Here is a 113,030-nt window from a genome sequence, read left to right as displayed (position 1 = left end):
GCCGGCGTCAAGATCAGCTTTGCCACCGCGCCCGACGTGCCCACCTTCGAGCGCCGCCTGGCGGCCGGCGAATATGATTTCGCCTACATGAACCCCTACCATTTCGTGGTCTACAACGCCAAGCCCGGCTACCAGGCGCTGGCGCGCGCCAAGGGCGAGCGTCTGCGGGCCGTGGTGGTGGTGCGCAAGGACAGCCCGCTGCGCGAGCTCAAGGACCTGGCCGGCGCCACGCTGGCCTTCCCGACGCCGGCCGCGTTCGGCGCGACGCTGCTGGTGCAGGCCGAGTTGCGGCGCCAGGGCGTGGCGCACAAGGCCGCCTTCGTCAAGTCGCACAATTCGGTCTACCTCGATGTGGTCAAGGGCTTGTATCCGGCCGGCGGCGGCGTGCCGCGCACGCTGGACCTGCTCGACACCCGCGTCTCGCGCGAGCTGCGGGTGCTGTGGACCAGTCCGCCGTTCACCACGCACGCCATCGCCACCCGGCCCAAGCTGGACCCGGCGGTGCGCCAGCGCGTGCTGGCGGCGATGCTGAAGATGAACCTGGAGCCGCTGTCGCTGAAGCTGCTGGCCGAGATCGGCTTCGACGGTTTCGAGCCGGCCCAGGACCAGGACTGGGATGATGTACGCCGGCTGGGGATTTCGCCGGCGGACGCCCGGATACAGGAATAGCCCATGCGCCTGGCCCTGAGCTTCCGCGCCAAGACCATCCTCGGCATCGCGCTGATTGAAGCGCTGCTGCTCGGCGTGCTGGTGTTCAGCGTGCTGCACTTCCTGCGCGAGTCCAACGAGCAGCAGGTATTGCGCCACGCGCGGGTGACGGCCGAGACCTTTGCCGCCATGTCGCGCGACGCGGTGATCAGCCACGACCTGGAAAGCCTGCAGTCCTTCGCGCGCCAGCTCAGCAGCACCGAGGGCACGCTGTACGCGCAGGTGCTCGACGCCGACCAGCGTGTGTTGGTGGAGGCGGGCCAACCGGCGGCGCTGGCGCTGCCCTTCGTGCCGCACGCCTCGCTGGCCGAGGCCAGCGACGGCATGTTCGCCATCGGCAGTCCGGTGGCGGTGGCCGGCGTCAATTACGGCAGCGTGCGGGTGGGCCTGGATGTCGCCAGCCTGGAGCAGACGCTGGCGGCGGCGCAGCGCTGGAGCCTGGGCCTGGCCGCGCTGGAAATGGCGCTGGTGGCGCTGTTCTCGCTGCTGCTGGGGCGCTATCTGATCCGGCAGATCGCGCAGTTCACGCGCGGCGCGCAGTTGATCGCCGCCGGCCAACTGGGCGGCCAGCTGGAAGTGGTGGGCGACGATGAAATCGCCCAGGCCACGCGCGCCTTCAACCACATGTCGCAAGTGATCTTGCGGGGGCGCGAGACGCTGGAGGCGCGCGTGCGCGAACGCACCGAGGAGCTGTTGCGCGAGCGCGACGCGGTGCTGGTCGAGCGCAACCGGGCCGAGACCGCCACGCGCGTCAAGAGCCAGTTCCTGGCCACCATGAGCCATGAGATCCGCACGCCGATGAACGGCATCCTCGGCATGCAGCACTTGCTGCGGTTGACGGACCTGAGCGCGCAGCAGCGCGACTACGTCGACAAGACCTACGCGGCGGCCCATTCGCTGCTGGGCATCCTCAACGACATCCTGGATTTTTCCAAGGTCGAAACCGGCAACCTGGTGCTGGAGCGGGTGCCGTTCAACCTGGAGCAGATGCTGCGCAACCTGGCGCTGATCCTGGGCGCCAGCGTGCAGGACAAGCCGGTCGAAGTGTTGTTCGATCTCGATCCGGCGCTGCCGTCCGATGTGCTGGGCGACCAGCTGCGGCTCAACCAGGTGCTGGTGAACCTGGCCGGCAACGCCATCAAGTTTACCGAGCGCGGCTCGGTGGTGGTGGGCGTGCAGCTGCAATCTTGCGACGCCAGCCAGGTGCGGCTGCACTTTTCCGTGCGCGACACCGGCATCGGCATCGCGCCGGAGCAGCAGGGCAGCATCTTCGATTCCTTCACCCAGGCGGAAAGCTCGACCACGCGGCGCTTCGGCGGCACCGGCCTGGGCCTGGCCATCAGCCGGCGGCTGGTGCGCCTGATGGGAGGCGAACTGCGGGTTGACAGCACGCCCGGTGTCGGCAGCACCTTCTCATTCGCGGTGGCGTATGGGCGGACGGCGCCGGGCGCGCCACGTGAGCCATTGCCGCTGAAGGCGCTGGTGATCGGCGCCAGTGAGCCGTCGCGCCAGCTGCTGCAGGCGATGATCGCAGGCTTTGGCGGCCAGGCGGACGGGGTCGGCGACATGGCGGCGGCGCAAGCGTTGATGGACGCGCGGCCCGCGTATGAGCTGGTCCTGCTCGATGGCCTGGACAGCTGGGACGATGCGGCGCGCCTGCGCCGGCAGGCTGCGGTGCCCTTGGTCGCGCTGGCCAACGCCGAGGCCACGCATGATCTGCATCAGCGCATGCGCCAGGAAGCCGGCGTACTGGACCAGGTTCTGATGAAACCGCTGACGCCGGCCATGCTGTACGAAGCGCTGCGCCGCATTGCGCCTGTGGAGGGCGGCGGCGACGCGCCGGCGACGGCCGGACCGGCGGCGACCGAGGTGGCGGCGCCGACGCATCGCCTGGCCGGGCTGCGGCTGTTGCTGGTGGAGGACAATCCGCTCAACCAGCAGGTGGCCAGCGCGCTGCTGCAACTGGAGGGCGCCGAGGTGGACGTCGCCAACAACGGCCGCGAAGGAGTGGACCAGGTGATGAGCGGCCCGTCCTACGACGCGGTGTTGATGGATATGCAAATGCCCGTCATGGACGGCAACGAGGCCACCCGTCTGTTGCGGGCGCAGGGCTACACCGGCCTGCCCATCCTGGCGCTGACCGCCAACGTGCTGGAAGCGGAACGCGACGAATGCCGCGCCGCCGGCGTCGACGACTTCATCGCCAAGCCTATCGAGTTCGAAAACATGGTCGCCATGGTGGCCAGGTACTGTGCTCCGGCGGTCCAGCGCGCCTGAAAATTTTGCGGGCGATGCTCCACTGGGATCGTTTCCACTCTACACTTGGCATTCTGTTCACTTTGCCAAGGTTGATGGAATTCCATGAACGCCAACTCTTCCCGCCTGGACGTGATCGATGCATTGCGTGGCTTTGCCATCGTCTCGATCATGCTTCTTCACAATATCGAACACTTCGATTTCTACTTTTCCCCGTCCGGATTACCGCCCTGGCTGATGGCGGTGGACAAAATAATCTGGGATAGCCTGTTTTTCCTGTTTGGAGGCAAGTCCTACGCAATCTTCGCGCTTTTGTTTGGAATGACGTTCTACATCCAGGATCACAACCGTTCCTTGCGCGGCCAGGACTTTCGCGGCCGTTTTGCCTGGCGCATGGTGTTATTGCTCGGTTTCGGCGTGTTCAATTCCATGTTTTACCACGGCGATATACTCAGTATTTACGCCGTGTTGGGATTGGCTCTGATACCGGTGGCGCGCTTGCGCAATGGCGTGGTATTGGGCATCGCGGTGTGCTTATTGCTGTTGCCGCACGCATGGGTGGAATTTTTGCTGGCCTTGCCCAATCCCGATGGAAAACTCGCCGATCCCGCTTCCTGGGCCTATTTCGGCCGTGCCGAAAAATATATGGCGCACGGTTCGGCATTCGACGTATGGCGAGGGAATTTAAGCAACGGGAAAATCGGCGTCATCCGCTGGAGTTGGGAAAACGGCCGTATATTCCAGATACCGGCATTATTCATGCTGGGAATGCTGGCCGGGCGTTTATCGCTGTTTATTCAATCGGAATCAAACCGTATATTCTGGCGTAAAACATTGCTCGCCGCCGCGCTGGCGTTTATTCCATTGTATCTGTTGAAAAGCTCTCCCGATGCCTGGCATATCGGCGCGGCGGTGTACCGTCCATTATTGGTGATGGTCACCTCATGGTCGAACGTGGCGTTCACGCTGGTGCTGGTATCCGGATTTACGCTGCTGTCTTATTCCGCTAATTGGCTGAAGATATTCTCGCCACTGGGCCGCATGAGTTTGACCAGTTATGTGGTGCAATCCATCATCGGCACGTCGATTTATTATGGCTACGGCCTGGGGCTGTATCAATACACCGGCGCCAGTTTCGCGCTGGCGATAGGATTGACGCTGGCGCTGCTGCAAAGACAATTCAGCGTGTGGTGGCTGGGCCGTCACAAGCAGGGACCACTTGAAACGCTGTGGCATAAAGCCACGTGGATCGGTGCTCATAGCGAAGCCGTGCCAAATATTGGCGCGAATATACCAAAAAACAGCTTGTGAAGGGCGGCCGGCGGAGACGGCCATTCAAGCTCTTATTCGTCGTCGGGAGCGATCCATTGAATGCGGCCATGTCCGGCCTCATTCAATCGGTGGATCAGTTGCGCGGCTGCGTTATCGGCAAGGCTGAATTCGAACTGCACGTGGTCGGAATGGACGACATGGTCGAGGGTGGCGCCGGCCAATTCTATTTCGCGCCGTACCATGCCCTCCATCGCATACGGCGAGGTGCAGGTCAGGTATTGCAGTTTAATAATCGCGATTTTCTCGGATTTTAATAGTGCCTGTGCGACGCTGTCGGTATAAGCGCGCACCAGTCCGCCTGCGCCCAATTTAACCCCGCCGAAATAGCGGACCACGGTGGCCAATACCCCTTCGAGGTCCTGGTGGCGCAAAACATCGAGCATGGGGCGGCCGGCGGTGCCGCTGGGTTCGCCGTCATCGACTGCCGCCGATTGGCCGCCGGCTAATAATGCCCAGCAAACATGGGTGGCGCCCGGATGTTGCGCCCATAACTCGGCCACCACTTTTTGCGCGGCGCTCCGATCCGTCATCGGCTGAACGCAGGCTATAAAGCGGCTTTTTTTAATCAGCAATTCGTGGTGAACTGCGGCGGCGAGGGAGAAGGGCATGGCGGGATTTCTGGCACGGCGGCGGTATAAACCGGCCTATGGTGCCAGAAATCCAGGGGAAATACAAAAACGGGCTTAGCGGTTGCTGATTTTCAGGCCGTCGCTATCGGTGAAATTGCCGAGGATGACCATAATAAAATCGATCAGCGCCCAGATACCGAAGCCGCCGAAGGTGAACAGCATTAAAATGCCGGTACCGATCTTGCCGACGTAGAAGCGGTGTACGCCCAACACGCCGAGGAAGAAGCACAGCAGCACGGTGACGACGTAGTCTTTTTCCGAACGCGGGCCGGAGGCGGCTGCGGAATGTTGCGGCGCGCCGCAATGAGGACAGGTTGGTGCCGTTTCGTGAATTTCTTTGCCGCAACCGCGGCAGAATACCATGCCCATGTTTTCCCTTTTGTTTTGTGTAATTGTTGTTGTAGGCTGATTGCCTAGGCGGAATATTATAGGTGGGGACTCAGCTTAGCTTTCTCACCAACTGTAACGATCTGCTAAAATTTCCAGCCCACCTACCCGAGTATCCCACATGAGCAATTCCTCCTCCGCGCCGCACAACAACGCCACCGATAGCGACCAGGGGGAAGACGACGACCTGATGCGCAAGCTCGGGCTGAGCGCCAAGGGCGTGCTGCTGGCGCGCCAGGAAGGCCGCGTGTTCCTGCGTCTGACGGGCGTGGTCGATTATGCAGGATTGCGGGTCGCCTACGATCTGGTGCCGGCGCAGGGCGTGCTGGCCAAAGCGTCCAAGTGGCGCAAGATGGACGCCGATACGCGCGCCCAGCTGCTGCTGGAACGCGCCAGCGACGCCGTCGGCGCCGAGTTGCGCGGCTACGTCAGCGCCTTCGTGCAGGAAATGGCCGACGCCTGCGACGACTGCGGGCTGGACGCCCAACCCTTCCTCGGCGCGCTGGCGGAGATGCAAATCTCCGAGCCGGCCGGCGTCGTGTTCGACCGCATCCGGCAGCGCCTGGAGCACGCGGTCGAGCGCGACATGGAAGAGCAGCATGCCGAACGCACGCGCCAGAGCATCAACCTGGCCGAATATCCGGCCTCGTTCGACGTGGCGCGGCGCCTGAAGCGCCGCTTCATCGCGCTGCTGGGGCCGACCAACTCCGGCAAGACCCACCAGGCGATCGAAGCGCTGGCCAAGGCGCCCAGCGGTGTCTACCTGGCGCCGCTGCGCCTGCTGGCGCTGGAAAACTACGAGCGCCTGCAAGCGATGGAAGCGCACGGCAAGCCGCTGGCGGTCAGCCTGGTGACCGGCGAGGAGCGCCGCCTGGTGGCCGGCGCCACCCACGTGGCCAGCACGGTCGAGATGCTCGACACGCGCACGCCGGTCGACGTGGCCGTGATCGATGAAATCCAGATGCTGGCCGACCGCGACCGCGGCTCGGCCTGGACCGCCGCCGTCTGCGGCGCGCCGGCGCAGGTGGTCTACCTGGTGGGCGCGCCGGAAGCGCGGCGCGCCATCGAGGTGCTGGCGGAGCGCCTGGAGTGCGAGCTGGAAGTGCATGTGCTCAAGCGCAAAGGCCCATTGTCGGTGGAGCCGAGCGCCGTGCGCAAGCTGAGCAATCTGCGGCGCGGCGACGCCGTGATCTGCTTCTCGCGCCGCGAGGTGCTGATGTGGCGCGACATGGTGACCGAGCTGGGCCTGTCGGTGGCCACCGTCTACGGCAATCTGTCGCCGGAGGTGCGGCGCGCGCAGGCGCAGCGCTTCCGCGACGGCCTGGCCGACGTGGTGGTGGGCACGGACGCGATCGCCATGGGCTTGAACATGCCGATCGCACGCATCGTGCTGACCACCTCGGTCAAGTACAACGGCTATGAAGAGGAAGAGATCCCGGCCGCGCTGGCGCGCCAGATCGCCGGCCGGGCAGGGCGTTTCGGCGTGCACGAGGAAGGCCTGGTGGCCGGCTACGACAACGAGACCCACAATGTGATCCGCTCGCTGCTGAGGGAAAAGCCGATGCCGCTGAAGACCACCGGCTTCGCCGTGGCGCCGACGCTCGAGCATCTGCACCGGATTTCGTCGGTGACCAACGAGCACGCGCTGGCCAAGCTGTTGAAGCGCTTCGTGCACAACATCGATGTGCCGGACGGTTTCTTCTACCCGCGCATCACCGAGGACCAGTTCGAGCGCGCGGCCTGGCTCGATACGCTGGAGCTGACGGTGGCGGAGAAGTTCGCGCTGTCGCTAGTGCCGATCTCGTCCAAGGTGCCGTCGCTGCAGCGCGCGTGGGAGCATTGGGCGACGGCGCTGGCCGCCAAGAAGATCACGCCGATCAAGGCGGAGCAGGCGCCGCTGCACTACCTGTCCTTGCAGGAGGTGGAGGATGCCTGCCGCCTGTATTCGGCCTACGCGTGGCTGGCCTACCGGCAGCCGGAATATTTCCCCGATACGGAGCGGGCACAGCTGCTGTCGCGCCAGGCCTCCGAGCGTGTGGACGCGCTGCTGCAAGACCAGAACTCCGCGCTGCGCAAACGCCAGCCGAAGAAGTTCCGTCGCTAATGCTGGGCAAGAACACGAGCGGCGAACGCATAGACGCCATCGATATCCTGCGCGGCGTCGCGCTGTTCGGCGTGTTGTCGGTGAACCTGGTGTCGGAATTCCGGGTGTCGATTTTCCAGCAGTTTTTGCCGCCCGATCCGGGCCTGGGCATGCTGGACGCCTGGGTCGAAGGGCTGGTCCGCGCCGGCTTCGAGATGAAGGCCTTCGCCGTGTTTTCCTTCCTGTTCGGCCTTGGGCTGGCGGTGCAGTTCGAGCGCCTGTCCCGGACCGGGCGGCCGTTCTACTGGCTGGCGCGGCGGCTGGGGGTGCTGCTGATGTTCGGACTGGTGCACCTGCTGCTGGTCTGGAACGGCGACATCCTGACCGAATATGCGCTCGGCGGCCTGCTGGTGCTGCCCTTGCTGGCTGCGCCGGTCTGGGCGCTGGCGGTGGCGGCGGCCGGCATGTTCGCGCTCTACCTGTTCATCGGCGTGGTGCCGGTCGGCATACCGTGGCCGGAACCGGCGTGGTTTCAGCAGCACGTCGCGCTGGCCAACCAGGTTTACGCCTCCGGCACTCACGCCGAGATCTGCCGCTTCAGCCTGAGTGAACTGCCTTATCTGCTGCCCTTGCACCTCTACGTCATCCCGAGGACGCTGGCCTTGTTCCTGCTGGGCGCCCTCGCGTGGCGGAGCGGCGTCATGCAACGGCCGGGCGAACACCTGCGCCTGTGGACCGGCGTCGCGGTGATCGGCGTGGCAGGGGGCGCGGCATTGTGCATCCTGGACGTGGCCACCGGCGTCGGCCAGTCGCTGCTGGCCGCCGGCTATGCCGCGACGGTGATTCTGCTGGCGCAGCGCGGCTTGCTGCGCAGCTTCGCGCCGCTGGGCCGGATGGCCTTCACCAACTACATCGCCCAGTCCCTGATTTTTGGAGGCATCTTCTTCGGCTACGGGCTGGGGCAGTTCGGCAAGCTTGGCGCCGCGCCGGTGTTCCTGCTCGGCATAGTCGTGTATGTGGCGCAGATGGCCTTGAGCGCCTGGTGGCTGCGCCACTACCGCTTTGGCCCGCTGGAGTGGCTGTGGCGCACGCTGATGTATGGGACCGCGCAAGCCATGCGGAAGCGATGATGCCCTAAGGAAATACGCACATTCCCATCAAGCTAGCGCCATCAAGCCGCCAACCTCGGCTATGATGGCGGCCGGTCGGCATACGCTGAATGTTTAGGGATGGGGATGAATGCAGCAAGGGGAGGGGCTGGCGCGGAAGTAGCGGTCCAGCCGCAGTTTGGTTTGATTAATCTGTTGAAAGCTGGTGCAGCGCAGTTGATTGTTTTGCATCATTTGGCATTTTATGGACCGATGTCCGATCAAGTGCGGCCGTTGTTGCCGGCATTGATAGATTGGCTGAGCGGCAGTGCGCGCATCGCCGTGCAAGTATTCCTCGTCATTAGCGGCTTCCTGGTGGCGAAATCGCTGTCGCCCGCCGGCCGGTCCGGCCTGTCCGATCCCCTGGGGGCGATCTGGCACCGCTACACCAAACTGGCGCCGCCGTTCCTGGCGGCCACGCTGCTGGCCGCCGTCGCTTCCGCCTGGGCCGGCAACTGGATGATGCACAGTTCGGTCTCCGCGCCGGCCACGCTGAGCCAGCTGAGCGCGCACGCGCTGCTGCTGCATGGCGTGCTGGGCTATCCGTCTTTGTCGGCCGGCGCCTGGTATGTCGCCATCGATTTCCAATTATATGCAGTCACGGCGCTGGCGCTGTGGCTGGCCGGCCGCGCCACCGGCCGTCGCCGGATGCTGTGGCTGATGCCGGCCCTGACGGCCTTGGGCGTGACGCTGTCGCTGCTGTATTTCAACCTCGATGCCGACTGGGATAACTGGGCGCCGTATTTCTTCGGCAGCTATGGCCTGGGCATGCTGGCGTGGTGGGCCAGCGATCGCTGCCGCACGCCGGGCGCCGTGGCGCTGCTGCTGGCCATGGCCTTGTTGCCGGCGTCGGCCGCCTTGTTCCTGGACTTCCGCAGCCGCATCGCGCTGGCGCTGGTGGTCGCTTGCCTGCTGTATTTGTTTGGCCGCGCTGAAACAGTGGCGACCGGCCGCGCCTGGTCCGTCGTCAACGGCCTGGGGCGGATATCGTATTCGGTGTTCCTGATCCACTTCCCGGTCTGCCTGATGGTCAACGCGGCGTTCAGCCGTTTCGTCCCGGCCGGCCCCGCGTGGCAGGGGCTGGGCATGTTGCTGGCCTGGGCCGGCAGCCTGGCTGCCGGCGCCGCGTTCTTCCGCTGGGTGGAGGCGCCGCTGGGCCGCGCGGTCCAGTTCGCTACCGGCAAGATCGGCCTGCGTCCGCTGGCCGCCTAGTTCAGCGTCGTCTTCAGTGCTTTGGTGACGGCGTCGGCGATGTCGTCCTGGACCATCAACAGGTCGTCGACCGGCTTGTCATAGGTCTCCGACCAGATGATGAAGCCGTTGTCGGCCTTCATCAGGCGCGCCGCGACCCGCAAGGTGTTGCCGGATTTGCGCACGCTGCCATCCAGGATGTAGACCACGCCCAGCTTGCTGGCGACGTCGGCCACCGCCATCTGCTTGTCCTTGTAATAAAACGTGGCGCTGGGCGCCGGCACTTTCATGCCCGGTATCTTGCTGAACCTGCCGATCAGTTCTTCGGTCATGCCGTCGGCAAAGGTCTCGTTGCGCATGCCTTCGGTCAGGTCGGCAAACGGCAGCACCGCGATGGATTTCTGCGCCGCCGCTGGTGCCGCGGGGTGCGGCTCGTTCGCCAGCGTGTTGTGCAGCCAGAAGACTATGCCGACCACGACGGGGATGCAGGCCGTCAGCAGGAACACCAGGCGGCTGCGTGTGGCGTTGGAGGGCGACGCAGGGCGGGGCTGCGCCGGAATGGTCACCGGTACACTCCACGGGCCCACCGCGGCCACCAGGCGGTAACCCTGGCGCGGCACGGTGACGATGTAGCCGGGTTGCTTGGGATCGTCGCCCAGCACGCGGCGCAGCGAGGCAATCGCCTGGTACACCGAATCCGGCGTGACGATGACGCCGGGCCAGACCTGGTTCAGCAGCTCGTCGGCACTGACGATCTCGCCGGGACGTGCGGCCAGGCAAAGCAGCAGGCGCATGGTGCGTTGATCGAGCCGCACGGTTTCGCCGTCCCGGCCGATCTCGCCCAGGGCGGGATCGACGCACCAGGCGCCGACGCGTAGCTTGGCAGCCGCTGAAGTTTCCATTGTGCTCCGATATTTTTGTATTTTTGACAGGCTTGGATTATAGCGCGGCCGCCAGCGGGGCTTTTCAGGGAATTTCAGAACTATTTCAGGCCAATTTCAGGCCGATTTCAGGACTTTCGGCCCGGCCGCCTGCATTGTGGTGGCTCCCCACACATGAAGGAGTACCCGATGAAATACCTGTTGCCGATGCTGTTCTCGCTGTTCACCCTGCCGGCCTTCAGCGCCGAGACGCTGACGATCGACCCCAACCACAGCGCGGTGGTCTTTAGCTGGGATCACCATGGCTATACCAATCCGGTGGCCCGCTTCGAGAAAATCGAAGGCAAGCTGGTGCTGGACGAGGACCTGGGCAAGTCCTCGGTCACGGTGAAACTGGCGGTGGACGGCGTCCACACCGCCGTCGCCGCCCTCGACCGGCAACTGGTGAGCGCGGAATTTCTCGACGCCGCCGCCTTCCCCGACATCACGTTCCAGAGCACCAAGATCGTCAAGGGACCGATGGACCGCCTCAAAATCAGCGGCAACCTGTCGGTGCATGGCGTGACCAGGGCCGTGGTCCTCGACGGCAAGATCAACAAGATCAAGCGCGACCCGATGGGCAAGGAGACCGAAGCGGGCTTCGAAGCCATGGTCAAGCTGAACCGCGCCGATTTCGGCGTCGACAAGTATTTCCCGAACACGGCGCGGGAACTGACCGTCCACATCACCCTGGGCGCGAACTCGGAAGGCTAGCCGACACGGCTAGCGGCCGGCGCTGGTACAGATTGTTCAATACCAGCGCCGCGCCGGTGCATGCTGCGCCCAGCAGCTGGCCGGCCGCGATCGGCGTACCGGCCAGTGCTTCCACCGCAAAGGCGGTCAGCGGCACCACGTCAAGGAACAGCACACCGTTGGTTGGCGTGATGATCTTGTTGCCCAGGTTCCAGCAGAGCACGGCCAGCACGCCGGCGACCAGCACCATGTACGCCAGATAGGGCAGCAAGGCCGGCAACTCCGCCAGCGCAGGACGAGGAATATAACCCAGCGCTTGCAGGGAAAAATCGGCAAGCAGGATGGTGGTCAAGCCCAAGCCGGTGGTGATCGCCGAATAGCGATAGCCGCTCCAGCCGGGAAAAAACGATGCGCCCAGCGTGTAGAGCGCCCACGACGCCGCGCCCAGCAGCAGAAAAGCCGCCGAGTCGCTGGCAACGCCCTGATGCAGCAAGCTGCCCGGCGCGCCGCCGGACACCACCAGCAACACACCGTAGAACGACAGCCCGATACAGCCGAACGCCACCGCGGAAGGACGCTTGCCGCGGATCGCCCAGTTCAGCACCAGCGTCAGCATCGGCGTGGTCGCGATCATCGCCGACGCGGACAGGGCGCCGGACTGTCCGGCCAGCTGCTGGCCGTGGAAGATAAAGAAGCCGTAGCCGCAAAAGCCGCAGGAGCCCAGCGCCCAGGCCAGCACATAGCGCTCGCCGCGCAGCTTGAGCGCCGCGCCGCCTTCCTTGTAGAACAAAATCGCCAGCATGATGGCGGCCGCCGCGCCGTAGCGTAACGCCGTGAAGTTAAACGGGTCCATGCGCAGCAGGGCCTGTCCCATCACCGGAAACGATACGCCCCACGCCAGCGCGGCGGTCAGGCACAGCGCCATGCCCTTCAGATATTCCTTACGCACAGCCTACTCCAGGAGTTCAGATGCTGCCGATTCTAGGGTGGGGCCTGTCGCTTGCGTAAGGTACAGATTGGGTACAATACTCGATACTGTACTGGTACAAGGAGCGTGACAGATGCATCGTTTCCACCGATCCGGCGTTTCCGGCCTCAGCGTGGTCGCCCAGGTGGTCGACCATTTTGCCGCGGCGATCGCGGCGCGCGAGCTCACGCCGGGGGCCAGGTTGCCGTCGATCAGAAGCTTCGCGCTGGACAGCCAGGTCGCCAAGTCGACCGTGGTGGAGGCCTATGACCGGCTGGTGGCGCAGGGGTTGGCGGTGTCGCGGGCCAAGTCCGGCTTCTTCGTCTCCACGCCGAGGCAGGTGCTGGAGATCGGCCGCGCGCCCAGCGCTCCACGGCGCGAGGTCGATGAATTCTGGATGCTGCGCAACGCCTTGCAGCTGCCGAGCCACGCCCTGCGTCCCGGCTGCGGCTGGCTGCCGCCCGACTACCTGAACGATGAAGGCATACGGCGTGTGCTGGGCACGCTGCGGCGGGAACCGGGCGACGCGCTGACCTCCTACGGCGAACCGGCCGGCTACCGCCCGCTGCGCCAGCAGTTGCAGCGCCATCTGGGCGGGCGCGGCATCGAGGCGCCGGTGGAGGGGATCGTGTTGACCGACAGCGGCAGCCAGGCGCTCGACCTCGCCATCCGCCTGCTGGTGCAGGCGGGCGACACGGTCTTTGTCGACGACCCGTGCTATTTCAATTTCCAGGCCAGCCTGCGCGCGCACCGGGTCAACGTGGTCGGCATTCCGCTCACGCCCAGCGGGCCGGACATGCAGCAGTTTGAACTGGAACTGGCCTGGCATCGTCCCCGGCTCTACATCACCAACGCGGTGCTGCAAAATCCGACCGGCATTTCCTTTTCCGCCGCGGTGGTGCACCAGATACTGCTGCTCAGCCGGCAGCATGGCTTCGACATCATCGAGGACGACACCTTCGCCGACCTGGAAGAGCGCCCGGCGGTGCGGCTGGCCGCGCTGGATCAGCTGCAACGGGTGATCTACATCGGCAGCTTTTCCAAGACGCTGTCGGGCGCGACGCGCTGCGGTTTTCTGGTCGCCAAGGCGGAGTGGATAGAGGCGGTGCTGGACCTGAAGCTGGCCACCACGTTTGGCAACAATGAACTGTCGGCCCAGCTCATTTGCAAGCTGCTGCTCGACGGCAGCTACCGCAAGCACACCGAAGCGATCCGGCAGCGCTTGCGCAAGGCGGCGGTGTCGGTGCGCAAGCGGCTGCGCGACTGCGGCCTGGAACCGTGGGCCGAACCGGCGGGCGGGCCGTTCCTATGGGTGCGGGGAGGGCCGGACATGGATGCGTCGGCGATCGCCAGCGCGGGACTGGCGTCCGGCATACTGTACGCGCCGGGCAATGTGTTCAGCGTCAGCAACAGCGCCGGCCATTGCTTGCGCTTTAACGTGGCCTATTCGCATGATCCGCGCATCTATGCGTTTTTGAAGAAACAGTTAAAGCTTGACGCTTAGCTGCACCGCCAGCGCGCGCGGCGATACCGGGATATCGAAGGGCAGCGCCAGCCCAGGCGCCAGGCTGGGCTCGCGCGCGTCGGCGTCGAACAGATTGCGCACGGTGGCGGAGACGGTCCAGCCATGCGGCAGCGGATGGGTGAGGGCGGCGTCGACGGTGCGGTAGTCGGCAATGGCGGTGCGCGCATCGCCGGCCGCGCGGCGCCGGCCGGCGACCCAGTTCAGCTGCGGGCTGAATTGCCAGCCTGGGCTGACGGTCCAGTCCAGGCGTGTATATGCGTGGTGGCGCGGCGCATAGCCCGGATCGTTGCGCGTGGCAGTGTCGTGCGCGTTCTGGCGCGCGTAGTTCGCTAGCCAGCGCAGGTTCTGGTTCAGCTCCCAGGTCAGCTCGACCTCGCCGCCGTTGCCTTCCGTTCCGCCGCTGTTCTGGTACATCGCGCCCGGCGCCGGCGCCGGGTTGGGCACGGAACGGATCAGGTCCTTCAAGGTATAGCGGAACAGGCTGACGTTGAGGGACAGGTCGGCGCGCGCCTGCCACGCCAGCGCGGCCTCGGTGGTGGTGATCGCTTCCGGCCGCACTTGCGGGTTGCCCATGTTGACCGGATTGATGCCGGTCTGTTCGTTGAAGCTGGGCGAGCGGAAGGCGCGCCCGTGCAGCAGCTTGACCGTGACGTCCAGGTCGGCGTCCCACACCAGCGCCAGGCGCGGATTGGTGGTGCCGCCGAAGTCGGAATAATCGTCATGTCGGACGCCGGCCGTCAGCGCCCAGTCGCGCGCGAACTGCCACTCGTCCTGCACGTAGACATAGTTGATCTTGCGGCGCTGCGGCCGGATGTGCGGCTGGATGGCGCCGTAGTCGATCACCGGGCCGGTCGGGATCGGTATCCCCGCCGGGCTGATCAGGAAGTTCTTCAGGGTCTCGACCTGGTACAAATACAGGTCGTCGTGGCCCGCGCCGAAGCGCAGCGCATGACGGCTCACGCCGCTGTAGGTGGCAAAGGCCGAGCTGCGCAGATTGCGCTCCCAGCGGCCGGGTCCGCCGATCATGCCATTCGGGAACAGGTTGGCGCCGATGCGCGCGCCCGCCGGAAACAGCGCCAGGCCGTCGGGGGTCTGCTCGGTGAAGAACATATAGCTCAGCGAGGCGCCCACGCTCCAATCGTTGGCAAAGTCGGGCGCGGTCCACGACAGCTCGCTGGCCGCGTAGCCGCTGCGCGGTTTGTGCTCGGGATCGAGCGCGGAATTGACGCCCAGGCCGGTGCCGACGTTGCTGCGCCACTTCAGGTTGGTGCGCCAGCGCCAGCGCTGCCAGGACAGGTCGAGACTGCCGTCATAGGCGTCATAGCCGGTATTCATCGGGCCGGGTGCTTTGCTCACGTGGGTGCCGAAGCGGCGGTCGTTCAGGGTTTGCGCATCGGCTTCGATCAGCGTGCCGGCGCCGTCGGTGCGGCCCACTTGCAGAAAAGCCGCGATGGACAGCTGGTCCAGCTTGTGGCCGTATTCCAGCCAGGCGTCGCGCGCGTTGAACGAGCCCACCCGCGCGCCCACGCGCATGCCCGGCATCTGTTCCGCCGTCTTGGTGATGATGTTGATGACGCCGGCAAACGCATCGGCGCCATACAAGGCCGAACCGGGGCCGCGGATGATTTCGATGCGCGCCACATTGGTCAGCGGCATGCTGGCCCACATATTGCCCTTGTCGCCGTTGAAGTCGGTGTTCATGCGCAGGCCGTTCAGCAGGAACAGCACCTGGGGATTGGTGACACCGCCCGCGCCGATGCCGCGGATGAAGTAGTTGGGCGCATACATGGTCGGCACGCGCGTGACGTGGATGCCGGCCACCGCTTCCAGCACATGGTCGAGATCGGTCGCACCCATGGCGGCGATATCCTCGGCCGTGACGACCGAGGCCACGGCCGGCGCGCGGCGCAGCGGCTGGGCCGAGCCGGTGGCCAGGCTGATGGCGGAACGGTCCATGCCGTACAGGGCCAAGTCTTCATCCTCGGGCAGGGCTGCGCACAGCGACGCAGGATGCCAGGCCGTCAGGGCCAGGGCGACCAGCCAGCCGGGGCGGCGGTCTGTCGTGCGGGGACGCTGGGTAGGGAACAGTTTCATCTCGGAAGTCGAACGGCGGCAGAAACTCCACAATACACGGCGCGTTACACTTTAACAATTAAGTGTTGTCAAAGTGCATCAGGAAGTTATGGTGGTTGCTGCGCGCGCAGTCCGTTGGATTAGTTGCAATTAAGAACTTGTAAATGGCGACTGCGGTATCGACCGTTGCTGGAACTGGCCAGGGATGCCGTTGGCGTGTATGAAAGACGGAAAGAATTTTTATCGCAGCTGCACCAACGCGATAGACGACAACGTGGTTTGGATGGACAACCATTTCGTGGGTGTCAGCCACCGTCAGGTTGAGGATTGCCGCTTATCTTGAAACGCCGATGAAATTTGAGCGGACGGTGTACGCCGCGAGGTTCGGAAAATGGGAGCGCAAAGGTCTGCTCGTTCAACAGTTCCAAGGTCCAATCCGTGCCGCCGAAAAAGAGAAAACGAATCTTGTTAGGCGGTTGCAGCTCAAGGAGCGAAAAAACCCCGGTTGCATACATTGATCCCAGCCATGCGGAATCCACCACCTCGAAGTTGGTGTCGAGCAGATAAACACGAAGCGTTTCCTCGTGCATGATGTTGTCGGTAACTAAGACTAGTAGAAGATCTTGCCACCTTATTGCCGCCTCCAGCACCGCGCCGTCGATCACCTTGCCAGTCGGCTTGCCATCCACGATCAGTTCGCTCCGTGGCATCTCCTCACCGAAAGGCGAACCGATCAAGCGGACCGAAAATTCGGAAGTGGAAAGTAGTTTCACGAAAATCCTACCAAACAAAGCTGATGCCGAAAGCCGCAAGCGTGCCACCGACAAATGCCCCCACTGTGACGCAAATGGGAGCGCCGGGCCCGCATGCGAGGCCGGCTAGCGCTCCTCCCGCAATGCCACCCCCAACGCCCGCGCTGGCAGAAACGAGCTCCTTGCCTGCGGCGGAGAGCTTGTCCGTCGATGTCGCGATATTGTATGCCGAGATGGCGACCGAAATAACTATGAGGCCGCGCCCTGCGTGCGAAAGCCGGGACAGGACCGCGCTAACTTTTGTGTTGGACTGCCCAGCTGATCGAACTATCGACGCATAAACGATATCTTTTTTTGACGAGGGCAGATTTTTAAATATCGATCTCTCTCCAAAATTCAGCATGGTGTGGCGAGCCACCAATTCATTCAAGGAATAGCCTTTGATTTTGAGCATTTCTGCCATAGCTCTGCCTACCGGCGTGCTTCGCCTGCGGAAGATTTCCATGATCAAGTTTCTGGTTTCTTGCGCCTGTTTTGCCGCTTCTGTCCAGCTGATTTTCCCTGCCAGTGCATCATTTTCCAGCTTTTTTGCCATCGCCTTTATTTCGCGGGCATAGGCGAGGCGCGTTGTGGCATCGATGGTTACATGCAAGCCGACATTGGCTATCTGACTCTCGAGGGCTTTCATCGATTGTTCAAAAACGGCCCTATCTTCGGTAACTTTCACGGAGGGAGCGGAAGTCATTTGCGGCACCTTTTCGAAGTGAGAGTACTTAGGATAGGTAGTGCAACGCAGTTCAGATTGTGCTGGCTCAACGGGATGGTGTTTTGATTTCTGGCACCCATTTGGCTGACTCGATTATGCGGCGCCACATGGCTGGGGACTAACGTACCTGCATCTGCCGGAGCGACCAGAGAGCGACAGTTCACACAGCGATTGTGGCCCGCTGTCGATTGCCGGTGGCCGGGGTGGGGGAATTTCAGCTGGCGAGCCGGTGGCCGGGGTGGAGGAATTTGCCGCCACCGGCCCGGTGGCCAAGGCGGGGGAATTGGGTTCCTGCCCGGTCGTGCCCAGCGCCAGGCGGCGGATGGTTTTGCGGTCCACCCCGGTCAGCCGCGCGATCTCGCGTTGGCTGGTACCGGTTGCCAGCAGCGTGGCGACTGTGGTTCGTTTGTTTGGTTTCAAGACGTTCACCCTCCATGCTCCCCTTCGATGGTCGAAGAGGCAAGGTTACGTCCTGCCAGCGGGATTGCTCTCCGGCGACCGGCTGTAGCAGCGCTAAGCGGTCAGGAGGTGGGGGATTTTGACCCGGCCAGAGGGGGGGATTTTGCCCGGCCAACGGGGGACTAGCTCTCTATCATTGGACCGGTACCCACTAGGCCATGATTAACGACGAGGCTGGCGCGTGCATGGCAATGCGATGGATTACTGACGGCCACCGCGCGGGATCGCTGCTTCAGCGATCAGGATCTTCGGTGCTATAGGAATTGTATGGATGCGTAATTGGCGCTGGGCCGACGCTGATTGAGGGGCGCGTGCCCATCCCCTTCTCCTTGAATTTCCGTTATTTTTTTGCGCCGTCGGTGCTGTCCTTGTCGGGACGGCGCAGCAGCAGCGAGGGATTGGCCTTGACCTTGTCGGTCAACGCGCCGACCTCCGTGACAACCTTCTTGGCCTGGTTTTCGATCGACATGAATTTTTCGACGACCTTGGGCAGTTCATCTAGCATGGCCTTGAGCCCGGATTTCTGGAACGGAATCTCGGGAACTTTGTCCGGAGGCGTCACTGCAAGCAGAGGTTTGGCCGCTTTGTCTCCGCCGCTCAGTTCGACATAGATGACGCCAGTGATGCCCTTGATCGCAAGGCTGGCCCGGGTGTCAGTCTTGACCGGTGTATTTTTGCGCAAGCGCACGTCGACTTGCACGAGGCGCGGATCGTCCGGATCATTGATGATTGACTTGACCGTGCCAGCATCGACGCCGCGGAACTTCACCGGGTCGCCCACGGTCAGACCGCTGACCGATTCGGGGAAATGTATGCGGTACAGCACATCGTCGCGCTGGCCCGGCCTGCCTAGCCAGACCGCAAACAAGGCGGCGGCAAGGGCGAAGGCGATGATGAACAGCCCTTCCATAAAATAGTGCTTGTCAGTTTCCATGGCTTACCTTCCTGGCTGTCATTGCTCCCTCTGCGCGTGGCCCGTGAAAGAAGTCGTGTATCCACGGATGTTTGGATTTCCGCAACTGGTTGGCGGTGTCGATGGTAAGGCTCTGGTCGACCAGCACGGCGATGCGGTCGCAGATGGTCAATAGGGTAGTGAGATCATGGGTGACGATGACGGCCGTAATGCCCAGGCTGCGGTTGAGCTGCTGGATCAGCGCGTCAATACCGGCGGCGGCAATCGGGTCGAGATCGGAGCTCGGTTCATCCAGGAAAAGAATCTGCGGATCGAGTGCAAGGGCACGGGCAAACGCGGCGCGCTTGACCATGCCGCCCGACAGTGCGGACGGAAACTTGATACCATTGTCCGCGCCCAAGCCGGTCAGCGCCAGTTTCATCGCGGCGATTTGCTCCCGGTCGTCGGCCTGCAAGGTCGTATGTTCGCGCATGGGCAACATGATGTTGTCGGCCACCGACAGGGAGGAAAACAGGGCGCCTTGCTGGAACAGTACGCCAAATGCAAAGGCGCGATCATGGGCCGAAATGGCGCGGATCGCCATGCCGTCGAGCAGGACATCACCACCATCGGGCTGATGCAGGCCGATCAGGGTCTTAAGCAGCACCGATTTGCCGGAACCGGAGCCGCCGGCGATACCGATGATTTCGCCGCGCTTGATGTCAAGGTTGAGTTTGTTATGTATGAGCTGTTTGCCGAAGCGGTTGACGATGCCCCTGGCAGACAAGGTGGTCGTGGCGGCGGGTTTCATACGCCAAGCTTTTCAAACAGGATGGAGAAGAATGCATCGAGCACTAGCACCAGGAAAATCGACTTCACGACGGAACGGGTGGTTTCGCGCCCAACGCTCTCGGCCGAACCGCTCACCCTGAGCCCGTGCATGCACGCGATGGTTGCAATGAAGAAGGCGAAGATCGGCGCCTTGAACAGGCCGACCAACAGGTCGCTGAGGCTGACCACCTGCGGCAAGCGCGTCAGGTATTGTGCAGGCGACACATGCAGCAGCGCTTGCGCGATGGCCGCGCCGCCGATCAAGCCCATGATGTCAGCGAAGAAGGCAAGCACGGACAAGGTCAGGACCAGCGCGATCACGCGCGGCACCACCAGCATTTGCATCGGCTCCAGCCCCATCACGGTGAGCGCGTCGACTTCTTCGCGCGTTTTCATCACGCCAATTTCAGCCGTGAAGGCGGAGCCCGAGCGGCCAGCCACCATGATGGAGGTGATCAATACCCCCATTTCGCGCAACACCGAGACCGCGACCAGGTTGATGGTGAGGTCCTCTCCGCCATATTGGCGCAATTGCGCGACACCCTGGTAGCCGATGACGATCGCAATCATGACCGCCATCAAACCGATGATGGGCAAGGCCTGGATGCCGGTCTCCCTGACATGGCGCGAAATCGATGCCGGACGCAGGGAAGTCGGGTGTAACACGGCATGGAAAATCCAGCTTGCGACACGGCCGACGAAGGTGATGAGGGAAAGTGCTTCGTGCCTGGTGTCATGGGCGCTTTTCCCCAGCGCCGTCACTAGTTGGCGCCAGCGCGGAACGGGCGCCACGGCAGGTAGCGGTTTGAGATCGAGTGAGTCGATCAGATCGAACAAGGTTTGGTGTTCGGGGCGCACGCCGGTCAGGACCACGCCCAAGTCACGCAGGGCAGACAGGAACAGGGCGCCCGGCGTATCGAGGCGCGTGATCCCGGCCACGTCAAGCGTGCACGAGGCCCCGCGCTGCGACCAGCTCTTCAGCGAGTTCCTGGCCGTGGTGAGGGTGCCGATGACAAGCGAGCCCGACAGCGTGTGGCGCTCACCTTCGCCGCTGACAACGATAGTCGGTGGCGAACGGGGCGAGGCGGCTTGCACCGGATTGGCAGGAACCCTGATCATGGTGTCAGCTTAGTTTGGGTGGAGTCAGCTGGTCGCGCCACGTGCGCGAATAGCTTGGCGTTGCTATGTGTCAGTTTAGGCGCGACGCCTTGGCCTGATCTGTGCGGCACAACACATAGGAGCTTAAACGCATGCGCGGCATACCCCGCTTTTGCCAGGAGGGGTACCTTCCCGCATCATCAAACCTTGCGCCGCCAGATGCCCGTTGATCGTCTCGAAGATCTTGCGTGTGAGCTCGTGTTTTTCCAGCAGACGGCGAAATTTCAACAGCGTCGTCGCGTCCGGTGCCGCTCGCGATTAAGGTCGACACCTACGAAACCGCGTATCGCCTGGCTGTCGTAGATCGCGTCCTCGATGCCTTCGTCGGACAGACAACGCCCATCCACTCAACTTGAAAGGAGATTCGATGCGAAAAAAGCGGGCTAATTTGACAAGTTCGCCCCGTCCGGCACATCAGCGACCGCTGCATGGTCATTATGGTTGCTCTGACGGCCTCCCATCTTAGGTTGGAGGAGTGGGCGTTTTTGCACGCGACCAGAGAGCGACCAGAAACAAAAAAGCCCACGAACCGAAATTCGTGGGCTTCCTTGATTATTCTTGGTAGGCCGTGCGGGATTCGAACCTGCGACCAACGGATTAAAAGTCCGCTGCTCTACCAGCTGAGCTAACGACCCAAAGGTATGAAACCTTGGTTTTCTTCGAGTGGTAGGCCGTGCGGGATTCGAACCTGCGACCAACGGATTAAAAGTCCGCTGCTCTACCAGCTGAGCTAACGACCCCCGAAGAAGCGAGATTATAGGGGGTAATGAGTCTTGCTGTCAAATACCCCCGGGTAATTATTTGCCGTGGAGGCGTTCTTTTGCCGTGACCGCTGCCGCCGAGTCAGGATAGGCCTTGATCAGGTCCTGCAAGGTCTTCTTGGCGGCCTTGTCTTTCAGCTCGGCCTGGCAGCTGGCGATGTTGAGCATGGCTTCCGGCGCCTTCGGGCTGTCGGCGTAGTTCTTCAGCACCAGCAGCTGGGCCGTGATCGCGCCCTTGCAGTCGCGCTGGGCGTAGTAGGAGCTGCCCAGGTAGTACTGCGCGTTGGCCGCGTAGCTCGAACCCGGATAGCGCGCCACGAACTCGCTGAACGCCGTGCCGGCCGCCTTGTAGTCGCCGGAGGTGAAGGTCTTCCACGCCGCTTCGTAGGTGCGCTGCTCGTTCGGGTCGACCTGGGCGGTCTTGCCGTCGATGGTCACTTCGCGCGGCTCCAGCTTGCGCAGGCGGGTGTCGAGGTCGACGTAGAAGTCTTTCTGGCGCTTTTGGGCGTTGGACAGCTCGTTGCCCAGCACTTCGATCTGGCCGCGCAGCTTGGCCACTTCCTGCAGCGTCATCTCGTTTTGCGAGACCAGGTCCAGCGTGCTTGATTTGTCGGATTTGGTGTCGATACGAGCGTTCAGCTCGGCGCGCAGGGCTTCGACCTTGGAACGCAGGTCCAGCAGGGCCTTGCGGGCTTCGTCGTCGTCGAACAGCCCGGCATGGGCTTGCAGCGGCAGCCAGGTCAGCGCGGCCAGCAGGGCGGCGCTCAGGCCGGATTTGGAGAGTTTTATCATGTCGGGCGCTTTCACACAAATCTAAAAGGAAACGGGGCGGGACGCGGTGTTACCCGCGCGCCGCCCCGTATTATGCCTGTGACCCGGCAAAAGGGTAGTGCTTTGTATTACTTGTAGACGATGTCTGCACGACGGTTTTGCGCCCATGCTTCTTCGTTCGAGCCGGAGGCTTTAGGCTTTTCCTTGCCCAGCGATACGGCTTCGATTTGCGACTCCGGCACGCCCAGCGTGGTCATCGCCTTGCGCACGGCTTCGGCGCGCTTCTGGCCCAGGGCCAGGTTGTATTCGGCGCCGCCGCGTTCGTCGGTGTTGCCTTGGATCAGGATCGAGCGGGCCTTGTTCTTGGCCAGGTAGGCGGAGTGGTTTTCCACCACTGGCTTGCCGTCGTCGCGCACGACGTAGCTGTCGAAGTCGAAGTACACGCTGCGGTTGGCCAGCACGCCTTTAGGATCGTCCAGCGGATCGAGCGATTTGGTTTCGACCGGGGCGACGGTACGGGTGTCCGGCTGCGGCTGTGGTTTCTGTTCGACTTGACGCTCTTCCACTTTCGCTGGTTCAGCGATCTTGACCGGAGTCGAGCAAGCGGACAGGATGGCGGCGGTGGTGACGATAAAAGCTAAGCTGCTGAGTTTACGCATTTGATTCTCCTAGTGATGAAGGCTAAAGATTACTGCATGAATGGACCCCAGGTGGGCTCCTTGATGTTGCCCGCCTGAGTGGTCAGGCGTTGTTTTACACGTCCATCCACCGACACCACGGCCAGCGATTTGCGGCCTCCGGCCTGGGTGGCGTACATGATGTATTTGCCGTTCGGGGCAAAGCTTGGGTACTGGTCGTCGGTGCTGTCGGACAGCCGCTGTTCCTGGCCGCTGGCCAGGTCCATCACGTACAGCTGGTAGTTGCCGTCGCGGCGGGAGATGTAGGCCAGCGTCTTGCCGTCGGCCGACACGCGCGGGCTGATGTTGTAGTTGCCGGTGAAGGTGACGCGCTTGGCGTCGCCGCCGTCGCCGTTCATGCGGTAGATCTGCGGGCCGCCGCTGCGGTCGCTCATGAAGTAGATGCTGCCGTCCGGCGCGAAGTTGGCTTCGGAGTCGATGCCGGCGCTGTTGGAGACGCGCTTGAGGTTGCCACCGTCGGCGTTGACGGTGTAGATCTGCGTATGGCCATCCTTGGACAGCGACACCGCCAGCTTGTTGCCGGTCTGCGCCCACACCGGCGAGGAGTTGCTGCCTTTCTCGTTGGCGATGACGGTGCGTGCGCGGGTGATCAGGTTCTGCACGTAGACCACCGGCTTCTTCTGCTCAAACGATACATAGGCCACCTTGGTGCCGTCCGGCGACCACGATGGCGAGATGATGGGCTCGTTCGAGCGCAGCGCCATCTGCTCGCCGTCGCCGTCGGCGTCGGCCACCAGCAGCTCGTAGTGGCGCTTGTCGTATTCTTTCACGTAGGCGATGCGGGTTGAGAAGGCGCCGCGGATGCCGGTCAGCTTGAGGAACACGTCGTCGGCGATGTTGTGCGCGGTCAGGCGGGTGAACTGCGGCGCGCGCGACACGTTCAGCTGCGACAGCTCGCTCTGCTTGACGGTGTCGAACAGCTTGTAGCGCACTTCGTAGTCGCCGCTGGCCGCCTTGGCCACAGTGCCGACCACCAGTGCGTCGGCGCCCTTGGATTTCCAGTTGCCGTAGTCGATGTTGCTCATGCTGGTGATCACGCCGGCGTCGATCAGCTTGAAGGCGCCGCTGCGCTCCAGGTCGGCCTTGATGATGGCGGATATCTGTTGCGGGGCGATGTTCTCGTCGGCGAAGCCGGCCACGGCGACCGGGATCTGGTTGCTGCCGACGCCGGAGATCTCGATCCGCATCTGCGCCGAGGCGCCGCCGGCGGCCAGCGCCAGCGTGGCGGACAGGATCACTTGGTTCAGTTTATTCATGTTGCTCATCAGTGCATATCCTTCATGTTGAAATCGGCGACAAACTCGCGCTCTACCGTACCATCTTTTTTCTTGGGTAGTGGTGACGATTTGGCAATCGCGTTTTCAATCGCGCTATCGTAAGCGGCAGAACCGCTGCTCTTCATCTTGCGCACGCCGATGATTTCACCGGTCGGCAGTTGGGTGATCTGGTAGGTGGCGCTGAGCGTATCGTCGACCGTGCCATAGACCAGGTTGCTCTTGATCTTGGCCCGGATCGCCGCCTGGTAGCCGCCGTCGACCTTGCCGCCGGTCGAGGTGGCGGCGCTGCCGGTGCTGCCCTTGGCGGCGTTGCCGGTGATGCGGCTCATCTCGGCGGCAAAGGCCTTGTCGCGGACCGCCTTGTCGGCCTTCTCGGCTTTTTCCTTGGCGGCCTTGTCGGCCAGCGCGGCTTTCTTCTTGTCCTTTTCGGCCAGTTCCTTCTCGTCCTTCAGCTTCTGCTCGGCTTCCTTCTTGTCGGCCAGTTTCTTGGCGTCGAGCTTGGCCTGCTTCTCTTCGGCTTCCTTCTTCAGCTTGGCTTCCTTGGCCGCTTCGAGTTTTTCCTGCTCGAGTTTTTTCTTCGCCTTCAGGCGTTCCAGCGCGATGTCCGGTTCCTGCGGCGTCGGCGGCGCCTCCACCGGCTTCGGCGGGGCGGTCTTGACCACCGGGGGCGGTTCCGGTTCCGGTTCCGGCTCGGGCTTGACCTGTGGCGGCGCCGGCGCGGCTTCCTGCACCTTCATGTCCCAGATCTCTGCCTGCACCGTGGTCGGCTCGTTGTTCTGCCAACTGACGCCCACCCACAGGAACAGCAACAGCACGGCGTGCATCGCCGCCGCCAGCGCGATCGAGCGCCAGCCTTCATTTTGTCGCGGCACTTTGTAAGGGCCGCCTGCCGTTGCGGGTTTCATCGTATGCACTGTGATTTACTTGGTGGACAAGCCGACCCGGGTGATGCCCATCTTTTTCGCTTCCGAGATCAGCTGGATCACGTCGTCGTACTTGCTTTCCTTGTCGCCGGCGATCAGCACAGGGTAGTCGGGATGGTCGGTGTGGATGGTGCGCAGCTTCTTGACCAGCGCGTCGCGGTTGGGCGCGGTTTCCGGCGCCTCTTCACCCTTGCCCTTGACGCCGATCGACAGCGCGCCGTTGGGCTTGATGATCACTTGCACATAGTCGCTCGGCGGTTTGGTGGAGCGTTCCGCGCTCGGCAGGTCGACCACGCTCGGGTCATTGGCCGAGGGCATGACCATGAAAATAATCAGCAGCACCAGCATCACGTCGATGTAGGGCACGACGTTGATCTCGGACTTGAACTTGCGGCCGCGGCCGCCGCGCATGCTGCTGGAAAAAGAGGAAGCCATGGTTGCTCTGCCTTCTTAACGCGACTGACGTTGCAGGATGTTGGAGAACTCTTCGACGAAGCTTTCGAAGCGGATCGCCAGGCGGTCGATATCGTGGGCGAAGCGGTTGTACGCCACCACGGCGGGGATCGCCGCGAACAGGCCGATGGCGGTGGCGATCAGCGCTTCGGCGATGCCGGGGGCGACCGCGGCCAGCGTGGCCTGCTGCACATTGGCCAGGCCGCGGAAGGCGTTCATGATGCCCCACACGGTGCCGAGCAGGCCGATGTACGGCGACACCGAACCGACCGAGGCCAGGAAGGCCAGGTGCGATTCCAGCACGTCCATCTCACGCTGGAAGGCGGCGCGCATGGCGCGACGGGCGCCGTCGAGCACCGCGCCGGCGTCCATGCTTTCGCGCGCGGCGGTGTAGGCGGCCTTGCTCTTGATGAACTCACCCATGCCGGCTTCGAAGATGCGCGCCAGCGGGCCGTTGTTGGCGCGGTCCTTGCCGGCGTTCTGGTGCAGCGCATGCAGGTTGCCGCCGGCCCAGAAGGTTTTCTCGAATTCGATGGTCAGGCGGCGCGCCGAGCGCACCGCGAACATCTTGCTGAAGATGTAGGTCCAGCTGGTCAGCGAGATGACGAACAACAGCGCCATGATCAACTGCACGATCAGGTGGGCGTTGGTGATGAGAGACAGGAAGGAGAGGTCTTGGGTGACGTTCATGTATGGGTTCAGTCTGTTTTAATGGTGCTACGCATTTTTTCTGCAACCGACGGTGGCACGGCGCGCGGACTGAGGTCCGAACCGACGCAGCCGACCTTGACTCGGGCGGTGTTCAGCAACTGCTCGCCGCACCACGCTTGCTGCACGAACTGGATGGAGGCGCGGCCTAGCTTTTCGATACTAAGTGTTAATTTTAGTACATCGTCCAACCTGGCAGGGGCATGATACTCCGCGCTGACGCTTTTGACGACGAACATGGCGTCGTGTTCCTGCAGCAGGGCATGTTGTTCGACGTGGATGGCGCGCAGCCATTCGGTGCGGGCGCGCTCAAAGAACTTGAGGTAGTTTGCGTAATAGACGATACCGCCGGCGTCGGTGTCTTCGTAATAGACCCGTACGTTCCAGATAAACTCTGCTGGCATGTTATTTTGACTACTAGTGAGAGTGAGCAACATTCTACGCGATTTTATTGTTGTCGTTGAACTGCGCGCAAAAGATTGCACTTGCGATAGTAAAGCGTTTTCCCGGCAACTTGCCAAGGCTTGTAACAACCGCTTACGAATCGCTTCAGGGCTGAAGCGATTCGCCAGTGCAAATAGTTACAGGTTGCGCTTGATGGTCAGCGGGCCGTAGCCCTGGCAGGTCGGCATCATTTCGATGCGGTTGATGTTGATGTGGGCGGGCAGGGTGGCGATCCAGTAGGCGGTGTTGGCGATGTCTTCCGGCGTCAGCGGCTCGGTGCCTTCGTAGACCTTGGCCGCGGCCGCGTCGTTGCCCTTCAGGCGGACGTTGGAGAATTCGGTGCCGCCGCACAGGCCGGGCGCGATGTTGGTGGCGCGCACGCCGGTGCCAACCAGGTCGGCGCGCAGGTTCAGCGTGAACTGCTCGACGAAGGCCTTGGTGGCGCCGTACACATTGCCACCCGGATAAGGCGTATCGCCGGCCGCCGAACCGAGGTTGATGATGGTGCCGCTGCCGCGCGCCACCATCGCAGGCAGCACGGCGCGGGTCATGGCGACCAGGCCGCTGCAATTGGTGGCGATCATGGTGTCCCAGTCGTCCAGCGACGATTCATGCGCCGGCGTGACGCCCAGCGCCAGGCCGGCATTGTTGATCAGCACGTCGATCTGCGCCCATTCGGCCGGCAAGCCGTCCAGCGCGCCCTTGATCGAGGCCTTGTCGGTCACATCCAGCACGACCGGGTGGGCGGCCGCGCCCAGCTCGGCCGACAGCGCCTGCAGGCGGTCGGCGCGGCGGCCGCTGATCAGGACCTTGTGGCCGTTCTGGACGAAAGTGCGGGCCATTGCCGCGCCGAAGCCGGCGGTGGCGCCCGTGATGAAGACGATCATGATCTATCCTTGCAGTTAAGTAAAAGCGAGTGTGGAAACGATGGTCAAGTGTAGCCGAAATGGCAGTATGGCTTATCTCTCCTATCAAAATCGGCATAAGATTGCCTTTTAAGCAATCATTTCCTTGCTCAAAGCTGGCGCATAAATTACAATCAGGCTTCCATTACGTCTCACGTAACTGGCGAAAAGCTTCGGTCATCACCATTTTGGTGCGTGGCGACCGGTCGGCGAAAGGTGGGCATCCACCGGGAAACGTGAGATTTCATCAGCCGTTCGCCTGGGCAGCCATCGATGGAAATGCACGAAGAGGCTGCCTGTCCGCTATCGGCTTCCCTCATTCGATCCACCTGCCAGTAACAAGTTACTCAATTCATTTGGAGTTTTTACATGTTCGCAAAAGATCACACCCTCGCCAACGTCGACCCGGAATTGTTCGGCGCAATTCAAAAAGAAAACACCCGTCAGCACGATCACATCGAACTGATCGCCTCGGAGAACTACACCTCGCCAGCCGTCATGGAAGCGCAAGGTTCGCAGCTGACCAATAAATACGCCGAAGGCTACCCAGGCAAGCGCTACTACGGCGGTTGCGAGTACGTCGACGTCGTCGAGCAACTGGCGATCGACCGCGTCAAGCAGCTGTTCGGCGCGGAAGCTGCCAACGTGCAACCTAACTCGGGTTCGCAAGCCAACCAGGGCGTGTTCTTCGCCGTGCTGAAACCAGGCGACACCATCATGGGCATGTCGCTGGCCGAAGGCGGCCACCTGACCCACGGCATGCCGCTGAACATGTCCGGCAAGTGGTTCAACGTCGTCTCCTACGGCCTGACCGCCGAAGAAGACATCGACTACGTCGCCATGGAAGCGCTGGCCAAGGAACATAAGCCTAAGCTGATCATCGCCGGCGCCTCGGCGTTCTCGAAAAAGATCGACTTCGAGCGTTTCGCTGCCGTCGCCAAAGCCGTTGGCGCTTACTTCATGGTCGACATGGCGCACTACGCCGGCCTGATCGCCGCCGGCCTGTATCCTAATCCGGTGCCGCACGCCGACTTCGTCACCTCGACCACGCACAAATCGCTGCGCGGCCCACGCGGCGGCATCATCCTGATGAAGGCCGAGCACGAGAAGATCATCAACTCGGCGATCTTCCCAGGCATCCAGGGCGGCCCGCTGATGCACGTCATCGCCGGCAAGGCAGTGGCGTTCAAGGAAGCGCTGACGCCTGAGTTCAAGGCTTACCAGCAGCAAGTCGTCATCAACGCCGACGTGCTGGCCAAGACCCTGATCAAGCGCGGCCTGCGCATCGTTTCCGGCGGCACCGAGTCGCACGTGATGCTGGTGGACCTGCGTCCGAAGAACCTGACCGGCAAGGAAGCGGAAGCGATCCTGGGTGCGGCGCACATGACCTGCAATAAGAACGGCATCCCTAACGATCCGCAGAAGCCATTCGTGACTTCCGGCATCCGCCTGGGTTCGCCTGCCTTCACCACCCGTGGTTTCAAGGAAGCGGAAGCCGAACAAGTCGGCAACCTGATCGCCGACGTGCTGGACAACCCGCACGACGCCGCGACCATCGACCGCGTGAAAGCGGCCGTGAAGGTTCTGGCGGACAAGTTCCCTGTCTACGCCAAGTAATCTGTAGTACCGCGACGCCGGCTTGTGCCGGTGTCGTGTCACCGAATAGCGCCAATATGAAATGTCCGTTTTGCCAGCATGAAGATACCCAGGTTCTCGATACGCGTGTATCCGAGGAAGGGGATTCCATACGCCGGCGCCGGCGCTGCGGAAAATGCGATAAACGATTTACCACGTATGAGCGCATCGAACTGGTGATGCCGTATGTGGTCAAGAAGAACGGCAGCCGCACCGAGTATGCGGCCGCCAAGCTGCGCGGCAGCCTGACGCTGGCCTTGCGCAAGCGCCCCGTGGCGGCGCCCGCCGTGGACGCGGCGATCCTGTCGATCGAAGAAAAGCTGCTGACCAGCGGCCAGCGCGAAGTCGACACCGGCTACATCGGCGAGCTGGTGATGCAGGAACTGAAGCGCCTCGACAAGATCGCGTATATCCGGTTTGCATCGGTCTACAAAAACTTCGAAGACCTGGCCGAGTTCCAGGACGCGATTGCCGAAGTCGGGCAGGAACGCAAGCCACGCAAGGCTTAGTTTCTTGTCGGCCTACGGCTGGCGCACCTTTGATACACCTCATATCCTCTGCAGTAGTCGCTGCTAACTTCTAGCACTGTCCTTGTCGACTTGCGGAGGTGTGCCATGCGCACACGCGCCTATATGCGTGGCTTTACGTTGCTGGAGATCCTGATCGCCGTGCTGTTGCTGGCGGTTGGCATCGTCGGCGGCGTGGCGATGCAGCTGGCGGCCCTGCGCATGCGGCATCAGGCGAGTCTGTTGTCGCAGGCGACTTACGTGGCGGCCGGTCTGGCCGAACGCATGCGCGCCAACGCCACGCAAATGCACCTGGCCGATGGCGCCAATCCCTATCTGATGCTGGACTACGATGCACTGGCCGAACCCGATCCGCCGGCGCCATCGGCCCTGTGCTATGGCGGCGCGTGCGACAGCGCGCAGTTGGCGATGTTCGATCTGTATGAGGCGAAAATTCAAGTCGGCCAGTACCTGCCTGCGGGCCGCATACTGGTTTGTCGTGACGGCAGCGGCAAGCTGGCCTGGACTTGCGGCGGCGCTGCTGGCGCGCCGGTGGTGGTCAAGGTCGGATGGCGCGGCAAGAATCCGGACGGCACGCTGCGCAAGGATGTGGGCGGCGGCTACGCGCCGGCCGTCGCCATGATGGTTGGAGCGACGCGATGAGCGCGCGCGGATGGACCGTCGTTGAGTTCGCCATCGCCGTGGCGCTGGGTCTGATCGTGACTTTGTTGGCCAGCGGCTTGCTGCTGTCGGCCGGCAGCAATTACCGCAATCACAGCCAGAACGCCGGCCTCAACGACGGTGGCCGCCATTCGCTCGACATCATGGCGCGGGCGATACGGCAAGGCGCCTATGTCAACTGGGATAGCACTGCCGCGCCGGTGGCGCTGGAAGCTGATGCGCCGGCATCCATTGCCGGACTGGACGCGCGCAGCATCAGCCGGGGCGGCGCGGATATCGCCGCGACCTTGCCGGCCGTGGCGCACGGCAGCGACGTGCTGGCCCTGCGCTTTTCCGGTTCGGGCGTGGGTGGCAACGGCGATGGTTCCAGCCTCAACTGCGCCGGCTTCGGCGTCGCCGTTCCCGACGCGGCCGATGCACGCGGCTGGAGCATCTTCTATGTCGCCGACGACGGCGCCGGCGAGGCCGAACTGCGCTGCAAATACCGTGGCGCTTCCGGCTGGGGCGCGGACGCCATCGTGCGCGGCGTCGATTCCTTCCAGGTGCTTTATGGGCTCGATACGGATACGCCGGCCGACGGCATTCCCAACGTGTATGTCAACGCCAGCCATATCAATGCGATGGATGCCGCGTTATTGCTGTCCGGCGCCACACCGGGCGAGCGCTTGCGCGACTTCCATCGCAAGACCTATTGGAAACGCGTGTGCAGCATCAGAGTGGCGCTGCTGTTGCACGGCGAGAGCAAGACCCGCGCGGATACCGCGACGACGCGGTTCGATCTGTTTGGCCCCGCGTATTCTGATGCGCACGGCGACGATGAAGGCGTGCGCATCGTGGAGGCGACGCTGCCGCCTGCGCTGCGCACGCGGGCGCGCCGGCTGGTCGGCATGACGGTGGCCTTGCGCAATCGGAGCGGCTAGCTGATGGCGGCGCAACGGCAGCGAGGCGTGGTTGTGTTGATGTGCCTGATGATGTTAATCCTGGCCATGCTGCTGGGCGTGTCGGCGGCGCAAATGAGCTTGCAGGGTGAGAAGGCGGCGCGTGGCGAGCGCGATCGGGATGTGGCGTTTCAGGCGGCGGAGGATGCCTTGGCGGATGCGGAACGTGATATCCGGAGCGGCACGGCGGAGGCCAGCGCTTGCGACAGGGCGCCGGTCTGGCAGCGGGTGGATTTGTCCGGCGCCGAGGACGGCGGCGCCTGCACGCTGGGTTACGGCGACCATACCGGCGCGGCGATGCTGACGGCCGAAGGCGTACTGCCGTTCAAGCGGCCGCGCTATGTGATCGAGCGCATGGAGTGCCATCAGCCGGGCGAGGACGCGTCGGCCGGCGGCGCGGCCGGCTATTGCTACCGCGTGACGGCGATCGGTTTTGGCGCCAGGCCCGGCACGGAGCTGGTCTTGCAAACGGTGTTCGTCAAGCCTGAGTGAGGAGGGGATATGCACATTGCAAACAGTGCCACGCTGCCCGGACATGGCCGGCGATGGTGGTGGGCGTGGATGGCGATCGCTGCGCTGTTGATGGTGCTGCCGATGCTGGCGGGCGGTGTACGCGCAGCGCCGCCGGTGCTCAATATCGCCAGCGAGCCGCTGACCGCCGCGTGCCGTGCCGGCGCACGGATCGCCGGTCCTTCGCTGCTGTTGGCGGCATCCACGGGCGCTGCGACGCCAGCCGGATCGGCAGGCGACCTGCTGAGCGCCACGCCAGACGCTAGCGATTGGGGCGGGCATGTTGAGCGCATCGCTTTGCCACCGGCAGGCGCTGCCTTGCCGGGTGCGGTCGCGGCGTTGTGGGATGCCGGCGCCATCCTGACCGGCGAACCGGGGCGCGCACCGATGCCCGAACCTGCGGCGCGCAAACTCTACACGTCCATCGTGCAGGCGGACGGCAAGCTGGAAGGCGTTCCCTTTACATGGCCCGCCTTGTCGGCGGCGCAGCAAGCCTTGCTTGACCAGGCACCGCCGCCGCATGCGGCCGCCGCCGACGGTCTGGGCGAGCGTCGCCTGGCCTACCTGCGCGGCGACCGCAGCGATGAAGGCGCTTTGTTCCGCCGCCGCAGCAGCGTGCTCGGCGATTCGATCGACAGCGCGCCGGTGCTGGTCGGACCACCGTCGGGCGCTGCGCGGGACGCAGGCTACCTGGCGTTTCGCGAGCGCCACAAAACCCGCCGCGCCACGGTCTATCTTGGCGCCAACGACGGCATGCTGCACGCCTTCGACGCCAGCACGGGCGGCGAACTCTACGCCTATCTGCCCAATGCCCTGATGCCGGTGCTGAACCGCTTGCCCAGCCTCGACTACGTACACCGCGCCTACGTCGACGGCCCGTCGTCCAGCGGCGACGCCCTGGTCGGCGGCAATTGGCGCACGGTCCTGGTCGCGGCCATGGGCGGTGGCGCACAAGGTGTGTTCGCGCTGGACATCAGCGATCCCGCCGCGTTGAACGAAAACGCCGCGCTGTGGGAATTTACCGACCGCGACGATCGAATGATGGGCAACGTCACCACGTTGCCGCAGCTTGCCAAGGTGCGCATCAGTCGTGGCGCCGACGTGCCCGTCTACCGCTACTTCGCCATCGTTGCCAGCGGCCTGAACAACTATGCCAGCGACGGCCATGCCAGCGGCGCGGGCAAGGGCGCCTTATTCCTGCTGGCGTTGGACAAGGCGCGCGATGCGCCGTGGACGCTCAACGTGAACTACTTCCGGCTTGTCACGCCGATCGCCGACCCATCGCTGGCCAACGCCCTGAGCGCGCCTGTGCTGGTCGCCGACCGCGATGGCGCGTTGAGCTATGCCTACGCCGGCGACCTGCAAGGCAATTTGTGGCGTTTTGACTTCAATACCTGGCCGGGCGCGGCCGCCAAGCCCTTGTTCGTCGTCCGGGATGCCGACGGCAGGCGACAGCCGATTGCGCAACAACCCATGTTGGCCTATGCCTCCGGCGGCGGCTACCTGCTACTGTTTGGCACGGGGATGCTGTTCGACCGGGCCGGCCTGGCGCCCGGGACTTTTAGCGCGCAATCGTTCTACGCCATCCTTGACAGCCTGTCCGTGCCGATGGACGCCGTTGCCGGCCGCCGCCAGTTGACCGAACGCGTGCTGGAGCCTTCGGCGGCGGACCTGTTCAGCATCAGCGGCGCGCAGATCGCGCCCGGCAGCAAAGGTTGGTATGTCGACTTTATGCAATCCGCGCGCACGGGCGAACGCAGCATCAGCAGCGGCAAGCTGGTGGGCGGTGAAGTCGCGTTCAATACGCTGCTGCCGGGGGCGGATAAATGTGACGCCGCGCGCAGCCGCACTTACGTGCTGGATGCGCTGAGCGGGCTGCCGGATGGTCACAGCACGGCGAGCATCATGCCGACCGCGCCTATCGTCGGCGTGCTGCAATCGACCTATACGGCCGTGCCCTCATTGGTGCCGCAATCGTCGCGCATTGGCCTGCCCGATCCGACGGGGCGGGTTGCGGTCGACAAGGACTATGCCGTGGTCAACGCGTCGGCGCGTGAGGTGACCGTAGTGGGCGGCGTCAAAGTGCGCTCGCGGTCCGGCCGGCTCAGCTGGCGCGAGGTGGCCAACTGGCGCGAGCTGCACGAGGCGATCAAATGAGGCCGGCGCGCCGACAGGGTTTCAGCATGATCGAATTGCTGATCGTGCTGGTGATACTGGCCGTGCTTGCCGCGCAGGTGGTGCCGGGCTTTCAGCAGCATGTTATCCGTGCGCGCCGCTCCGAGGCGCAGGCCGCGTTGCTGCAACTGATGCAGCAGGAAGAACGGTTTTTCACGCAGGCCAATACCTACATCGCCTTCTCGTCCACCATCACGGAACCGGAAGCCCGCCAGTTCAAATGGTGGAGCAGCAACGGCGCGCCGACCAGCGCCTATGAAATCGAAGGCAAGGCCTGTGATGGCGAACTGATCTCACAATGCGTGCAGTTGATCGCCACGCCGGGCACCGCGCTGGTTGACGCCAGCTTTCGCGACGACGATTGCCGGCAACTCAAGCTGACCAGCAGCGGCCTGCGCCTGGCGACCGGGCCGTCGGTTCATTGCTGGCCATGAGGACCGCGCGATGCGAGGCCATCCCTTCAGCGCCGCTTTCAGCCTGGTCGAATTACTGATCGTGCTGTTGTTGGCGACGATACTGCTCGGTGTCGCCGTGCCGAACTACCGGAGCGCGCTGGAGCGCCAGCAGTTGCGCGTCGCCGTCAACGACCTGGTGGCGGCCATCAACCTGACCCGCTCACACGCCATCGCCCGCGGCGGCCAGGTGCTGCTGGTGCCGCTGGAGCCGGGCGGCGCCGCCTGGCGCTTGGGCTGGATGGTCTTTATCGATGAGAACGGCAACCGCCGCCCCGACCCTGGCGAGTTGCTGTTGTTCCGGCATGGTGCGATCGCAGAGGGCGTCCGGTTCGCCTCGGTTTTTTCGTCGGGCGCAACGCCGCAATATCTTGCTTATAATGCTGCTGGGCGTGCCTGCAGCGCCGGCAACAGCCTGGCCGCGCGCTGGGGCACGCTGTCGCTGACGCAGGGCGACAGCACGCGCAACATCAAAATCAATATGCTGGGCCGGGTGCGCGTGTGCGATCCGGCGGTGGACGGGGCAAGCTGCACCAGCGCTATAGACTAAGGACAACGTGAACATCAGCAACGATCTCGAAGGCATGACGCTGGCGCTGGAGTGGGCCGCCAAGGGGCTGTACACGACCTCACCAAATCCGCACATTGGCTGCGTGATCGTGCGCGACGGGCTGGTGATCGGCGCCGGCGTGACCCAGCAGGCCGGCAGCGATCATGCGGAAATCCAGGCGCTGAAGGACGCGCAGGCGCGCGGCCACGACGTGCGTGGCGCCACCGCCTACGTAACGCTGGAACCGTGCAACCACCACGGCCGCACGCCGCCGTGCTCGGACGCGCTGGTGCGCGCCGGCCTGGGCCGCGTGGTGGCGGCGATGGAAGACCCGAATCCGCTGGTGGCCGGGCAGGGCATGGCCAAGCTGGCCGCCGCCGGTAGCGAGGTCAGCACCGGCTTGCTGGCCGAACAGGCCTACGAACTGAACATCGGCTTCTTCTCGCGCATGACGCGCGGCCTACCGTGGGTGCGCATGAAGACCGCCGCCAGCCTGGACGGCATGACGGCGCTGCACAATGGCGTCAGCCAGTGGATCACCGGGCCGGAAGCGCGCGCCGACGGCCACGCCTGGCGCGCCCGCGCCTGCGCCATCCTGACCGGTATCGGCACCGTCAAGGCCGACGATCCGCAGCTCAGCGTGCGCGCGGTGGCAACGCCGCGCCAGCCGCGCCGCATCGTCGTCGACAGCAAGCTCGATATCGATCCTTCGGCCAAGATCTTGCAAGGTGGCGGCACATGGATCGCGGCGGCGGTGGCCGACCCCGAAAAGGAGGCGGCGCTGCGCGCTGTCGGCGCGGAAATCATCCTGCTGCCCAATGCCTCCGGCAAGGTCGACCTGCCCGAGCTGATGCGCGAACTGGGCCGCCGCCAGATCAACGAGCTGCACGTCGAAGCCGGTGGCAAGCTCAACGGTTCCATGATCCGCGAAGGCTGCGTGGACGAGCTGCTGGTCTACCTGGCGCCTATGCTGCTGGGCGATGCGCAAGGCATGTTCGCCTTGCCGGCATTGACCGACCTGTCGCTCAGGCAGCAGTTGAAATTTCACGAGGTTAAGCAGATCGGTGAAGATTTGCGTATCCTTGCACGATTCACTCATCAATAAGAGCATACCCATGTTTACTGGAATTGTCGCCGCTATCGGCAAAATCGAATCCGTCACGCCGCTGGAAGGCGGCTCGTTCGCGGGCGTGCGCCTGAACATCAACGCCGGCGGCCTGCCGCTGGCCGACGTCGCGCTGGGCGACTCGATCGCCATCAACGGCGCCTGCATGACCGTGGTGGAGAAGGACGACAGCAGCTTCCGCGTCGACGTTTCGCGCGAAAGCCTGAACTGCACCGTCGGCCTCGACACGCTGACCGAAGTGAACCTGGAAAAGGCGCTGACGCTCAATGAGCGCCTGGGCGGCCACCTGGTGTCGGGCCATGTGGACGGCCTGGGCGTGGTGCGCAAGTTCGAGGGCGTGGGCGAATCGTGGGAGCTGGTGATCGAAGCGCCGCACGAGCTGGCCAAGTTCCTGGCCTTCAAGGGCTCGATCGTTGTCAACGGCGTGTCGCTGACGGTCAATCGCGTGACCGACATCGGCACCGGCAAGGACCTGGTCTGCCAGTTCTCGATCAACCTGATCCCGCACACCATCGCCATGACCACGCTCAAGCATCTGGTCGTGGGCAAGCAGGTCAACCTGGAGATCGACCTGATCGCCCGCTACGTCGAGCGCATGGTCTCGGTCGGCGCCGCCGGCAAGTAAGGGCCTCGCAACGCCCGGTGATCCGGGCGTTGACAGTGCCTCAAGTCTCGACTAGTATGCCTACCAACTAGTCGGTAAAGGATCTTATGAACATCAACTCAGATTACAGCCAGCGTGCCGTGGTGCAGTCGCGAGACTTGCCGTGGGTCGATTCGCCTGCGCAGGGCATACAGCGCAAGATGCTGGAACGCCACGGCGGCGAGGTGGCGCGCGCGACGTCCATCGTGCGTTATGCGCCAGGCAGCAGCTTCCCCAGCCATCTGCACGAGCTGGGCGAAGAGATCCTGGTGTTGGACGGCGATTTTATCGATGAATCCGGCAGCTACGGCGCCGGCGCTTACCTCAAGAATCCGCCGGGCTCGTCCCATGCGCCGGGCTCGGTCGGCGGCTGTACGCTGCTGGTCAAGCTGCGCCACATGGATGCGCACGATACGCAAGCCGTGCGCATCGATACCGGCGCGACGGCATGGCTGCCGGGCCTGGTACCCGGGCTGTCGGTGATGCCCTTGTCCGAGTTCGGCACCACCCATACGGCGCTGGTGCGCTGGGCGCCCGGCACCCGCTTCAACCCGCACCGGCACTACGGCGGCGAGGAGATCTACGTGCTGGAAGGTGTGTTCGAAGACGAGTTCGGCCGCTACCCGGCCGGCACCTGGCTGCGCAGTCCGCACCTGAGCGCGCATCAGCCGTTCAGCCGCGAAGGCTGTATCATCCTGGTCAAAGTCGGGCACCTGCCGAGTGCCGATCACAAAGAGAGCCAGTAAATGAAGCATTTTTCCGAGATGTCCGAGTCCGCGCTGCGGGTGGTCGATGCGGCCGAGGGCCTGATCCAGGAGCGCGGCTACAACGGCTTTTCCTATGACGACGTGGCCAAGCTGGTCGGCATCAAGAAGCCCAGCATCCACCATCACTTCGCGACCAAGGGCGATCTGGCGACCGCGGTGGCGCAGCGCTACACGCATCGCTTCCGCGAGCAGCTGCTGCGCATCGAGGTCCAGCACGCCAGGGCGCCGGATCGCCTGACCGCCTACGCCACGCTGTTCGAAAACACCTTCGCCGCCGAGCATCGTCTGTGCGTCTGCGGCATGCTGGGGGCGGAGGCCAAGTCGCTGCCAGACGGCGTGGCGCACGAGGTCAGCCGCTTCTTCGAGGCCAACACCGATTGGCTGGCGATGGTGATCACCGAAGGCCAGCGCGCACAGCAACTGCGTGCGCAGCCGGAGGCGCGTGCGCTGGCGGATGCTTTCCTGGCCACGCTGGAAGGCGCGATGATCGTGGCCCGCTCGGTGCGCGGCGCGCGCGGTCCGGCCGGCGTAGCGCAAACTTATCTGTCGACGTTGCTGGCCTGACGACCGGCGGCGTTCCGTGCCGGCGCTTGCCGGCATTTTTTAGCTGTCAAAACCTACCAACTAGTTGGTAACTTGCGAGGTGAATGATGCATACATTGAATGGCAGGAAGTTGTTGGTTGTCGGCGGCACCAGCGGCATGGGGCTGGAAACGGCGCGGATGGCGCTGGAGCAGGGCGCCAGCGTGGTGATCGTCGGCCATCGCCCGGAGAAAACGGCGGCGGCGCGCGCCGCGCTGTCGGAGCTGGGCACGGTAGCCGCGCTGACGGCCGATCTGGGCAGCGCGCAAGGCTTGCAGCGTCTGCTGGACGCCATCGATGACGGGCACCAGGATGTCGACCTGCTGGTGAATGCCGCCGGCGTGTTCTTCCCCAAGCCTTTCCTCGAACATGGCGAGGCGGACTACGACCAATACCAGGCGCTGAACAAGGCTTTCTTCTTCGTCACGCAGAAGGTGGCTGCCAACCTGGTGAGGGCTGGTCGTCCGGGCTCCATCGTCAACATCGGTTCGATGTGGGGCAAGCAGGCGATCGCCGCAACGCCGTCGTCCGCCTATTCGATGGCCAAGGCCGGCCTGCACGCGTTGACCCAGCACCTGGCGATGGAGCTGGCGTCGCGCCTGATCCGCGTCAACGCCGTGTCGCCGGCGGTGGTGGAGACGCCGATCTACGAGGGTTTCATCCCCAAAGCCGAGGTGCATGGCGCGCTGCAAGGCTTCAACAGCTTCCATCCGATCGGCCGCGTCGGCACGCCGCGCGATGTGGCCGAAGCGATCATGTTCCTGCTGTCGGACAAGGCGTCATGGGTCACCGGCGCGGTGTGGGATGTTGACGGCGGCGTCATGGCTGGCCGGGTCTAGCCGGATTTGTGCTGGAATGTTGATATTTTATCCAGAGGGAGCCTTCTAAAGCCGGCCATTTGGCGGATAAAAGCGGGCTTTTGCGGTGGGGCGGGCGTAAATCCTTTAAAATAGCGCCCTGTTCTAGCTCCGCTACAAAGGATTAAAAATGTCAATTTCCAGCACCGAAGAAATCGTCGCCGAATTGCGCGCTGGCCGCATGGTGATCCTGGTCGACGAAGAAGACCGGGAAAACGAAGGTGACCTGGTGCTCGCGGCGGATTTTGTGACGCCTGAAGCCATTAATTTCATGGTCAAGCATGCGCGCGGCCTGGTCTGCCTGACCCTGACCGAAGAGCGTTGCGACCAGCTGAACCTGTCGATGATGTCGGCCCGTAACGGCACCGCCTTCGGCACCAATTTTACGGTGTCGATCGAAGCGGCCGAGGGCGTGACCACCGGCATCTCGGCGGCCGACCGCGCCAAGACCATCCAGGTCGCCGTCGCCAAGGACACGCAGCCGTCGGACATCGTCCAGCCCGGCCACATCTTCCCGCTGAAGGCGCAACCGGGCGGCGTGCTGATGCGCGCTGGCCATACCGAAGCCGGCTGCGACCTGACCGCGATGGCCGGCCTGACGCCAGCCTCGGTGATCTGCGAGATCATGAAGGACGACGGCACCATGGCGCGCCTGCCGGACCTGCTGGAGTTCGCCAAGGAACACGGCCTGAAGATCGGCACCATCGCCGACCTGATCCACTACCGCAGCCGCAACGAGTCGCTGGTCGAGAAGATCGGCGAGCGTCCTTTGAAGACCGCCCAGGGCGACTTCCGCATGATCGCCTTCCGCGACAAGCCGAGCGGCTCGGCCCACCTGGCGCTGGTCCACGGCGATATCGAGAAGAGCAAGGAAACCCTGGTGCGCGTGCATCAGCCGGTGTCCATCCTGGATATCCTGGAATCGGAAGCGACCACCCACTCGTGGAACCTGTCGTCGTCGCTGGCGGCGGTCAAGGCGTCCGAGCGCGGCGTGATCGTGCTGCTCAACTGCGAGGAAACGGCGGAGCAGTTCTTCGCCCAGTTCGACGCGCTGGGCAAGCCGGAAACCAAACCGAAAGGCCGCGCGGCCAGCATGGACCTGCGCAGCTATGGCATCGGCGCGCAAATCCTGCGCGAAGTCGGCGTCTGCAAGATGCAGCTGCTGGCCAGCCCGCGCAAGATGCCGTCGATGACGGGCTTCGATCTGGAAGTGACCGGCTACATGGCCAAACCACAGTAATTCAACCAACATACAAGAGGCACTCCATGACTGTAGGAAGCTACGAAACCAATTTGTCCGGCGACGGACTGCGCATCGGCATCGTTCAGGCCCGTTTTAACGAGGATGTCTGCCACGGCCTGCTGTCGGCTTGCCTGGCCGAACTGAAGCACCTGGGCGTGGCCGACGAAGACGTGCTGCACGTGGCCGTGCCGGGCGCGCTGGAAGTGCCGCTGGTGCTGCAGAAGATGGCCGAGTCGCAGCAGTTCGACGCGCTGATCGCGCTGGGCGCGGTGATCCGTGGCGAAACCTACCACTTCGAGCTGGTCTCGAACGAATCGGGCGCCGGCATCACCCGCATCGGCCTCGATTATGGTATTCCTATCGCTAACGCGATCCTGACCACCGAGAACGACGAGCAGGCCGAAGCCCGCATGGCCGTCAAGGGCGCCGATGCGGCGCGCGTGGCGGTGGAGATGGCCAATCTGACCATCGCGCTGGAAGAGCTGAGCCAGGACCAGGGCGACGACGAGTAAGCATAGGTAGGAAACGGCGCAGTGTGCCGGTATGCGCCGGCGCACTGAGCCGGATTTTGACAGTATTTAAGAACAGGTATAACCATGACAGATAAAATTTTGCACGCCAACCCTAGCAAGAACCGTACGCCGCGCCACCGCGCGCGTGAGTTTGCGTTGCAGGGTTTATATCAGTGGCTGCTGAACAATGAAGACGCATCCACCGTGGTCAACAACATCCGCGCCGCGCACGGCTTCGACAAGGCCGACGGCGACCACTTCACCGTGCTGCTGTACGGCGCGATCAAGGATTCGGTCGCTCTGCGCGAAAGCTTCGCGCCGCTGGTCGACCGCGGCGTGGGCGAACTGTCGCCGATCGAGCACGCGGTGCTGCTGATCGGCGCGTTCGAGCTGAAGAACAACCTGGAAATCCCTTACCGCGTCGTCATCAACGAAGCGGTCGAGCTGACCAAGTCCTTCGGCGGTATCGACGGCCACAAATATGTCAACGGCGTGCTGGACAAGCTGGCCGCCCGCGTCCGTCCTGACGAAGTCGCCGCCGACAAAAAACGCTAAGCAGCGTTCGGTACTGTCTAAAGCCACCCAAGGTATCTTGTGGTGGCTTTTTTTTATTTGGGTTTGACGGGGAAGGGGCTGCGCCGCAGAATCCGTTGACTTAAAATCAATGTCGAGGGCGCATCATCGAACTGCATAACCTGAACCGGCCGCCGGCCTGGCGTCGCCGTGGCTGGCTGGCGCTGATCGCCGGCGCGCATTTGCTGGCCTTTATCGGCTGGCGCGCGCCCGAGCGGCCTCTGGCGGCTTCTGTGGGCCGCCATGAGGCCATCACATATATCCTGGCGCCGGCGCCCAAGGCGGTTGCCCAGCCCAAACCGGTCAGGGAGGCGGTCGCGCCGCGCATGACCTTGCTGCCGCCCGTGCAGCAAGCGCAGCCAGTTCAGCCGCCGGCGCAAGCCCCGCAAGCCATCACGCAGACCACGCCGCCTCCGGACCCGTTTGCACAACCGCCCGCCAAGCCGGCCGAGGATCTGCTGCAACGCTCACTCAACAGCGCTGCCGCCGTCGATCGGCAACTGCGCAAGGAAGCCTGGAATCCACGCGACAAGAAGATTGCCAACGACACGACGGCGCTGGCAGCCAAGCTGGGAGGCGCCTATGCCGGCGACAACGGCACCACGCTCGAGAATTTCACCACGCCCGACGGCCGTCTCATGACGCGCGTGCGCTCGGCCGGCGGCAGTTATTGCGCGGTGATGGAGTCCAATTCGCTGACCGGTGGCCGCGATCCCTTCCGGGACGGGGTTAAAACCAAGGTCAGCACTTGCCCGCGCTGATGCGCCAAGCGTAAAAAAGCCACCTCGCGAGGTGGCTTAGTTGTCTTGAGGCCTGAAATCAGAGGCCGGCGATCTGGGTGCCGCTGACCGACTTGTCTACCGCCGCGACCGGCGGGGTAGGCTTGACTGGCGCTGCTGCCATCATTGGGGTGATGGTCGGCACTTTCTTGCCTGCCGAAACTTGCTTCAGGCGCTGGTACTCGGCCAGCACTTTCGAGCCGTAGCCGTCATCATGTTCGAACGCCGCGGCGCCGACATAGATCTTCAAACCAGCTTCGACCGAGCCACCACGGGTGACGTAGTCCTTCAGTATCAGCGAACCGACACGGATGTTGGCCACTGGATTGAGTGCGGCTTGCAGGCCGCCCATTTCCTGGAACTTGTCGTGGTGGATCTTCGACATCACCTGCATCAGGCCTTGCGCGCCGACCGGGCTTTCCGCGAACGGATTCAGGCCCGATTCAATCGCCATCACCGCCAGGATCAGCAGCGGGTCGAGTTTGATCTCGCGCGCCGTCAGGTAGGCGGTGGACACCAGCATGTTGGCGGCGTCGCCCGCTACGCGGTAACGCTTGGACAGCCAGGATGTGACCCATTGCTGCTGCTTCTGCGTGCCCAGCAGGGCTTTTTCTTCGGCGGTCAGCGGTGCGGTGCTGGCGGCCGGGGTGGAAGCCGGGGTTTCCATCAGCGACGACAGGGGAGGCGCCACGACGGCAACGGCTTCGATTTCCGGTTCGTGGTTCAGGCTGTTGCTCAGTGCCTTGGCCAGGTCGGGACGGACAAACAGTACTGCCATCACTACTAAAGCGGTCACACCCAGAATGGTCAGCGTGTGTTGGGCGGTGGTCAACACGCCTTTTGCCGATACGCGAGTCGTGGAAATCCACGCTGCTGGCTGGCGAGCCATGGTGCGGGCAAACTGCGTTGCACCGATAAAACGATTGTTCATAGAATTCCCCTGGAATGTCCGTAAAAGCGGGTCCCCGCCAGCGTCGAACGCAGCTAACCGGGTGCTAATGCCGTGCATCAGAAATATCATCGTCCGTCGCCGCTGGGAGCGCGCGTTGGACGCCGTCATTGCTTGCTAGAGCTGATGTTTCCCTGTGGTATTCGATCAGTCGCAATACAACTTCTTTCGGGGGTAAGGCAGACGCCTTTTGAAAACACTCCTTAAAATGTCATGTGGAGCCCCGACTCCGTGAATGAATAAGCAACACATTTATGTGGTCCGCGTTTCCGGAATATCCCGTGCTGAACCGTGTTCTCTTCAAGTAGGGCAAATTGTAGAAGCCGTTTTATATCAAGTCAATACTAACGCCAATCAAAGCTATAACTTTTAAATCTTACTTTTTTGCTTGTATTGCGCCTAAAACCAATAAAATCAACTACTTGACCTGTCTTTTTAAACAGTATGCTGCGTTGTAAGAAAAAATTAAAAAACGATGAAATATTCTGATTTGCGAGATTTTATTTCTCAACTGCAACGAATGGGCGAACTTAAGCCTATTTTGGTGCCCGTTTCACCATATTTGGAGATGACCGAGGTCTGCGACCGCACTTTGCGGGCCGCCGGCCCGGCTTTGCTGTTCCAGAATCCGACCGGACACAGCATGCCGGTGCTCGGCAATCTGTTCGGCACCGAGCGCCGCGTGGCGCTGGGCATGGGCGCCGACAGCGTGGGCGAGCTGCGCAAGATCGGCCACGTGCTGGCGCGCCTGAAGGAGCCGGAACCGCCCAAAGGCTTCAAGGACCTGATGGGCATGGGCTCGCTGGTGAAAGCCGTGTGGGACATGGCGCCCAAGGAGTTGCGCGGCGCGCCGTGCCAGGAGATCGTCTGGGAGGGCGCCGATGTCGACCTGTCGAAGTTGCCGATCCAGCATTGCTGGCCGGGCGATGTGGCGCCTTTGATTACCTGGGGCCTGGTGATTACCAAGGGTCCTAATAAGAAGCGCCAGAACCTGGGCATTTATCGCCAGCAGGTGCTGGGGCCGAACAAGGTCATCATGCGCTGGCTGGCCCATCGCGGCGGCGCGCTGGACTTCCGCGAGCACGCCATACAGAGCAAGGGACAACCGTATCCGATCTGCGTGGCGCTGGGCGCCGATCCCGCTACTATATTAGGCGCGGTGACGCCGGTGCCGGACAGCCTGTCCGAATACCAGTTCGCCGGCCTGCTGCGCGGCAGCCGCACCGAGCTGGTCAAGGCCATCGGCAGCGAGCTGCGCGTGCCGGCGTCGGCGGAGATTGTGCTGGAAGGCCATATCTATCCTGATGAAAACCATCCGAGCGGCTACGAGCATGCGCTGGAAGGCCCGTACGGCGACCACACCGGCTACTACAACGAGCAGGACTCGTTCCCGGTGTTCACCATCGACCGCATCACGATGCGCCGCGATCCCATCTATCACTCGACCTACACCGGCAAGCCGCCCGACGAGCCGGCCATCCTGGGCCTGGCGCTGAACGAGGTGTTCGTGCCGCTGCTGCAGAAGCAGTTCCCGGAGATCACCGATTTCCACCTGCCGGCCGAGGGCTGCAGCTACCGCATGGCGGTGGTGCAGATCAAGAAGCAGTACGCCGGCCATGCCAAGCGCGTGATGTTCGGCGTGTGGAGCTTCCTGCGCCAGTTCATGTACACCAAGTTCATCGTGGTGGTCGATGAAGACGTCAACCTGCGCGACTGGAACGAGGTGATCTGGGCCATCACGACCCGCGTCGATCCGACCCGCGACACCACGCTGGTCGACAACACGCCGATCGACTACCTGGACTTCGCCTCGCCGGTGAGTGGCCTGGGCAGCAAGATGGGCATCGACGCCACCAACAAGTGGCCGGGCGAAACCACGCGCGAGTGGGGCACCACGATCAGCATGACGCCCGAGGTGAAGGCACGGGTGGATCAGATTTGGCAGGAGTTGGGGCTGTAGGTTATAATTGATCCCGGCGGGCCCCTGCGCATTGTGGCATGGCTAACCTGGTCAGGTCGGGAACGAAGCAGCCACGGCTATTAACCATAAGTGCCGCAGATCAGGCTCGCCTCCTTCGGGAAAATGAAAAAGCTGCCAAGGGCAGCTTTTTTTATTTGGTCTTCTTCGGTTACTCGTCATCCAGCGCCGCTTCCAGCGGCCGTTCCGACGCCACCATCAGCGGGTTCTCCTTCAGCAGCGCGGCGTCAGGCTTGAGCTTGATGAGGTTCTTCGCATCCGTGTTGTAGGCGGTGGCCCCCACCTTCAGCTGCGCCGGCTTGCTGAACTTGAACACCACCGTTTTCACGTTCGGGACGAACATGCTCATGGCCCCTGCGACCTTCTTGATGCCGGCGTTCATCTGGCCTATGCTGCCCATGACTTGCGCGTAGTTCCACTGCGTACCTTCAGGCAGCAGCGCCAGCACCTCCAGCGCGACCGCGGACTTTTCTTCCTTCGGCAGGCTGGTCATGATCTTGGTGTCGTCGGTCATCCACTTGGGATTGGGCACCAGGGCCATGCGGAAGTCGCCCGACAGCGGCGGCAGCTGTTGACGCTCGCCGCCATGGACCACGGTCAGCACGACATCGGACGGCTTGTAGTTCTTGTTCTTGGGCTTGACGGCCAGGAAAACGCTGAGCTTGTCGCGCTCTGCGGCGGGCAGGGCGTAGAAGCGGTCGATGCGCGTATCCTCGACCAGCTTCTTATATGGCACCCATTCGCGTTCGTCGGCGTGGGCGGCGATGGACAGCAACAGCAACGGCAGCAGGACAAGTTTTTTCATATATTTTCATGTTAAAAGAAAAACACATTGTAGGACAGTCCGCTCCAATTACCCAATCCGGCCACGCCTTGTTACAATTGCCGTTTTGGCGACCCTGCGCCGCATCTTATTAGCTGAGCAGGATAGGCCCTTTGCACCCGCTATCTACGGTAAAATCCCAGCATGTCCTATCAAGTCCTCGCCCGTAAATACCGCCCCAAGAATTTCGAAACGCTCGTCGGCCAGGAGCACGTCGTGCGCGCGCTCACGCACGCCTTGCACAGCGGTCGCCTGCACCACGCCTATCTGTTCACCGGAACGCGCGGGGTCGGCAAGACCACCTTGTCGCGCATCCTGGCCAAATCGCTCAATTGCATCGGCCCGGACGGCACCGGCGGCATCACGCCGACCCCGTGCGGCGTGTGCGAAGCCTGTACCGCGATCGATGCCGGCCGCTTTGTCGACTACATCGAGATGGATGCGGCGTCCAACCGTGGCGTCGACGAGATGGCGCAGCTGCTGGAGCAGGCGGTGTACGCGCCGAGCAATGCGCGCTTCAAGGTCTATATGATCGATGAGGTGCATATGCTGACCAACCACGCCTTCAACTCGATGCTGAAGACGCTGGAGGAACCACCCGAGCACGTCAAGTTCATCCTGGCCACCACCGATCCACAGAAGATCCCGGTGACGGTGCTGTCGCGCTGTCTGCAGTTCAATTTGAAGCAGATGCCGCCCGGTCACATCATCGGCCATCTGGATAACATCCTGGGGCAGGAGGGCATCACCTTCGAGGCGCCGGCCCTGCGTCTGCTGGCCGCCGGCGCGCACGGTTCGATGCGCGACGCGCTGTCGCTGACCGACCAGGCGATCGCCTACGCCGCCGGCGAGGTGACGCTGGACGCGGTACAAGGCATGCTGGGCGCGCTGGACCAGTCTTACCTGATCCGTTTGCTCGATGCGCTGGCCGCGCAGGATGGCGCGGACCTGCTGGCCGTGGCCGACGAGATGGCCACGCGCAGCCTGTCCTACAACGGCGCCTTGCAGGACCTGGGCACCTTGCTGCACCGGATCGCGCTGGCGCAGACGGTGCCGGCCGCTTTGCCGGACGATTTGCCGGAGTATGCCGACATCGTGCGCCTGGCCGGCGCTTTCGATGCGGAAGAAGTGCAGCTGTATTACCAGATCGCCGTGCATGGACGTAATGAATTGGGCCTGGCGCCGGATGAATATGCGGGCTTCTCGATGACCTTGCTGCGCATGCTGGCCTTTCGGCCCGGCGTAGGCGGGGCCGAGGGACAACCGGCTGCGGCGCCAGCGCTGTCGCGTCCGGCGGCGGTGGCGGCGGCACGCGCCGCGGCGGCGCCGCCTGCGCGCGCGGCTGCGCATATGCAGGCCAGCCATGCCAGTGTGACGCCGGCAGCGGTGCTCGCCGGTGCTGCCGCCGCGATGGCGCGCGCCGAGGCGCCTGCTCCGGCGCCGTACGCGGCTCCGGCTGCACAGACCCCGCCAGCCAGTGCGATGCCGTCTGCGCCGGTTGCACCACCAGCGCCGGCGCCGGTTGCTGCGGCGCCAGCGCAGGCCGAAGCTCCGGCAGCTCCGGTAGCACCTGCCGCGCCGATTAGTACGGCGCGGGCCGCGATCAATGCGGCATTGGAAGCGGCACGTGCGGCATCCAAGCCGGGTGCGCGTTCGTCGTCGGCAAGCTCGGCGCCTGCCGCTTCGGCGCCAGTGGCGTCGCCGGCTGCCGCGCCAGCAAGTGCGGCGCCTTCCCAGCCGCAGATGCCGAGCGCGTCCTCGCAGCCGCAGGCGCCGAGCGCCGCATACACGCCGCCTGCCGCGCCGAGTGCGCCGGTTGCGGTCGCGCCATCGCGTCCTGCGCCGTGGGATGACATGCCACCGGCAAGCACCATGGGCGGCGATGCGCAAGCGGCTGTGCTGGAAGCACCGGTGCGCCAGGTCGCACCTCAACAGGTCGCGCCGCAAGCCGCGCCCGCCGCCAAGCCTGCCCAGCAGCAGGCAGACGAAGAGGATGACCTACCACCCTGGGTCACTGAATTTTCCGACGATCGCGCGGTAGCGCCGGCCCAGGCCTACGCGCCTGCGCAGCCGCCATCGCACAGCCCGTCGCAGGCTCCATCGCACACGTCGTCGCACGCGCCATCGCACCATCAGGCGCCGCCACCGCTGGCCTACGCCGACGAGGCGCAAGCCGTCGTCATGCCGGCCCGCGCCGCGCCGGCGCCGGCCAAGGCGCCGCACGCCTACGTCATCACGCCGGTGCCGGAACTGGACTGGGACGGCAACTGGCCGGCCGTGGCCGCCGCCTTGCCCTTGCGCGGCGTGGCCCAGCAGCTGGCCATGCAGGCCGAACTCATTGAATGCCGCATGGACGGCAACGCGGTGGTCTTCAACGTCCGCGTGCCGATCGAAACCTGGCGCACGCCCGGCAACGTCGAAAAGCTCACGGTCGCGCTGACCGAACGCTTCGGCCGTCCGGTGCGCGTGGATACCGAGCTGGGCGCCGTCTGGTACACCGCCAGCGCCGAAGCGCAGGCGCACCGTGAAGCCTGCCAGCGCGCCGCCGAGGACACCGTCGCCAACGATCCCTTTGTGAACAGCATGATCCGCGAGTTCGACGCCTGGGTGGTGCCGGGTTCCATCACGCCACCGCCAGCCGTATCGGCTGCGGCCAACTGATCACATCTTTCACTTTCAATCTACGGAGAACACCATCATGATGAAGAACCAACTGGCCGGCTTGATGAAGCAAGCACAAGCAATGCAGGACAACATGAAGAAGGCGCAGGACGCACTGGCCCTGATCGAAGTCGAAGGCCAGTCCGGCGCCGGCCTGGTCAAGATCGTCATGACCTGCAAGAACGACGTCAAGCGCGTCTCGATCGACCCGTCGCTGCTGGCCGACGACAAGGACATGCTGGAAGACCTGGTCGCCGCCGCCTTCAACGACGCCGTGCGCAAGGCCGAAGCCACCTCCGCCGAAAAGCTGGGCGGCCTGACCTCCGGCATGAATCTGCCGGCCGGCTTCAAGATGCCTTTCTAAGGGCTGCCGCACAGCTCCATGTCCAAATCGCTGGAATTTCTGACGGAGGCGTTGCGCCGTCTGCCCGGTGTCGGCCCCAAGTCGGCGCAACGGATGGCGTTTCACTTGCTCCAGCATGACCGTGAAGGCGCGGACATGCTGTCGCGCGCGCTGCACCAGGCGGTGAGCGCCGTGCATCACTGCGCGCTGTGCAATACCTTCACCGAGGAAGATGTCTGCGACACCTGCAACGACGAGCAGCGCGACCGCCGCCTGCTGTGCGTGGTGGAGACGCCGGCCGACCAGCTGATGATCGAGCAGACGCTGACCTACAAGGGCCTGTACTTCGTGCTGATGGGGCGCTTGTCGCCGCTGGACGGCATCGGGCCCAAGGACATCCACCTGGAAAAACTGGTGGCGCGCGCGGTCGACGGCCTGGTCATGGAAGTGGTGCTGGCCACGAATTTCACCAACGAAGGCGAAGCTACCGCGCACTACATCAGCGAGATGCTGAAGGCGCGCGGCCTGCGCGTGAGCCGGCTGGCGCGCGGCGTGCCGGTCGGTGGCGAGCTGGAGTACGTGGACGCGGGCACCATCGCCCGCGCCATGCTGGACCGAAGGGCGACATGACCGATAAGAATACCGCTGGCCCCGTTAGCCCTGTAGGGCGGGAGTCTTCCCTGGCAGGGGAAGACCGCACGCAGGCAGGCGGCTTGCCGCCTGAAACCCCTGCTTTGCCATTGGCCGGGATAAAAGTACTGGAACTGGGCACGCTGATCGCGGGCCCTTTTTGTGCGCGCATGCTGGGCGAGTTCGGCGCCGAGGTCATCAAGATCGAGTCGCCCGACGGCGGCGATCCGATCCGCAAATGGCGGGTGCTGAAGGATGGCACCTCGCTGTGGTGGTCGGTGCAGTCGCGCAACAAGAAATCGCTGACCCTGAACCTGAAGGACGCACGCGGCCGCGCCATCGCGCGCCAACTGGCGCTGGAGGCGGACATCATCATCGAGAACTACCGCCCCGGTGTGTTGGAGAAGTGGGATATCGGCTACGAGCAACTGAAGGCCGTCAATCCCGCCACCATCATGGTGCGCCTGTCGGGCTTTGGCCAGACCGGGCCGATGAAGGACCTGCCGGGCTTCGGCGCCATCGGCGAATCGATGGGCGGGCTGCGCTATGTGTCCGGCCACGCGGACCGGCCGCCGGTGCGGGTCGGCGTGTCGATCGGCGATTCGGTGGCGGCGCTGCACGGCGTGATCGGCGCGATGATGGCGCTGCGCCACCGCGACGCCACCGGCGGCAAGCTCAAGGGCCAAGGCCAGATGGTCGACGTGGCCTTGTACGAATCCGTGTTCAACCTGATGGAATCGCTGGTGCCGGAGTTCGACCACGCGGGCGTGGTGCGCGAGCGCACCGGCGGCGCGCTGCCGGGCATCGTGCCGTCGAACACCTACACCACCAGGGACGGCGAGAACATCGTCATCGCCGGCAATGGCGACGCGATCTTCAAGCGCCTGATGCTGGCCATGGGCCGCATCGACATGGCCGGCGATCCCCAGCTGGAGCGCAACGACGGCCGCGTGCCGCGCACGCAGGAGATCGACGACGCGATCCAGGCCTGGTGCGACTCCCAGGACATCGACAGCGCGCTGGCCGTGCTGAAGGCGGCCGATGTGCCGGCCGGGAAAATCTACTCGGTGCGCGACATGATGGTCGATCCGCAGTTCATCGCCCGCGAGATGTTCGAGCAGCACCACTTCGCCGACGGCACGCCGGTCAAGCTGCCGGCGATCTCGCCCAAGCTGTCGGCCACGCCGGGCCACACCAAGTGGATAGGCCCGTCGCTGGGGCAGCACAACGACGAGGTCTTGCAGTCGCTGGGCTACAGCGTCGAGGACATCGCCGCCATGAAGCGGGACGGCGTGCTCTAACGCCGGTGCCGCGCCGAACTGCGCCAGGCGGCATATGGCTCGCTTTGTGGAACGTGCGCATCGGGCCCGAGATAGCAGTCGTCGATGCCGAAGTCGTGGATGTGGCGGAAGCTGCGCGCTTCCAGGAATTGCCTGATGTCTTTTCGCACCGGCTGGCGGTTGTGCTCCACCGTGAGCACGCGCAGCCGGTAGTCGTCGAACGGAAAACTCTTCAGTATCGCCAGCTCCGAACCTTCGGTGTCCAGGCTCCAGTAATCGATCACCGGCGGGGCGCTGCATTCGTACAGCACCGAGGCGATGGTGCGCGTGCGCTTGCGCACGGCTGCCAGGTCGGGCCCGAACACATGCTGCGTGTAGCGCAACATGGCCGGCGTATATTCCTGCAAGATTCCGCCCAGCATGTTCGCCCCTTCCAGGAATTCGACTTCGCCTTCGCGGTCGTAGAGACAGCCGTGTATGCATAGACATTGACGGTTTCTTTGCAGCGCCTGGAAGTAACGGTCGTTGGGTTCGATGCAGATGCCGCGCCAGCCATAGGCCGATTCCAGCAGCAGCGTGTTGCTGGAGCGGACGCCGTCGGCGGCGCCGGAGTCGAGGAAGTAGCCGTCGCGCTTGCCGTTCAGTACCGCCAGCACGAAGTGATCCTGTCCCAGTTGCGAGCTCATCATGGCCTCCTGTCCGAGCGGTGCAGTGCGGCGGAACGCCAGTCGGCATAAGGCGTACTTTCATTTTCCCGTGTCGTTGGCGGCGGCCGGCGGAAGTCGTCCTCGTGGCGGTGGCCGTACAGCATGGTGACGTTGATGCGGCGGCTTTCGTAGTCGTCGCGGAAGGTGCAGGCGGCGGTGCCGTGGAACAGGTCCGAGTTGAAGATGACGGCGCGGTTCTGCCGGTAGGGCACGTAGCGCGCCCGCGCGCCGACCTCGGCCAGGTAGCGTCGTATCAGGTCCGGCCGCCGGTTGTAGCTGATGAAGTCCCAGTCCGGCGGCGCTTCGACGTCGTAGATGTGCATGCCGCCGCTGGCCGGATCGAGATTGGCGTCGTCCGGCGTGATCCAGAAATTGACGTTGATGGCGGCGAAGTCGGCATGTACGTCGTCGCCCGGCATATGGGGCGGATATTTGTAGGCCCACAGCTGCGTCAGCGGATGGCGCTCGCCGATCAGGCGGGGCAGGGTGCGGCGCAGTTCGTGCGCCAGCTGGACCAGTAGCGGGCAGTTGAAGCCGTCCCGCTGCAAGGCCCCCAGGCGGCCGTGCGAGTAGCGCAGCGAGTTCCAGACGGTCGACTCCAGGCAGAAGCGGCGCAGGCTGTCCAGCGCTGCGGGCGCCAGGAAGTCGTCGATGACGACGATGCCGGGCGGCTTGCTGCGATAGGCCAGTTCGACATCGGCGCCTTGCCAGCTGCCCGACCAGGTTTGCTGCACGGCCGGCGTGGCGCGCCGGTGGATGATGCGGTTGTAGATGTCGCCTATGCCGGCAAGCTGGTCCGCTGTCGGGCGCTCGCGCTTGTCGATATGGTTGGCCGCCATGTGGTCGGCCAGCTGGCGGTAGCGCTGCACGATGGGGCTGTACTCGGCGCCCAGCACGCCCAGCCGCTGCAGGTAGCTGAACTGCTCGGCGTCGTGGCGCAGCTTGGCGACCGTGAGCGGAGGCTGCGGTGGCGCGGCCGGGTTCATCAAGGTCATGGCGGCGGCCCTCAGGCGGCTTCGGCGTTCAGTCTGCCCAGCGAGTCGGGGATGTGCACATCGTCCAGCCAAGCCGCCTGCAGCACTTCGGCGATCATTTCCTGCCAATGCTCCTCGATCACCTTGCGCACGGCGTCGTCGTGGTACAGGCGCTGGCACATCTGGCATTGGTGGGCGTACAGGCCCTCCCATTTGATGTCGGGGTTGTGCGTGGCGGCCCAGGCGACCACCTTGGCCGGGCCCTGGTGGTGTATCCACAGCTTGAGGAAGTCTTCCTCGGATTCGACGATGGCGCGCCGCAGGAAGCCCGGCTGGCCGGTGTCGGCGACGTTCAGTTCGGGGATGACGCGCAGGCCCAGGCCGCAGCAGGAGCCGACGCGGCCGTCCGCCTGCAAGGTATAGGTCTTGAGCACGCTGGAGCAGCCGCCGCGTATCGCCGCCGCCTGCACGTCGCAGGCCACGCCGTCGGGATAGCGGTAAATGGTTTCGTGGTGCAGCGGCATCCAGGGGCTGCTGAGCACGGTCAGAGCGGCGAATTGATCGGGCTGCAGGGCGGCGACCAGCGGGTGCTCCGTCAGCATTTTCGGCGTGATGTGGCGGTCCTGCTTCAGCTCCATCATCACGTGGGTGCGGAAGCGGCGCTCGCAGGCGGCCACGGTGGCCAGGACCACGCGCTCCAGCGGCACGAAGCGCACATGCTCGTCGCCGGTGCTGTAGTTGATTTCCGACAGGCCGGCATCGATCAGCGCGGCGATTTTTTCGCGCGCGGTCTCCAGGCTGGTGGCCCAGTGGGCGTTGGTGACCAGGCGCACCGGCAGCCCGTGGTCGGCGGCGTGGCGTATGCCTTGCAGCAGGGTTTTCCATTCCAGCGTGGCCTCGCCGCCGGTGAAGACCACATTGCTGAACCGGAGTTGCCTGGCTTCGTCGATGGCGGCCAGGATGGGCGCCAGCGCCAGCCGGTTGCGCTCGCGCGGGCTGGAGAGGGTGCCGCAATCCGCGCACTCGGCCGGGCAGGTGAAGGTCGGCATGATGGACAGCGTGTGCGCGCGCCGGCGCAGCAGCGGCGCTTCCGAATCAGCGGGCGACATTGAATTGCTCCTCGGAGATGGCGAGTACGCCGCGCGACTCCAGGATCTGGGCGTACTGCACCAGCGCCTCGATCGTGACGCGCACGTACTCCTGGCCGCGATAGGGATCGTATCCGGTGCCGCTGGCGCCACTTTCGGTGCCGGTATCGGTGCCGGTGCCGGTGTCGGTCCCCGTGCCGGTATCTGTGCCCGTGTCGGTGCCGGTATCGGTCCCCGTCCCCGTCCCCGTATCGGTTCCCGTGTTGGTTCCGGTGTCCGTACCGGTACCGGTATCGGTGCTGGTGCTGGTGCTGGTGCTGGTGCCTGTGCCTGTGCCAGGCTGGGGGCCGGGGTCCGGGCCCACCTCGGTGCCTTCGTCGGTGCCCGGCCCGGTGCCGATGGTGGCCGAACTGTGTTCAAAGTTCTGCGTGCTGTTCGAGTCGTTGCTGGTGCGGTGGTCGGTCGGCACCAGGAAGCCGCTGGCGAAGATGGGGCTGCTGGTGAACAGCATCGCCTGCTCCACGCCGCCCAGGGCGAACGGCGATTCCCTTTCGATGCCGCCGCGGACCAGCGCCAACACGATATGGTAGTCGCCATGCTGGATGACGGCGTTGCCGAACGCGGTCATGAACTCGGTGCGGCTGGGCGTGGTGTGCTGGTGATCGGCCGCGTAGTCGCGCAGCCAGCGCCGCATGTGGCGGTTGGCCAGGATCGCATACACCAGCTGGTTGCTGACCGAGGCGCGCTGCTCCGGCAGCTTTTCGCCGATGGCAAAGTCCGCCAGCACCTGGGCCGGGTCGGTGATGAACTGTTCGCGCAGCAGGTAGTCGCGCGACATGGCCTTGAACAGCGCGTCGACCCGCCTGGAGACGGCGGCCGCGCGCAGCACCAGGGGTTGCCGCTGGTGATGCCGCTCCGGTGTGAACACCAGGCGGAAGGAATGTTCTTGCTGGTCCATGTGACCTCCTTGGCTCGGACAACTGCCTGACCATCTTAGGCAGCTGAGCCGACCGGGAGGCGAGGGGCGTCAAAGCTGGGCGCGGAACTTTATCGCGTGACCATCGTCGCTGGGCGCCAGACCGTTGATCGTGAACTGGTTGCCGAGCATGAGGTCGATCGATTCGGGCGGCGACGGATGGCCGAGGTAGTAGCCCTGCGCCAGGTCGCAGCCGAATTGTTCCAGCAGCAGCAGCTGGGCGCCGGTCTCCACGCCCTCGGCCACCACCGCCATCTTCAGGCCGTGCGCCATGGCGATGATGGCGCGCGTGATGGCGGCGTTCTCGGAATCCTGCGGCAGGCCGCTGATGAAGCTCTTGTCGATCTTCAGCGCGCGCACGTCGAAGCGCTTGAGGTAGTTCATCGACGAGTAGCCGGTGCCGAAGTCGTCGATCGACAGGTAGACGCCGATGCCGCGCAACTGCTCCAGCGTGACCATGGTGGCGCGGGCGTCGTCCATCAGCGTGCCTTCGGTCAGCTCGAGCTCCAGCAGCTCGGCCGGCAGGCCGGTGTCGTGCAGCGTGGAGAGCACGATCTGGGTCAGGTTCTCATCCTTGAACTGCTTGGCCGACAGGTTGACCGCCACCCGCACCGGCTGCTTGCCGGCGGCCTGCCACGCCATCGCCTGGCGGCAGGCGGTGCGCAGCACCCATTCGCCGATCGGCACGATCAGGCCGGTCTCCTCGGCCAGCGGGATGAACTCGGTCGGCGAGATGATGCCGCGTTCCGGGTGGCGCCAGCGCACCAGCGCTTCGACGCCGACCACCTGGGCGCTGGAGACGTCGATCTGCGGCTGGTACAGCAGATACAGCTCGTTGTTTTGCAGCGCCTTGCGCAGGCCCACTTCCAGCTTGACGTGGCTCATGATCTGCATCGTCAGCGACGAGCTGTACAGCTTGGCGTTGTTCTTGCCGCAGTTCTTGGCGTGGTACATCGCGGTGTCGGCGTATTTGAGCAGCGAGTTGCAGTCCTCGCCGTCCTCCGGGTACAGCGAAATGCCGATGCTGGCGGTGACGAAGATTTCATTGGTGTCGAGCAGGAAGGGCCGGCGCATGGCTTCCTTGACGCGGTGGGCCACGTTGAGGGCGTTCTCCACCCGCTCCAGGTCGGGGATCAGGATGGTGAACTCGTCGCCGCCCAGGCGCGCCAGGTTGTTGCCGCCCACTTCGGTGCGCGACACCAGGTCGCTGGGCCGGGTGGTTTCGCGCAGGCGCTCGGAGACGGCCTTGAGCAGGTGGTCGCCGACGTCGTGGCCCAGCGTGTCGTTGATGCGCTTGAAGGCGTCCAGGTCCATGAACAGCACGGCGAACTTCTTGTTGCCCTTGCGCGAGCGCACCAGCTCGGCCTCCAGCGTTTCCAGGAAGGCCTGGCGGTTGGGGATGCCGGTCAGGCTGTCGCAGTAGGCCAGGCGGCGGATCTGTTCCTCGGTGCGCTTGCGTTCGCTAATGTCGCGCACCAGCCCCAGCACTTCGTCGGGGCCGGTGGCCACCAGCCGCGCCTCGAAATGCCGCACCGGCGCCGCCACCGCGTGTTCGCCCTGGCGCGCGCGCGCGGCGCCGGCGACCGGCAGTTGGTAGTCGAGCGAGCGGATGTGCTGGGTGTCGAGCACGGTCTGCACCTGCTCCAGCATGTGGCGGGCGATGTCGTCCGGCAGCACCTGGTTCAGGTGGCGGCCGACGCACTGGTCGCTGTCGAACACGCCGCTGGCCTCGTGGCCCTGCTCGTAGTCGAGGTAGTAGCCGTCCTTGTTCATGCGGAAGAAGGTGTCCGGGATCGCCGCCAGCACCGCGCGGTGGTGGGCGTCGGCGATGCGCAGGCGGGTGATGGCGTCGCTGGCGCGCAGCACGTACAGCACCCGGTGGCCGAGGATGGGCCAGTTGATCGGCTTGGAGACGAAATCGGTGGCGCCGGCCTCGTAGGCCTGGGTCACCGATTCGAGCTCGTCGCCGCCGGTGACCATGATGATGGGCACGGTGGTCTGGGTTTCCAGGCGGCGGATCTCGCGGCACACGGCGAAGCCGTCCATGCCCGGCATGTCGACGTCGAGCAGCAGCAGGTCCGGCGTCATGCGCTGGAACAGGGCCACGGCCTGCACGCCGTCTTCGGCCTCGACCGCGTCCAGGCCGACCTGGCCCAGCATTTCCAGCATCAGCAGGCGCATCACCGGATCGTCGTCGGCGACCAGCACCAGGCCGCGCTTGGGGGAGGTTGGGCTTGCCATGTCATGTTTCCTTTTCCAGGATGGCTCCCAATGCCTGCCGCACGGCCTGGAAAGAGCGTTCCATATCGGCCAGCAGGACAGCGGCGCCGGCGGTGGTGTCGTTGCGTCCCAGCAGCTCGAGCTCCTTGCAGCGCTGCGCCAGCGCGTCGGCGCCGACGTTGGCGCTGCTGGACTTGAGGCTGTGGGCGGCCTTGCGCATCTGGCTGATGTTGCCGGCGCCGATGGCCTGGCTCAGCGTGTGCAAGTGCTTGGGGGTGTCGTCGAGATAGGCGTGCAGCACGCGCTCGAGCAGGGCGTCGCCGTGGGTGGCGCTCAGGGCGCGGATGTTTTCCAGCGCCTGGCGGTTGATCTGGCCGGTGGACGCGGGGGCGGCCGGGCGCGGCTCGGGTGCGTCCGGCGCGGCCGGCTTGCGCGGCAGGCTGATCCAACGGGAAATGGTCTGCCCCAGCGCCTGCTGCGTGAAGGGCTTGCTCAGGTAGTCGTCCATGCCGGCCGCCAGGCAGGATTCGCGGTCGCCCTGCAGGGCGTTGGCGGTGATGGCGACGATCGGCATGCTGCGGCCGCGTCCGCGCTGCTGTTCGCGGCGGCGGATTTCCGTGGTCGCGGCGAAGCCGTCCATGACGGGCATCTGGCAATCCATCAGGATCAGGTCGAACTCGGTGGCCTGCACCGCCTGCAGCGCTTCCTCGCCGTTGCAGGCGCGGCTCACGTCCAGCCCCAGCCCTTCGAGCATGGCGCTGGCCACTTCGACGTTGACCGGGTTGTCTTCCGCCAGCAACACCTTGCGCCGCCTGCGCGCGCGCGGGGCCGGCGTCGGGCCGGGGCTGAAGGCGGCCAGCGGCGGGGCCACCGGGGCGGCGGCCGGCGGCGCCTCGACCGGCGCCGCCTCGGCCGGGCGCGCCGGCGCGCCGCGGCCGGGCGCCAGCAGGCAATCGAACAGGTCGCAGGCGCGCGGCGGCTTGATCAGCTGGAAGGCGACGCCGGCTTCGCGCCGCTGGACGCCGTCGGCGGCGTTGCGCTCGGTGCTCAGCAGCAATAACCGGGTGGCGGCCAGCGCCGGCTCGGCGCGGATCGCGGCGGCCAGCGCCAGGCCGCTGGTGCGCGGCAACTCCATGTCCAGCAGCGCGACGTCGTAGGGCCGGCCGGCGGCGGCCGCCTCGCGCAGTTGCGGCAGGGCGTCGGTGGCGGTGGCGCCGGCGCTGGCGATGCGCCAGCCGCGCAGCAGCGTTGCCAGCTCGTCCCGGCTGGTGGGATTCTCATCGACAATCAAGGCGCGGCATTCCTGGGTGGCGTGGAAAGAAGGATCGTCGACATCGACGCGACGTTTGTCAAAATTTACGGCAAACCAAAAGATCGATCCTTGCGTTAGCGCATGGTCGACTCCTATCGTGCCACCCATCAGCTCCACTAGTTGTTTTGAGATCGCCAGGCCGAGGCCGGTGCCGCCGTGCTTGCGGGTGGTCGAGCCGTCCGCCTGCGAAAACGAATCGAAGATGCGCGCCCGCGCCTCGCTGGAGACGCCGACGCCGGTGTCGTGCACCTCGAAGCGCAGGCCGACGGTTTGCGCGTCCTCGTGCACCACGGCGACCTTGACGGTGATCTTGCCGCTCTCGGTGAACTTGATCGCGTTGCCCAGCAGATTGAAGATGACCTGGCGCAGCCGGTTGGGGTCGCCGCAGATGGCGATCGGGATATCGTAGGCGATCGCCAGCTCCAGCCGGATGCCCTTGGCCTGCGCCTGCGGCGAGAAGACGTTGTCTATGTCGTCGAGCAATTCGCGGAAATTAAAATGGATGTATTCGACCGTCAGCTTGCCGGCCTCGATCTTGGAGAAATCCAGGATGTCGTTGATGATGACCAGCAAGTGTTCGCCGGAGCGCTTGACCATGCTGGTGTAGTGGCGCTGCTGCTCGCTCAGGCGGGTGGCCAGCAGCAGCTCGGTCATGCCCAGCACGCCGTTCATCGGCGTGCGGATCTCGTGGCTCATGGTGGCGAGGAAGGCGCTCTTGGCCTGGCTGGCGGCCTCGGCGGCGTTCTTGGCCTTCTCCAGCTGCTCGGTGCGCACGCCGACCTGGCGTTCGAGCTGGTCGCGGTATTGCTCCAGCGCGGCGTCGCGCGCCTCGACCTGGGCCAGCATGTCGTTGAAGCTGTCGGTCAGCGCGCCCAGCTCGTCGCTGCGCTGGTGGACGATGCGCGGCGTGGCCAAGCCGCGGCTGACCTGCTGGGCCGCGGCGATCAGCTTGCCGACCGGCTCGGCGATGCTGCCCTTGAAGCGGGCCGCCGTCAGCAGCGCCATCATGAACGACAGCATGGCGGCCACGGCGGCCGCGGCCAGGTGCTTGAACAGGTCCAGCCACATGCGGGTCTGCGCGCATTCGATCATCACGGTGCCGATGAACTCGTCCTTGACGTGCACCGGCCGGTACAGGCGCAAGGCCGGCGCCCACAGCGGGCCGCTGTGGAAGGTGCGGACTGTGTCGCCGCTGTCTTCGATCGCCAATTGTTCCGGCGCATCCTGTTCGGCGGGCAGGGCGGCCGACTTGTAGCGCGCCAGCAACTGGCCGGTGCTGTCGTACAGGATGGCCTGCTGGATCTGGTCTTCGACCGCCAGCGTGGTCAGCGTCTGCTGGGCGCGCCGGGTGTCGGCCGACAGCAGCGCCGCCACGCTGTTGTTGCCGATCACGCCGGCCAGCGAGGACAGCTGCCGGCGCTCGTCGTCGGTGCGGCTCAGCACGGATGTCGCGGCAAACGCGAAGAACACCAGCATCAGGGCGCTGCCGGTGGACAGCACGGAAATGATGGTCAGTTTCTGGCTCAGACCCGAACGTTCGAAATTGAACATTGCTGTAGGCGGTGGCAAACGGTGGGCGCCGAAATCGTCGGCGCGACAGGCTGATCGGTAAGTGCCAGATGGAAAAATATAGCGTCCGCAACCATGCAGCCTTGATCTGCATCTAATCCCCGCACGTTTGAGCATTCTCAAAGGCCGCGGCGAAGTGCGTCGCAAGCTGCAAGGATGGAACGCAAAAAAATCCTGTTCGTGGCCGAGGCCGTCACGCTGGCCCACGTCGGCCGGCCGCTGGCGCTGGCGCGGACGCTGGCGCCGCAACAATACGAGGTACACTTTGCCTGCGCGCCCGGCTACGAGGCTTTTTTCCAGGGCAGCAGGCTGAGCAGTTGGACCATAGCCAGCATCGCCAGCGCGCGCTTCCTGGCGGCCCTGGCCGCGGGCAAGCCGGTGTACGACAGCGCCACCCTGCAGCAGTATGTGCGGGACGACCTGCGCCTGCTGCAGGCGGTGCGGCCGGATGTGGTGGTGGGCGACTTCCGGCTGTCGCTGTCGGTCAGCGCGCGCGTGGCGCAAGTGCCGTATGTCGGCCTGATCAACGCCTACTGGAGTCCCTATGTGCCGCAGCGCTACACGGTGCCGGCCATCGCGCTGGCGCGGGTGCTGCCGATCGCGCTGGCGGATCGGCTGTTCCGCCTGGTGCGGCCGCTGGCGTTCGCGCTGCACAGCCGGCCGCTGAACCGGGTGCGGCGCAGCTACCGCCTGCCGTCGCTGGGCTATGACTTGCGCAGCGTGTATGCCGACGCCGACTATGTGCTGTATCCGGACATTCCGGAGATGTTCCCGGCGGTGGATCTGCCGCCCCATCATTCCTATCTGGGGCCGGTGACCTGGTCGCCGCCGACGCCGCCGCCCGGCTGGTGGGATGCCTTGCCGGCCGACAAGCCACTGATCTACGTCACGCTGGGCAGCTCGGGGCAGGGCGCGCTGCTGCCGCGGATACTGCAGGCGCTGGCGGCGCTGCCGGTGCGGGTGATCGCCGCCACCGCCGGCCAGGCCGATCCCGGCGCGCCGCCGGACAACGCCCATGTGGCCGACTACCTGCCGGGCGAGGAGGCCGCGCGGCGGGCGCAGCTGGTGATCTGCAACGGCGGCAGTCCGACCAGCCAGCAGGCGCTGGCGGCCGGCGTGCCGGTGCTGGGCATCGCGGGCAACCTGGACCAGTATCTGAACATGCGGGCGGTGGCGGCGATGGGCGCCGGCGCCCTGCTGCGCTCGGACCGGCTGGACCAGGACACGCTGCGGCGCACCGTGCTGGACTTGCTGGAGCGCCCGGCGGCGCGGGCTGCGGCGGGCCAGCTGGCGTCGCTGTTTCAGCGCTACGATGTGGCGACCCGCTTCGACGCGGCGCTGCGGCGCGCGGCCGGCGGCCGCGGCTGACGACGCCGGGCCCGCCGGCCGGACGGGCCCGGCCAGGCTTACAACGGCGGGCGGCGGCGCGCCAGCACCACGCCGGCCAGGCCGATGCCGAGCAGGGCCAGCGTGGCCGGTTCCGGCACGGCCGCCAGCGCGAACGAGCCCGAACCGTCGAACTTCATCAGCGGCACGCCGGCGGGCGGGGTGCCGTCCCACATGGCGGCCGGCGCGTACAGCGAGGGCATGGTGGCGGCGCCGGTGACATTGTTCTGGAACACGGCGCCGCTGGCGAGGTCGAGATAGCGGGCATCCACGAAGTCGATCCGGTAGCGCATGTCGAACGCGCCGGTGGACAGGTCGCCGGCGGTGGCGACGTTGGCTTCGAGGGCGACCAGGCGGCCGGACATGACCAGCACGCCGTCACCGTCCGGGTCGCCGACGCCGCAGCCGTCCGAGGTCTGGCCGGCGCCGTAGCAACGCACGGTGCCGTCGCCGTCGCCGGCCACCGCCCTGCTGGCCGTGCCCGACGTGAAGCGGTCGAGGTAGAAGGCGATGTTTTGCACGCCGGCGTGCAGCAGATCGACATCGATCGCGCTGGCCTGGCTGTCTGGCAGCCTGAAGTGGGCGGAAGTGGCGGTCTGGCTGTCCACCAATTCCTGGAAGCGCACCACGGCGCTCAGTTCGAAGCCGGTGTTCAGGCCGCCCGGGGTGACGATGGCGGCGTTTTGCGACATGGTGCCGATCACCATCTGCGAGCGCACCACGCTGGGGGACGGCAGCAGTCCGGGGGCGGCGGGGGCGCCGGGCGTGAAATTGGTGGCCATCGCGGTATTGGTGACGTTGGTCCACAGGTCGGCATAGGTGGAGTAGGCGTGCTGGCCGGTCGGGTCCAGCCCGACCATCGGTCCGGCGTGGGCGGGCGGCGCGCCCGCCAGCGCGGTGGTGAGCATGGCGGCGGCGATGGCCGGTTTGACGTTGTTCATATTGGCTCCCTGTCTGGATCGCGACCCCGGAATCGGTGTCGACCTAGCAGGCTGAGCAAAAGCCTTGCCAGTGGCGGCGGGGCCTGTCAAATCAACGGCTTGAGCTCGTTTAGCGGCGGCGCCGGCGCGTCGTTGTAAAGAAGCCCGTCAAGGCTTGCCGGCCGGGCCGACCAGCAACGCGCGCAGCGGCTTGCGCAGCGAGCGCGCCGCCGCCGCCGGGCCGGCGCCGATGCGGCCCATGAACACCGCCGTCTCCCACGCCGCCTGGCCGACCAGCGCCGCGCCCTCGCGCGCCAGCGCCTCCGCGCGCTCCTGCATGCCGGGCGTGCCGGAGAACACCCGGCCTTCGCGCACGTAGCGGGCGAAGATCAGCGGCGTCAGCTCCGGTTGCAGTTGCAGGCCCTGCGCGGTGGCGGTCAGCCAGAAGCGCTGCATGGCGCGGCCGGCCTGCAGGTAGTCGTCGACCCGCTGTGCGCGGCGCGGCGCGGTCAGCACGAAATGGGCGGCGCAGGCCAGGCCGGGGATCAAGTCCATTTGCAGGCGCGGCGCCAGCGTGCCGGCCAGCCAGGTGTTGAAGAACTCCACCCGCTGCCAGCGCTGCATGATCCAGCGCATCAGTTTGGCGGTGGCGGCGTCCACCCCCAGCGCCTGGTCGGGGATGCGGTCCTCGCTGTAGCGGGCGTTCCATTCGATGACCGACTTGTGCACCTGCCAGGCTTCCGGCATCGTCAGCCGCAGCTTGGCGTTGCGGAACATCAGCCGCGCCGCCGCCGCGCGCTGGCCGCCCTCCAGCCAGTGCACGCCGTAGCCGTCCGGCAGCGTGGCCAGCAGCGCCGAGCGTTCGGCCGGCGTCAGCGGGCGCCGGCTCAGCGCGCGCCGCTGCACGCTGCGCGGCAGGATGGCGTCGGCCAGCGGATCGGGCTCCAGGTCCGGCGCGGGAACGAACTCGACGCTGAGGGTGGGGCGGCTCTCCGGCGCCTCGACGTGGCGCGTGACCCGCAACTCCAGCTGGTAGCTGCTGGCGGCGATGGCCATGGTTTCGAGCAGCGCGCCGATCGAGAGCTGGCTGGGATGGCCGTCGAGGTCGTAGACACAGTGGTCGCGCGTGTCGTGGCCGTGCACCACCAGGCGGCGGGCGTCGAGGATTTCAAAGCGCCACGGCTGGGTGTTGTCGCCGCTGGGGGCCCAGCGCGCCAGTTCCAGGATCTGCTCCAGCGTGGCGTCGAGGTGTTGTTCCATCTTGCTCATGATTGCGCTCCGCGCCGGCGTTTCACCAGCATCATGGTCAGCCGCTGGAGCGGGTGGCGGTGGCCGCCGGGGCGCCAGGTGCGGACCAGCTTGTTACGATAGGCGTCGAAATGATAACCGCGCGGCGCGGCCTCGACCGGGCCGCGGTTCAGCAGGATCTTCAGCGCCTCGGTGGCGGCCGCGCCGGCGCACAGCTCGCAGCCCATGATGGTCGACGGTCCGCGCTGCTCCTGCAGGTTGATGCTGGACGGATCGACCAGGTAGCGCGCGTGCAGGCCGGCCGGCGCCAGGCCGACCAGGAAGCGCAGCGCCTTTTCCTCGTCCGGCAGCGCGCCCCAGCCGAAGTACTGCTCGAACGTCATCTGGCCCGGCAGGAAGTTCAGCACCGCCGTGCCCATGCCCAGCGGCGCCGCCGTGATGGCCGGTATGCCCAGCCGCGCGCAGGCGGCGAAGGTGGCCTGGCGCGCGTCGAAGGCAAAGAAATCCAGGCCGTCCACGTACAAGTCGACGCCTTCGAAGAACTGGGCCAGGTTGCCGCTGTTGACGCCGTCGGGAAAGCGGACGATCTGCAGCCCGGGATTGATGTCGCGCGCCATCCCGGCCAGCACCTCGACCTTGGCTAGCCCCAGCGTGGACATGGTGGCGCCCACCTGCCGGTTGAAGTTGGCGATGTCGAAGGTGTCGAAGTCGGCGATGTGGAAGGCGCCCACGCCCAGCCGCGCCAGGGTCAGCAGGTGCACGCCGCCGACGCCGCCCAGGCCGGCGATGGCGATGCGCTTGCCGCGCAACACCGATTGCTCGGCCTGCGTGACCCAGCCGATGTTGCGGGCATACGCCTGTTGGTATGAAAAAGGTTGCGACATGTGTCTCCCGAGAATGGCCGACAACGCGGCTCAGCGGAGTTAGACATGTGGGCGACGCAAAAAGTTCCCGCAAAAAAAAGCCGATTCGCGCGGAACCGGCCTTTCTATTTCGACTAGCAGCAACCGCCGCGCTTGCCGGCGCCGCCGTAGCGGGCTTCCTGACGTTCGCGGAAGAATTCCTCGTACGTCATCATCGGCTCGTCGGGATGGCTGGCTTCCCGGTGCGAGACGTAGGTGTCGTATTCAGGCAGGCCCATCATCAGACGCATGCTTTGTCCGAGATAGCGGCCGGCCTTGGCGATCTCGCCCAGCATCACTGCACCTGGGGCGTCAGGACCATAGCGCTTTCCTGGGCGGTCGGCTGGGCCGAGGCGCGCGCCGCCAGCACCGTGCGGATGCCGAACGCCAGCACGCTGAGCACGACGATCATGAAGAAGCCGGCCAGCGACGCGTCCAGGTAGTCGTTGAAGATCACCTGCTGCATCTGCAGCACCGACTTGGCCGGCGCCAGCAGCTTGCCCTCGTCGAAGGCGGCCTGGTACTTGGCGGCGTGCGCCAGGAAGCCGATCTTCGGATTGGCGTCGAAGATCTTCTGGAAGCCCGCCGTCAGCGTGCACAGCAGCAGCCACACGGTCGGCAGCACGGTGACCCAGGCGAACCTGGCACGCTTCATCTTGAACAGCACGCAGGTGCCGAGGATCAGCGCGATCGCCGCCAGCATCTGGTTGGCGATGCCGAACAGCGGCCACAGGGTGTTGATGCCGCCCAGCGGATCGACCACGCCCTGGTACAGGAAGTAGCCCCAGGCCGCCACGCACAGGCCGGTCGCGGTCAGGTTGGCGAACACGTTCTCGGTCTGCTTCATGGCCGGCACGAAGGCGCCCAGCAAGTCCTGCAGCATGAAGCGGCCGGCGCGGGTGCCGGCGTCGACCGCCGTCAGGATGAACAGCGCCTCGAACAGGATGGCGAAGTGGTACCAGAAGGCCATCATCATCTTGCCGCCGATGACGCCCGACAGGATCTGGGCCATGCCCACCGCCAGCGTCGGCGCGCCGCCGGCGCGCGAGATGATCGAGTGCTCGCCGACATCCTTGGCGGTCTGGGTCAGCATTTCCGGCGTGATGTAGAAGCCCATCTGCGAGACCGCGTGCGCGGCGGACTCGGCCGTGGTGCCCAGCAGCGCGGCCGGGCTGTTCATGGCGAAGTAGACGCCCGGCTCGATGGTCGAGGCGGCCACCAGCGCCATGATGGCGACGAACGATTCCATCAGCATCGCGCCGTAGCCGATGAAGCGGGCGTGGGTTTCATTCTCGATCATCTTGGGCGTGGTGCCGGAGGCGATCAGGGCGTGGAAGCCGGACACGGCGCCGCAGGCGATGGTGATGAACAGGAAGGGGAACAGCGAGCCGGCCCAGACCGGACCGGTGCCGTCGATGAACTTGGTCATGGCCGGCATTTTCAGGTAGGGCGCGACCACCACGATGCCCAGCGCCAGGCCGACGATGGTGCCGATCTTGAGGAAGGTCGACAGGTAGTCGCGCGGCGCCAGCAGCAGCCACACCGGCAGCACCGAGGCGACGAAGCCGTAGCCGATCAGCATCCAGGTCAGCTCGGTGCCGGTGAAGGTGAACATCGGCGCCAGGGCCGGGTTTTCCTGCACGACTTGGCCGCCGAAGATGGCCGCCATCAGCAGCACGAAGCCGATGACCGACACTTCGCCGATGCGGCCGACGCGCACGTAGCGGGTGTAGACGCCCATGAGCAGCGCGATCGGGATGGTGGCCATGACGGTGAAGCTGCCCCACGGCGAGCCGGTCAGCGCCTTCACCACGATCAGCGCCAGCACCGCCAGGATGATGACCATGATCATGAAGGTGCCCAGCAGTGCGATCATGCCGGGGATCTGGCCCAGCTCCGATTTGATCAGGTCGCCCAGCGAACGGCCGTCGCGGCGCATCGAGATGAACAGCACGATGAAGTCCTGCACGGCGCCGGCAAACACCACGCCGGCCAGTATCCACAGCATGCCGGGCAGATAGCCCATCTGCGCGGCCAGCACCGGGCCGACCAGCGGACCGGCGCCGGCGATGGCGGCGAAGTGGTGGCCGAACAGCACGTACTTATTGGTCGGCACATGGTCGAGGCCGTCGTTCAGCTTGTTGGCCGGGGTCATGCGGCGGGCGTCCAGGCCCAGCACCTTGTCGGCGATGAACAGGCTGTAGAAGCGGTAGGCGATCAGGTAGACGCAGACGGCGGCGATGACGATCCAGATGGCGCTGACAGCTTCGCCGCGCTTGAGCGCGATGACGCCCAGCGCCGCGGCGCCGCACAGGGCGAGCGCGGCCCAGCCGAGCCGGCTGGCCAGCGTGGGTGGCGCGGTATGGTGTAGTGTTTTCATGCTTCCTCCAAGGTTTTGGGCGCTGCTTTAAGGCGGGGGTCAAGTCTGACATTCGGACACGGCCTCTGCCGTAGCTGGTAGTACGGCAGAGGCCGTGTCCGAATGTCAGACTTGACCCCCTTGGCAGCTTATGTCCAGTATTCAGGAAGCTGATAACCGCCGCAAGCGCACCACTACGCACTATGGCTCGGTACAACTACGTAGTCGCCGCAGCCGGCGGGGAGCGTAGAATCGCGCTACAGAATCATTCGGGACGGAACGTCATGAAGTTGCGGCAAAAAGTCATATTCCTGGCCATCACGCCGCTGATCCTGGCGCTGATCGCCATCGCGCTGGCGGTGCGGCACCAGTCGGTGCTGCTGGCCCAGCAGCAGCGCGAGACCATCCAGCAAGCCTACCTGAGCAGCAAGGAGGCCGAACTGAAGCACTACGTGGCGCTGGCCGCGCACGCCATCGCCCATCTGTACGAGTCGGGCCGCGACGACCAGGCCACCCGCGACGAGGCCAAGCGCATCCTGTCCTCGCTCAGCTATGGAGACGACGGCTATTTCTTTGTCTACGACATGCAGGGCAACACCTTGATGCATCCGCGCCAGCCGGAACTGGTGGGCCGCAACCTGTTTGAGATGCGCGACGAGCAGGGCCAGCCGACCATCCAGAACCTGCTGGCGCGCGCCCGCGCGGGCGGCGGGCTGGAACGCTACAGGTGGGTCAAGCCGTCCACCCACAAGTCCGGCGCCAAGCTGGGCTACGTGATCCCGATGCCGAAATGGGGCTGGATGCTGGGCACTGGTATCTATCTGGACGACGTCGACCAGGCGCTGGCCAAGGTCGATGTCCAGCAATCGGGCAACATCCACAACACCATGCTGTGGATCGCCGCGATCGCCATCGCGGCCTCGGTGGCGGTGGCCAGTTCCGGGCTGGCGCTCAACATCAGCGAGCTGCGGGTGGCCGACGCCAAGCTCAAGGTGCTGGCCCAGCGCGTGGTGGAATCGCAGGAGGAGGAACGGGCGCGGCTCTCACGCGACCTGCACGACGGCATCAGCCAGTGGCTGGTGTCGATCAAGCTGCAGATCGAGGCCGGCATCATCCGCCTGACCTCCGGCCTGGCGTCCGGCCAGGTCGCGCAGCAGCAGGCGGCGCAGGCGGCCTTCGAGCACGCGGCCGACCAGCTCAACAACGTGATGGGCGAGGTGCGCCGCATCTCGCACAATCTGCGCCCGGCTATCCTGGACGACCTGGGCCTGGCGGCGGCGCTGCACCACCTGGGCCAGGAGTACACGCTCAGCAGCGGAACCCCGGTACACTTCGAGGCGGAGGGGTGCACCGACGACTTGCCCGACGTCGCCAACACCGTGCTGTTCCGCGTGGCCCAGGAAGCCTTGACCAATATCGAGCGCCACGCCGGCGCCAGCCGCATCGAGATCGGCCTGACCGGCGAGCACGGCGGCGTCACCCTGCGCATCCGCGACGACGGCGCCGGCTTCGACGCCGAAGGCATCGCCCTGCATCCCAAGCACGGCATCGGCCTGCGCAATATGATGGAGCGCATGGACGCCATCGGCGGCCGCTTTGACATCGCCTCCTCCAGCGCCGGCACGGTGGTGACCGCCTTTGCCGGCAACGGTTAACACAGTTTTAAAGCACAGTTTATAAAGATCACGACATGACAGCCACAATCAAAATCCTGCTGGTCGACGACCATCCCCTGGTGCGCGACGGCCTGCGCGCGCGGCTGGAGGCGATGCCGCAATTCCAGGTGGTGGCCGAGGCCGGCGGCGCGGCCGAGGCGCTGGAGCAGGCCGCCCAGTGCGAGGTCGACCTGGTGCTGATGGACATCAATATGCGCGGCACCAACGGCATCGAGGCGACGGCCCAGTTCAAGCAGGCGTTTCCGCGTATCGCGGTGCTGATCCTGTCGATGCACGACAAGCTGGAATACGTGTCGCAGGCGATCCAGGCCGGCGCGCGCGGCTATGTGCTCAAGGACGCGCCCGGCAAGGACATCGTGGTGGCGATCGAGACCGTCATGTCCGGCGGCATCTACTACAGCGCCGCGCTGGCGCGCCAGCTGGCCCAGCCGCACACCCAGGACAACCAGCTGACCTCGCGCGAGCACGAGGTGCTGCGCCACATCGCCAACGGCGAATCGAACAAGCAGATCGCCCGCGCGCTCGACCTCAGCGTGCGCACCGTGGAAACCCATCGCCTGAACATCAAGCGCAAGCTGGGCATCGAGGGGCAGGCCGAGCTGATCCGGTTCGCGGTCCAGCATGTGCAGTAACGTTGCGGCTTGTGCAATCCTGTTGTAAATACAGAGTATCGGCTCTAATTCTATTAAGCAATCTTTAACAGTGCGTGTTTGTGCGGCAATATCTGCTATATTCCTGCACCGCTTGTGTATTTGCAATTGTATAAAAGTAAACGTTTCGCGCGCGATGATTGGTCTTATACTGGTCGTATTGAAAATAACAATACTGTCGGGTGGTAATTGATTGCCTAATATCAATGCTTGATCTAAGATTGCGCGCACAACCTTCAATGAGATATTGATGTCTGCGCCTGAAACTAGCATGTTTCCACTGGTGGAATTGCAAGCCGTGTCCAACGCTCACAACGAGTGGGTGGCACTGACTTTTGAATTGTCCGCAGACTCGGGCGACGCCTTCCAGGCGGCGCTGACCTTGCTCAAGACGCCGGACGCGTTCGCCGCGCTGGCGCCGCTCGATTGCATCCTGCCGGTGGCCCAGCCGGCGCTGCTGGAACTGTCCCAACTGTCCGAGCTGCCGCCCCACCGCGTGATCCTGCGCGTGCCGGCCGCCGCCTGCGCCGAGCTGCCGGTGCAAAAGAAGCTGTCCTCGTACGCCGACGCCGGCTACCGCATCATGGTCGACGGCGTGGCCGGCATGGCCGCCACCCTGTGCGGCGCCAAGTCGCTGATGGTCGACGCCGCGCTGGCCATGCCGCCGGTGCTGGCGCTGGTGGCCCAGCCGGGCCCGCACCTGGCCACCGGCATGGGCAGCGAAGCGCGCATCGCCGAATGCGCCCAGGCCGGCTTCAGCTGGTTCGCCGGCGACTTCGCCCTGCATCCGCCGCAAGACATGAACGCCGGCGACGGCACCTCGCGCAAGCGCCTGCTGGCGCTGCTGGGCCTGCTGGCCCGCGACGCCGACTCGCGCGAGCTGGAAGTGCTGCTCAAGCAGGACCCGGCGCTGTCCTACCATTTGCTCAAGCTGGTGAACTCGGCCGCGTTCGCGCTCAGTTCGCCGATCCACAGCTTCGGCCAGGCCATCAACGTGCTGGGCCGGCGCCAGTTGCAGCGCTGGCTGCAGCTGCTGCTGTACGCGCGCCAGCAGGACGACGGCATGTCCAACCCGCTGCTGCCGCTGGCGGCGGTGCGCGCCGCGCAGATGGAAGGGCTGAGCAAGGCGCTCGGCTGGGAGCGCGACCAGCAGGACATGGCCTTCGTGGCCGGCGTGTTCTCGCTGCTGGATGTGTTGCTGGGCATGCCGATGACGGAAATCGTCGCCGCGCTCAGCCTCGACCTCGACGTGGTGATGGCGCTGCTCGACCGCGCCGGCCCGCTGGGTGAACTGCTGGCCCTGGTGGAGCGCCACGACAGCGCCGGTCTGGACCAGGCCGGCATCGACCATGAGACCTACTGGCAAGTGCAATTGCAGGCTTACCACTGGGCGATCCAGGTCAGCAGGAATATCTAAGCCATGGTCGCGCATCCCGTCTCCGATTTCCTGAGCAACAGCGCGGCCTTGTGCGACGCGGTGTTGCGCTTGCGCGGAGCGGCGCTGGCCGAGGAGCTGGGGCGCATCGTCCGCAGCGTGATGAACAGTCCGCTGGGCGAATTCCTGCCGGCCGACACCGACGCCATGCTGCTCAAGGCGCCGGTGATCGAAGTGCTGGCCGCCAACGACGACGCGGTGCCCAGCCTGACCCAGGACATCCTGTTCGACGACGAATATTTCGGCCGCTTCGTGGTGTCCGGGCGTGCGCGCTACAGCTCGCTCGACCGCGAACACCTGGCCAGCCTGGCCAACCTGGCCGGCAGCGTGCTGCAGGTGCACGCGCTGGCGCAGCGCTCCAGCCACGCCTACGTGCAGGTGGAGTCGCAGCTGCAGCACCAGGCGCAGATCCTCGACCACATCCACGAGTCGGTGCTGACCATGGACATGAGCGGCTTCATCATCAGCTGGAACAAGGGCGCCGAGCGCCTGTTCGGCTACAGCTCGGTGGAAGCGGTGGGGCGCAACATCCTGTTCCTGTACGACGACGAGGACGAGAGTTTCGACGACACCTTCCTTGAGCAGGGCGGGCGCCTGATGGAAGTGCGGCGCAAGAAAAAGTCCGGCGAAGTGTTCTGGGCCAGCCTGTCGCTGTCGCCGCTGCGCGACATCAACGACCGCGCGATCGGCCTGATCGCCTACCTGACCGACATCACCGAACGCAAGATGGCGGAAGAGCGCATCCACCACCTGGCCTACTACGACGCGCTGACCAACCTGCCCAACCGTTCGCTGCTGACCAAGCTGGTCGACCAGGCCCTGACGGTGGCCCAGCGCAGCAAGCTGCATGGCTGCGTGCTGTTCATCGACCTCAACCGCTTCAAGCTGATCAACGACACCCTGGGGCGCAAGATCGGCGACGAGCTGCTGTGCGAAGTGGCGCGCCGCTTCCGCGCCGTGCTGCGCGACCAGGACCTGGTGGCGCGGCTGGGCGGCGACGAATTCGCCGTTGGCCTGTTCGACATCGGCCAGCATTTCGAGGCGAGCATGGTGGCGCAAAAGCTGCTGGCCACCCTGAACACGCCGATCCTGATCGACGGCCATGACTTGCGCGTGGGCGGCAGCATCGGCATCAGCGTCTACCCGCAGGACGGCGGCGACGCCGAAACCCTGCTGCGGCTGGCCGACATCGCCATGTACCGCGCCAAGCAGGAGGGCGGGGCGGAAGGCGACCACGTCGCGTTCTACAGCCAGGACATGAACCAGGGCATGCAGGAGCGCATGCGGATCGAGACGGGGCTGCGCCACGCGCTGGGCCACGGCGAGCTGTTGCTGCACTACCAGCCCAAGTTCTGCATCGACAACGGCAAGATCATCGGCGCGGAGGCGCTGGTGCGCTGGCGCCATCCGGTGCGCGGCCTGGTGCCGCCGATCGAGTTCATTCCGCTGGCCGAGGCCACCGGCTTGGTGGTGCAGGTCGGCGAATGGGTGCTGGAAGCGGCCTGCGCGCAGGCCAAGGTGTGGAAGGATGCGGGGCTGCCGCCGATACGGCTGGCGGTCAATGTGTCGGCGCGCGAGTTCACCGCGGCCTTGCCGGGACGGGTGCAGGAGACGCTGACGCGCTACGGGCTGGAGCCGACGTGGCTGGAGCTGGAGATCACCGAAAGCACGCTGATGCACAACATCGACCGGGTGATCGGCATCATGGACCGCATCACGGCGCTGGGCGTGACCTTGTCGCTGGATGATTTCGGCACCGGGTATTCCAGCCTGTCGTATCTGAAGCGCTTCCCGATCGACACGCTGAAGATCGACCGCTCGTTCACCATCGGCATCCCTGGCGACGCCAACGACTGCGCGATCGCCAACACCATCATCAGCATTGCGCAACAGCTCAAGCATAAAGTCATCGCCGAGGGCGTGGAGACGGTCGAGCAGCTGGCCTTCCTGAAAAATTCCGGCTGCGACGAGGTGCAGGGCTATCTGTTCTCGCGGCCGCTGGAAGCGGAAGCGTTCGAGCAGGCGCTGCGCGAGAACTGGGCGCCGGGGCAGGCCAGTCGGGCCGCTTGAGGGCGGATCGACGGTTCGGCACCCAAGTGGGGGTGAAATCTGTATAATGCTGCACACTTAGGAAGCGTGGCCGAGTGGTTGAAGGCACTAGTCTTGAAAACTAGCGACGGGTTAAACTGTTCGTGAGTTCGAATCTCACCGCTTCCGCCAAAAAATACAAAAACCGCCCACTGGGCGGTTTTTGCATTTTTGGACGGAAGCGGTGAGATTCGAAGGGCTGGGCTTGCAAGCCCAGCCCTCTCCGAATCGCCCGACTGCTGCCGCGCAGCGGCAGCCTCGCGCGCCGAGGGCGCGCGGTCAGCACACACTAACTCTCACGGCGAGCAGACCGGCGGCTCGTCAAAAAATTTCCCAACTTCAATTTCATGACTCCGTGGGTACGCTTTCGACCTTGATGCCAAACATCGTATGTACGCCTGATGTTTGCGATTGACCGGGTGCGCGGCAAGCCCCGTCCTTCAGGGCGGGGTCAAGAGCGCGGACGGCGCAGCCGTCCTTGGTCAGTCGAAACGTGTTGGCTCGCAGAGCGGGGCTGTATATAATTACAGTGTGATTCGTTTGCAAGCCTTCAAGTTTGAACTGACGCCAAACGGTGAGCAAGCGCATGATATGCGCCGCTTCTCCGGGGCGTGCCGGTTCGTCTACAACAAAGCGCTGGCGATGCAGAAGGACAACCATGAGGCTGGCAACAAGTTCATCGGCTACACCGGGATGTGCAAGGCGCTCACCGGCTGGCGCAATGGCGAGGCGACTCCGTGGCTGAAAGATGCGCCCTGTCACCCGTTGCAACAGGCGTTGAAGGACTTGGAGCGGGCGTACAAGAATTTCTTCGAGAAAAGGGCAGACTTCCCCAGCTTCAAGCGCAAAGGCAGCGGCGACAGCTTTCGCTACCCAGACGCGAAGCAAATCAAACTCGACCAGCGCAACGACCGCATCTTTCTGCCCAAGCTCGGCTGGCTGCGTTACCGCAACAGCCGCGACGTGCTGGGCAAGGTGCGCAATGTCACCGTGAGCCAGTCGGGCGGCAAGTGGTTCGCGTCGATTCAAACGCAACGCGAGGTCGAACAGCCACTGCCCACGGCGACGACAGCCATCGGCATCGATGTCGGCATCGCTCGGTTCGCCACCATGAGCGACGGCGACTTCATCGCGCCGCAAAACAGCTTCAAGAAGCATCGGCAGCGCCTTGCTCGTTACCAACGCACCATGGGCCGCAAGGTCAAGTTCAGTAGCAATTGGAAGAAGGCGAAAGTTCGCGTCCAGAAGATTCACACCGGCATCGCCAATGCCCGCAAAGACTTCCTGCACAAAACCACAACGACGATCAGCAAAAACCACGCGCTCGTATGTATTGAGGATTTACAGGTACGGAATATGTCCAGGTCTTCCAAAGGCACCATCGAACAGCCGGGCAAGAAGGTCGGCCGGAAGTCGGGCCTGAATCGCGCCATTCTCGATCAAGGATGGGGAGAGTTGCGCCGCCAGCTAGGCTATAAGGTTGCATGGAACGGCGGCATGTTGCTCGCCGTACCACCGCACCACACCAGCCAGACGTGCCCGGCTTGCGGCCACGTCGCGAAAGACAATCGGCAGACTCAGGCTCAATTCCTGTGCGCCGATTGTGGCTACGAAAATCATGCCGATGTGCTCGGAGCGATCAACATTTTAGCGCGAGGACATCGCGTTTTGGCCTGTGGAGAGTCGGCGCAATCAGGCCGCTCGATGAAGCAGGAACCCACCGAAGCGACCCGTAGATCATCACGCGGCGCCGTAGGAATCCCCGTCCTTTAGGGCGGGGAGGATGTCAAGCTTGACGATTTTCGAGTGCGCCTCCATGTTGGTTGTCACTTGACAATTAACAGTCATCCCCATAGCATTGGAGACGGAAATGGCTCGTGCGTCACATCCAAAGAAAGAAGTTGAGGATGCTCTCAAGCATGCCGAAAAGCACGGTTGGGTGCTCCATGTTGGCGGTGGGCACGCGTGGGGGAAAATATTCTGTCCTTATAACGATCAGGAATGCCGCTGCGGAGAATTTTGCATCACGTCCATCTAGAGTACTCCGAGAACTCCAAGCAATCATGCAAGAGCCATTAAGCGTGTGGTAGACAACTGCACAAGACGGCAGAGTGAAGCTGCGGGCGTCGGTCAGACTGGCGATGCACCCAAGGAGTAGAAAATGGAATTTACTTTTAAGCTCAACTATCAACTGTCCGACGCGGATGGAAATCAGGATGAACTGGTCGAGCGCTTAGGCGGGGCCGGATGTGATGATGCCCTGGTTGGCATCGGCGTGCCGGGCCGAATAGCGCTTGAATTTACGAGAGAAGCGAGTTCTGCCTTTGAGGCACTGACCAGTGCGCTGACTGATGTGAGGCAGGTCATTCCATCTGCCAAACTCATCGAGGCGGGACCAGACCTGGTCGGCCTTACTGACATAGCAGACGCGGTTGGCGTGACGCGTCAAAACATGCGAAAACTAGCGGTGAATAATTTCGCCACTTTCCCCGTACCTGTCCACGCGGGTAGCTTGTCCTTGTGGCATTTGGTTGATGTGCTTCATTGGATGAGAAGAAAAGCTGCGTACAACATTGCTCCTGGCGCTCTTGAAGTTGCGGCGGCAGCGAAGCAAATTAATCTGGCTAAAGGCGCCAGGCAAATTGAGCCTGCGACTGCGGATCTGATGCAGGCATTGTTCGTCTAATATTTATCGGTACATAAGCTAACTGTATGACGGGTATTTGGCGAATACCTGCGATACGCGTAATCTGCAAATATTCGGTACGCAGGTAAAACGCGGAAAGCATCCCATGAGGCAGATTCTATCGCTCTCCAAGCAGCTAGGCCCACTTCTGCAGTCGGCGCGCAAATCCGCTGGCCTTTCGGGCGACGCCTACCACCCACATCCTCAAATTGACGTTGGGACTGGTGGGGCACCGCAAGGCGGACCTGACGGCATCGATTGAGAACGAGTGGTTGAGCATGAACCTGCTGGCGGAATTCGGCCTGCCGGACGCCCAGACCGCCATCTTGAATTTTGGTGGCCAGAAGGTGCTCGGTGCCGAGCGCTTCGACCACCGAATGCATCCGTCCGGAAAATGGATCATGCGCTTGCCGCAGGAAGACTACCGCCAGGCCCTCGGAGTACCGTCGCATTTGAAGTACGAGAGCGACGGCGGGCCGGGCCTGACGGATCTGGCTGCGGTGTTGCACGGTTCCGAGCGGGACGCTTGGCGTTGGGCACAACCTCCGGGTCCGGGCGTTGGGCGCCGATGGACGATGCGTTGAGGATGTCTTGTTGGGCTTCTGGAGTGCTAATTTGATGCTTTCGGTTGTGCATGTTGGGAACCTACCGCTGTACTCTAAATTAATCGGGTAGGTGTCTCAAGTTATATTGGCACAGAGGGGGCGCCGGAACGATCCTTGCCGGCATCGAGCGATCCGCAAAGCAATTGAGGCGGTGAGGTACTTTTCATGGCAAGGACTTCGCACAGCGGCCAGTGCACTGATTATGATGTTAAATTCAAATGGAGAATGTATGCCACAAAAATTGATCGCCGCCCTTAACTGGATTAAAGACAACGTACTTGCTGTGCTAATTGCCTCTTTTGTAATTCCAGGCATTTTATCAGTATTTAATCAGCAGTTTGAAATTACCAAGGCAATCTACGAAACAGACTATAAGGGTGCCAAAACAAAATTCCTGGAGTGTGACCGTCTTCATTCAGATTACCTTGCCGCAGCTGGAGCTAATGCGGGTGCTGCGCAGGTTCTTCAAGAACACTTCAACCCCGATACCATTGCGAAGAAAGGATCGTCGGAAATCTACTTCGTGGCATTTAAGGGAACGATGGAAACTTACCAAAAATCCCTTGGACAGGTTCAGGAGCTATTCACTAAAACTTCCCGATGCCATAGTGAACTGGCCGGTAATTACGAAAACCTTGCCCTTAGTCTCGATCTTATAGATGAATTTCAGAATGAAACAAAGCAAGGAGCTGAAAAAGTTTCTTCCCTTATCGCTAGGCGGGACACTCTTGCAAAGAATCTTCTAAAACGAGCCGACCCCAATGCCATTTTCGGGGCGCTCATTTCTGGTGATGAAAAATCCATCCAGATTGCTATGCAAACAGCGAACTTTGGGGACTTGGCGAAACTTCAATCTCAAAATATCGAGCTGGAGTCAGCCGTGCAAAACCAACAGCGTGTTCAATTTTCCGAGCTAAACAAGCTTTTCGCTAAGGAACTAAACCGCAGATTTCACCGTGGGTTGTTCAGTTACTTCTGGTCACTGGTTAGAATCTAATAAAGCCAGTGCGTATCACGTCGTGACGCACTGCGCATTTTCCCGGCAAGCAAGACGGTATTCTAGCCATGAGGTGTGTCATGGCACAACTTACCGTAGAGCTGGATGACCGCGAAATGTCGCGGGTGGAGTCGGCAGCGCGTGCGCGCCAGATCGACCCAAGTCATTTGACCGGCGCTCAACTACTGAAGGTGCTCACGTCTGCGCAGCCGAAGAAAGCTAAATTTAAATCTAATGGAATGTGGGTGAGCGGTGGTGCGGCGCGCCTCGCGCGTCTAAAGGCGGACAAGCATTTTGACGTTGTTGTGGTTGCGCGCGCGGTCCAGTGTGCCGTTGAGATCATGGAGAAGCAGCATCAAGCTGGCCTTGTTGCGAGCGCAAAGGCAGCGTCCATAAAAACGGCCGGCGAAGCCTCTGGCGCAGCCATTACAGGCGCCGCTGCGCGGGCAAAACGCCTTGCTGCCGTCATGAGTGTGCACGGCATGTGGAAGAATGATCCAGACAAGCCGCGCGACGCTATTGCTTATCAGCGCGAGGTACGTGCTGAATGGAAATAGCACTCTTTGATACCAACATCCTGATTGACAACCTGGAGGGGCATGCCGCTGCTGTAGTCGAACTTACGAACGACGACGACGCCATCATCAGCTCCATCACTTGGATGGCGGTGGCGTGCAAGATGGACCAGGCCGGCAAACAGCGTTTCAATGCATTTCTCACCGGTGCGGGCATCAAGGTTGTTCATTCGAACGACGACATAATGGAGCGTGCTGCTACCATACGCGGCGCCAGCATTGTTACCCCGCCTAAAATCGCACTGCCTGATTGCATCATCCGTGCGACTGCGGAGGCAGAAGGGCGGCTCTTAGTTACCCGCAACCCAGATGACTTCGGTGGTGAGGGGCCGCGCGTGCGCGTGCCATATGAGCTCGTGGCGGGCATTGCCGTCAACATCAAACCTCCGCCCGCGTAAAATACGTCTCAGTAAGCCACTCATCAACGGCTCGTTTTCCTTTTCTTTGATCAACTGCAGGTTGCAGTATCGAAGCCTGGGCCGCCGCTTGATATATGCCTGCATGACCGGCGCGCAGGGGCGCGACCATGAAGTGGAGTTGAGTCAGAACAGTTCCAGATTATCGCTGGGCGCCTTGGGCTGGACCGGCTTTTCCTTCTTCGGCACCGGCGCCGGCCACGCGCTCATTTGCTCGGCGGGGTAGGGCTGCAGGAAGCTGCGCGCATACTCGGGATTGGTGCAGTTCAGCCAGTCGTCCCACTCGGCCGGCGGCACGATCACCAGGCCGCGCTTCTCGTCCGGCGGGCGGCGCTCGTCGCCGAGAAAATGAAAGCGCCGCATCAGGGGATGGGCGTCGGCGTTGATCGTCAATTGGGTGAAGGAGATCTGCGTGCCGTCGTCGCTTTCCCACTCGCGCCACAGGCCCGCCACCGCGAACATCGCCTGGTCCGCCATGCCGATGCCCCAGCGCACGGCCTTGCCGCTTTCATAGCACGGCTCATAGAACGCGCGCATCGGCACCAGACAAAGCTGCGCCTGCTTCCACGCGCCCGAGAACGAGCGCAGCTGGCCCACCGTTTCGGCCCGCGCGTTCATCGTGTCGTACGGCTTGACGCCGGCCGGGATGCGCTGGCGCGGCACCATGCCGTAGCTGGCCAGCACGCCTTCGCGGCCGCCATGCGCGCCGCGGCGGACGATGGGCGCGGCATAGTCCTTCCAGGTTTCTTCCTTCCAGAAGCCGGTGTCGTGCAGGTCGATGATGACGCCCATGACGGCTTCCAGCATTTCAGGTTCGGGCGGGCGGAAGTTGACGCACATGGTGAAGATCGGGTGAGGTGACGATAGCGCATGATAGCGCTTTTGGAGTGCGCGATGAAGGTGTGATACTTTCATGTTTTTTATGCGGAGGGCGGTCGATGAGCAGATATCGTTGGTGGCTGGCGTTGATCTTCGCCCTGCAAGGCTGCGCCGCCTGGGCCGACGGCCAGACCTTCCGCATTCCCACCCGTGCCGGCGTCGAGGCCAGCGTCTACTGGGAAGCGCAGGAGGGCGCCAAGGCCACCGTGTTCCTGTTCACCGGCGGCAACGGCGGCTACGGCAAGGTGGTCGACGGCAAGCCCACCAGCCACAACTTCCTGGCCCGCAGCGTGGCGCTGTTCCTGGCCGACGGCTTCAACGTCGCCATCTTTGGCCTGCCCAGCGACACCCCCGCGCTCGACTACGGCGAGCGCGTCAACCCCAGGCACCTGGCCGACGTGCGCGCCGCGCTGGAGTTCGTGCGCAGCAAGAGCCCGGCGCCGGTGTGGCTGGTCGGCACCAGCCGCGGCACGGTGTCGGCCGCCTACGTCGCCATCGCCAGCGTGGACGATCCCGGCATCGCCGGCCTGGTGCTGACTTCCAGCGTGACCGCGTTCAAGAAGCAGGGCGCGGTGCCGACGCAAAATCTGGCCGCGCTGAAACTGCCGGTGCTGGTGGTGCACCACGTCGGCGACGTCTGCGTGGTCTGCCGCCCCTCCGAAGTGGACTGGATCATGAAGGGCCTGAAAAATGCCCCGCTGAAAAAACTGCTGATGATCACCGGCGGCGTCGACCCCAGCGGCGACCCGTGTGAGAGCTACCACTACCACGCCTACATCGGCCAGGAGCAGGAAGTGGTCGACCGGATCGCGGCCTGGATGCACAATCCTGTCAATTGATGATTTGACATCAAGACTGGCGCGCCCGATAATCGACGCTCCGCCATATGCCGAGACGAGCCCATGGGTACCGCGATAGACAATACCGAAGTGTTGAAAGACTGGTTCCTGCGCAGCGGCGTGCACACGCCGCTGCACACCTGCATCGGCCCCTTGCCCAGTTCCAAGGCCTCGATCGTGCGCTGGAGCAGCAACCAGCCGGACGCGATGATCCAGACCATCAGCTCCCATCCCAACGATTACCGCATCGCCATCATGCTCGAGCCGGTCGACGCCCGCATCTGGCTGCACGGCCAGCCGGTGTGGGGCGGGGTGATCGCGGCCGAGCGTTTCCGCATCTGTCCGCCCAGCGGCTCCAGCCAGTGGAGCCGCCTGAGCAGCTGCGACATCGTCAACCTGTTCGTGCCGGCCGCGCTGATCGACAAGCTGAACGCGCAGCGGGAAACCCCGCTGAGCCTGGGCGCCCAGCAATTCACCTCGGACCGCCACGTGATGGAGCTGGTGCGCCGCATGCTCAACGGCGACGCCATGGCCGGCCCGCTGCAATCGCAGTACTGCGACGGCCTGATGGTGGCGTTGCTGAGCTATCTGCTGGAGCACTACAGCCGGCCCGCCACGGCGCCGCAGTCGAGCACCCTGGGCGGCGGCCGCCTGCGGCGCGTGCTGACCCACATGGGCGACAACCTGGCCACCGGCGTCAGCAACCGCGACCTGGCGGCGCTGTGCGGCATGAGCGAGGCGCATTTCTCGCGCGAGTTCCACCTGGCGCTGGGCCTGCCGCCGCACCGCTACTTGATGAAGATGCGCCTGGAGCAGGCGCGCACCATGCTGCTGGCCGGCGGCCGGGCGATGGCCGACATCGCCGAAGCCTGCGGCTTCCACGACGCCAGCCATTTGTCGCGTACCTTCAGCCGCCATTTCGGCACGCCGCCGGCAAGGTTCCGCCAGCAGCGCGGTTAATTTCCTAGCAGCCGGCGCGAGAAACTCACCGCCGCCCCCAGCGCGGCGAAACCGCCCGCCACCAGCAGCGCGTACACCGTGCCGCGCGTGTCCGACAAGGTGAAGCAATACGCCACCAGCGCCGCGCCGGTGGCCTGGCCGCTGAGCCGGGCGGTGGCGACGATGCCGCTGGCGCTGCCCGAGCGCGCCGGTGGCGCGCTGCCCATGATGGCCTTCATGTTTGGCGCCTGAAAGAAACCGAAACCGACGCCGCACAGCGCCATGCGCCAGCCGATGTCGTACACCGAGGCGCCGGCCGCCAGTCCGCTCAGCAGCAGCACGCCCGCACACAGCAGCAGCAGGCCGATGCCGCCCAGCGTGCCGGCGTTGTAGCGGTCGCTCAACCTGCCGGCCACCTGGCCCATCACGGCCACCAGCGCCGGCCATGGCGTCATCAGGAAGCCGGTGTCGATCGGCGAACGGCCCAGCGTGTGCTCGAAGAAGAACGGCAGCGACACGAAGGCCAGTCCCTGCACCGCGAACGTACAGAAGGCCGTCAAGGCCGACAGGGCGAACATCGGATGGCGGAACAAGTCCACCGGCAGCAGCGGGGCCGCATGGCCGCGCTGGCGGCGCAGCAGCAGCACCCAGCAGAGCGCCGCGCCGGCGATCTCGGCCGGCAGCCGTCGCGGCGCGGCGCCGTGGGCGGCGTCGCCCAGCGCCAGGATCAGCAGGCCGAAGGCGCCGACGTTGTACAGGGCGGCCAGCAGGTCGACCCGGTGCGCCGCGCGCGGCGTGTGCGGCAGCGCCTGCCAGGCGGCGCTCAGCGCCAGCACGCCCAGCGGCACGTTAATCGCGAACAGCCACGGCCAGGACGACAGCGACAGGATCAGCGAGGCCACGGTCGGCCCCACGGCGAACGCCACCGCCACCACCAGCGCGTTGGTGCCGAAGCCCCGGCCCTGGCGCTCGGGCGGGTAGATGGCGCGGATCAGCGCGGTGCTGACCGCCATCATGGCGCTGGCGCCCACGCCCTGCAGCAGCCGCGCCGCCACCAGCGACGGCAGCGACCACGCCAGCGCGCATGCCAGCGAGGCCAGCGTGAACAGCACCAGGCCGCCGAGGGCGACGCGGCGGTAGCCGGCGATCTCGCCCAGCGCGGCGAACGGCAGCAAGGTCGCCACCATCGCCAGCTGGTAGGCGTTGACAATCCACACCGACGCCGCCGGCGTCGCCTGCAACTGCTGCGCCATGGCCGGCAAGGCGGTGTTGGCGATCGCCGTGTCCAGCGAAGCCAGCGCCACGCCGGTCATCAGCGACAGCATGGCCCACAGGCGCTCGGCCGGCGGCAGGCCGGTCTCGGCCATGGCGCAGGCGCCCAGCGCGCTCAATCGCGCACCACGCCGGACGGGCCGATGCGCTCGGCGTTGGGCACGTCGGACATGCGGATGCGGATCAGGTGGCGGCGCTCGTCCACGTAGGTGGTGCGGCCGTGCAGCATGCGATGGTTGTCGGCCCACAGCAGGGTGTCGGTGGCCAGCTGCTGCTTGAAGCGCGGCGCGCTGTGCTCGGCCACCTCGTTCATCAAGGCCAGCGCCGCCACCAGCGCCGGCGTGCTCAGGTCGGGCCGCACGGCCAGGCCTTTCTGGATGGCGTCGTAGCGCCAGCGCAGCGTGTAGCGGTCGCCGTCGCGGCGCGGCGGCCCGAACACCGGCGCCACATGGTGTTCGATGGCGGTCTCGCCGGCCGCGTACACGGCCGGCACGCGGAACGGCACCGGCGCGCTGCGCAGCAGCTCGTAGGCCGCGCGGCCGGCCGCGCTTTGCTGCAGGGTCTGGTAAATGTCCTCGCCGTCGATCAGCAGCGAATGGCCGCCCTCGCAATTGGCCGCCTGCACCACGTACAGGATGAATTGTTCCTCCGGCATCGGATAGAACGAGGAATCGGTGTGCATGTCGGCGCTGCCGACGCGCTCGGAAAAGGTGGTGAAGCGGGCGTCGCTGTGCTCGGCCGGCCGGGCCTTGACGTCCCAGGCCACGCGGCCGGTGCGCTGGTCGGTGGAGGTGGGGTAGCCCAGCATCAGCGTGATCGCATACAGCGCGGCGTTGCGGCGCTCTTCGCTCAGGCCGTGCAGGCCGAGATTGGTCAGCGCCGCGCCGTTGGTGCCCAGCCCGCGCAGTTGTCGGGTCAGCCGCCGCAGCGCGCCAACCTCGCCCAGCTCGGCGCGCAGGGCCACTTCCTGCGGGTGGGCATAAAATCCGTTTTCATTAAAACCATTAAACCGCGCGCGCAGAATCTCATGGATGGTATTTAAATCACCGCCCCAGGATATATCAGCGGGTGAAATAGTGACATTCTCACTTTTATTGAATGACGTAGACATAATAATTCCTTTTGTTTAAGGCGAGGATGGCGGCGGGGAGTGGGATATTCTAATGCCGGGCGACGGAGCCATCTGTTGTTTTTAATGTGCGTCGGAAACTATAATTTCCGCATTTGTCATTATGAAAATGCTTAGAAAACAAGGTGTTGCGAATCATCAACAATATGGTAAAGCCTGCCGCTGGCTGGGCCGGCAATGCGCTATGATTTGAATCTGACCCACGCTGATTTGCGGAAGTTACTATCAAATTAAACGTTGAAGGACTAGCATAATGAAATGGTTTAATTCGCTACGCCTGGCGCAAAAACTGGGGCTGGCATTCTCCCTGGTATTGGCTTTGACGGTGCTGGTGGGGGTGTTTTCCATCTGGGAGCTATCCCAGGTTAATAATACGTCCAAGCGGTTTTCGGCCCGCTGGATGCCCAGCATCCGGGTGATCGAGGACATCAAGTCGCAGATCGCCCGCATCCGCACCCGTGAGCTGCAATACATCATTTCGACCAGCCCGGCGGACATGGACAAGTACGACCAGGTGATCGCCAAGGACCTGGTCGACCTGAAGAAAATGCAGGACGACTATGTGGTGCTGGCCAGCACCGCTGAGGAACAGGCCATGTACGGCAAGTTCGTCGACATGTGGGCGCGCTACATGCAGGAGGACGCCAAAATCCGCGCCGCCGCCCGCGCCAGGGACGACGACCAGGCCAAGGCGCTGATCCGCGGCGAATCGAACAAGCTGATCGTGGCCCTGCGCGGCCAGGTCGACCAACTGGTCGAGTACTACACCGACGGCGGCAAGCAGGAGGCGGTCGAGGGCGACCGCCGCTACGCCTCGTCGCGGCTGTGGATATTGGCGCTGGTGGCCGGCAGCGTGGTGTTCGGCGCCGCCGGCGCGCTGCTGATCACGCGCTGGCTGACGCGCAGCCTGGGCGGCGAGCCCGATTATGCGACCGACATCGTCCGCCAGATCGCCGCCGGCGACCTGGGCGTGACGGTTGAAACCCGCGCCGGCGACACCACCAGCCTGCTGTTCGGCATGCGCACCATGCGCGACAACCTGGAGCAGATCGTCGGCGAGGTGCGCGGCGCGACCGGCGTCATCGCCAGCGCCTCGGGCCAGATCGCCGCCGGCAACCTGGACCTGTCCTCGCGCACCGAGCAGCAGGCCAGTTCGCTGGAGGAGACCGCCGCCTCGATGGAGGAGCTGACCTCGACCGTGCGCCACAACGCCGACAACTCGGCCCAGGCCAACCAACTGGCCACCGTGGCCGCCAGCGTGGCGCAGAAGGGCAGCGCGGTGGTGGCGCAGGTGGTCGATACGATGGGCGCGATCAACACCTCGTCGCGCAAGATCGCCGACATCATCGCCGTCATCGACGGCATCGCCTTCCAGACCAATATCCTGGCCTTGAACGCGGCGGTGGAGGCGGCCCGCGCCGGCGAGCAGGGCCGTGGTTTCGCGGTGGTGGCGACCGAGGTGCGCAACCTGGCCCAGCGCTCGGCGGCGTCGGCCAAGGAAATCAAGGACTTGATCGGCGAATCGGTCGGCCAGGTGGACATCGGCAGCAAGCTGGTGGCCCAGGCCGGCGCGACGATGACCGAGGTGCTGGAAAGCGTGCAGAGCATGGCCGGCGTGATGGCGGAAATCACCCATGCCAGCCGCGAGCAGAGCGCCGGCATCGAGCAGGTGAACCAGGCCATCTCGCAGATGGACACGGTGACCCAGCAGAACGCCGAACTGGTGCAGCAGGCGGCGTCGGCCTCGCAGGGCTTGCAGGACCAGGCCGCCACGCTGTCGCAGCTGGTGAGCGTGTTCCGGCTCAAGGACGGGGCGCGCGGCGGCCCGCCGGCGGCGCGCTCGCCGCGCGCGGCCAAGTGGCCGGCGTTGAGCGGCGCTGCGCCTTAGCGACCCCGGCGCTGGCGTGGTCAGCGCCCCACAGTTTGCACTGCGGCATGGGAATGCGAGCAGGAAAGTACTAAAACAGCAGTCCTGTCCGTGACCTGAGCGCGGCGACCAAAGACACTCCGTGACAGTTGCAGTATTTCATCAAACTGTCAGACCACGGAGTGTCACATGTCGCCTATTCGCCCTATCGTTCGTGCCGTCGCGCTGTTGTGCGCCGGCGCGGTTCCCCTGACCGCCGCCGCCCAGGCCAGCGCCGAAGCCGGCACCGCCGCGCCGCCGCGCGTGGAAATCACCGGTTCGCGCATCAAGCGTGTCGACGCCGAAACCGCGTCCGCCGTGCAGGTTATCACGGCCGAGCAAATCGCCCGCTCGGGCGCCGCCACCATCACCGACGTGCTGCGCGATCTGCCGGCCGGCAATACCGGCGGCTACACGGCCGAGGGCACGCCGGGCCAGGCCTTCGGCTCGGCCGGCATCTCGCTGCGCGGCCTGGGCGCGGGCGCCACGCTGACCCTGATCAACGGCCGCCGCGTGGCGCCGTTCGGCTTCGGCTCGGCCTCGTTCGTCGACACCAACGCGATCCCGGTCGACGCCGTCGAGCGCATCGAGGTGCTGCTGGACGGCGCCTCGGCGATCTACGGCGCCGACGCCATCGGCGGCGTCATCAACATCATCCTGCGCAAGAACTACGAGGGCCTGGCGCTCAAGGTGTCCGGCGGCACCTCGGCCTACCACGACGGCAACACCGGCGACATCGGCCTGACCTACGGCAAGGGCACGCTGGCGCAGGACGGCTACAACTGGCTGCTCAGCCTGTCCCATCGCGACACCAGCCCGGTGCTGGTCAACGCCCGCCCACGCACCAAGGACGCCGACTTCCGCCGCTTCGGCCTGGCCGACCGCCGCTCCTCGTTCTCCAGCAACGTCTACACCGCCTCCGGCACCACCGGCGGCACTTTCCTCGGCATCCTGGGCGACTGCCCGGCGCTGGTGGACGCCGGCTCGCCGCTCAACGGCCGCTGCATCAACGACAACACCAGCGCCGTCACGCTGCAATCGAAGAGCCAGCGCGACAACGTCTACAGCGCGCTGACCTACGACCTGGGACAGGGCTGGGAAATGTTCGGCGACGCCGCGCTCAGCCGCAGCCGCCAGGCTTCCAGCATGTACAGCTACGCCACCAATTCCTACGGCGCCTACACCAACGACCTGCTCGACAAGCACGGCCTGTACGGCAACGCGCCGGGCACCACCATCAGCTACCTGCTGCTGCCGGCCGGCCATCCGCAGAACAAGTGGGGCCAGACGGTGGGCGTGCGCTACGTCTTCAACGACGTGCCGACCACCATCGGCAGCGAGAGCCGCAATATGCGCGCCACCCTGGGCGCGCGCGGCACGCTGGGGCGTTGGGACCTGGAGGCGGCGGCGATGTTCTCGCGCTCGCTGACCGACACCCGCTACCACGGCTACATCCAGGACAAGGTGCTGATCAACGAGGTGCTCGACGCGGACGGCCTGGTGCGTAACGGCTTCCAGCTGCGCAACCCGGGCGGCAACGATCCGGCGCTGATGGCGCGCCTGTATCCGCTGCTCGACAACCACGCCGACACCAGCACCAGCAGCGTCGACGTGCACGGCAACCGCGAGCTGTTCGCGCTGCCGGGCGGCCAGCTGGCGATCGCCGTCGGCGCCGAGTACCGCCGCGAGAAATTCGACGCCGCGCCGGCCCCGCTGTTCACCGACGGTTCGATCCAGCTGATCGGCATGACCGGCGCCAGCGGTTCGCGCAGCGTGGCCGCCGCGTATGGCGAGCTGTCGGCGCCGGTGCTCAAGACGGTGGAGCTGAGCCTGGCCGCGCGCTCGGACCGCTACAGCGATTTCGGCTCGGCCTTCACGCCCAAGGCCGGCGTCAAATGGAGCGCGCTGCCGCAGCTGGCTTTCCGCTCCACCTACGCCGAAGGCTTCCGCGCGCCGTCGCTGCCGGAGCTGCACGCGGGGAACACCAACGGCTACACCAAGGTGCTCGATCCCAAGCGCTGCCCGGTGTTCAGCACCACCAACGATGACTGCGAACGCTATGTGGCCTTCACCACCGGCGCCAATCCCGACATCCAGGCGGAAAAATCCAAGAGCGTGACGATAGGCTTCGTGGCCGAGCCAGTGCCGGGCTGGTCCTTGTCGGTGGATGCGTACCACATCAAGCGGCGCGACGAGCTGTCCACCATCAGCTCCACCTACCTGCTGGAGCATGAGGCGCAGTTTGCCGACCGCATCGTGCGCAACGCGGTCAGCGGCAAGCTCGATCACCTGAGCCTGATCACGGCCAACCTGTCGTCGACGCAGACGCGCGGCGTCGACGTCGATGCGCGCGGCAGCTTCAGCGTGGGCAGCTACGGCCGCGTCTCGTTGAGCGCCAGCTACAACCGCATGAACAGCTACATGAGCACCGACGTGCCGGGCAACGATCCGGTCGACTACGTCGGCTACTACGGACTGCCGAAGAACCGCGGCCGCGCCGGCGTGGCCTGGGACCGCGGTCCATGGGACGCCAGCATCAACTGGAGCTATGTGGGCGGCTATATGCTGAAGAGCTCGCCGGATACGGTGTGTTCGTTTGAGGCGGCCACGCCGCAGTTGTGCAACGTCCACTCGTGGCTGACGGCCAGCGCCTATGTCAGCTACAAGGGTTTCCGCAACCTGGAGCTGTCGATGTCGGTGCAGAACCTGGCCAACAAGGAAGCGCCGATGGACGCCAGCCAGATCGCCTACCTGCAAGGCTACAGCCCGTCGTACCACAGCCAGCTGGGCCGTTTCGTACAGCTGACCGCCAGCTACAAGTTCAAGTAATCAACCCAGGCGCCGGCCTTGTGCCGGCGCCGTTTCAAGAGTCTCCCCATGTCCTGTCACCGAATTCTCTTTGCGCTGAGCGCGCTGCTGCTGTCCGCCTGCAGCACCCTCGCGCCTATCGATCACAACAACGATGCGCTGCGCATCGAATGCCACTGGGACCTGCAATACCCGAGCGTGGCGCCGGCCGACGCCAGCTTGGCGCAGCTGCGCGAGACGGCCACGCGCCGCCTGGCCGCGCTGAACCTGAACGCCCAGTGGGAGTTGAACAGCGAAGGCGCCAGCGCCGAAGCCTACACCGACAGCGAGCCGGACCGCCAGCGCCTGCATCGCCTGCTGAGCGTGGTGCTGCCGGGGATGGAACGTTATCCGGCCCCGTTCTTCGCCAATGTCCGCCTGCACAACATCGTGCTGGTCAAGGAGCTGGCGGTGGGCGGCCAGCGCCGGCTGGCGATGCCGATGGCCGAGGTCGACAGCGTGGCCTACGCCGACAACAGCGCCAAGCTGTGCCCGGCCGGCATGGAGATGCGCGTGCATCACGAGTTCTACCACTTCATCGACTACCGCGAACACAACGACTACTACCACGCCGATCCCGCGTGGCTGGCGCTGAACCCGGCCGGACTCGCCTACGGCAAGGGCGGCGCCAGCTTCTACGGCAAGAACCTGCAGGACGTCGGCCACGCCAAGCCGGGCGTGGTCAGCCTGTATTCCAGCTACGGCCAGGAAGAAGACAAGGCCGAAACCTTCGGCTGGATGATGACGCCCGACTACGCCGCGCGGCTGGACCTGTACGTGATGCAGGACGCCAACCTGGCGGCCAAGCTGCGCCACATGCGCGAGCAGTTCCGCAAATACAGCCAGCCTGGGACATGAGAAATAATTAATTGTTGGGCTTGCAATAGACGCAGGCAGCCGCAGCTTAGGTCGGTCCATTCTTAAAAAGAGATTAAGAGATGAATCGATACCCGTTGTGGAAGTACATCGTGATTGTGATCACGGTGTTGTTGGGCGCGTTGTACACCGCGCCCAATTATTTTGGCCAGTCGCCGGCGCTGCATATCAGCAGCGGCAAGACCAGCGTGCGCGTGGGCGCCGAGCTGGTGGGCAAGGTCGAGGGCGCGCTCAAGCAAGCGCAGGTGCCGAGCACCGGCGTCGCCTACGACAGCGCGCACGCAGCGGTGCGCGCGCGCTTCGCCGATCCCGACACCCAGTTCCGCGCCAAGTCGGTGCTGGAGAAAAGCCTGAACGCCGACACCGCCGATCCGCAATATCTGGTTGCGCTGAATCTGATGGCCGATACGCCGCACTGGCTGCAAAGCCTGCACGCGTTGCCGATGTACCTGGGCCTGGACCTGCGCGGCGGCGTCCACTTCCTGATGCAGGTCGACACCAAGGCCGTGTTGGACAAGAAGCTGCAAGGCGTGCAGGCGTCGGTGCGCAGCGTGTTGCGCGACAAGGCCGTGTTCCATGGCGGGATTACACGCGTCGGCAACACCCTGGAGATCAGCTTCCGCGATGAAGCCACGCGGCAGAAGGCGAAGGACCTGATCGCCGGCCAGGGTCCCGAGCTGCTGCTGGCCGAAGCGAGCGACGGTGCGCAGCTGAAGCTGGTCGCCACGCTCAAGCCGGACGCGTTGAAGCAGACCATCAATGACGGCGTGACGCAGAACATCGCCACCTTGTCCAAGCGCGTGAACGAGCTGGGCGTGGCCGAGCCCATCATCCAGCAGCAGGGAGCGGACCGCATCGTGGTGCAGCTGCCCGGCGAGCAGGACGTGGCGAGGGCGCGCGCCGTCATCGGCCGCACGGCCACGCTGGAAGTGCGCATGGTCGACGAGAGCATCACGCGCGGCACCGAACTGGGCGCGGCGATACCGTTGAACTCGCAGCTGTACACGGTGGGGCGGGGCGCGCCTACCGTGCTGTACAAGGACGTGGTGCTGACCGGCGACTACATCACCAGCGCCACCGCCGGCCTGGACGAGAACCAGCAGCCGGCCGTGTTCATCGACCTTAACACGGCGGGCGGGCGCAAGATGTTGGCCGCCACCAGTGACCGCGTTGGCAAGCACATGGCCATCGTGCTGATCGAAAAGACCGGCAAGCCGGAAGTGATCTCGGTGGCCATGCTGACCAGCGAGCTGAGCGCGCACTTCCGCACCACCGGCGTCGGCACCGCGCAGGACGCGGCCGACCTGGCGCTGATGCTGCGCTCGGGCGCGCTGTCGGCGCCGATGGAGATCGTCGAAGAGCGCACCATCGGCCCGCAGCTGGGCGCGGAGAATATCGCCAAGGGTCTGCATTCGACCATGTACGGCTTTGCCGCGATTTCCGTGTTCATGATGGTCTACTACATGCTGTTCGGCTTCTTCAGCGTGCTGGCGCTGGCCTGCAATCTGCTGTTGCTGCTGGCCCTGCTGTCGCTGATGCAGGCGACCCTGACCTTGCCCGGCATCGCCGCGATCGCGCTGGCGCTGGGCATGGCGATCGATGCCAACGTGCTGATCAACGAGCGCATCCGTGAGGAGCTGCGCGGCGGCGCCACGCCGCAGCAGGCCATCGCCACCGGCTTCGACCGCGCCTGGGCCACCATCCTCGATTCCAACGTCACCACCCTGATCGTCGGCGTGGCGCTGTGGGTGTTCGGCTCCGGGGCGATACGCGGCTTCGCGGTGGTGCACTGCCTGGGCATCTTGACGTCGATGTTTTCGGCGATGTTCGTGTCGCGCGGGGTGGTCAACCTGTGGTACGGGCGGCGCAAGAAGTTGTCGTCGCTGGCGATCGGCACCGTCTGGCGCGGCAAGTAGATTGTGGTGGATAATGGCCGCACCAAAACGACCGAGGGAGCTCGCATGAAAAAACTATTGCTAGGCTGCGCATTGCTGGCGGCGTTTTCTGCCTACGCGGATGAAGCCGCCACATGCTCGGCGTCCGCCGGCAGTTACCGCAGCGGCGTCGTCGTGAAGGGGCCGAAGTTTTCGCACGGCCAGTTCCGCAAGGGCGTGGAGCTGTCGCACACCCACCTGAAGATGAAGTCCGACCAGGACGGCAAGGTCTACGACGTCGCTATCGACAATGTGTTCGCCAGCGGCTTCGAGCCGAACCAGAAGACCGTGCCGGCTTCGCTGAGCGGCATCCGCGTCAACGACCGGGTGGAAGCCTGCGGCCAGTTGTACACCGACGGCGGCGTCGGCATCCACTGGGTGCACACCAACTGCGGCAAGAAGCCGACGTCGGCCAAGCCGGACGGTTGGCTGAAGGTGATCGCGGCCGACGGCCAGCCGGGCCAGAACATTGAAAGCAATACCCAGTACTGCTCAGTGTTCAAGTAAGCCCGGTATTGCCATGCTTGCTATACTGTTGCCTGTGAGAGAAATTTTCAGGGGAATAGTTTGCAGGCATTGAACCAACGATGGAAGCGATGGGGCGTGGGCGTGGCTGGCGCGGTGGGTGTGTATGCGTTGGCGGGCGGCTGGCTGTTGCCGCAAGTGATCAAGAGCCAGCTTCCAAAGTTTGTCGAGACCGAGCTGGAACGCAAGGCTAGCATTGGCGAAGTCAGCTTCAACCCCTTCACGCTGCGGCTGACGGTGCGGCAATTCCAGCTGACCGAGGCCAGCGGCGCGCCCTTGTTCGGCGTCGGCGGGCTGGAGGTGGAGATGCAGTGGCGCTCGCTGCTGCGCCGCGCCTGGAGTTTCGCCGAGATCCGCATCGTGGCGCCGACGGTGCAGCTGGCCATCGCGCCGGACGGCAAGTTCAACATCGCCGAGTTCATGGCGACGCTCAACAAACGCAAGCACGATGACAGCGACAGCGGCATGCCGCGCCTGGTCGTCGAGCATTTCGCGCTGGAGCAGGGCAAGGTCGATATGCATGACCGTCACGCCGGCTACAACGATACCTATGCGCCGATCGCCTTCACGCTCAACAACCTCAGCACGCTGCCGGACGAGAACGGCGATTACGCGCTCAGCGCGGATGCCGGCCTGGGCGGCAAGCTGCGCTGGAAGGGCACGAACGCGCTCAATCCTATCGGCGGCAGCGGCGCGCTGACGCTGGAGAATGTGGCCTTGCCGGGTGTGTCGACGTATCTGAAGTCGTTCGCGCGGGTGGCGGTGGTGGACGGGCGCTTGTCGGCCAAGCTGCCATACAAATTCGCTTACAAGGATGGGCAGTTGGATGCCAATGTGGCCGGCGCCGGTCTGGCCTTGAACGACCTGGTGGTCAAGCGCGATGGCGCGGCCGAGGCCTTCGTCAAGTTGAAGCTGTTCGATGTCAGCGATGTCGGCGTGGATCTGCTCAAGCGCACCGTGACGGTGGGCGGCTTGCATGTCAACGGCGGCGCGCTGGCGGTGCGGCGCGATGCCAAGGGCGAGCTGGATGTGGCGAGCTTGATGGTGCCCGCTGCGCCCGCGAAGGCGTCAGCGCCTGTCGCGGCGGCCAAGCCTGCGCCGGCGGGCAACTGGAAAATCCAGCTCAAGCAGCTCGCATTCGACGATATCGCCATGGCGGTGGTGGATGAAACCGTCAGCCCCGCGCTGAAGTTCAACGCGGACAAACTCAAGCTGCGCCTGCAACTGCAAGCCGAACCCGCCGCCGACGGCCTCAAGCTGAACATCGCCGATGCCGCCTTCTCGGTGGACAATCTGGTGCTGAACAGCGGCGCGATGACGCCGCTCAAGCTGGCGCAACTGGGCTTCGACGGCGGCGAGATCGACCTGGCCGCGCACCGCGCCAGCCTGGGCCGCCTGCACTTCGACGGCGGCCAGCTGGACCTGTCGCGCGACGGCAAGGGCAAGTTCCTGTTCCTGAATGCCTTCCCCAAATCGGGCGGGGGTGCGCAGCCACCGGCCAAGGATGGCCCGGCCTCGGCGCCATGGGCGGCCAGTATCAAGACCGTCGAGTTCAATAAATTCGGCGCCCGCTACGACGATGCGAGCAGCGGCATCAAAGCCAATCTGCAAGACTTCAACCTCAAGCTGACCGACGCCAGCACCGACCTGAAGAAGCCGCTGGCCTTTGACGGCGCGGTCGGCCTGCGCGAAGGCGGCCTGCTGACCGCCAAGGGCAAGGTCGTGCCGTCCACCGGCGCGGTCGACACCGATCTCAAGCTGACCAAGCTGGCGATCGCGCCGGTGCAGCCTTTGCTGTCCAAGTACGTCAAGCTGAAGATTGCGGCCGGCAGCATCTCCGGCCAGGGACGCTTGCACACCGGCGCCGGCGGCAAGGCCGATCCCGGCCTGCGCTACGACGGCTCGCTGGAAGTGGCCGAACTCGCGCTCGACGAGGAAGACAATGACCGCTTCGCTCATTGGAAATCGGTACGCGCCGACAAGCTGGCCTTCGGCCTGTCGCCGGATCTGCTGGATATCGCCGAGCTGCGCGTCATCGAACCGGACGCCACGCTCATCATCGAAAACGACCGCAGCTTCAACGCCCAGCGCCTGCTGGTGACGCCGCCTGCCGCTGACGCCGCCGCCAAGCCGGCGACTGCCGCCGAACCGTTCCCGGTCAAGGTGCGCCGCGTGCGCTTCGAGAACGCCAAGCTGGCCTTCACCGACCTGAGTTTGCGGCCGCAATTCGGCGCCAGGATTTATGAGCTGGGCGGCGTGATCACCGGCCTGTCGTCCAAGCGCGACGCCAGCAGCCAGATCGAACTGGATGGCCGCGTCGACGACTACGGCCTGGCGCGCATCCGCGGCAAGCTCAATCCCTTCGTCCCGGCCGACAACACCGACATCAACGTGGTGTTCAAGAACGTCGACATGGTGTCGGCCTCGCCATACAGCATGAAGTTCGCCGGCTACAAGATCGCCCAAGGCAAGATCTCGCTGGACCTGGAATACAAGGTCGCCAAGGGCCAGTTGGAAGGCAATAACCACATCGTGCTCGACAACCTGACGCTGGGCGAGCGCATCGACAGTCCGGACGCGCTCAAGCTGCCGCTGGAACTGGCGCTGGCCATCCTGAAGGACAGCGACGGCCGCATCGACCTCGGCGTGCCGGTCTCCGGCAACATGAACGATCCGCAGTTCAGCTACGGTTCGGTGGTGTGGAAGGCGATCGGCAACATCATGACCAAGATCGTGACCTCGCCGTTCCGCGCGCTGGGCAATCTGTTCGGCGTCAGCGGCGACAAGCTGGAGTCCATCGACTTTGATGCCGGCAGCGACACGGTGCTGCCGCCGGAGCGCGAGAAGCTGAAGCAGGTGGCGCAGATCCTGGCCAAGAAGACGCAGCTGAAACTGTCCGTGCCGGGCCAGTACAACGAGCCGGTGGACGGCGCGGCCCTGCGCGCGCAAGCCTTGCGCCGCGTGGTGCTGGCGCGCGCCGACATCAAGCTGGCGGCCGGCGAACAGCCGGGCCCGCTCGACATGGGCCAGCGCAAAGTGCGCGGCGCCATGCGCGACCTGTATGCCGAGCGTTTCGGCGCGGCCGAGCTGGACAAGCAGAAGAAGGCCGCCGAGGCCGGCGCCGGCCCTGTCGCCGCCGACGATCCGGCGCAAAAGAAACTGCCGATGCTGCAGCGCCTGGGCAAGCTGGTGCAGGGCGAGCCGCAAGTGGCGGACGCCACGGCCTTCTACGCCAAGCTGCAGGAGCGCCTGGAGCAGAAGCAGCCGTTGCCGGCGGACGCCTTGCCGCAGCTGGGCGCCAAGCGTTCCGCCGCGATCCTGGCCGCCTTGAAAGGCGAGGGCGTCGACGCCGCGACCGCGCACACCACCGCGCCGGAGCCGGTGGAAGCCAGCGCCGGCAAGCCGATCGCCTTGAAACTCGGACTGTCGGCCAAATAAGATGAGCGACGATAAACAACACGCTGGCGGCAGCGCGCTGCTGGCCGGGTTTGCACTGCTGGCCAGCCAGCTGTCGCTCAATTTCGGCGCGGCGATCGCCAAGCATCTGTTCCCGCTGGTGGGCGTCGAAGTCGTGACGGCTTACCGCGTCGGCCTCGCTGCGGTGCTGATGCTGGCGATCTTCCGTCCGTGGCGCACGCCGCTGACGTGGGCGCAGGGCGTCAACGTGGCGATCTACGGCAGCGTGATCGGCCTGATGAATTTGCTGATCTACCGCTCCTTCGACCGCATCCCGCTGGGCATCGCGGTGGCGATCGAAGTGGCCGGGCCGTTGACGGTGGCGGTGCTGTCGTCGCGCCGGCCGCGCGATTTCGCCGCGGTCTGCCTGGCGGTGCTGGGTTTGTATTTCCTGCTGCCCATCCACGGCAAGGTCGACCAGCTCGATCCGGTCGGCGTGATGTACGCGGCCGGCGCGGCGGTGTGCTGGGCCTTGTACATCGTGTACGGCAAGCGGGTGTCGGTGATGCATGGTGGGCAGTCGGTGGCGTGGGCCATGTTGGCGGCGTCGCTGTTCATCGTGCCGATCGGCGGGTGGTATGGTGGCGCGGCGCTGCTGACGCCCAGCTATCTGCTGATCGGCCTGGCGATCGCGGTGATGTCGAGCGCCTTGCCGTACACGCTGGAGATGCTGTCGATGCGCACCTTGTCGTCGCGCACCTTCAGCATGTTCAGCAGCGGCGCGCCGGCGCTCAGCGCGCTGGCCGGCATGGTGGTGCTGGGCGAGAACCTGACGCTGGTGCAATGGCTGGCCATCGCCAGCATCGTGCTGGCGTCGGCGCTGACATCATTGCGCTGAACCGTGTTGCGTTTGTGTCTAGTTCGTGGCAGCATAGCCGCTTACTGGAGGAGCCACCCTATGCAAGTCGCCCGTGCACAACAACCGATTGCCGCCGCCACTGTCTCGCTGATCGCGTGGGTGTTGTGCGTTGCCGCCTTCCTGCCGCCGCTGAACAAATACATCGTGGGCTCGGTGCCGCTGGTGATCTTGGCCGGCCTCGGCATCGCGGTCAGCCTCGTCCTGCATCTGGTGTTCATCGGCATGTCGGCCAAGTTGCTGGGCCGCTCGCCGGTGCTGTGGGTGCTGATCTGCCTGTGCCTGTTGCCGGTGGCGTCCATCGCCGGCCTGATACTGTTCGAGTGGTTCAGCGACCAGGAAAATCAAGCCAGCGTTTAAAATGGGTATTGCAAAAAGCTGAAACCTTCGGCTAGTATGGATACCGATGCAACATTGCATCGACGTCGCTCGGACGGTTCCGGGCGCTTACGTGAGATATCCATGACTGACACCCAAACTCCGCGCAGCTTTTCGCGCATCGATCGCCTGCCTCCCTACGTTTTCAATGTCACCGCCGAGCTCAAGCTGGCGGCGCGCCGTCGCGGCGAAGACATCATCGACATGTCGATGGGCAATCCCGATGGCGCCACGCCGGCGCATATCGTCGAAAAACTGGTCGACACCGTACAACGTCCCGACACGCACGGCTACTCGGCCTCCAAGGGCATACCGCGTCTGCGGCGCGCGATCACCAAGTGGTACAAGAACCGCTACGACGTCGAGTTCGATCCCGATTCGGAAGCCATCGTCACCATCGGCTCCAAGGAGGGCCTGGCCCACCTGATGCTGGCGACGCTGGACCAGGGCGACACCGTGCTGGTGCCCAATCCCAGCTATCCGATCCACATCTGGGGCGCGGTGATCGCCGGCGCCAACATCCGCTCGGTGCGCATGACCCCCGGCGTCGATTTCTTCGACGAGCTGGAGCGCGCGGTGCGCGAGAGCTATCCGAAGCCGAAGATGATGATACTCGGCTTCCCCTCCAACCCGACCGCGCAATGCGTGGAACTGGAGTTCTTCGAGCGTGTGGTGGCGCTGGCCAAGCAACACAACATCCTGGTGGTGCACGACCTGGCCTACGCCGACATCACCTTCGACGGCTGGAAAGCCCCGTCCATCATGCAGGTGCCGGGCGCGCGCGAGGTGGCGGTGGAATTCTTCACCATGTCCAAGAGCTACAACATGGCGGGCTGGCGCATCGGCTTCATGGTTGGCAACAAGGAGCTGGTGGCGGCGCTGGCGCGCATCAAGAGCTATCACGACTACGGCAGCTTCACGCCGGTGCAGGTGGCGGCGATCGCCGCGCTGGAAGGCGACCAGAGCTGTGTCAGCGAGATCTGCGCGATGTACCAGAGCCGCCGCGACGTGCTGCACAAGGGCTTGTGCGAAGCCGGCTGGCCGGTGGACAAGCCGAAGGCGTCGATGTACATCTGGGCCCGCATCCCCGAGCAGTATCGCCATCTGGGCTCGCTGGAATTTTCCAAGCTGCTGTTGGCCGAGGCCAAGGTGTGCGTCTCGCCCGGCATCGGCTTCGGCGACTACGGCGACGAATATGTGCGTTTCGCGCTGATCGAGAACGAAGCCCGCATCCGCCAGGGACTCCGCGGCATCAAGGCCATGTTCCGCAAGGCTGAATAAATCTGCCTGGACTTTACGCCGCATCAAACGGGATGTTTGATGCGGCGGCTACTGTGTTCCTGAATTCCTCCAGGAGCGCCCATCATGTCTTTCCCGTCCGTCAGCGACAGCACGCGTCGATTGCTCGATGCCGTCCGGAAACTCGAACTCACTTTGCAATCGGTTGGCCTGCCGCGCATGCTGGCGCGGCTGCCCGTGTGCTGGCTGTGCTGGCACTATTGCCGCATGCTGGACCAGAAGATCGTCCGCATTCAACGCATCGCCGGCAAGTTTGAACAATGGCTGCCGACGATCCGCGCCTACTCCGGCGACGGCACGGCGAAGATGGAGTTGATCGACGTCGACCTCAGCATGCGCAACGATATCGAGATCACCAAGAGCACCATGTGGGACCTGCGCAGCTACTGCATCGACGTCGGCCGCATGTTCGACCAGTTGGGCTACCGGTCGCCGGGCTTGCGCCGGCGGCAGGCCTTGTTCTTGCGGACACTGGAGCACTCGTGCGTTGCGGCCGGCACCATGCAGGCCGCGCTGGCCGAGCACGACAACACTGCGCTGGCCTTGCTGCGCGCGCGACAGGTGCAGCAGCTTGCCGGCGTCGGCGGCGAGGCGTCGGCGGTTTAGAAGCCTTCCAGCACGATCTTGCCTTTGGCGCGGTTGCTTTCGATCAGCGCGTGGGCGCGCTTCAGGTTGGTGGCGTTGATCTTGCCGTAGCGTTCGGCCAGCGTGGTCTTGATGACGCCGGTTTCCACCAGCCGGGCCACATCGTTGAGCAGCTGATGCTGCTTCTGCATGTCCGCCGTCTCGAACATCGAGCGGGTGAACATGAACTCCCAATGCAGCGATACGCTCTTGCGCTTCAGCAGGCGCACGTCGATGGCGGCCGGGTCGTCGATCAGCGCCACCTTGCCTTGCGGCGCGACCAGTTCGGCGATGGCGGGCCAGTGATGGTCGGTCTGGTTCAGGCTGGCGACATATGTGACCGGTGGCAGTCCGAGGCGGACGATCTCTTCGTTCAGCGGCTTGCTGTGGTCGATGACCTGGTGCGCGCCCAGTTCCCGCACCCAGGCCGCCGTGTCGGGACGCGAGGCGGTGCCGATCACTGTCAGTCCGGTCAGCTGGCGCGCCAGCTGCACGAGAATGGAGCCGACGCCGCCGGCCGCGCCGATCACTAGCAGCGACTGGCCGCGCACACCCTTGTCGCGGCTCACTTCCAGGCGTTCGAACAGCAGCTCCCAGGCGGTGATGGCGGTCAGCGGCAGCGCGGCGGCCTTGCCGAAGTCCAGGTTCTTGGGCTTGTGGCCGACGATGCGTTCGTCCACCAGGTGCAGTTCGCTGTTGGTGCCTGGACGCATCAGCGCGCCGGCGTACCAGACTTCGTCGCCCGGCTGGAACAGCGTGACGTCGGGGCCGACTGCCTGGACCACGCCGGCCGCGTCCCAGCCGATGACTTTGCTGTCGCCGTCGGCCGGCGCCATGTTGGCGCGGATCTTCACGTCCACCGGATTGACCGAGATGGCGCGCACTTCGACCAGCAAGTCGTGGCCGGCCGCTTGCGGCGCCGGCAGTTCGATGTCGATCAGGGCGTCGTCGTCGGTGATGGGGAGGGACTTGCGGTAGGCGACGGCTTTCATGGGAATGTTCCAGGTGCGTTGGGATAGGGGTATCATCATTTATTTCGCAGCCTTGAAAAAGGGGCTGGATAGCGAAACACTTTCAAAGGAATGCTGATAGTGCTGCGATTGGATGATTTGACCGTCTTTGTCCGTACCGCCGACCGGGGCAGCCTGTCCGCCGCCGCGCGCGAGCTGGAGATATCGCCGGCGCTGGCCAGCGCCTCCGTCAAGCGGCTGGAAGGCGAGCTGGGCTTTCGCCTGTTCGCCCGCACCACGCGCTCGCTGCGATTGACGGAGGATGGCGAGCACTATCTGCGCCACGCGCGCGAGGCGCTGCGCTTGCTGAAGGAAGGACACGACGCGCTGATACAAGGGCAGGAAACGCTGGGCGGCACGTTGAAGATTTCGATGCCGTCCGACCTGGGCCGCAATATGATGGTCGGTTGGCTGGACCAGTTCCAGGCGCTGTATCCCAAGGTCAGCTTCCAGCTCAGCATCAGCGACCGGGTGTCGGACATGTACCGGCAGCCGGTCGATATCGCCATCCGCTACGGCCGGCAGGAGGATTCCAGCCTGGTCGCGCTGCCGCTGGCGCCGGACAATCGCCGCGTGCTGGTGGCCTCGCCGGACTACATCAGGCAGCACGGGAAGTTGAAGGATTTGAACGAGCTGCTGCGCCACAACTGCCTGCGCTTCATGGTGGAGGAGGTGATCCACGACCGCTGGAGTTTCTACCGCAACGCCGCCGCCGAGCCGCTGGCCATCCACGTCAGCGGCAACCGCAGCGCCGACGACGCCGACGTGGTGCGGCGCTGGGCGGTGGCGGGCATGGGCATCGCCTACAAATCGCGGCTGGACCTGGCGGACGACATCCGCAGCGGGCGCCTGCACATCCTGATGCCGGACATACTGGGCGAACCGGCACCGCTCAATATGCTGTGCATGCACCGCGCGCAGATCACGCCGACGGTGCTGCAACTGCGGGACTTCCTGCGCATGCGCTGCGAACAAGCATAGAAATACGCTTAGAAAATAATTAAAACGACAAGCTAGCGCTTACGGTGGCGCAAAATGCGCTTACCATAGCCCCAATATTTACCAGGAGATACTCCGATGACCGAAACCCAGCGCGACATCCTCAGTGCCTGTTTTTCCCTGACCTTGATCGCACTGGCGGCGTTTGTCATGCATCGCTTCTTCCTGCCGCTGATCTGGGCCGGCATCCTGTGCGTGGCCACATGGCCGCTGTACCAGCGCATACGGGCGCGCTTCGGCCGCCACGATGTGCTGGCCGCCGCCGCGCTGACCTTGATCTGCGCGGCCGTCTTCATCGTGCCGGTGTCGCTGGGCGTGGCGCAGGCCGCCAAGCAGGCGCCGGAGCTGGCCAACTACATCGTCACCGCCAACACCGACGGCATCCCGGTGCCGGCTTTTGTCCTGCATCTGCCCATGGTCGGCGAATGGCTCAGCGACTGGTGGCAAGCCACGCTGAGCCAGCCGCACGGGCTGTCGCACCTGCTGTCCGAGCGTGAAATCAACGGTCTGCATTCGGCCAGCGACATGATCAAGGTGGCCGGCGTCGGCTTCATGCACCGGCTGGTCGACTTCGGCCTGGCCTTCCTGTGCCTGTTCTTCTTCTACAAGGACGGCGAGGCGCTGAACCGCCAGATCACCGCCATCGGCAGCCATTGCTTCAGCGAGCAGCGCTGGGCGCGCTACGCTGAAAAAATCCCGACGGCGATCCGCGCCACCGTCAACGGCCTGGTGCTGGTGGGCCTGGCGGAAGGGGTGTTGATCGGCATCGGCTACGCGTTCGCAGGCCTGCCGTCGCCCGCGCTGTGGGCGGCGGTGACGGGCATCCTGGCGATCATTCCATTCGGTGCGCCGATCGCTTTCGTCAGCGCGGCTGCGGTGCTGGCGTTCAACGGCGCGGTGCCGGCGGCGATCGCGGTTGCGGTCTGGGGCACCATCGTGCTGTTCGTGGCGGATCACTTTGTACGGCCGGGCATGATCGGCAACGCCACGCGGCTGCCGTTCCTGGCCGTACTGTTCGGTATCCTGGGCGGGGTCGAAACCCTGGGCCTGGTCGGACTGTTTATTGGTCCGGTTGTGATGGTTCTGTTTGTGACGCTGTGGTACGAGGCGAATCTGTTTGATGACGGCTCGCCAGTTGCCAAACCCAGGTGAGGAGCGCGAGCGAGGTCGCGGCATCGGCCGGCCTGTCTTGCGACTGGATCGGGCAACTGGCACCGGCAACCATTAGTGCGCCTTCGACAGGATCAGCAGCCAGCGGCGGAACATCAGCACTTCCAGATGGCCTGCCTGTACGCCGGTGTCGCATTCCATGATCGGGTTCACCGCGTAGTAGCGCTTGCGGAAGTCACGGCACACCAGCACTTCGCGTTTGCCCATGCGTACCAGGAACGAGGTAGGCATATATTCGAGACCGAAGCGGGAACCAAAGCTGCTGTGCAATGTAGTCATGACATTTCCTTTGTGGGGAGTAGCGTTTAACGAGGAGTTCAGAATAGCATAACTACTGTATGAATAAACAGGTACTGTGTAAATAAACAGTAAATTCGCTTTTTCGTGGTTTTTCCACCAACTTGCACGGCGCGAGGCCTTGGAGCACCAAATTTTCAGCAAATTCGTACGTTTCATTGAAGCAAGACTGTCGCCTGGGGGCGAATTCGGCCTGCACCTGACCGCCGGCCTGGCGCTGCTGGTGGCCGCCGCCGCGGTGTTCGGCGACTTGGCCGAGGATGTGATGGGCAAGGAGGCGATCACCGTGCTCGACATGCAGGTGGCGCACTGGTTCCATGCCCATGCCTTCGAGCCGCTGACCAGCTTCATGCTGGGCGTGTCGCTGGCCCATACAGGCTACGGGATGGTGGTGCTGATGGCGGCGCTGGGCTGGTATTTCTGGCGGGTGCAGGCGCGTTATTGGTTGCTGGCCTTGCTGGTGGCCGTGCCCAGCGGCGCGCTGCTGAACGTGGCGCTGAAGTACCACTTCCAGCGCGCCCGGCCGGCGTTCGACGAGCCGCTGGTGAGCTTGATGACCTACAGCTTCCCCAGCGGCCACACCTCGGCCGCGACCTTGTTCTACGGTCTGCTGGCGAGCTATCTGGTGATCGCCCGTCCGCACTGGCATGTGCGCTTGGGGACGGCGCTCGGCTGCGCCTTGATGGTATTGTTGGTGGCATTGAGCCGCGTCTATCTGGGCGCGCACTATTTGAGCGACGTGCTGGCGGCCATGGCCGAGAGCGTGGCGTGGCTGGCGGTCTGCATCACGGCGATCTCGACACTGCGCCGGCGCCGCGAGGCCAGAACGTTATAAACTATTTCCGGGAGAACGCGCTGGACAGCATCATCGTTATCATCAACGCCGGCGCCGGGCAGGGCTATTGCGGCGGCTGGACCGCCGCGCTGGCGGAAAAATTCCGCAGCCACGGCGTTGAGCCGGACATCACGCTGGCCAAGAGCGGCGCGGAGATGGTGGCGCGCGTCGAGCAGGCCGTGGCCGACGGCGCGCCGCTGGTGGTGGCGGGCGGCGGCGACGGCACCATCAACGCGGTGGCGTCGGCGCTGGTCGGCAGCGCCACGCGGCTGGGCGTGCTGCCGCTGGGTACGTTGAATCATTTCGCCAAGGATTTGAAGATACCGCTGGACCTCGACGCGGCCGTGGCCAACGTGGTGCAGGGCAGGGTGTGCAAGGTGGACGTGGGCGAAGTCAACGGTCGCATCTTCCTCAACAACTCCGGCCTGGGCATCTATCCCGACATCGTGCGCGACCGCGAACAGCAGCAGCGCCATCTGGGCCGCAGCAAGTGGCCGGCGTTCGGCCGCGCGCTGTTTGCGGCGCTGCGGCGCTTTCCGTTCATGAGCGTGCGGCTCAAGATCAATGGCGAGGAGCATCTGCGGCGCACGCCCTTCGTCTTCATCGGCAACAACGAATACCTGCAGGGCCTGACGCTGGGCGCGCGCGAGCGGCTCGACAGCGGCAATCTGTGCCTGTACGTGGCGCAGAAACCGACCCGGCTGGGACTGCTGCGCTATGGCTTGCACGCCATGCTCGGCAAGCTGGGCGAGGCGCGCGATTTCGACGTGCTGTCGGCGCCGGAGTTGATCATCGAAACGCTGCACCATCACATGCGGGTCGCCACCGACGGCGAAGTATCGTTGATGAAGCCGCCGCTATGCTACCGCTCGCGGGCGGCGGCGCTGAGCGTCATCGTACCGGGCCAGGAGGGATAGCATGCGCACCATCGTCCATTTATCCGATCTGCATTTCGGCCGCGTCGACCAGAAACTGCTGCGGCCGCTCCAAGCGCTGGTCGCCAGTCTGGCGCCGGACGTGGTGGTGGTGTCCGGCGACCTGACGCAGCGTGCCAAGACCGAAGAGTTCAAGGCGGCGCGGGCCTTCCTCGATACCTTGCCGGGGCCGCAGATCGTGGTGCCGGGCAATCACGACATCCCGCTGTACAACGTCGCCAGCCGCTTCCTGGCGCCATTGCGCAAGTACACCCGCTACGTCACGCTGGACTTGACGCCGGAATACGTGGATGAAGAGATCGCCGTGCTGGGCATCAACACCGCGCGTTCGTTGACGTTCAAGGATGGCCGCATCAATCGCGAACAGATCGACCAGATCCAGCGCCGCATGAGCGCGATGGCGTCGCAGCTGACGCGCATCATCGTCACCCATCACCCCTTCGACATGCCGGAGGCGCTCGACGACAACGACCTGGTCAACCGCGCGCCGCTGGCGATGCGGGCGTTCGCCGAGTGCGGCGTGGATTTGCTGCTGGCCGGGCATTTGCACGTCAGCCATGCGCACAACACGGCGCAGCGCTACGAGATCAGCGGCTACGCGGCCTTGATGGTGCAGGCCGGCACCGCCACCTCCACGCGCGGACGGGGCGAAACGAATTCGTTCAACGTCATCCGCGTCGAGCACGACAAGGTGGAGGTGCAGCGCTACAGCTGGGTGGATGGAACAGGCAGCTTCGAACCGGCGCACACCGAGCGCTTCCAGCGCAGCGGCGGCGCATGGACCCTCACCGCCGAAGCCTAAACCCGGTGGGGTCAAGTCTGACATTCGGACACGAGCTCAACCGTAACGACGCATTACGGTTGAGCTCGTGTCCGAATGTCAGACTTGACCCCCGTGGTTAGAGCCAATAGTTCATGAAGCGGGCGGCGAATTCGCGCAGGCGGTCGGCCCAGGGACGGTGGCGCCACGCTTCCGGCGTGATCTGCACCGAGTCGCGCAGGTCTTCCTGGAAGGCGCGCTCCATCTCGCCGCCGAAGGCGTCGCCCATGATCACCACGTTGAGCTCGCTGTTGTGCAGGAAGCTGCGGGTGTCGATGTTGGTCGAGCCGACCGTCGACCAGTTGCCGTCGATGACGGCGGTCTTGGCGTGCAGCACCGCCAGCTTCAGCTGGTGGATCTTGACGCCGCTGCCCAGCAGGTCGTCGTAGAAGGCGTGGCCGGCGTAGAACACCAGCCCGCTGTCGGAGACGCCCGGCAGCACGATCTTGACATCCACCCCGCGCTGCGCCGCCGCCATCAGCGCGTCCACCGTCTGACGGTCCGGCACGAAGTAGGCCGAGGTGATGTGGATGCTCTGCTTCGCTTGCTGGATCGCCAGGTTGTAGGCCTTGTAGATCTCAAACTTGCCGCCGGGCTCGCTGCCCAGCACGCGCACCACCTTGTCGCCGGCGATCACCGGCTGCGGGAAGTAGTCCGCTTCCGTCAAATCATCCTTGTCCTGCGTGGCCCACTGGCGCACGAACAGCCACTGGAAGGCCTGCACGGCCGGCCCTTCGACCTTGACGTGGGTGTCGCGCCAGCCCACCTGCGATTTGTCGGTCGGCCTGGCGGACGAGCGGAACAGCGAACTCTTGGCATAGGTCGCGCTGATGTTGATGCCGCCGGTGAAGGCGATCTTGCCGTCGACGATCAGCACCTTGCGGTGGTCGCGCTGGTTGAGCTTCCAGCTTTCACCGCTCAGCTTGGCCGGGTTGACCGGATTGAATTCGATCAGGTGGATGCCGGCCTCGCGCATGCGCTTGAAGAACTCGGCCGGCACGCCCAGGGTGCCGACGCTGTCGTACAGGATGTTGACGGTCACGCCTTGCCGCTGTTTTTCTATCAGCGCGTCGGCGAACTTCAGGCCCAGCTCGTCCTGGTCGAAGATATAGGTTTCCAGGTTGATGTTGTTGCGCGCGGCGTTGATGGCCTTGAGCATTTCGGCCATGGTCTGCGGACCGTCGAACAGCAGGGTGCACTTGTTGCCGGCGATCAGGGGCACGCCGGTGGCCGCTTCCTCCAGCGCCGCTTGCGCCTGCATGTCCAGCGAGCCTTTCGGCCAGCGCTTGGCCAGCAGGGCCTTGCCGCGCTCGGCGCTGAGGTCGCCATGGACGCCCTTGACGCTGGGCACGGCGGCCGGATCGAGCTGGCCGCTCATCGCCGTCACGTTGGGCAGCGACGCGCATGCGCCCAGCAAGCCCCAGCACATCAGAGAGAGGGGCAGCCAGCAACGCATGCGCGCGGTTTTCATTTGACGGTCTTTTCAGGAGTGAGCGGTTCATCGGGCGGCGCCAGCTGCGCCGCTTCTTCCGCCGCCGAGCCGAACAGGAACGACACCGGCCCCTGGCGGAAACGCCGGCCCAGCGCCTTCACCAGCAGCCAGCCGTGCTTGAAGCGCACCTGGCGCGAGCGCAGCGCCACCCACAGCGCCAGCCCGAAGCTGACCAGCAGGTTGACCGAGCCGATCGCCAGGAAGCCCGCTACCGAGGTCAGCACTAGTTGCCAGCTGACATGGTAGTCCAGTCCGACCATCGCTGTCGCAAAGTTGGCGGACGAGAAGGTGACGTGGCGGATGTCCAGCGGCATGCCCAGCAGGAAGCCCAGCAGCGGCATCACACCGAGCAGGATGCCGAAGAAGAAGTTCCCCATCAGGCCGCCCAGGTTGTTCTCCATGTACACACCCAAACGGTCCAGCCGTTGCTGGCCCAGCAGCCAGCGCAGGCCGCGCAGCTGGGCGATGCGCTGCGCCCAGCGGGTGTACAGCGCCTTGTTGTCGTAGTAGCCCGAGATCAGGCCGGCCACGAACAGGCAGACGCCGGCGATGGCCGCGTACACCAGGGTCGGCCCGTGGATGGGATCGATGTCGCTCAGCAGGCGCATGGCCTTCTCCGGCGACACCAGGTGGTGGCCGGTGATCAAGGGCCAGGCCATGGCGATCAGCCAGGCGGTCGGGATGGCGGTGGCCAGGTTGCCCAGCACCGCCATGTTCTGCGTGCGGATCACCTTGTTGCACAGCTCGGCCATGCTGTCGATGTCGATGTTGCGGCCGTCCTTGCTGTGCAGGCCGGCGGCGATGCGCGAGGCCGTCATCGCCGGCTGCTTGGTGGCCACCGTGAAGTGCAGCAGGTGGATGAACATGAAGCCCAGCGAATAGTTCATGCTGAACAGGAAGGCTTCGACCAGCGGCGCGGCGCGCAGGTAGGACATCAGGATCTTGAACAGCGCCATGAAGCCGATCACCAGGCCGGCGCCGGCCGAGGACACGAACATGCCGCCCAGTTCCTTGCGGCTGTCGGCCACGTAGTGCTCGCCCGTGTGGCTGGCGTTCTCGGTGACGTTGCGCGCCAACAGGTCGATGTTGTCGCGCATCAGGTCGCGCACCATGTATTTGTTGTTGTGCGCCTCGATCAGCTCCAGCGCCATGCCGACGGCGGCGGCGCGGCGCGGGCTGGGCGGGCCTTCCTGCTGGTGCGGCGCGTGGATCTCTGCCAGCAGCTTGATGTCGGCCGGCGGCATCAGCGGCAGCTCGCCGCTGACGTCGACCAGGAACAGCAGCTTGCGCAGGCGGTCTATGCTCTGGCTCAAGGTCACCAGCAGATAGGTCAGGGCGATGCTGGTGCCCTGGCTCAGCGCCTGCTTGCGGATCTTGGCCACCACCACGTCGCACTGGTCCAGCATCACCAGCAGGTGGCGGGCGTCGTCCAGCGGCGCCTCGTCGCCGGCCAGCATGCGCTGGTAGCTGTCGAGATAGGCGTTGACCTCGTAGTTCTGCACCATGAACGGCGATTCGTAGGTCTCGATCTCGGTATGGAAATTGGTCAGCTTGGGTTCCAGGCCGATCGCGCTGACGCGGTAGGACAGCGTGCGTATCGATTCGAGCAGGCCGGGCAGCATCAGCTTGGGGCCGGCGTCCGCTTCCTGGTGCAGGCCGACCACGTCGACCAGGGCCAGCCAGTCGGCGGCCGGCACGGCGGCGATCCAGAGGTGGTCGGTGCGCTTATACACCACCTGGTCGAGCGCGTCGCTGAGGTAGATCTCGCCCAATGCGGGTGGCAGGATGCGGTAGGCGATGCGGCGTTTCAGTTCGGTGAAGAAGCCGTCGTTCGACAGCACGCCGATCTCGGTGTACAGGCTGGCGTGGCGGCGGCTGGCCAGCAGCTTGCACGCGTAGCGGCGCAAGGCCAGCGCGTGCGCCGGATTGCCTTTCAATAGCTGGCACAGGGTGCGCACATTGGCGGTGGCGCGGGCGCCGTCGCTGGCGCGTCGGGGACGCAGGGTGTTGAACAGCTCGACCATCAGGCCGATGTCGCTGCTGTCTGCGTCGATGCGTTCGAGAATTTCTAGCATGCGTAAGGCGGGCGGACCGCGTAGGGACAAAACCGCAGTATAGACGTATAAGTCTGGCAAGTATGTGCGCTGGCGAACGTTGCCTGTCCACCCGGAAATTCAGCTAGTTGCAAAGCAAGATCTTGCGGGCCTGCTGGCGCAGTTCGGCGCGGAAGTCGGGATGGGCGATGCCGATCAGCGCCTCGGCCCGCTGGTGGGCGGACTTGCCGCGCAGCTGGGCCACGCCGTATTCGGTGACCACGTAGTTGACGTCGTTCTTGCCGGTGGTGACGTGGGTGCCCGCCGTCAAGGTCGGCACGATGCGCGAGATCGATCCCTCCCGGGCGGTGGACGGCAGCACGATGAAGGCCTTGCCGCCGCGCGAGCGGTTGGCCGCGCGCACGAAGTCGACCTGGCCGCCGGTGCCGGAATAGGGCAGGTGGGCCAGGCTCTCGGAGCCGCACTGGCCCAGCAGGTCGACCTGCAGGCTGGCGTTGATCGCCACCAGCTGGTCGTTCTGGCCGGCCAGGTAGGGATCGTTGGTGTAGCTGACCGGGTGCATCTCCAGCATCGGGTTGTGGTGCATGAAGTCGTACAGCTTGCGCGAACCGAGCGCGAAGGTGGCCACCATGCGGCCCGGCAGCCAGCTCTTGCGGCTGTTGTTGACGGCGCCCGATTCGACCAGCTTGAGGATGCCGTCGCCGATCATCTCGGTGTGGACGCCCAGGTCGTGCTTGCCGGTCAGCTGCATCACCACCGCGTCGGGAATGCCGCCGTAGCCGATCTGCAAGGTCGAGCCGTCCTCGATCATCGCCGCCACATGGCGGCCGATAGCTTCCTGCACCGGGCCGATCGTCGGCAGGCCCACTTCGATCACCGGCTCGCCGCTTTCCACCAGCGCCGTCACCTGCGAGATGTGGACGTGGCACTGGCCGTGCGCATACGGCACGTTGGGATTGACCTCCAGCACGATCGCGCGCGCCTTGCGGATGGCGGCCATCGTGTAGTCGGCGCCCAGGCTGAGCGCGAAGTTGCCGTGCTCGTCCATCGGCGCGGCCATCGAGAACACTACGTCGGCCGCCAGCAGCTCGCGCTCGATCAGCGCCGGCAGCTCGGAGAAATACGCGGGGACGAAATCGGCCCAGCCCGCCTGGCCGGCCGCGCGCGAGGCGCCGCCGAAGAACAGCGCCACGTGGCGCACATGGTGGGCGGTGTCGCAATCGAAGTAGGCGTATTTGCGCATCGCCAGGATCTGCGCCACCTTGACGTCGTGGAAGCGGGTGCGCTGGTCGGACAAGGCATGCAGCAGCGCGGGCGGCTCGCCGGCGCCGCAGGGGACGATGATGGTGTCGCCGTCGCGCAGCAGGTCCAATGCTTCGCTCGGGGAGCAACGCTTGCCGTCATACAGGGCTTGCATGGTGACCGCCTTTCGCATGATGAAATGTCACTATAAACCAAGTAGCCGCAAAATATGTCGGAAACGTGGCGCTGCGCACAGAGATGTTGCGCCCGCTGTCCTAGGATGGGGCTTATGAAACCCTCCCTTTACGTGCTGTTCTTGACCTGTCCGCTGTCGGTGGCGGCGCAGACGGCGTCGCCGGTGCAGGTGTATGGCCTGCTCGACGCCGGCGTGGTGGCCGAACGCGGCTGCGGCGGCGCATGCGCGCCCGCCAGGCTCGACAGCGGCATCGCGTCCGGTTCGCGGCTGGGCGTGCGCGGGCGCGAGGAACTGGGCGGCGGCACGGCGGCGGTCTACACGCTGGAGGCGGGCATCCTCAACGATAGCGGCGCCTCCGACCAGAACGGCAAGCTGTTCGGCCGCCAGGCGTATGTCGGGCTGGACGGCCCGCTGGGCATGCTCACCCTGGGCCGGCAGTACAACCTGGTCTACGAGACGCTGATCGACGTCGCCGATCCCTTCCACGGCGGCATGGCCGGCAACGCGGCCAACCTGGTCGGCACCACCACGCAGCGCTACGACAACACGATCAAATACCAGTCGCCGCGCAGCCGGGGCGGCTGGACCGGCGCGGCCATCTATAGCTTCGGCGAGTCGCCGTACAACAGCAAGGTCAACCGCGCCTACGGCGCCACCATCGGCTATGCCAACGGCGCCGCCACCCTGCGCATCACCCACCAGCGCAAGGACAACCTGCTGGACGCCGACGGCACCACGCCGGCGGTCGACCAGTCGGCCAGCAATACGCTGGTGGCGGCCAATCTCGACTTCGGTCGCTTCGTCGGCTACGCCGCCTACGGCCACAGCCGGGGCAACGGCAGCTCGCCGTGGGACATGTCCAACCCCTACGGCGCGGTGGTGCAGAGCATGCCGTCCAATAACAGCCGCGATGTGCTGGTCGGCATCGCGGTGCCGATGGGCGCCACCACCTGGCTGGCGTCCTACATCCACAAGGACGACCGCAGCGCCGCCAACCGCGACGCCAACCAGATCGCCGTCGGCGCCAGTTACGCGCTGTCGCGCCGCACCGACTTCTACGCCTCGTTCGCGCGCATCCAGAACCGCAACGGCGCCGGCTACACGGTCGGCAACGCCAGCGCCCCTGGCCACGGCGACCGCGCCATCACCATCGGCCTGCGCCACTCCTTCTGATCCGTGATAAATTGCTTGTTTTACTGATCATCAGGAACAAGCATGTATCTGACTTACTTCAACGGCGGCTGGTCCGAAGGCAACACCCCTTTGTTTGGCGCGATGGATCACAGCGTATGGCTGGGCTCGTCCGTGTTCGACGGCGCGCGCTCGATACGCGGCCACATGCCGGACCTGCGCCTGCACCTGCAACGCGTGATCACCTCGTCGGAGCGGGTCGGCCTGGTGTGCCCGCTGAGCGTCGACGAGATGGAACAGCTGGTGCGCGAGGGCGTGGCCAAGTTCCCGGCGGAAGCCGAGCTGTACGTGCGGCCGCTGGTGTTCGGCACCGACGGCCTGCTGGTGCCGCTGCCGGAAAAGAGCGCCTTCGCGCTGACCCTGTTCGATGCGGCTATGCCGCCGTTCACCGGCTTCTCGGCCTGCCTGACGGCGCTGCGCCGCCCGGACCCGTCGATGGCGCCGACCGACGCCAAGGCTTCGGCGCTGTACGCCAACACCAGCAAGGCGATCCGCGAAGCGCAGCAGCGCGGCTTCGACAACGCGGTGGTGTGCGACAACGCCGGCAACGTGGCCGAGTTCGCATCGGCCAATCTGTTCCTGGTCACGCCCGAAGGCAAGGTGGTGACGCCGGTGGCCAACGGCACCTTCCTGTCCGGCATCACCCGCGCGCGCGTGATCGCCTTGCTGGCCAAGGAGGGCATCGCGGTCGAGGAACGCTCGGTGCGTCCCGACGAGTTGGAGACGGCCGTCGAGATCTTCAACACCGGCAACTACGGCAAGGTCACGCCCTGCATCCGCTATGAAGCGCGCAGCCTGCCAGTGGGGCCGATCGCCACGCTGGCCTTCCAGCGCTACATGGCGTTCAGCGACGGCGAGTGATCAGTTTGAGCGGGCCGGACAGCTGGCGCCCAGCCAGCGTCCGGTCGATTCCACCTGCACCGCCTGCGGCTTGCCGCCGGCCTCGCTGTTGATGTTCATGTTCATCACGTAGGCGCTGTCGCCGTTGAAGCGCAGCGTGCCGCTGCCGCTGGAGGCCGGGTCGGTGCAGCTGAACGAAATGTTCAGGCCGCCCGCCACCGGATCGCTCTTCGACGTGCACTTGCCCTGCTGGTTCATCGGCAGTTCTTTTTTCGCCGCCATCTCGGGCGTGACGCAGGCCTTGATGACCATGGCGCCGTCGCCGCCGGCGGTGGGCATGGAGGCGCCGTTCTGCTTCATCATCGCCTCCATCTGCGCGCGCTGCTCGGGTGGCAGCTTGGCCAGCTGCTTGAGCGCCATGCTCATCGCCTGGTCGGCCTGCGCATTGCCGGTCTTGACCTTGTTGCTCAGCTCCCACAGGCCCGGCTTGATGTTCTGGGCCGATGCCTGCACGCTGGCCAGCACGGCCAGGGAAATGATCAATCGCTTCATGTGATCTCCTGAAAATGAAAAACGGCGCGCCACCGTCGAGTGGAGCGCCGCTGCGAAGGCTTGCCGGGGCGGCGCTACACGCCGCGTCCGCTAATCAGGCGCAGCAGCACCATGATGATAGCAACGACCAGCAGGATGTGGATAAATCCGCCGATGGTGTAGGAAGTGACCAGGCCCAGCAGCCACAGGATAAGCAAAACGACAGCGATGGTATAGAGCATGATTCTCTCCTCAAGTTGTTATGCGACGTCCATGTTGGTCATCGATTACGATCTCGAACCTGCAACCTCCGTTGCCATGTTCGTATCTTGTAGCCATTATCTGCAAAGCCGGAGCGGCCTTCTGTACGGTATCGTACTTAAGCGGAATGCAACTGGCCGTTGACGACTTTGACCTGGTCGCCCGAACGCCATTGCGGCTGCGCCGACTGGTGCAGCACGCGCTTCTTGCCATTGTCCATGCGCACCACGATCTCCCAGCTGTGCGTGGTTTTCATATTGCCTTCGACCTGGTTGCCGGCCACGGCGCCGCCGACCGCGCCGGCCACGGTGGCCAGTTGACGGCCGTGGCCGCTGCCGACCTGGTTGCCCAGCAGGCCGCCCAGGATGGCGCCGCCCGCCGCGCCCACGCCGCTACCCTGGCCGCGGTGTTCGATCGAGCGCACCGACTCCACCACGCCGCAGCTGTTGCAAACGGCCGGGCCCTGTTGCGCGACCTGTTCTTGCTGTTGCTGCGCCGGATATGAGCCCTGGGACGGTGCGGCGTTGTTGGCGTAGCCGGCCTGCTGCGATTGCTGCGAGTGTTGTGGCGGTTGCTGCGGTTCGGCCGCCGGCACCGACGACAGCTGGCCCGGCATGGCCGCGGCGCCTGGCACCGTGGCGCTGGAAGTCGGCAGCCAGCCCATGATGGCGGCGCTGCCGACGCCGCAGAACAGCACCACCGCGACGGCGGCGATGACCATGATAGGGTGGAGTGATGGTTTGCTGCTTGGGGTGTCCATGATGTATGTCCTGTTTGGTTGGAATAGTGGATTACAGCCCGGATTTTCCCTGAAGACTTGTCTTGCTTCCGTGCGTCACCGTACATACAGGGCAAATCGCAGCCTTTACGCTGATCCCATGCATACCCATCCCTCCATTTTTTCCGACGACGACAGGGCGCAGGCCAGGCCCGTGCTGAACCGCTTGCTGTCCGGCCTGCCAGACGACGACCGTGCACGGCTGTTGGCCTTGTGCGACACGGTCCGGCTGGAAGCGGGCCAGGTGCTGTATGAGCCGGGCCAGACCGTCGACCACATTTACTTTCCGGTCGGCTGCCTGATCTCGCTGCTGGCGGTGGCCGAAGGGCGCATGACGCTGGAGGTGGGGTCGGTGGGACAGGAGGGCATGATAGGCGCGTCGGTGGCGCTGGGCCATGGGCAGGCGCTGGTGCGCGCCGTGGTGCAGCGCGCCGGCCGCGCCAGCCGTATCGACGCGGCCGCCTTTCGCGCCGAGTTCAAGCGCACCGCCTCGCTGCAGCGGCTGCTGTACCGCTACACCGACACCTTGCTGGCGCAGGCGATCCAGATCGCCGTGTGCAGCCGCTTTCACGTGCTGGAGGCGCGCCTGGCGCGCTCGCTGCTGATCACGCGCGACCGGCTGCAATCGGAGAAATTCCACCTGACCCACGAATTCCTCGCGCACGCGCTGGGCGTGCGCCGGGTGGGCGTGACCAAGGCCGCCAGCGCGCTGCAAAACCAGAAGCTGATCAGCTACAGCCGGGGCAACATCGAGATCCTCGATTCGGCCGGGCTGGAGGCGGCGTCCTGCCGCTGCTACGAGCTGGTCAAGGACGACGGCGCCCTCGGCATGGCCAACGTCTTTCTGTGATGCACAAAACCGCGGGGGTCAAGTCTGACATTCGGACACGAGCTCTGCCGTAGCATTCGTTACGGCAGAGCTCGTGTC

General features: G+C 64.6%; 102 protein-coding genes, 3 tRNA genes, 1 other RNA gene, 4 pseudogenes and 1 riboswitch (1 of these 111 running past the window's edge). Of the genes and pseudogenes, 64 read left to right on the top strand and 46 right to left on the bottom strand.

Annotation, left to right across the window (positions count from 1 at the left end):
• The 3 genes from KVP70_RS27670 to KVP70_RS27660 form a co-directional block, all read left to right on the top strand.
• A protein-coding gene (locus KVP70_RS27670) for a phosphate/phosphite/phosphonate ABC transporter substrate-binding protein (protein WP_217945618.1) crosses the window boundary here: on the top strand, nt 1-669 show its 3' portion. The gene continues 126 nt to the left of window position 1, outside the view; 669 of the gene's 795 nt are visible here — the last part of the coding sequence; the start codon falls outside the window, past its left edge; the stop codon is at nt 667-669.
• Between the two features lie 3 nt (nt 670-672).
• Nucleotides 673-2,985: a hybrid sensor histidine kinase/response regulator gene (locus tag KVP70_RS27665; RefSeq protein WP_217945617.1), complete on the top strand. Its 2,313-nt coding sequence runs from the start codon at nt 673-675 to the stop codon at nt 2,983-2,985.
• An 84-nt stretch (nt 2,986-3,069) separates the two neighbouring features.
• A complete protein-coding gene (locus tag KVP70_RS27660) occupies nt 3,070-4,275 on the top strand; it encodes a DUF418 domain-containing protein (protein ID WP_217945616.1) in 1,206 nt (401 codons plus the stop codon).
• 32 nt (nt 4,276-4,307) lie between these two features.
• Here KVP70_RS27660 and KVP70_RS27655 read toward each other — a convergent pair whose 3' ends face one another.
• The gene (locus KVP70_RS27655; RefSeq protein WP_217945615.1) at nt 4,308-4,904 is read right to left on the bottom strand and encodes an IMPACT family protein; all 597 of its coding nucleotides are present in this window, start codon (nt 4,902-4,904) and stop codon (nt 4,308-4,310) included.
• 75 nt (nt 4,905-4,979) lie between these two features.
• Nucleotides 4,980-5,294, bottom strand: coding sequence for an NINE protein (locus tag KVP70_RS27650; RefSeq protein WP_217945614.1), 315 nt, complete (start codon nt 5,292-5,294; stop codon nt 4,980-4,982).
• Between the two features lie 139 nt (nt 5,295-5,433).
• Between KVP70_RS27650 and KVP70_RS27645 the strand changes: the two genes are divergently transcribed.
• From KVP70_RS27645 to KVP70_RS27635, 3 genes are all read left to right on the top strand, one after another.
• On the top strand, nt 5,434-7,416 hold the full coding sequence (locus KVP70_RS27645) for a helicase-related protein (protein ID WP_217945613.1): 1,983 nt from the start codon (nt 5,434-5,436) through the stop codon (nt 7,414-7,416).
• Entirely contained in the window at nt 7,416-8,525 is a 1,110-nt protein-coding gene (locus KVP70_RS27640) for a DUF418 domain-containing protein (RefSeq protein ID WP_217945612.1), read from the top strand. Before KVP70_RS27645 ends, KVP70_RS27640 begins: the two co-directional genes overlap by 1 nt.
• Nucleotides 8,526-8,630: 105 nt before the next feature.
• On the top strand, nt 8,631-9,755 hold the full coding sequence (locus KVP70_RS27635; RefSeq protein WP_217945611.1) for an acyltransferase family protein: 1,125 nt from the start codon (nt 8,631-8,633) through the stop codon (nt 9,753-9,755).
• Here KVP70_RS27635 and KVP70_RS27630 read toward each other — a convergent pair.
• The gene (locus KVP70_RS27630; protein WP_217945610.1) at nt 9,752-10,636 is read right to left on the bottom strand and encodes a winged helix-turn-helix domain-containing protein; all 885 of its coding nucleotides are present in this window, start codon (nt 10,634-10,636) and stop codon (nt 9,752-9,754) included. The genes KVP70_RS27635 and KVP70_RS27630 overlap by 4 nt on opposite strands.
• A gap of 168 nt (nt 10,637-10,804) precedes the next feature.
• Here KVP70_RS27630 and KVP70_RS27625 point away from each other — a divergent pair, with 168 nt between their 5' ends.
• The gene (locus KVP70_RS27625) at nt 10,805-11,368 is read left to right on the top strand and encodes a YceI family protein (RefSeq protein ID WP_217945609.1); all 564 of its coding nucleotides are present in this window, start codon (nt 10,805-10,807) and stop codon (nt 11,366-11,368) included.
• On the opposite strand, the gene KVP70_RS27620 is transcribed toward KVP70_RS27625, so the two are convergent.
• A complete protein-coding gene (locus KVP70_RS27620; protein ID WP_262311747.1) occupies nt 11,340-12,296 on the bottom strand; it encodes a DMT family transporter in 957 nt (318 codons plus the stop codon). The two genes, KVP70_RS27625 and KVP70_RS27620, sit on opposite strands and share 29 nt — an antisense overlap.
• Nucleotides 12,297-12,408: 112 nt before the next feature.
• Between KVP70_RS27620 and KVP70_RS27615 the strand changes: the two genes are divergently transcribed.
• Nucleotides 12,409-13,818 (top strand): aminotransferase-like domain-containing protein, encoded by a 1,410-nt coding sequence (locus tag KVP70_RS27615; protein WP_217945608.1) that lies wholly within the window; start codon nt 12,409-12,411, stop codon nt 13,816-13,818.
• Here the strand turns inward: KVP70_RS27615 and KVP70_RS27610 are convergent.
• The 18 genes and pseudogenes from KVP70_RS27610 to KVP70_RS27525 all read right to left on the bottom strand — a co-directional run bounded on the left by KVP70_RS27610 (nt 13,801) and on the right by KVP70_RS27525 (nt 27,692).
• The gene (locus tag KVP70_RS27610; protein ID WP_217945607.1) at nt 13,801-15,933 is read right to left on the bottom strand and encodes a TonB-dependent receptor plug domain-containing protein; all 2,133 of its coding nucleotides are present in this window, start codon (nt 15,931-15,933) and stop codon (nt 13,801-13,803) included. The genes KVP70_RS27615 and KVP70_RS27610 overlap by 18 nt on opposite strands.
• A gap of 284 nt (nt 15,934-16,217) precedes the next feature.
• Nucleotides 16,218-16,685 (bottom strand): hypothetical protein, encoded by a 468-nt coding sequence (locus tag KVP70_RS27605; protein ID WP_217945606.1) that lies wholly within the window; start codon nt 16,683-16,685, stop codon nt 16,218-16,220.
• A gap of 7 nt (nt 16,686-16,692) precedes the next feature.
• A complete protein-coding gene (locus tag KVP70_RS27600; RefSeq protein ID WP_217945605.1) occupies nt 16,693-17,409 on the bottom strand; it encodes a hypothetical protein in 717 nt (238 codons plus the stop codon).
• 245 nt (nt 17,410-17,654) lie between these two features.
• Nucleotides 17,655-17,859, bottom strand: a pseudogene (locus KVP70_RS35695) (IS21 family transposase); the annotation flags it as partial.
• A gap of 370 nt (nt 17,860-18,229) precedes the next feature.
• Nucleotides 18,230-18,823 carry an MlaD family protein gene (locus KVP70_RS27590; protein ID WP_217945604.1) on the bottom strand — a complete coding sequence of 198 codons (594 nt, stop codon included), beginning with the start codon at nt 18,821-18,823 and terminating at the stop codon, nt 18,230-18,232.
• Nucleotides 18,813-19,592: an ABC transporter ATP-binding protein gene (locus KVP70_RS27585; protein WP_217945603.1), complete on the bottom strand. Its 780-nt coding sequence runs from the start codon at nt 19,590-19,592 to the stop codon at nt 18,813-18,815. Before KVP70_RS27585 ends, KVP70_RS27590 begins: the two co-directional genes overlap by 11 nt.
• Nucleotides 19,589-20,731, bottom strand: coding sequence for an ABC transporter permease (locus tag KVP70_RS27580; protein WP_217945602.1), 1,143 nt, complete (start codon nt 20,729-20,731; stop codon nt 19,589-19,591). Before KVP70_RS27580 ends, KVP70_RS27585 begins: the two co-directional genes overlap by 4 nt.
• A gap of 162 nt (nt 20,732-20,893) precedes the next feature.
• A pseudogene (locus tag KVP70_RS27575) lies at nt 20,894-21,102 on the bottom strand (transposase); the annotation flags it as partial.
• A 227-nt stretch (nt 21,103-21,329) separates the two neighbouring features.
• A tRNA-Lys gene (locus tag KVP70_RS27570) sits at nt 21,330-21,405 on the bottom strand.
• Between the two features lie 29 nt (nt 21,406-21,434).
• Nucleotides 21,435-21,510, bottom strand: a tRNA-Lys gene (locus KVP70_RS27565).
• A 57-nt stretch (nt 21,511-21,567) separates the two neighbouring features.
• Nucleotides 21,568-22,323, bottom strand: a complete 756-nt coding sequence (gene ybgF, locus KVP70_RS27560) for a tol-pal system protein YbgF (RefSeq protein WP_217945601.1) — start codon at nt 22,321-22,323, stop codon at nt 21,568-21,570.
• 107 nt (nt 22,324-22,430) lie between these two features.
• Nucleotides 22,431-22,961, bottom strand: a complete 531-nt coding sequence (gene pal, locus KVP70_RS27555) for a peptidoglycan-associated lipoprotein Pal (RefSeq protein WP_008446706.1) — start codon at nt 22,959-22,961, stop codon at nt 22,431-22,433.
• 29 nt (nt 22,962-22,990) lie between these two features.
• Nucleotides 22,991-24,265 carry a Tol-Pal system beta propeller repeat protein TolB gene (gene tolB / locus KVP70_RS27550; protein ID WP_217945600.1) on the bottom strand — a complete coding sequence of 425 codons (1,275 nt, stop codon included), beginning with the start codon at nt 24,263-24,265 and terminating at the stop codon, nt 22,991-22,993.
• Nucleotides 24,265-25,149: a cell envelope integrity protein TolA gene (gene tolA, locus KVP70_RS27545; protein ID WP_416053858.1), complete on the bottom strand. Its 885-nt coding sequence runs from the start codon at nt 25,147-25,149 to the stop codon at nt 24,265-24,267. Before tolA ends, tolB begins: the two co-directional genes overlap by 1 nt.
• 48 nt (nt 25,150-25,197) lie before the next feature.
• A complete protein-coding gene (locus KVP70_RS27540) occupies nt 25,198-25,635 on the bottom strand; it encodes an ExbD/TolR family protein (RefSeq protein ID WP_217945598.1) in 438 nt (145 codons plus the stop codon).
• Between the two features lie 15 nt (nt 25,636-25,650).
• Entirely contained in the window at nt 25,651-26,343 is a 693-nt protein-coding gene (gene tolQ, locus KVP70_RS27535; RefSeq protein ID WP_217945597.1) for a protein TolQ, read from the bottom strand.
• Between the two features lie 8 nt (nt 26,344-26,351).
• Nucleotides 26,352-26,765: a tol-pal system-associated acyl-CoA thioesterase gene (gene ybgC, locus KVP70_RS27530; protein ID WP_217945596.1), complete on the bottom strand. Its 414-nt coding sequence runs from the start codon at nt 26,763-26,765 to the stop codon at nt 26,352-26,354.
• A gap of 177 nt (nt 26,766-26,942) precedes the next feature.
• Nucleotides 26,943-27,692, bottom strand: coding sequence for an SDR family oxidoreductase (locus tag KVP70_RS27525; protein ID WP_217945595.1), 750 nt, complete (start codon nt 27,690-27,692; stop codon nt 26,943-26,945).
• 164 nt (nt 27,693-27,856) lie between these two features.
• A riboswitch (ZMP/ZTP riboswitch) is annotated at nt 27,857-27,982 on the top strand.
• Between the two features lie 97 nt (nt 27,983-28,079).
• Between KVP70_RS27525 and glyA the strand changes: the two genes are divergently transcribed.
• The 17 genes from glyA (at nt 28,080) to KVP70_RS27440 (ending at nt 42,221) form a co-directional block, all read left to right on the top strand.
• Nucleotides 28,080-29,327 carry a serine hydroxymethyltransferase gene (glyA, locus tag KVP70_RS27520; protein WP_217945594.1) on the top strand — a complete coding sequence of 416 codons (1,248 nt, stop codon included), beginning with the start codon at nt 28,080-28,082 and terminating at the stop codon, nt 29,325-29,327.
• A 56-nt stretch (nt 29,328-29,383) separates the two neighbouring features.
• Nucleotides 29,384-29,854: a transcriptional regulator NrdR gene (nrdR, locus tag KVP70_RS27515; RefSeq protein ID WP_043479966.1), complete on the top strand. Its 471-nt coding sequence runs from the start codon at nt 29,384-29,386 to the stop codon at nt 29,852-29,854.
• A gap of 105 nt (nt 29,855-29,959) precedes the next feature.
• Nucleotides 29,960-30,514 carry a type IV pilus modification protein PilV gene (gene pilV / locus KVP70_RS27510; protein ID WP_229225129.1) on the top strand — a complete coding sequence of 185 codons (555 nt, stop codon included), beginning with the start codon at nt 29,960-29,962 and terminating at the stop codon, nt 30,512-30,514.
• The gene (locus KVP70_RS27505; RefSeq protein ID WP_217945593.1) at nt 30,511-31,452 is read left to right on the top strand and encodes a PilW family protein; all 942 of its coding nucleotides are present in this window, start codon (nt 30,511-30,513) and stop codon (nt 31,450-31,452) included. Before pilV ends, KVP70_RS27505 begins: the two co-directional genes overlap by 4 nt.
• A gap of 3 nt (nt 31,453-31,455) precedes the next feature.
• Nucleotides 31,456-31,962 carry a pilus assembly PilX family protein gene (locus KVP70_RS27500; RefSeq protein WP_217945592.1) on the top strand — a complete coding sequence of 169 codons (507 nt, stop codon included), beginning with the start codon at nt 31,456-31,458 and terminating at the stop codon, nt 31,960-31,962.
• Between the two features lie 9 nt (nt 31,963-31,971).
• A complete protein-coding gene (locus KVP70_RS27495) occupies nt 31,972-34,137 on the top strand; it encodes a pilus assembly protein (protein ID WP_229225127.1) in 2,166 nt (721 codons plus the stop codon).
• Nucleotides 34,134-34,589 carry a type IV pilin protein gene (locus KVP70_RS27490; protein ID WP_217945591.1) on the top strand — a complete coding sequence of 152 codons (456 nt, stop codon included), beginning with the start codon at nt 34,134-34,136 and terminating at the stop codon, nt 34,587-34,589. The genes KVP70_RS27495 and KVP70_RS27490 overlap by 4 nt, the downstream gene beginning before the upstream one ends.
• 10 nt (nt 34,590-34,599) lie before the next feature.
• Nucleotides 34,600-35,157: a GspH/FimT family pseudopilin gene (locus tag KVP70_RS27485; protein WP_217945590.1), complete on the top strand. Its 558-nt coding sequence runs from the start codon at nt 34,600-34,602 to the stop codon at nt 35,155-35,157.
• 7 nt (nt 35,158-35,164) lie between these two features.
• Nucleotides 35,165-36,262, top strand: coding sequence for a bifunctional diaminohydroxyphosphoribosylaminopyrimidine deaminase/5-amino-6-(5-phosphoribosylamino)uracil reductase RibD (ribD, locus tag KVP70_RS27480; RefSeq protein ID WP_262311748.1), 1,098 nt, complete (start codon nt 35,165-35,167; stop codon nt 36,260-36,262).
• Between the two features lie 10 nt (nt 36,263-36,272).
• Complete coding sequence (locus KVP70_RS27475) at nt 36,273-36,908, top strand: riboflavin synthase (RefSeq protein ID WP_217945589.1); 636 nt, start codon at nt 36,273-36,275, stop codon at nt 36,906-36,908.
• Nucleotides 36,909-36,994: 86 nt separating this feature from the next.
• A complete protein-coding gene (locus KVP70_RS27470; protein WP_217945588.1) occupies nt 36,995-37,672 on the top strand; it encodes a cupin domain-containing protein in 678 nt (225 codons plus the stop codon).
• Entirely contained in the window at nt 37,673-38,257 is a 585-nt protein-coding gene (locus tag KVP70_RS27465; protein ID WP_217945587.1) for a TetR/AcrR family transcriptional regulator, read from the top strand.
• 86 nt (nt 38,258-38,343) lie between these two features.
• Entirely contained in the window at nt 38,344-39,114 is a 771-nt protein-coding gene (locus KVP70_RS27460; RefSeq protein ID WP_217945630.1) for an SDR family NAD(P)-dependent oxidoreductase, read from the top strand.
• A gap of 148 nt (nt 39,115-39,262) precedes the next feature.
• A complete protein-coding gene (gene ribBA, locus KVP70_RS27455; protein WP_217945586.1) occupies nt 39,263-40,372 on the top strand; it encodes a bifunctional 3,4-dihydroxy-2-butanone-4-phosphate synthase/GTP cyclohydrolase II in 1,110 nt (369 codons plus the stop codon).
• Between the two features lie 26 nt (nt 40,373-40,398).
• A complete protein-coding gene (ribH, locus tag KVP70_RS27450; protein ID WP_026335219.1) occupies nt 40,399-40,887 on the top strand; it encodes a 6,7-dimethyl-8-ribityllumazine synthase in 489 nt (162 codons plus the stop codon).
• A gap of 84 nt (nt 40,888-40,971) precedes the next feature.
• Complete coding sequence (gene nusB, locus KVP70_RS27445) at nt 40,972-41,442, top strand: transcription antitermination factor NusB (protein ID WP_008446744.1); 471 nt, start codon at nt 40,972-40,974, stop codon at nt 41,440-41,442.
• 200 nt (nt 41,443-41,642) lie between these two features.
• A complete protein-coding gene (locus KVP70_RS27440; RefSeq protein ID WP_217945585.1) occupies nt 41,643-42,221 on the top strand; it encodes a hypothetical protein in 579 nt (192 codons plus the stop codon).
• A 58-nt stretch (nt 42,222-42,279) separates the two neighbouring features.
• Here KVP70_RS27440 and KVP70_RS27435 read toward each other — a convergent pair whose 3' ends face one another.
• Nucleotides 42,280-43,170, bottom strand: coding sequence for a transglycosylase SLT domain-containing protein (locus KVP70_RS27435; RefSeq protein ID WP_229225125.1), 891 nt, complete (start codon nt 43,168-43,170; stop codon nt 42,280-42,282).
• Nucleotides 43,171-43,663: 493 nt separating this feature from the next.
• Between KVP70_RS27435 and ubiD the strand changes: the two genes are divergently transcribed.
• Together ubiD and ffs are read left to right on the top strand one after the other, a co-directional pair.
• Complete coding sequence (gene ubiD / locus KVP70_RS27430; protein WP_217945584.1) at nt 43,664-45,148, top strand: 4-hydroxy-3-polyprenylbenzoate decarboxylase; 1,485 nt, start codon at nt 43,664-43,666, stop codon at nt 45,146-45,148.
• Between the two features lie 15 nt (nt 45,149-45,163).
• Nucleotides 45,164-45,262, top strand: an RNA gene (gene ffs / locus KVP70_RS27425) — signal recognition particle sRNA small type.
• Between the two features lie 55 nt (nt 45,263-45,317).
• Here ffs and KVP70_RS27420 read toward each other — a convergent pair.
• Nucleotides 45,318-45,971, bottom strand: a complete 654-nt coding sequence (locus KVP70_RS27420) for a hypothetical protein (RefSeq protein WP_217945583.1) — start codon at nt 45,969-45,971, stop codon at nt 45,318-45,320.
• 162 nt (nt 45,972-46,133) lie between these two features.
• On the opposite strand from KVP70_RS27420, the gene dnaX reads away from it, so the two are divergent.
• Genes dnaX through KVP70_RS27400 form a run of 4 tightly spaced genes read left to right on the top strand, consistent with a single transcriptional unit; the run spans nt 46,134 to nt 50,924 of the window.
• The gene (gene dnaX / locus KVP70_RS27415) at nt 46,134-48,650 is read left to right on the top strand and encodes a DNA polymerase III subunit gamma/tau (RefSeq protein ID WP_217945582.1); all 2,517 of its coding nucleotides are present in this window, start codon (nt 46,134-46,136) and stop codon (nt 48,648-48,650) included.
• Between the two features lie 37 nt (nt 48,651-48,687).
• The gene (locus tag KVP70_RS27410) at nt 48,688-49,014 is read left to right on the top strand and encodes a YbaB/EbfC family nucleoid-associated protein (RefSeq protein WP_020705779.1); all 327 of its coding nucleotides are present in this window, start codon (nt 48,688-48,690) and stop codon (nt 49,012-49,014) included.
• A gap of 18 nt (nt 49,015-49,032) precedes the next feature.
• Entirely contained in the window at nt 49,033-49,623 is a 591-nt protein-coding gene (gene recR, locus KVP70_RS27405) for a recombination mediator RecR (protein WP_217945581.1), read from the top strand.
• On the top strand, nt 49,620-50,924 hold the full coding sequence (locus KVP70_RS27400; protein WP_416053860.1) for a CaiB/BaiF CoA transferase family protein: 1,305 nt from the start codon (nt 49,620-49,622) through the stop codon (nt 50,922-50,924). The genes recR and KVP70_RS27400 overlap by 4 nt, the downstream gene beginning before the upstream one ends.
• Here KVP70_RS27400 and KVP70_RS27395 read toward each other — a convergent pair.
• From KVP70_RS27395 to KVP70_RS27370, 6 genes are all read right to left on the bottom strand, one after another.
• Nucleotides 50,921-51,592, bottom strand: a complete 672-nt coding sequence (locus KVP70_RS27395; protein ID WP_217945580.1) for an FkbM family methyltransferase — start codon at nt 51,590-51,592, stop codon at nt 50,921-50,923. The genes KVP70_RS27400 and KVP70_RS27395 overlap by 4 nt on opposite strands.
• Nucleotides 51,589-52,605, bottom strand: coding sequence for a phytanoyl-CoA dioxygenase family protein (locus tag KVP70_RS27390; RefSeq protein ID WP_217945579.1), 1,017 nt, complete (start codon nt 52,603-52,605; stop codon nt 51,589-51,591). The genes KVP70_RS27395 and KVP70_RS27390 overlap by 4 nt, the downstream gene beginning before the upstream one ends.
• 11 nt (nt 52,606-52,616) lie before the next feature.
• On the bottom strand, nt 52,617-53,693 hold the full coding sequence (locus tag KVP70_RS27385) for a radical SAM protein (protein WP_217945578.1): 1,077 nt from the start codon (nt 53,691-53,693) through the stop codon (nt 52,617-52,619).
• Nucleotides 53,680-54,630: a hypothetical protein gene (locus tag KVP70_RS27380; protein ID WP_217945577.1), complete on the bottom strand. Its 951-nt coding sequence runs from the start codon at nt 54,628-54,630 to the stop codon at nt 53,680-53,682. Before KVP70_RS27380 ends, KVP70_RS27385 begins: the two co-directional genes overlap by 14 nt.
• A 69-nt stretch (nt 54,631-54,699) precedes the next feature.
• Nucleotides 54,700-56,889, bottom strand: coding sequence for a putative bifunctional diguanylate cyclase/phosphodiesterase (locus KVP70_RS27375; protein WP_217945576.1), 2,190 nt, complete (start codon nt 56,887-56,889; stop codon nt 54,700-54,702).
• Nucleotide 56,890: 1 nt separating this feature from the next.
• Nucleotides 56,891-59,731: a hybrid sensor histidine kinase/response regulator gene (locus KVP70_RS27370; RefSeq protein WP_217945575.1), complete on the bottom strand. Its 2,841-nt coding sequence runs from the start codon at nt 59,729-59,731 to the stop codon at nt 56,891-56,893.
• 174 nt (nt 59,732-59,905) lie between these two features.
• Between KVP70_RS27370 and KVP70_RS27365 the strand changes: the two genes are divergently transcribed.
• The gene (locus tag KVP70_RS27365) at nt 59,906-61,117 is read left to right on the top strand and encodes a glycosyltransferase (RefSeq protein ID WP_217945574.1); all 1,212 of its coding nucleotides are present in this window, start codon (nt 59,906-59,908) and stop codon (nt 61,115-61,117) included.
• A 38-nt stretch (nt 61,118-61,155) separates the two neighbouring features.
• On the opposite strand, the gene KVP70_RS27360 is transcribed toward KVP70_RS27365, so the two are convergent.
• The 5 genes from KVP70_RS27360 to KVP70_RS27340 all read right to left on the bottom strand — a co-directional run bounded on the left by KVP70_RS27360 (nt 61,156) and on the right by KVP70_RS27340 (nt 66,585).
• On the bottom strand, nt 61,156-62,076 hold the full coding sequence (locus KVP70_RS27360) for a PEP-CTERM sorting domain-containing protein (RefSeq protein ID WP_217945573.1): 921 nt from the start codon (nt 62,074-62,076) through the stop codon (nt 61,156-61,158).
• A 147-nt stretch (nt 62,077-62,223) separates the two neighbouring features.
• A complete protein-coding gene (locus KVP70_RS27355; protein WP_217945572.1) occupies nt 62,224-63,324 on the bottom strand; it encodes a nitroreductase family protein in 1,101 nt (366 codons plus the stop codon).
• Nucleotides 63,321-64,187 carry a ThiF family adenylyltransferase gene (locus KVP70_RS27350; protein WP_217945571.1) on the bottom strand — a complete coding sequence of 289 codons (867 nt, stop codon included), beginning with the start codon at nt 64,185-64,187 and terminating at the stop codon, nt 63,321-63,323. The genes KVP70_RS27355 and KVP70_RS27350 overlap by 4 nt, the downstream gene beginning before the upstream one ends.
• Nucleotides 64,188-64,300: 113 nt before the next feature.
• Nucleotides 64,301-64,501, bottom strand: a complete 201-nt coding sequence (locus KVP70_RS27345) for a YbdD/YjiX family protein (RefSeq protein ID WP_217945570.1) — start codon at nt 64,499-64,501, stop codon at nt 64,301-64,303.
• On the bottom strand, nt 64,501-66,585 hold the full coding sequence (locus KVP70_RS27340; protein WP_217945569.1) for a carbon starvation CstA family protein: 2,085 nt from the start codon (nt 66,583-66,585) through the stop codon (nt 64,501-64,503). Before KVP70_RS27340 ends, KVP70_RS27345 begins: the two co-directional genes overlap by 1 nt.
• Before the next feature lie 263 nt (nt 66,586-66,848).
• Here KVP70_RS27340 and KVP70_RS27335 point away from each other — a divergent pair, with 263 nt between their 5' ends.
• From KVP70_RS27335 to KVP70_RS27285, 12 genes and pseudogenes are all read left to right on the top strand, one after another.
• A complete protein-coding gene (locus KVP70_RS27335; RefSeq protein WP_217945568.1) occupies nt 66,849-68,219 on the top strand; it encodes a cache domain-containing protein in 1,371 nt (456 codons plus the stop codon).
• A 35-nt stretch (nt 68,220-68,254) separates the two neighbouring features.
• Nucleotides 68,255-68,872, top strand: coding sequence for a response regulator (locus KVP70_RS27330; protein WP_217945567.1), 618 nt, complete (start codon nt 68,255-68,257; stop codon nt 68,870-68,872).
• Nucleotides 68,873-69,161: 289 nt separating this feature from the next.
• The gene (locus tag KVP70_RS27325; RefSeq protein WP_229225124.1) at nt 69,162-70,307 is read left to right on the top strand and encodes an EAL and HDOD domain-containing protein; all 1,146 of its coding nucleotides are present in this window, start codon (nt 69,162-69,164) and stop codon (nt 70,305-70,307) included.
• 3 nt (nt 70,308-70,310) lie between these two features.
• Complete coding sequence (locus KVP70_RS27320; RefSeq protein ID WP_217945565.1) at nt 70,311-72,395, top strand: putative bifunctional diguanylate cyclase/phosphodiesterase; 2,085 nt, start codon at nt 70,311-70,313, stop codon at nt 72,393-72,395.
• A gap of 60 nt (nt 72,396-72,455) precedes the next feature.
• Nucleotides 72,456-72,545: transfer RNA gene (locus tag KVP70_RS27315), tRNA-Ser, on the top strand.
• Between the two features lie 399 nt (nt 72,546-72,944).
• A complete protein-coding gene (locus tag KVP70_RS27310; RefSeq protein ID WP_217945564.1) occupies nt 72,945-74,186 on the top strand; it encodes an RNA-guided endonuclease InsQ/TnpB family protein in 1,242 nt (413 codons plus the stop codon).
• Nucleotides 74,187-74,283: 97 nt separating this feature from the next.
• Nucleotides 74,284-74,571, top strand: a pseudogene (locus KVP70_RS34460) (hypothetical protein).
• Nucleotides 74,572-74,574: 3 nt separating this feature from the next.
• Nucleotides 74,575-75,099 (top strand): helix-turn-helix transcriptional regulator, encoded by a 525-nt coding sequence (locus KVP70_RS27305; protein ID WP_217945563.1) that lies wholly within the window; start codon nt 74,575-74,577, stop codon nt 75,097-75,099.
• 182 nt (nt 75,100-75,281) lie between these two features.
• Nucleotides 75,282-75,617: pseudogene (locus KVP70_RS27300) on the top strand (HipA domain-containing protein); the annotation flags it as partial.
• Between the two features lie 316 nt (nt 75,618-75,933).
• Nucleotides 75,934-76,701 carry a hypothetical protein gene (locus tag KVP70_RS27295; protein WP_217945562.1) on the top strand — a complete coding sequence of 256 codons (768 nt, stop codon included), beginning with the start codon at nt 75,934-75,936 and terminating at the stop codon, nt 76,699-76,701.
• An 80-nt stretch (nt 76,702-76,781) separates the two neighbouring features.
• A complete protein-coding gene (locus KVP70_RS27290; RefSeq protein ID WP_217945561.1) occupies nt 76,782-77,258 on the top strand; it encodes a hypothetical protein in 477 nt (158 codons plus the stop codon).
• Entirely contained in the window at nt 77,249-77,674 is a 426-nt protein-coding gene (locus KVP70_RS27285; RefSeq protein ID WP_217945560.1) for a PIN domain-containing protein, read from the top strand. The genes KVP70_RS27290 and KVP70_RS27285 overlap by 10 nt, the downstream gene beginning before the upstream one ends.
• Nucleotides 77,675-77,818: 144 nt before the next feature.
• Here KVP70_RS27285 and KVP70_RS27280 read toward each other — a convergent pair whose 3' ends face one another.
• On the bottom strand, nt 77,819-78,532 hold the full coding sequence (locus KVP70_RS27280; RefSeq protein WP_217945559.1) for an SOS response-associated peptidase: 714 nt from the start codon (nt 78,530-78,532) through the stop codon (nt 77,819-77,821).
• 98 nt (nt 78,533-78,630) lie between these two features.
• Between KVP70_RS27280 and KVP70_RS27275 the strand changes: the two genes are divergently transcribed.
• Both KVP70_RS27275 and KVP70_RS27270 read left to right on the top strand, forming a co-directional pair.
• Nucleotides 78,631-79,410 (top strand): alpha/beta hydrolase, encoded by a 780-nt coding sequence (locus tag KVP70_RS27275; protein ID WP_217945558.1) that lies wholly within the window; start codon nt 78,631-78,633, stop codon nt 79,408-79,410.
• Between the two features lie 63 nt (nt 79,411-79,473).
• Nucleotides 79,474-80,370, top strand: a complete 897-nt coding sequence (locus tag KVP70_RS27270) for a helix-turn-helix domain-containing protein (RefSeq protein ID WP_217945557.1) — start codon at nt 79,474-79,476, stop codon at nt 80,368-80,370.
• Here KVP70_RS27270 and KVP70_RS27265 read toward each other — a convergent pair.
• Complete coding sequence (locus KVP70_RS27265; RefSeq protein ID WP_217945626.1) at nt 80,367-81,716, bottom strand: MFS transporter; 1,350 nt, start codon at nt 81,714-81,716, stop codon at nt 80,367-80,369. The genes KVP70_RS27270 and KVP70_RS27265 overlap by 4 nt on opposite strands.
• A 20-nt stretch (nt 81,717-81,736) precedes the next feature.
• Nucleotides 81,737-82,585: a TauD/TfdA family dioxygenase gene (locus tag KVP70_RS27260; RefSeq protein WP_217945556.1), complete on the bottom strand. Its 849-nt coding sequence runs from the start codon at nt 82,583-82,585 to the stop codon at nt 81,737-81,739.
• Between the two features lie 418 nt (nt 82,586-83,003).
• Here KVP70_RS27260 and KVP70_RS34895 point away from each other — a divergent pair, with 418 nt between their 5' ends.
• The 10 genes from KVP70_RS34895 (at nt 83,004) to KVP70_RS27210 (ending at nt 97,433) form a co-directional block, all read left to right on the top strand.
• Complete coding sequence (locus KVP70_RS34895; protein ID WP_217945555.1) at nt 83,004-84,638, top strand: methyl-accepting chemotaxis protein; 1,635 nt, start codon at nt 83,004-83,006, stop codon at nt 84,636-84,638.
• A 168-nt stretch (nt 84,639-84,806) separates the two neighbouring features.
• On the top strand, nt 84,807-87,485 hold the full coding sequence (locus KVP70_RS27250; RefSeq protein WP_217945554.1) for a TonB-dependent receptor plug domain-containing protein: 2,679 nt from the start codon (nt 84,807-84,809) through the stop codon (nt 87,483-87,485).
• A gap of 48 nt (nt 87,486-87,533) precedes the next feature.
• Entirely contained in the window at nt 87,534-88,361 is an 828-nt protein-coding gene (locus KVP70_RS27245) for a hypothetical protein (RefSeq protein WP_217945553.1), read from the top strand.
• An 80-nt stretch (nt 88,362-88,441) separates the two neighbouring features.
• Nucleotides 88,442-90,295, top strand: coding sequence for a protein translocase subunit SecD (gene secD, locus KVP70_RS27240; RefSeq protein ID WP_217945552.1), 1,854 nt, complete (start codon nt 88,442-88,444; stop codon nt 90,293-90,295).
• Nucleotides 90,296-90,340: 45 nt separating this feature from the next.
• Nucleotides 90,341-90,820 (top strand): DUF3465 domain-containing protein, encoded by a 480-nt coding sequence (locus KVP70_RS27235; RefSeq protein WP_217945551.1) that lies wholly within the window; start codon nt 90,341-90,343, stop codon nt 90,818-90,820.
• A gap of 60 nt (nt 90,821-90,880) precedes the next feature.
• Nucleotides 90,881-94,276 (top strand): DUF748 domain-containing protein, encoded by a 3,396-nt coding sequence (locus KVP70_RS27230; RefSeq protein WP_217945550.1) that lies wholly within the window; start codon nt 90,881-90,883, stop codon nt 94,274-94,276.
• Nucleotide 94,277: 1 nt separating this feature from the next.
• The gene (locus tag KVP70_RS27225; RefSeq protein ID WP_217945549.1) at nt 94,278-95,132 is read left to right on the top strand and encodes an EamA family transporter; all 855 of its coding nucleotides are present in this window, start codon (nt 94,278-94,280) and stop codon (nt 95,130-95,132) included.
• Nucleotides 95,133-95,192: 60 nt separating this feature from the next.
• Nucleotides 95,193-95,510: a hypothetical protein gene (locus KVP70_RS27220; protein WP_217945548.1), complete on the top strand. Its 318-nt coding sequence runs from the start codon at nt 95,193-95,195 to the stop codon at nt 95,508-95,510.
• A 102-nt stretch (nt 95,511-95,612) separates the two neighbouring features.
• Nucleotides 95,613-96,809, top strand: a complete 1,197-nt coding sequence (gene alaC / locus KVP70_RS27215; RefSeq protein WP_217945547.1) for an alanine transaminase — start codon at nt 95,613-95,615, stop codon at nt 96,807-96,809.
• Between the two features lie 84 nt (nt 96,810-96,893).
• On the top strand, nt 96,894-97,433 hold the full coding sequence (locus KVP70_RS27210; RefSeq protein WP_217945546.1) for a hypothetical protein: 540 nt from the start codon (nt 96,894-96,896) through the stop codon (nt 97,431-97,433).
• Here KVP70_RS27210 and KVP70_RS27205 read toward each other — a convergent pair.
• Nucleotides 97,430-98,443, bottom strand: a complete 1,014-nt coding sequence (locus KVP70_RS27205; RefSeq protein WP_217945545.1) for a zinc-binding alcohol dehydrogenase family protein — start codon at nt 98,441-98,443, stop codon at nt 97,430-97,432. The genes KVP70_RS27210 and KVP70_RS27205 overlap by 4 nt on opposite strands.
• Before the next feature lie 99 nt (nt 98,444-98,542).
• Here KVP70_RS27205 and KVP70_RS27200 point away from each other — a divergent pair, with 99 nt between their 5' ends.
• Entirely contained in the window at nt 98,543-99,442 is a 900-nt protein-coding gene (locus KVP70_RS27200; RefSeq protein ID WP_439897412.1) for a LysR family transcriptional regulator, read from the top strand.
• A gap of 96 nt (nt 99,443-99,538) precedes the next feature.
• Nucleotides 99,539-100,612: an AI-2E family transporter gene (locus KVP70_RS27195; protein ID WP_217945543.1), complete on the top strand. Its 1,074-nt coding sequence runs from the start codon at nt 99,539-99,541 to the stop codon at nt 100,610-100,612.
• A 72-nt stretch (nt 100,613-100,684) separates the two neighbouring features.
• Here KVP70_RS27195 and KVP70_RS27190 read toward each other — a convergent pair whose 3' ends face one another.
• On the bottom strand, nt 100,685-100,909 hold the full coding sequence (locus tag KVP70_RS27190; protein ID WP_217945542.1) for a hypothetical protein: 225 nt from the start codon (nt 100,907-100,909) through the stop codon (nt 100,685-100,687).
• A 139-nt stretch (nt 100,910-101,048) separates the two neighbouring features.
• On the opposite strand from KVP70_RS27190, the gene KVP70_RS27185 reads away from it, so the two are divergent.
• From KVP70_RS27185 to KVP70_RS27175, 3 genes are read left to right on the top strand one after another with little or no spacing between them, the layout of a single operon-like run.
• Nucleotides 101,049-101,762, top strand: coding sequence for a phosphatase PAP2 family protein (locus KVP70_RS27185; RefSeq protein WP_217945541.1), 714 nt, complete (start codon nt 101,049-101,051; stop codon nt 101,760-101,762).
• The gene (locus KVP70_RS27180; RefSeq protein WP_217945540.1) at nt 101,696-102,679 is read left to right on the top strand and encodes a diacylglycerol/lipid kinase family protein; all 984 of its coding nucleotides are present in this window, start codon (nt 101,696-101,698) and stop codon (nt 102,677-102,679) included. Before KVP70_RS27185 ends, KVP70_RS27180 begins: the two co-directional genes overlap by 67 nt.
• Before the next feature lies 1 nt (nt 102,680).
• Nucleotides 102,681-103,499, top strand: coding sequence for a metallophosphoesterase family protein (locus KVP70_RS27175; RefSeq protein WP_217945539.1), 819 nt, complete (start codon nt 102,681-102,683; stop codon nt 103,497-103,499).
• A 97-nt stretch (nt 103,500-103,596) separates the two neighbouring features.
• Here the strand turns inward: KVP70_RS27175 and cls are convergent, their stop codons facing one another.
• The 3 genes from cls to KVP70_RS27160 form a co-directional block, all read right to left on the bottom strand.
• On the bottom strand, nt 103,597-104,988 hold the full coding sequence (gene cls, locus KVP70_RS27170; protein ID WP_217945538.1) for a cardiolipin synthase: 1,392 nt from the start codon (nt 104,986-104,988) through the stop codon (nt 103,597-103,599).
• On the bottom strand, nt 104,985-107,084 hold the full coding sequence (locus KVP70_RS27165) for a site-specific recombinase (protein ID WP_217945537.1): 2,100 nt from the start codon (nt 107,082-107,084) through the stop codon (nt 104,985-104,987). Before KVP70_RS27165 ends, cls begins: the two co-directional genes overlap by 4 nt.
• Nucleotides 107,085-107,187: 103 nt before the next feature.
• A complete protein-coding gene (locus tag KVP70_RS27160; RefSeq protein ID WP_217945536.1) occupies nt 107,188-108,480 on the bottom strand; it encodes an acetyl-CoA hydrolase/transferase family protein in 1,293 nt (430 codons plus the stop codon).
• A gap of 114 nt (nt 108,481-108,594) precedes the next feature.
• On the opposite strand from KVP70_RS27160, the gene KVP70_RS27155 reads away from it, so the two are divergent.
• Nucleotides 108,595-109,674, top strand: coding sequence for a porin (locus KVP70_RS27155; protein WP_217945535.1), 1,080 nt, complete (start codon nt 108,595-108,597; stop codon nt 109,672-109,674).
• 42 nt (nt 109,675-109,716) lie between these two features.
• Nucleotides 109,717-110,553 carry a branched-chain amino acid aminotransferase gene (locus KVP70_RS27150; protein ID WP_217945534.1) on the top strand — a complete coding sequence of 279 codons (837 nt, stop codon included), beginning with the start codon at nt 109,717-109,719 and terminating at the stop codon, nt 110,551-110,553.
• Here the strand turns inward: KVP70_RS27150 and KVP70_RS27145 are convergent, their stop codons facing one another.
• From KVP70_RS27145 to KVP70_RS27135, 3 genes are all read right to left on the bottom strand, one after another.
• On the bottom strand, nt 110,554-111,084 hold the full coding sequence (locus KVP70_RS27145; RefSeq protein WP_217945533.1) for a DUF3617 domain-containing protein: 531 nt from the start codon (nt 111,082-111,084) through the stop codon (nt 110,554-110,556).
• A gap of 74 nt (nt 111,085-111,158) precedes the next feature.
• Entirely contained in the window at nt 111,159-111,305 is a 147-nt protein-coding gene (locus KVP70_RS27140) for a lmo0937 family membrane protein (protein WP_008446864.1), read from the bottom strand.
• 137 nt (nt 111,306-111,442) lie between these two features.
• Nucleotides 111,443-112,084: a glycine zipper 2TM domain-containing protein gene (locus KVP70_RS27135; protein WP_217945532.1), complete on the bottom strand. Its 642-nt coding sequence runs from the start codon at nt 112,082-112,084 to the stop codon at nt 111,443-111,445.
• A gap of 118 nt (nt 112,085-112,202) precedes the next feature.
• Between KVP70_RS27135 and KVP70_RS27130 the strand changes: the two genes are divergently transcribed.
• The gene (locus KVP70_RS27130) at nt 112,203-112,952 is read left to right on the top strand and encodes a Crp/Fnr family transcriptional regulator (protein WP_217945531.1); all 750 of its coding nucleotides are present in this window, start codon (nt 112,203-112,205) and stop codon (nt 112,950-112,952) included.
• Nucleotides 112,953-113,030: the final 78 nt, after the last annotated feature.

This window comes from Duganella violaceipulchra (assembly GCF_019166075.1).
Taxonomy (GTDB): Bacteria; Pseudomonadota; Gammaproteobacteria; order Burkholderiales; family Burkholderiaceae_D; genus Rugamonas; species Rugamonas violaceipulchra.
The sequence above is the reverse complement of the archived record's forward strand: the minus strand, read 5'-3'. Positions and strand labels throughout refer to the sequence as shown.

Excerpts from the sequence above, each read along its gene's own strand:
- KVP70_RS27665 (WP_217945617.1), top strand. The coding sequence starts at position 673 with ATGCGCCTGGCCCTGAGCTTCCGCGCCAAGACCATCCTCGGCATCGCG.
- KVP70_RS27660 (WP_217945616.1), top strand. The coding sequence starts at position 3,070 with ATGAACGCCAACTCTTCCCGCCTGGACGTGATCGATGCATTGCGTGGC.
- KVP70_RS27655 (WP_217945615.1), bottom strand. The coding sequence starts at position 4,904 with ATGCCCTTCTCCCTCGCCGCCGCAGTTCACCACGAATTGCTGATTAAA.
- KVP70_RS27650 (WP_217945614.1), bottom strand. The coding sequence starts at position 5,294 with ATGGGCATGGTATTCTGCCGCGGTTGCGGCAAAGAAATTCACGAAACG.
- KVP70_RS27645 (WP_217945613.1), top strand. The coding sequence starts at position 5,434 with ATGAGCAATTCCTCCTCCGCGCCGCACAACAACGCCACCGATAGCGAC.
- KVP70_RS27640 (WP_217945612.1), top strand. The coding sequence starts at position 7,416 with ATGCTGGGCAAGAACACGAGCGGCGAACGCATAGACGCCATCGATATC.
- KVP70_RS27635 (WP_217945611.1), top strand. The coding sequence starts at position 8,631 with ATGAATGCAGCAAGGGGAGGGGCTGGCGCGGAAGTAGCGGTCCAGCCG.
- KVP70_RS27630 (WP_217945610.1), bottom strand. The coding sequence starts at position 10,636 with ATGGAAACTTCAGCGGCTGCCAAGCTACGCGTCGGCGCCTGGTGCGTC.
- KVP70_RS27625 (WP_217945609.1), top strand. The coding sequence starts at position 10,805 with ATGAAATACCTGTTGCCGATGCTGTTCTCGCTGTTCACCCTGCCGGCC.
- KVP70_RS27615 (WP_217945608.1), top strand. The coding sequence starts at position 12,409 with ATGCATCGTTTCCACCGATCCGGCGTTTCCGGCCTCAGCGTGGTCGCC.
- KVP70_RS27610 (WP_217945607.1), bottom strand. The coding sequence starts at position 15,933 with ATGAAACTGTTCCCTACCCAGCGTCCCCGCACGACAGACCGCCGCCCC.
- KVP70_RS27600 (WP_217945605.1), bottom strand. The coding sequence starts at position 17,409 with ATGACTTCCGCTCCCTCCGTGAAAGTTACCGAAGATAGGGCCGTTTTT.
- KVP70_RS27590 (WP_217945604.1), bottom strand. The coding sequence starts at position 18,823 with ATGGAAACTGACAAGCACTATTTTATGGAAGGGCTGTTCATCATCGCC.
- KVP70_RS27585 (WP_217945603.1), bottom strand. The coding sequence starts at position 19,592 with ATGAAACCCGCCGCCACGACCACCTTGTCTGCCAGGGGCATCGTCAAC.
- KVP70_RS27580 (WP_217945602.1), bottom strand. The coding sequence starts at position 20,731 with ATGATCAGGGTTCCTGCCAATCCGGTGCAAGCCGCCTCGCCCCGTTCG.
- ybgF (WP_217945601.1), bottom strand. The coding sequence starts at position 22,323 with ATGATAAAACTCTCCAAATCCGGCCTGAGCGCCGCCCTGCTGGCCGCG.
- pal (WP_008446706.1), bottom strand. The coding sequence starts at position 22,961 with ATGCGTAAACTCAGCAGCTTAGCTTTTATCGTCACCACCGCCGCCATC.
- tolB (WP_217945600.1), bottom strand. The coding sequence starts at position 24,265 with ATGAGCAACATGAATAAACTGAACCAAGTGATCCTGTCCGCCACGCTG.
- KVP70_RS27540 (WP_217945598.1), bottom strand. The coding sequence starts at position 25,635 with ATGGCTTCCTCTTTTTCCAGCAGCATGCGCGGCGGCCGCGGCCGCAAG.
- tolQ (WP_217945597.1), bottom strand. The coding sequence starts at position 26,343 with ATGAACGTCACCCAAGACCTCTCCTTCCTGTCTCTCATCACCAACGCC.
- ybgC (WP_217945596.1), bottom strand. The coding sequence starts at position 26,765 with ATGCCAGCAGAGTTTATCTGGAACGTACGGGTCTATTACGAAGACACC.
- KVP70_RS27525 (WP_217945595.1), bottom strand. The coding sequence starts at position 27,692 with ATGATCGTCTTCATCACGGGCGCCACCGCCGGCTTCGGCGCGGCAATG.
- glyA (WP_217945594.1), top strand. The coding sequence starts at position 28,080 with ATGTTCGCAAAAGATCACACCCTCGCCAACGTCGACCCGGAATTGTTC.
- nrdR (WP_043479966.1), top strand. The coding sequence starts at position 29,384 with ATGAAATGTCCGTTTTGCCAGCATGAAGATACCCAGGTTCTCGATACG.
- pilV (WP_229225129.1), top strand. The coding sequence starts at position 29,960 with ATGCGCACACGCGCCTATATGCGTGGCTTTACGTTGCTGGAGATCCTG.
- KVP70_RS27505 (WP_217945593.1), top strand. The coding sequence starts at position 30,511 with ATGAGCGCGCGCGGATGGACCGTCGTTGAGTTCGCCATCGCCGTGGCG.
- KVP70_RS27500 (WP_217945592.1), top strand. The coding sequence starts at position 31,456 with ATGGCGGCGCAACGGCAGCGAGGCGTGGTTGTGTTGATGTGCCTGATG.
- KVP70_RS27495 (WP_229225127.1), top strand. The coding sequence starts at position 31,972 with ATGCACATTGCAAACAGTGCCACGCTGCCCGGACATGGCCGGCGATGG.
- KVP70_RS27490 (WP_217945591.1), top strand. The coding sequence starts at position 34,134 with ATGAGGCCGGCGCGCCGACAGGGTTTCAGCATGATCGAATTGCTGATC.
- KVP70_RS27485 (WP_217945590.1), top strand. The coding sequence starts at position 34,600 with ATGCGAGGCCATCCCTTCAGCGCCGCTTTCAGCCTGGTCGAATTACTG.
- KVP70_RS27475 (WP_217945589.1), top strand. The coding sequence starts at position 36,273 with ATGTTTACTGGAATTGTCGCCGCTATCGGCAAAATCGAATCCGTCACG.
- KVP70_RS27470 (WP_217945588.1), top strand. The coding sequence starts at position 36,995 with ATGAACATCAACTCAGATTACAGCCAGCGTGCCGTGGTGCAGTCGCGA.
- KVP70_RS27465 (WP_217945587.1), top strand. The coding sequence starts at position 37,673 with ATGAAGCATTTTTCCGAGATGTCCGAGTCCGCGCTGCGGGTGGTCGAT.
- KVP70_RS27460 (WP_217945630.1), top strand. The coding sequence starts at position 38,344 with ATGCATACATTGAATGGCAGGAAGTTGTTGGTTGTCGGCGGCACCAGC.
- ribBA (WP_217945586.1), top strand. The coding sequence starts at position 39,263 with ATGTCAATTTCCAGCACCGAAGAAATCGTCGCCGAATTGCGCGCTGGC.
- ribH (WP_026335219.1), top strand. The coding sequence starts at position 40,399 with ATGACTGTAGGAAGCTACGAAACCAATTTGTCCGGCGACGGACTGCGC.
- nusB (WP_008446744.1), top strand. The coding sequence starts at position 40,972 with ATGACAGATAAAATTTTGCACGCCAACCCTAGCAAGAACCGTACGCCG.
- KVP70_RS27435 (WP_229225125.1), bottom strand. The coding sequence starts at position 43,170 with ATGAACAATCGTTTTATCGGTGCAACGCAGTTTGCCCGCACCATGGCT.
- ubiD (WP_217945584.1), top strand. The coding sequence starts at position 43,664 with ATGAAATATTCTGATTTGCGAGATTTTATTTCTCAACTGCAACGAATG.
- KVP70_RS27420 (WP_217945583.1), bottom strand. The coding sequence starts at position 45,971 with ATGAAAAAACTTGTCCTGCTGCCGTTGCTGTTGCTGTCCATCGCCGCC.
- dnaX (WP_217945582.1), top strand. The coding sequence starts at position 46,134 with ATGTCCTATCAAGTCCTCGCCCGTAAATACCGCCCCAAGAATTTCGAA.
- KVP70_RS27410 (WP_020705779.1), top strand. The coding sequence starts at position 48,688 with ATGATGAAGAACCAACTGGCCGGCTTGATGAAGCAAGCACAAGCAATG.
- recR (WP_217945581.1), top strand. The coding sequence starts at position 49,033 with ATGTCCAAATCGCTGGAATTTCTGACGGAGGCGTTGCGCCGTCTGCCC.
- KVP70_RS27400 (WP_416053860.1), top strand. The coding sequence starts at position 49,620 with ATGACCGATAAGAATACCGCTGGCCCCGTTAGCCCTGTAGGGCGGGAG.
- KVP70_RS27395 (WP_217945580.1), bottom strand. The coding sequence starts at position 51,592 with ATGATGAGCTCGCAACTGGGACAGGATCACTTCGTGCTGGCGGTACTG.
- KVP70_RS27390 (WP_217945579.1), bottom strand. The coding sequence starts at position 52,605 with ATGACCTTGATGAACCCGGCCGCGCCACCGCAGCCTCCGCTCACGGTC.
- KVP70_RS27385 (WP_217945578.1), bottom strand. The coding sequence starts at position 53,693 with ATGTCGCCCGCTGATTCGGAAGCGCCGCTGCTGCGCCGGCGCGCGCAC.
- KVP70_RS27380 (WP_217945577.1), bottom strand. The coding sequence starts at position 54,630 with ATGGACCAGCAAGAACATTCCTTCCGCCTGGTGTTCACACCGGAGCGG.
- KVP70_RS27375 (WP_217945576.1), bottom strand. The coding sequence starts at position 56,889 with ATGGCAAGCCCAACCTCCCCCAAGCGCGGCCTGGTGCTGGTCGCCGAC.
- KVP70_RS27370 (WP_217945575.1), bottom strand. The coding sequence starts at position 59,731 with ATGTTCAATTTCGAACGTTCGGGTCTGAGCCAGAAACTGACCATCATT.
- KVP70_RS27365 (WP_217945574.1), top strand. The coding sequence starts at position 59,906 with ATGGAACGCAAAAAAATCCTGTTCGTGGCCGAGGCCGTCACGCTGGCC.
- KVP70_RS27360 (WP_217945573.1), bottom strand. The coding sequence starts at position 62,076 with ATGAACAACGTCAAACCGGCCATCGCCGCCGCCATGCTCACCACCGCG.
- KVP70_RS27355 (WP_217945572.1), bottom strand. The coding sequence starts at position 63,324 with ATGAGCAAGATGGAACAACACCTCGACGCCACGCTGGAGCAGATCCTG.
- KVP70_RS27350 (WP_217945571.1), bottom strand. The coding sequence starts at position 64,187 with ATGTCGCAACCTTTTTCATACCAACAGGCGTATGCCCGCAACATCGGC.
- KVP70_RS27345 (WP_217945570.1), bottom strand. The coding sequence starts at position 64,501 with ATGCTGGGCGAGATCGCCAAGGCCGGCCGCTATCTCGGACAAAGCATG.
- KVP70_RS27340 (WP_217945569.1), bottom strand. The coding sequence starts at position 66,585 with ATGAAAACACTACACCATACCGCGCCACCCACGCTGGCCAGCCGGCTC.
- KVP70_RS27335 (WP_217945568.1), top strand. The coding sequence starts at position 66,849 with ATGAAGTTGCGGCAAAAAGTCATATTCCTGGCCATCACGCCGCTGATC.
- KVP70_RS27330 (WP_217945567.1), top strand. The coding sequence starts at position 68,255 with ATGACAGCCACAATCAAAATCCTGCTGGTCGACGACCATCCCCTGGTG.
- KVP70_RS27325 (WP_229225124.1), top strand. The coding sequence starts at position 69,162 with ATGTTTCCACTGGTGGAATTGCAAGCCGTGTCCAACGCTCACAACGAG.
- KVP70_RS27320 (WP_217945565.1), top strand. The coding sequence starts at position 70,311 with ATGGTCGCGCATCCCGTCTCCGATTTCCTGAGCAACAGCGCGGCCTTG.
- KVP70_RS27305 (WP_217945563.1), top strand. The coding sequence starts at position 74,575 with ATGGAATTTACTTTTAAGCTCAACTATCAACTGTCCGACGCGGATGGA.
- KVP70_RS27295 (WP_217945562.1), top strand. The coding sequence starts at position 75,934 with ATGCCACAAAAATTGATCGCCGCCCTTAACTGGATTAAAGACAACGTA.
- KVP70_RS27290 (WP_217945561.1), top strand. The coding sequence starts at position 76,782 with ATGGCACAACTTACCGTAGAGCTGGATGACCGCGAAATGTCGCGGGTG.
- KVP70_RS27285 (WP_217945560.1), top strand. The coding sequence starts at position 77,249 with ATGGAAATAGCACTCTTTGATACCAACATCCTGATTGACAACCTGGAG.
- KVP70_RS27280 (WP_217945559.1), bottom strand. The coding sequence starts at position 78,532 with ATGTGCGTCAACTTCCGCCCGCCCGAACCTGAAATGCTGGAAGCCGTC.
- KVP70_RS27275 (WP_217945558.1), top strand. The coding sequence starts at position 78,631 with ATGAGCAGATATCGTTGGTGGCTGGCGTTGATCTTCGCCCTGCAAGGC.
- KVP70_RS27270 (WP_217945557.1), top strand. The coding sequence starts at position 79,474 with ATGGGTACCGCGATAGACAATACCGAAGTGTTGAAAGACTGGTTCCTG.
- KVP70_RS27265 (WP_217945626.1), bottom strand. The coding sequence starts at position 81,716 with ATGGCCGAGACCGGCCTGCCGCCGGCCGAGCGCCTGTGGGCCATGCTG.
- KVP70_RS34895 (WP_217945555.1), top strand. The coding sequence starts at position 83,004 with ATGAAATGGTTTAATTCGCTACGCCTGGCGCAAAAACTGGGGCTGGCA.
- KVP70_RS27250 (WP_217945554.1), top strand. The coding sequence starts at position 84,807 with ATGTCGCCTATTCGCCCTATCGTTCGTGCCGTCGCGCTGTTGTGCGCC.
- KVP70_RS27245 (WP_217945553.1), top strand. The coding sequence starts at position 87,534 with ATGTCCTGTCACCGAATTCTCTTTGCGCTGAGCGCGCTGCTGCTGTCC.
- secD (WP_217945552.1), top strand. The coding sequence starts at position 88,442 with ATGAATCGATACCCGTTGTGGAAGTACATCGTGATTGTGATCACGGTG.
- KVP70_RS27235 (WP_217945551.1), top strand. The coding sequence starts at position 90,341 with ATGAAAAAACTATTGCTAGGCTGCGCATTGCTGGCGGCGTTTTCTGCC.
- KVP70_RS27225 (WP_217945549.1), top strand. The coding sequence starts at position 94,278 with ATGAGCGACGATAAACAACACGCTGGCGGCAGCGCGCTGCTGGCCGGG.
- KVP70_RS27220 (WP_217945548.1), top strand. The coding sequence starts at position 95,193 with ATGCAAGTCGCCCGTGCACAACAACCGATTGCCGCCGCCACTGTCTCG.
- alaC (WP_217945547.1), top strand. The coding sequence starts at position 95,613 with ATGACTGACACCCAAACTCCGCGCAGCTTTTCGCGCATCGATCGCCTG.
- KVP70_RS27210 (WP_217945546.1), top strand. The coding sequence starts at position 96,894 with ATGTCTTTCCCGTCCGTCAGCGACAGCACGCGTCGATTGCTCGATGCC.
- KVP70_RS27205 (WP_217945545.1), bottom strand. The coding sequence starts at position 98,443 with ATGAAAGCCGTCGCCTACCGCAAGTCCCTCCCCATCACCGACGACGAC.
- KVP70_RS27195 (WP_217945543.1), top strand. The coding sequence starts at position 99,539 with ATGACCGAAACCCAGCGCGACATCCTCAGTGCCTGTTTTTCCCTGACC.
- KVP70_RS27190 (WP_217945542.1), bottom strand. The coding sequence starts at position 100,909 with ATGACTACATTGCACAGCAGCTTTGGTTCCCGCTTCGGTCTCGAATAT.
- KVP70_RS27175 (WP_217945539.1), top strand. The coding sequence starts at position 102,681 with ATGCGCACCATCGTCCATTTATCCGATCTGCATTTCGGCCGCGTCGAC.
- cls (WP_217945538.1), bottom strand. The coding sequence starts at position 104,988 with ATGAAAACCGCGCGCATGCGTTGCTGGCTGCCCCTCTCTCTGATGTGC.
- KVP70_RS27165 (WP_217945537.1), bottom strand. The coding sequence starts at position 107,084 with ATGCTAGAAATTCTCGAACGCATCGACGCAGACAGCAGCGACATCGGC.
- KVP70_RS27160 (WP_217945536.1), bottom strand. The coding sequence starts at position 108,480 with ATGCAAGCCCTGTATGACGGCAAGCGTTGCTCCCCGAGCGAAGCATTG.
- KVP70_RS27155 (WP_217945535.1), top strand. The coding sequence starts at position 108,595 with ATGAAACCCTCCCTTTACGTGCTGTTCTTGACCTGTCCGCTGTCGGTG.
- KVP70_RS27150 (WP_217945534.1), top strand. The coding sequence starts at position 109,717 with ATGTATCTGACTTACTTCAACGGCGGCTGGTCCGAAGGCAACACCCCT.
- KVP70_RS27145 (WP_217945533.1), bottom strand. The coding sequence starts at position 111,084 with ATGAAGCGATTGATCATTTCCCTGGCCGTGCTGGCCAGCGTGCAGGCA.
- KVP70_RS27140 (WP_008446864.1), bottom strand. The coding sequence starts at position 111,305 with ATGCTCTATACCATCGCTGTCGTTTTGCTTATCCTGTGGCTGCTGGGC.
- KVP70_RS27135 (WP_217945532.1), bottom strand. The coding sequence starts at position 112,084 with ATGGACACCCCAAGCAGCAAACCATCACTCCACCCTATCATGGTCATC.
- KVP70_RS27130 (WP_217945531.1), top strand. The coding sequence starts at position 112,203 with ATGCATACCCATCCCTCCATTTTTTCCGACGACGACAGGGCGCAGGCC.